The organism is Rhodococcus sp. AH-ZY2 (genome assembly GCF_030916465.1).
Classification (GTDB): domain Bacteria; phylum Actinomycetota; class Actinomycetes; order Mycobacteriales; family Mycobacteriaceae; genus Rhodococcus; species Rhodococcus ruber.
Window position 1 is genome coordinate 1 of the sequence record NZ_CP126458.1, and the last position, 115,343, is coordinate 115,343.

General features: G+C 69.8%; 95 protein-coding genes, 3 rRNA genes, 1 pseudogene and 1 riboswitch (1 of these 100 running past the window's edge). Of the genes and pseudogenes, 73 read left to right on the plus strand and 26 right to left on the minus strand.

Annotated features, from left to right (window positions below; all coding sequences use genetic code 11):
- The first annotated feature begins 429 nt into the window (after positions 1 to 429).
- From QNA09_RS00840 to rrf, 3 genes are all read left to right on the plus strand, one after another.
- Positions 430 to 1,952, plus strand: a 16S ribosomal RNA gene (locus QNA09_RS00840).
- A 300-nt stretch (positions 1,953 to 2,252) separates the two neighbouring features.
- Positions 2,253 to 5,386 (plus strand): 23S ribosomal RNA (locus QNA09_RS00845).
- A 105-nt stretch (positions 5,387 to 5,491) separates the two neighbouring features.
- Positions 5,492 to 5,608, plus strand: a 5S ribosomal RNA gene (rrf, locus tag QNA09_RS00850).
- The 16S, 23S and 5S rRNA genes sit together here, the layout of an rRNA operon.
- 87 nt (positions 5,609 to 5,695) lie before the next feature.
- On the opposite strand, the gene QNA09_RS00855 is transcribed toward rrf, so the two are convergent.
- Together QNA09_RS00855 and QNA09_RS00860 are read right to left on the minus strand one after the other, a co-directional pair.
- The gene (locus QNA09_RS00855; RefSeq protein WP_119699449.1) at positions 5,696 to 7,267 is read right to left on the minus strand and encodes an IS1634 family transposase; all 1,572 of its coding nucleotides are present in this window, start codon (positions 7,265 to 7,267) and stop codon (positions 5,696 to 5,698) included.
- 231 nt (positions 7,268 to 7,498) lie between these two features.
- Positions 7,499 to 7,927 (minus strand): hypothetical protein, encoded by a 429-nt coding sequence (locus QNA09_RS00860; protein ID WP_225223343.1) that lies wholly within the window; start codon positions 7,925 to 7,927, stop codon positions 7,499 to 7,501.
- 147 nt (positions 7,928 to 8,074) lie between these two features.
- On the opposite strand from QNA09_RS00860, the gene QNA09_RS00865 reads away from it, so the two are divergent.
- Together QNA09_RS00865 and QNA09_RS00870 are read left to right on the plus strand one after the other, a co-directional pair.
- The gene (locus QNA09_RS00865; RefSeq protein ID WP_119699359.1) at positions 8,075 to 8,716 is read left to right on the plus strand and encodes a GntR family transcriptional regulator; all 642 of its coding nucleotides are present in this window, start codon (positions 8,075 to 8,077) and stop codon (positions 8,714 to 8,716) included.
- An 83-nt stretch (positions 8,717 to 8,799) separates the two neighbouring features.
- On the plus strand, positions 8,800 to 9,981 hold the full coding sequence (locus QNA09_RS00870; protein WP_237658208.1) for an MFS transporter: 1,182 nt from the start codon (positions 8,800 to 8,802) through the stop codon (positions 9,979 to 9,981).
- 4 nt (positions 9,982 to 9,985) lie between these two features.
- Here the strand turns inward: QNA09_RS00870 and QNA09_RS00875 are convergent, their stop codons facing one another.
- The gene (locus tag QNA09_RS00875) at positions 9,986 to 11,401 is read right to left on the minus strand and encodes a M1 family metallopeptidase (RefSeq protein ID WP_010594629.1); all 1,416 of its coding nucleotides are present in this window, start codon (positions 11,399 to 11,401) and stop codon (positions 9,986 to 9,988) included.
- Positions 11,344 to 15,258 (minus strand): Pls/PosA family non-ribosomal peptide synthetase, encoded by a 3,915-nt coding sequence (locus tag QNA09_RS00880; RefSeq protein WP_172603617.1) that lies wholly within the window; start codon positions 15,256 to 15,258, stop codon positions 11,344 to 11,346. Before QNA09_RS00880 ends, QNA09_RS00875 begins: the two co-directional genes overlap by 58 nt.
- 246 nt (positions 15,259 to 15,504) lie before the next feature.
- Positions 15,505 to 15,620, plus strand: a riboswitch (SAM riboswitch).
- Positions 15,621 to 15,686: 66 nt separating this feature from the next.
- Between QNA09_RS00880 and QNA09_RS00885 the strand changes: the two genes are divergently transcribed.
- Complete coding sequence (locus tag QNA09_RS00885; protein WP_017681665.1) at positions 15,687 to 17,006, plus strand: aminotransferase class V-fold PLP-dependent enzyme; 1,320 nt, start codon at positions 15,687 to 15,689, stop codon at positions 17,004 to 17,006.
- Between the two features lie 55 nt (positions 17,007 to 17,061).
- Here the strand turns inward: QNA09_RS00885 and QNA09_RS00890 are convergent, their stop codons facing one another.
- Together QNA09_RS00890 and QNA09_RS00895 are read right to left on the minus strand one after the other, a co-directional pair.
- Entirely contained in the window at positions 17,062 to 17,535 is a 474-nt protein-coding gene (locus QNA09_RS00890) for a YbaK/EbsC family protein (protein WP_064066504.1), read from the minus strand.
- A 64-nt stretch (positions 17,536 to 17,599) separates the two neighbouring features.
- Positions 17,600 to 18,121: a 2-oxo-4-hydroxy-4-carboxy-5-ureidoimidazoline decarboxylase gene (locus QNA09_RS00895; RefSeq protein WP_048773424.1), complete on the minus strand. Its 522-nt coding sequence runs from the start codon at positions 18,119 to 18,121 to the stop codon at positions 17,600 to 17,602.
- 147 nt (positions 18,122 to 18,268) lie between these two features.
- On the opposite strand from QNA09_RS00895, the gene QNA09_RS00900 reads away from it, so the two are divergent.
- Positions 18,269 to 19,099 carry a crotonase/enoyl-CoA hydratase family protein gene (locus QNA09_RS00900; protein ID WP_119699360.1) on the plus strand — a complete coding sequence of 277 codons (831 nt, stop codon included), beginning with the start codon at positions 18,269 to 18,271 and terminating at the stop codon, positions 19,097 to 19,099.
- Between the two features lie 11 nt (positions 19,100 to 19,110).
- Complete coding sequence (locus tag QNA09_RS00905) at positions 19,111 to 20,214, plus strand: SRPBCC family protein (RefSeq protein WP_119699361.1); 1,104 nt, start codon at positions 19,111 to 19,113, stop codon at positions 20,212 to 20,214.
- 54 nt (positions 20,215 to 20,268) lie between these two features.
- Here the strand turns inward: QNA09_RS00905 and QNA09_RS00910 are convergent, their stop codons facing one another.
- Positions 20,269 to 20,760 carry an inorganic diphosphatase gene (locus QNA09_RS00910; RefSeq protein WP_003938269.1) on the minus strand — a complete coding sequence of 164 codons (492 nt, stop codon included), beginning with the start codon at positions 20,758 to 20,760 and terminating at the stop codon, positions 20,269 to 20,271.
- A 170-nt stretch (positions 20,761 to 20,930) separates the two neighbouring features.
- Between QNA09_RS00910 and dacB the strand changes: the two genes are divergently transcribed.
- From dacB to hpt, 4 genes are read left to right on the plus strand one after another with little or no spacing between them, the layout of a single operon-like run.
- Positions 20,931 to 22,337 (plus strand): D-alanyl-D-alanine carboxypeptidase/D-alanyl-D-alanine-endopeptidase, encoded by a 1,407-nt coding sequence (gene dacB, locus QNA09_RS00915; protein WP_010594622.1) that lies wholly within the window; start codon positions 20,931 to 20,933, stop codon positions 22,335 to 22,337.
- Positions 22,328 to 23,368 carry a zinc-dependent metalloprotease gene (locus QNA09_RS00920; RefSeq protein WP_010594621.1) on the plus strand — a complete coding sequence of 347 codons (1,041 nt, stop codon included), beginning with the start codon at positions 22,328 to 22,330 and terminating at the stop codon, positions 23,366 to 23,368. The genes dacB and QNA09_RS00920 overlap by 10 nt, the downstream gene beginning before the upstream one ends.
- A 2-nt stretch (positions 23,369 to 23,370) precedes the next feature.
- The gene (gene tilS, locus QNA09_RS00925) at positions 23,371 to 24,369 is read left to right on the plus strand and encodes a tRNA lysidine(34) synthetase TilS (RefSeq protein WP_119699362.1); all 999 of its coding nucleotides are present in this window, start codon (positions 23,371 to 23,373) and stop codon (positions 24,367 to 24,369) included.
- A 20-nt stretch (positions 24,370 to 24,389) separates the two neighbouring features.
- Positions 24,390 to 24,944 (plus strand): hypoxanthine phosphoribosyltransferase, encoded by a 555-nt coding sequence (hpt, locus tag QNA09_RS00930; protein ID WP_003938265.1) that lies wholly within the window; start codon positions 24,390 to 24,392, stop codon positions 24,942 to 24,944.
- On the opposite strand, the gene QNA09_RS00935 is transcribed toward hpt, so the two are convergent.
- On the minus strand, positions 24,932 to 27,124 hold the full coding sequence (locus tag QNA09_RS00935) for a protein kinase (protein WP_119699363.1): 2,193 nt from the start codon (positions 27,122 to 27,124) through the stop codon (positions 24,932 to 24,934). The two genes, hpt and QNA09_RS00935, sit on opposite strands and share 13 nt — an antisense overlap.
- Positions 27,125 to 27,351: 227 nt before the next feature.
- On the opposite strand from QNA09_RS00935, the gene ftsH reads away from it, so the two are divergent.
- The 16 genes from ftsH (at position 27,352) to QNA09_RS01015 (ending at position 44,031) form a co-directional block, all read left to right on the plus strand.
- Positions 27,352 to 29,691 (plus strand): ATP-dependent zinc metalloprotease FtsH, encoded by a 2,340-nt coding sequence (gene ftsH / locus QNA09_RS00940; RefSeq protein WP_059175012.1) that lies wholly within the window; start codon positions 27,352 to 27,354, stop codon positions 29,689 to 29,691.
- A gap of 68 nt (positions 29,692 to 29,759) precedes the next feature.
- On the plus strand, positions 29,760 to 30,377 hold the full coding sequence (gene folE / locus QNA09_RS00945; protein WP_371851040.1) for a GTP cyclohydrolase I FolE: 618 nt from the start codon (positions 29,760 to 29,762) through the stop codon (positions 30,375 to 30,377).
- Positions 30,378 to 30,379: 2 nt separating this feature from the next.
- Positions 30,380 to 31,231 carry a dihydropteroate synthase gene (gene folP / locus QNA09_RS00950; RefSeq protein ID WP_085997952.1) on the plus strand — a complete coding sequence of 284 codons (852 nt, stop codon included), beginning with the start codon at positions 30,380 to 30,382 and terminating at the stop codon, positions 31,229 to 31,231.
- Positions 31,228 to 31,596, plus strand: a complete 369-nt coding sequence (gene folB, locus QNA09_RS00955; RefSeq protein ID WP_010594615.1) for a dihydroneopterin aldolase — start codon at positions 31,228 to 31,230, stop codon at positions 31,594 to 31,596. The genes folP and folB overlap by 4 nt, the downstream gene beginning before the upstream one ends.
- Entirely contained in the window at positions 31,593 to 32,117 is a 525-nt protein-coding gene (folK, locus tag QNA09_RS00960; protein ID WP_010594614.1) for a 2-amino-4-hydroxy-6-hydroxymethyldihydropteridine diphosphokinase, read from the plus strand. The genes folB and folK overlap by 4 nt, the downstream gene beginning before the upstream one ends.
- Entirely contained in the window at positions 32,117 to 32,581 is a 465-nt protein-coding gene (locus tag QNA09_RS00965) for a DUF3180 domain-containing protein (RefSeq protein ID WP_017681654.1), read from the plus strand. The genes folK and QNA09_RS00965 overlap by 1 nt, the downstream gene beginning before the upstream one ends.
- A 124-nt stretch (positions 32,582 to 32,705) precedes the next feature.
- Entirely contained in the window at positions 32,706 to 33,593 is an 888-nt protein-coding gene (locus QNA09_RS00970; RefSeq protein ID WP_010594612.1) for a DUF6779 domain-containing protein, read from the plus strand.
- Positions 33,594 to 33,721: 128 nt separating this feature from the next.
- Positions 33,722 to 34,657 (plus strand): DUF2520 domain-containing protein, encoded by a 936-nt coding sequence (locus tag QNA09_RS00975; RefSeq protein ID WP_308072165.1) that lies wholly within the window; start codon positions 33,722 to 33,724, stop codon positions 34,655 to 34,657.
- On the plus strand, positions 34,650 to 35,591 hold the full coding sequence (panC, locus tag QNA09_RS00980; RefSeq protein ID WP_010594609.1) for a pantoate--beta-alanine ligase: 942 nt from the start codon (positions 34,650 to 34,652) through the stop codon (positions 35,589 to 35,591). Before QNA09_RS00975 ends, panC begins: the two co-directional genes overlap by 8 nt.
- A 31-nt stretch (positions 35,592 to 35,622) precedes the next feature.
- Positions 35,623 to 36,060 carry an aspartate 1-decarboxylase gene (panD, locus tag QNA09_RS00985; RefSeq protein ID WP_003935999.1) on the plus strand — a complete coding sequence of 146 codons (438 nt, stop codon included), beginning with the start codon at positions 35,623 to 35,625 and terminating at the stop codon, positions 36,058 to 36,060.
- A gap of 2 nt (positions 36,061 to 36,062) precedes the next feature.
- Positions 36,063 to 36,905 carry a type III pantothenate kinase gene (locus tag QNA09_RS00990; protein WP_010594608.1) on the plus strand — a complete coding sequence of 281 codons (843 nt, stop codon included), beginning with the start codon at positions 36,063 to 36,065 and terminating at the stop codon, positions 36,903 to 36,905.
- Positions 36,906 to 36,992: 87 nt separating this feature from the next.
- Positions 36,993 to 37,436, plus strand: coding sequence for a rhodanese-like domain-containing protein (locus tag QNA09_RS00995; RefSeq protein WP_048773415.1), 444 nt, complete (start codon positions 36,993 to 36,995; stop codon positions 37,434 to 37,436).
- Positions 37,437 to 37,512: 76 nt separating this feature from the next.
- Entirely contained in the window at positions 37,513 to 39,021 is a 1,509-nt protein-coding gene (lysS, locus tag QNA09_RS01000) for a lysine--tRNA ligase (protein WP_010594606.1), read from the plus strand.
- Positions 39,022 to 39,123: 102 nt separating this feature from the next.
- Positions 39,124 to 39,474: an Lsr2 family protein gene (locus QNA09_RS01005; protein ID WP_010594605.1), complete on the plus strand. Its 351-nt coding sequence runs from the start codon at positions 39,124 to 39,126 to the stop codon at positions 39,472 to 39,474.
- A gap of 344 nt (positions 39,475 to 39,818) precedes the next feature.
- Positions 39,819 to 41,249, plus strand: a complete 1,431-nt coding sequence (locus tag QNA09_RS01010; RefSeq protein WP_026137980.1) for a phospholipase D-like domain-containing protein — start codon at positions 39,819 to 39,821, stop codon at positions 41,247 to 41,249.
- A gap of 256 nt (positions 41,250 to 41,505) precedes the next feature.
- Positions 41,506 to 44,031 (plus strand): ATP-dependent Clp protease ATP-binding subunit, encoded by a 2,526-nt coding sequence (locus QNA09_RS01015; RefSeq protein WP_010594602.1) that lies wholly within the window; start codon positions 41,506 to 41,508, stop codon positions 44,029 to 44,031.
- Between the two features lie 70 nt (positions 44,032 to 44,101).
- On the opposite strand, the gene QNA09_RS01020 is transcribed toward QNA09_RS01015, so the two are convergent.
- Entirely contained in the window at positions 44,102 to 44,695 is a 594-nt protein-coding gene (locus tag QNA09_RS01020) for a TIGR03086 family metal-binding protein (protein ID WP_010594601.1), read from the minus strand.
- Between the two features lie 94 nt (positions 44,696 to 44,789).
- Between QNA09_RS01020 and QNA09_RS01025 the strand changes: the two genes are divergently transcribed.
- Entirely contained in the window at positions 44,790 to 45,737 is a 948-nt protein-coding gene (locus QNA09_RS01025; RefSeq protein ID WP_010594600.1) for a YafY family protein, read from the plus strand.
- A 9-nt stretch (positions 45,738 to 45,746) separates the two neighbouring features.
- Here QNA09_RS01025 and QNA09_RS01030 read toward each other — a convergent pair whose 3' ends face one another.
- Positions 45,747 to 46,535 (minus strand): PIG-L deacetylase family protein, encoded by a 789-nt coding sequence (locus QNA09_RS01030; RefSeq protein ID WP_308072166.1) that lies wholly within the window; start codon positions 46,533 to 46,535, stop codon positions 45,747 to 45,749.
- Between the two features lie 106 nt (positions 46,536 to 46,641).
- Between QNA09_RS01030 and QNA09_RS01035 the strand changes: the two genes are divergently transcribed.
- Positions 46,642 to 47,838, plus strand: coding sequence for an acyl-CoA dehydrogenase family protein (locus QNA09_RS01035; RefSeq protein ID WP_119699366.1), 1,197 nt, complete (start codon positions 46,642 to 46,644; stop codon positions 47,836 to 47,838).
- Positions 47,839 to 47,857: 19 nt separating this feature from the next.
- Here the strand turns inward: QNA09_RS01035 and QNA09_RS01040 are convergent, their stop codons facing one another.
- Together QNA09_RS01040 and QNA09_RS01045 are read right to left on the minus strand one after the other, a co-directional pair.
- A complete protein-coding gene (locus QNA09_RS01040; RefSeq protein ID WP_119699367.1) occupies positions 47,858 to 50,704 on the minus strand; it encodes a BTAD domain-containing putative transcriptional regulator in 2,847 nt (948 codons plus the stop codon).
- 47 nt (positions 50,705 to 50,751) lie between these two features.
- Positions 50,752 to 51,368 (minus strand): annotated as a pseudogene (locus QNA09_RS01045) (hypothetical protein).
- Positions 51,369 to 51,611: 243 nt separating this feature from the next.
- Between QNA09_RS01045 and QNA09_RS01050 the strand changes: the two are divergent.
- Positions 51,612 to 52,052 carry an OsmC family protein gene (locus QNA09_RS01050; RefSeq protein ID WP_010594594.1) on the plus strand — a complete coding sequence of 147 codons (441 nt, stop codon included), beginning with the start codon at positions 51,612 to 51,614 and terminating at the stop codon, positions 52,050 to 52,052.
- A 63-nt stretch (positions 52,053 to 52,115) separates the two neighbouring features.
- Here QNA09_RS01050 and QNA09_RS01055 read toward each other — a convergent pair whose 3' ends face one another.
- Together QNA09_RS01055 and QNA09_RS01060 are read right to left on the minus strand one after the other, a co-directional pair.
- Entirely contained in the window at positions 52,116 to 52,619 is a 504-nt protein-coding gene (locus tag QNA09_RS01055) for a DUF1990 family protein (protein ID WP_048773411.1), read from the minus strand.
- 10 nt (positions 52,620 to 52,629) lie between these two features.
- The gene (locus QNA09_RS01060; RefSeq protein ID WP_010594592.1) at positions 52,630 to 52,956 is read right to left on the minus strand and encodes an antibiotic biosynthesis monooxygenase; all 327 of its coding nucleotides are present in this window, start codon (positions 52,954 to 52,956) and stop codon (positions 52,630 to 52,632) included.
- 32 nt (positions 52,957 to 52,988) lie between these two features.
- On the opposite strand from QNA09_RS01060, the gene QNA09_RS01065 reads away from it, so the two are divergent.
- Entirely contained in the window at positions 52,989 to 53,732 is a 744-nt protein-coding gene (locus QNA09_RS01065) for an alpha/beta fold hydrolase (protein ID WP_010594591.1), read from the plus strand.
- A gap of 7 nt (positions 53,733 to 53,739) precedes the next feature.
- Here the strand turns inward: QNA09_RS01065 and QNA09_RS01070 are convergent, their stop codons facing one another.
- Positions 53,740 to 54,615 (minus strand): A/G-specific adenine glycosylase, encoded by an 876-nt coding sequence (locus QNA09_RS01070; protein ID WP_010594590.1) that lies wholly within the window; start codon positions 54,613 to 54,615, stop codon positions 53,740 to 53,742.
- Between the two features lie 95 nt (positions 54,616 to 54,710).
- Here QNA09_RS01070 and QNA09_RS01075 point away from each other — a divergent pair, with 95 nt between their 5' ends.
- On the plus strand, positions 54,711 to 55,337 hold the full coding sequence (locus tag QNA09_RS01075; protein ID WP_010594589.1) for a carbonic anhydrase: 627 nt from the start codon (positions 54,711 to 54,713) through the stop codon (positions 55,335 to 55,337).
- A gap of 58 nt (positions 55,338 to 55,395) precedes the next feature.
- On the plus strand, positions 55,396 to 56,184 hold the full coding sequence (locus tag QNA09_RS01080) for a hypothetical protein (RefSeq protein ID WP_119699368.1): 789 nt from the start codon (positions 55,396 to 55,398) through the stop codon (positions 56,182 to 56,184).
- A 35-nt stretch (positions 56,185 to 56,219) separates the two neighbouring features.
- Here the strand turns inward: QNA09_RS01080 and disA are convergent, their stop codons facing one another.
- Positions 56,220 to 57,305, minus strand: coding sequence for a DNA integrity scanning diadenylate cyclase DisA (gene disA, locus QNA09_RS01085; protein WP_010594587.1), 1,086 nt, complete (start codon positions 57,303 to 57,305; stop codon positions 56,220 to 56,222).
- 97 nt (positions 57,306 to 57,402) lie between these two features.
- Between disA and QNA09_RS01090 the strand changes: the two genes are divergently transcribed.
- Positions 57,403 to 57,963, plus strand: coding sequence for a PaaI family thioesterase (locus QNA09_RS01090; protein WP_010594586.1), 561 nt, complete (start codon positions 57,403 to 57,405; stop codon positions 57,961 to 57,963).
- Between the two features lie 54 nt (positions 57,964 to 58,017).
- Here QNA09_RS01090 and dinB read toward each other — a convergent pair whose 3' ends face one another.
- The 3 genes from dinB to QNA09_RS01105 form a co-directional block, all read right to left on the minus strand.
- A complete protein-coding gene (gene dinB / locus QNA09_RS01095) occupies positions 58,018 to 59,265 on the minus strand; it encodes a DNA polymerase IV (RefSeq protein ID WP_010594585.1) in 1,248 nt (415 codons plus the stop codon).
- Positions 59,266 to 59,290: 25 nt separating this feature from the next.
- Positions 59,291 to 60,703: a DNA repair protein RadA gene (gene radA, locus QNA09_RS01100; protein WP_010594584.1), complete on the minus strand. Its 1,413-nt coding sequence runs from the start codon at positions 60,701 to 60,703 to the stop codon at positions 59,291 to 59,293.
- A gap of 92 nt (positions 60,704 to 60,795) precedes the next feature.
- On the minus strand, positions 60,796 to 61,434 hold the full coding sequence (locus QNA09_RS01105; protein ID WP_010594583.1) for a hypothetical protein: 639 nt from the start codon (positions 61,432 to 61,434) through the stop codon (positions 60,796 to 60,798).
- 287 nt (positions 61,435 to 61,721) lie between these two features.
- On the opposite strand from QNA09_RS01105, the gene carD reads away from it, so the two are divergent.
- The 6 genes from carD to QNA09_RS01135 all read left to right on the plus strand — a co-directional run bounded on the left by carD (position 61,722) and on the right by QNA09_RS01135 (position 66,363).
- The gene (gene carD, locus QNA09_RS01110; protein WP_003935974.1) at positions 61,722 to 62,210 is read left to right on the plus strand and encodes an RNA polymerase-binding transcription factor CarD; all 489 of its coding nucleotides are present in this window, start codon (positions 61,722 to 61,724) and stop codon (positions 62,208 to 62,210) included.
- A gap of 27 nt (positions 62,211 to 62,237) precedes the next feature.
- Positions 62,238 to 62,930, plus strand: coding sequence for a 2-C-methyl-D-erythritol 4-phosphate cytidylyltransferase (gene ispD, locus QNA09_RS01115; RefSeq protein ID WP_010594582.1), 693 nt, complete (start codon positions 62,238 to 62,240; stop codon positions 62,928 to 62,930).
- Positions 62,931 to 63,407, plus strand: coding sequence for a 2-C-methyl-D-erythritol 2,4-cyclodiphosphate synthase (ispF, locus tag QNA09_RS01120; protein ID WP_010594581.1), 477 nt, complete (start codon positions 62,931 to 62,933; stop codon positions 63,405 to 63,407).
- An 11-nt stretch (positions 63,408 to 63,418) separates the two neighbouring features.
- Positions 63,419 to 64,813 (plus strand): cysteine--tRNA ligase, encoded by a 1,395-nt coding sequence (gene cysS, locus QNA09_RS01125; RefSeq protein ID WP_040273817.1) that lies wholly within the window; start codon positions 63,419 to 63,421, stop codon positions 64,811 to 64,813.
- A complete protein-coding gene (rlmB, locus tag QNA09_RS01130; protein WP_010594578.1) occupies positions 64,813 to 65,775 on the plus strand; it encodes a 23S rRNA (guanosine(2251)-2'-O)-methyltransferase RlmB in 963 nt (320 codons plus the stop codon). Before cysS ends, rlmB begins: the two co-directional genes overlap by 1 nt.
- 117 nt (positions 65,776 to 65,892) lie before the next feature.
- A complete protein-coding gene (locus QNA09_RS01135; protein WP_040273753.1) occupies positions 65,893 to 66,363 on the plus strand; it encodes a hypothetical protein in 471 nt (156 codons plus the stop codon).
- Positions 66,364 to 66,375: 12 nt separating this feature from the next.
- Here QNA09_RS01135 and QNA09_RS01140 read toward each other — a convergent pair whose 3' ends face one another.
- On the minus strand, positions 66,376 to 67,245 hold the full coding sequence (locus QNA09_RS01140) for a biotin-dependent carboxyltransferase family protein (protein ID WP_040273756.1): 870 nt from the start codon (positions 67,243 to 67,245) through the stop codon (positions 66,376 to 66,378).
- Between the two features lie 185 nt (positions 67,246 to 67,430).
- Between QNA09_RS01140 and QNA09_RS01145 the strand changes: the two genes are divergently transcribed.
- From QNA09_RS01145 to QNA09_RS01240, 20 genes are all read left to right on the plus strand, one after another.
- A complete protein-coding gene (locus QNA09_RS01145; RefSeq protein ID WP_237658172.1) occupies positions 67,431 to 68,111 on the plus strand; it encodes an SGNH/GDSL hydrolase family protein in 681 nt (226 codons plus the stop codon).
- Positions 68,112 to 68,170: 59 nt separating this feature from the next.
- Positions 68,171 to 68,833 (plus strand): TetR/AcrR family transcriptional regulator, encoded by a 663-nt coding sequence (locus QNA09_RS01150; RefSeq protein ID WP_010594574.1) that lies wholly within the window; start codon positions 68,171 to 68,173, stop codon positions 68,831 to 68,833.
- Positions 68,834 to 69,231: 398 nt separating this feature from the next.
- A complete protein-coding gene (locus QNA09_RS01155; protein WP_162919278.1) occupies positions 69,232 to 71,478 on the plus strand; it encodes an MMPL family transporter in 2,247 nt (748 codons plus the stop codon).
- A gap of 59 nt (positions 71,479 to 71,537) precedes the next feature.
- A complete protein-coding gene (locus QNA09_RS01160) occupies positions 71,538 to 71,969 on the plus strand; it encodes a hypothetical protein (protein ID WP_253260959.1) in 432 nt (143 codons plus the stop codon).
- A complete protein-coding gene (locus tag QNA09_RS01165; RefSeq protein ID WP_040273761.1) occupies positions 71,950 to 73,080 on the plus strand; it encodes an acyl-CoA dehydrogenase family protein in 1,131 nt (376 codons plus the stop codon). The genes QNA09_RS01160 and QNA09_RS01165 overlap by 20 nt, the downstream gene beginning before the upstream one ends.
- A gap of 10 nt (positions 73,081 to 73,090) precedes the next feature.
- Positions 73,091 to 74,131, plus strand: a complete 1,041-nt coding sequence (locus QNA09_RS01170) for an SDR family oxidoreductase (protein ID WP_225222885.1) — start codon at positions 73,091 to 73,093, stop codon at positions 74,129 to 74,131.
- Positions 74,128 to 75,369 (plus strand): aspartate aminotransferase family protein, encoded by a 1,242-nt coding sequence (locus QNA09_RS01175; protein WP_010594569.1) that lies wholly within the window; start codon positions 74,128 to 74,130, stop codon positions 75,367 to 75,369. Before QNA09_RS01170 ends, QNA09_RS01175 begins: the two co-directional genes overlap by 4 nt.
- Positions 75,370 to 75,392: 23 nt before the next feature.
- Complete coding sequence (locus QNA09_RS01180) at positions 75,393 to 75,851, plus strand: type II toxin-antitoxin system RatA family toxin (protein ID WP_010594568.1); 459 nt, start codon at positions 75,393 to 75,395, stop codon at positions 75,849 to 75,851.
- The gene (locus tag QNA09_RS01185; protein ID WP_082061329.1) at positions 75,848 to 76,873 is read left to right on the plus strand and encodes a bifunctional lysylphosphatidylglycerol flippase/synthetase MprF; all 1,026 of its coding nucleotides are present in this window, start codon (positions 75,848 to 75,850) and stop codon (positions 76,871 to 76,873) included. The genes QNA09_RS01180 and QNA09_RS01185 overlap by 4 nt, the downstream gene beginning before the upstream one ends.
- An 11-nt stretch (positions 76,874 to 76,884) precedes the next feature.
- On the plus strand, positions 76,885 to 78,285 hold the full coding sequence (locus tag QNA09_RS01190) for an FAD-binding oxidoreductase (RefSeq protein WP_010594566.1): 1,401 nt from the start codon (positions 76,885 to 76,887) through the stop codon (positions 78,283 to 78,285).
- On the plus strand, positions 78,282 to 79,697 hold the full coding sequence (locus tag QNA09_RS01195; protein WP_010594565.1) for an NAD(P)/FAD-dependent oxidoreductase: 1,416 nt from the start codon (positions 78,282 to 78,284) through the stop codon (positions 79,695 to 79,697). The genes QNA09_RS01190 and QNA09_RS01195 overlap by 4 nt, the downstream gene beginning before the upstream one ends.
- A 1-nt stretch (position 79,698) precedes the next feature.
- A complete protein-coding gene (locus QNA09_RS01200; protein WP_308072167.1) occupies positions 79,699 to 80,604 on the plus strand; it encodes an alpha/beta fold hydrolase in 906 nt (301 codons plus the stop codon).
- Positions 80,594 to 81,514: an alpha/beta hydrolase gene (locus QNA09_RS01205; RefSeq protein ID WP_010594563.1), complete on the plus strand. Its 921-nt coding sequence runs from the start codon at positions 80,594 to 80,596 to the stop codon at positions 81,512 to 81,514. The genes QNA09_RS01200 and QNA09_RS01205 overlap by 11 nt, the downstream gene beginning before the upstream one ends.
- Before the next feature lie 4 nt (positions 81,515 to 81,518).
- Positions 81,519 to 83,309: an NAD(P)/FAD-dependent oxidoreductase gene (locus QNA09_RS01210; RefSeq protein WP_010594562.1), complete on the plus strand. Its 1,791-nt coding sequence runs from the start codon at positions 81,519 to 81,521 to the stop codon at positions 83,307 to 83,309.
- A 9-nt stretch (positions 83,310 to 83,318) separates the two neighbouring features.
- A complete protein-coding gene (locus QNA09_RS01215) occupies positions 83,319 to 84,662 on the plus strand; it encodes a cation:proton antiporter (protein ID WP_010594561.1) in 1,344 nt (447 codons plus the stop codon).
- Entirely contained in the window at positions 84,659 to 86,011 is a 1,353-nt protein-coding gene (locus QNA09_RS01220) for a cytochrome P450 (RefSeq protein WP_119699371.1), read from the plus strand. Before QNA09_RS01215 ends, QNA09_RS01220 begins: the two co-directional genes overlap by 4 nt.
- Positions 86,008 to 86,853, plus strand: a complete 846-nt coding sequence (locus QNA09_RS01225) for an SDR family oxidoreductase (protein WP_017680946.1) — start codon at positions 86,008 to 86,010, stop codon at positions 86,851 to 86,853. The genes QNA09_RS01220 and QNA09_RS01225 overlap by 4 nt, the downstream gene beginning before the upstream one ends.
- Entirely contained in the window at positions 86,850 to 88,376 is a 1,527-nt protein-coding gene (locus QNA09_RS01230) for an NAD(P)/FAD-dependent oxidoreductase (RefSeq protein WP_119699372.1), read from the plus strand. Before QNA09_RS01225 ends, QNA09_RS01230 begins: the two co-directional genes overlap by 4 nt.
- 49 nt (positions 88,377 to 88,425) lie before the next feature.
- Positions 88,426 to 89,838 carry a DHA2 family efflux MFS transporter permease subunit gene (locus tag QNA09_RS01235; protein WP_082061330.1) on the plus strand — a complete coding sequence of 471 codons (1,413 nt, stop codon included), beginning with the start codon at positions 88,426 to 88,428 and terminating at the stop codon, positions 89,836 to 89,838.
- A gap of 167 nt (positions 89,839 to 90,005) precedes the next feature.
- Positions 90,006 to 91,271 (plus strand): MFS transporter, encoded by a 1,266-nt coding sequence (locus QNA09_RS01240; RefSeq protein WP_017680943.1) that lies wholly within the window; start codon positions 90,006 to 90,008, stop codon positions 91,269 to 91,271.
- On the opposite strand, the gene QNA09_RS01245 is transcribed toward QNA09_RS01240, so the two are convergent.
- From QNA09_RS01245 to QNA09_RS01260, 4 genes are all read right to left on the minus strand, one after another.
- Positions 91,259 to 94,894, minus strand: coding sequence for a hydantoinase B/oxoprolinase family protein (locus tag QNA09_RS01245; RefSeq protein ID WP_119699373.1), 3,636 nt, complete (start codon positions 94,892 to 94,894; stop codon positions 91,259 to 91,261). The two genes, QNA09_RS01240 and QNA09_RS01245, sit on opposite strands and share 13 nt — an antisense overlap.
- A gap of 46 nt (positions 94,895 to 94,940) precedes the next feature.
- Positions 94,941 to 95,855 carry a metal ABC transporter permease gene (locus QNA09_RS01250; RefSeq protein WP_010594554.1) on the minus strand — a complete coding sequence of 305 codons (915 nt, stop codon included), beginning with the start codon at positions 95,853 to 95,855 and terminating at the stop codon, positions 94,941 to 94,943.
- Entirely contained in the window at positions 95,852 to 96,664 is an 813-nt protein-coding gene (locus QNA09_RS01255) for a metal ABC transporter ATP-binding protein (RefSeq protein WP_051009383.1), read from the minus strand. Before QNA09_RS01255 ends, QNA09_RS01250 begins: the two co-directional genes overlap by 4 nt.
- 135 nt (positions 96,665 to 96,799) lie before the next feature.
- Positions 96,800 to 97,891 carry a metal ABC transporter solute-binding protein, Zn/Mn family gene (locus QNA09_RS01260; RefSeq protein ID WP_372471583.1) on the minus strand — a complete coding sequence of 364 codons (1,092 nt, stop codon included), beginning with the start codon at positions 97,889 to 97,891 and terminating at the stop codon, positions 96,800 to 96,802.
- A gap of 155 nt (positions 97,892 to 98,046) precedes the next feature.
- Here QNA09_RS01260 and QNA09_RS01265 point away from each other — a divergent pair, with 155 nt between their 5' ends.
- Complete coding sequence (locus tag QNA09_RS01265) at positions 98,047 to 99,156, plus strand: LacI family DNA-binding transcriptional regulator (RefSeq protein ID WP_010594551.1); 1,110 nt, start codon at positions 98,047 to 98,049, stop codon at positions 99,154 to 99,156.
- On the opposite strand, the gene otsB (QNA09_RS01270) is transcribed toward QNA09_RS01265, so the two are convergent.
- Together otsB (QNA09_RS01270) and kstR are read right to left on the minus strand one after the other, a co-directional pair.
- On the minus strand, positions 99,144 to 101,738 hold the full coding sequence (gene otsB, locus QNA09_RS01270) for a trehalose-phosphatase (RefSeq protein WP_119699374.1): 2,595 nt from the start codon (positions 101,736 to 101,738) through the stop codon (positions 99,144 to 99,146). The genes QNA09_RS01265 and otsB (QNA09_RS01270) overlap by 13 nt on opposite strands.
- A gap of 94 nt (positions 101,739 to 101,832) precedes the next feature.
- Positions 101,833 to 102,495: a cholesterol catabolism transcriptional regulator KstR gene (gene kstR / locus QNA09_RS01275; protein WP_003935941.1), complete on the minus strand. Its 663-nt coding sequence runs from the start codon at positions 102,493 to 102,495 to the stop codon at positions 101,833 to 101,835.
- A 92-nt stretch (positions 102,496 to 102,587) separates the two neighbouring features.
- Here kstR and QNA09_RS01280 point away from each other — a divergent pair, with 92 nt between their 5' ends.
- The 11 genes from QNA09_RS01280 to otsB (QNA09_RS01330) form a co-directional block, all read left to right on the plus strand.
- On the plus strand, positions 102,588 to 104,732 hold the full coding sequence (locus QNA09_RS01280) for an acyl-CoA dehydrogenase (protein WP_119699375.1): 2,145 nt from the start codon (positions 102,588 to 102,590) through the stop codon (positions 104,730 to 104,732).
- 65 nt (positions 104,733 to 104,797) lie between these two features.
- Positions 104,798 to 105,856: an acyl-CoA dehydrogenase family protein gene (locus tag QNA09_RS01285; protein ID WP_017680938.1), complete on the plus strand. Its 1,059-nt coding sequence runs from the start codon at positions 104,798 to 104,800 to the stop codon at positions 105,854 to 105,856.
- Positions 105,841 to 106,992, plus strand: coding sequence for an acyl-CoA dehydrogenase family protein (locus QNA09_RS01290; protein ID WP_017680937.1), 1,152 nt, complete (start codon positions 105,841 to 105,843; stop codon positions 106,990 to 106,992). Before QNA09_RS01285 ends, QNA09_RS01290 begins: the two co-directional genes overlap by 16 nt.
- Positions 106,993 to 107,006: 14 nt before the next feature.
- Positions 107,007 to 108,044, plus strand: coding sequence for a bifunctional MaoC family dehydratase N-terminal/OB-fold nucleic acid binding domain-containing protein (locus QNA09_RS01295; protein ID WP_119700266.1), 1,038 nt, complete (start codon positions 107,007 to 107,009; stop codon positions 108,042 to 108,044).
- Entirely contained in the window at positions 108,041 to 108,442 is a 402-nt protein-coding gene (locus QNA09_RS01300) for a MaoC family dehydratase (RefSeq protein WP_010594545.1), read from the plus strand. Before QNA09_RS01295 ends, QNA09_RS01300 begins: the two co-directional genes overlap by 4 nt.
- Positions 108,439 to 109,611: a lipid-transfer protein gene (locus QNA09_RS01305; protein WP_040273782.1), complete on the plus strand. Its 1,173-nt coding sequence runs from the start codon at positions 108,439 to 108,441 to the stop codon at positions 109,609 to 109,611. The genes QNA09_RS01300 and QNA09_RS01305 overlap by 4 nt, the downstream gene beginning before the upstream one ends.
- 81 nt (positions 109,612 to 109,692) lie before the next feature.
- Entirely contained in the window at positions 109,693 to 110,409 is a 717-nt protein-coding gene (locus tag QNA09_RS01310) for a TetR/AcrR family transcriptional regulator (RefSeq protein WP_003935934.1), read from the plus strand.
- A 58-nt stretch (positions 110,410 to 110,467) separates the two neighbouring features.
- Positions 110,468 to 111,286, plus strand: a complete 819-nt coding sequence (locus tag QNA09_RS01315; protein WP_040273785.1) for an SDR family oxidoreductase — start codon at positions 110,468 to 110,470, stop codon at positions 111,284 to 111,286.
- A gap of 77 nt (positions 111,287 to 111,363) precedes the next feature.
- A complete protein-coding gene (locus QNA09_RS01320; RefSeq protein ID WP_010594539.1) occupies positions 111,364 to 112,347 on the plus strand; it encodes a daunorubicin resistance protein DrrA family ABC transporter ATP-binding protein in 984 nt (327 codons plus the stop codon).
- Complete coding sequence (locus QNA09_RS01325; protein ID WP_010594538.1) at positions 112,344 to 113,147, plus strand: ABC transporter permease; 804 nt, start codon at positions 112,344 to 112,346, stop codon at positions 113,145 to 113,147. The genes QNA09_RS01320 and QNA09_RS01325 overlap by 4 nt, the downstream gene beginning before the upstream one ends.
- Positions 113,148 to 113,292: 145 nt before the next feature.
- Positions 113,293 to 115,343 carry the 5' portion of a trehalose-phosphatase gene (gene otsB, locus QNA09_RS01330; RefSeq protein ID WP_048773377.1) on the plus strand. It continues 1,909 nt past the right edge of the window, so only the first 2,051 of its 3,960 coding nucleotides appear in the window; the start codon lies at positions 113,293 to 113,295; its stop codon lies beyond the right edge, outside the window.

The following is a 115,343-nucleotide window of genomic DNA, read 5'->3' on the forward strand; positions in this document are numbered from 1 at the left end:
CAGGTCAGAGCGACACGGACACCGACCCGGCCCGCAGGGGCTCGGGACAACGAGGTTGGACGCAGGCGCCTGATTGTTCGGTTCGGAATCTTCTGGTAGGGTTCTGGGCCGTTGCCGATCCCACCGAGTGCGTCGGGTTTGTTCCCGGCGGGTGGTGTGGGTAGGCTGGAACGGTTGCCCCGGAGCGCCGCGGACGTTGGTTCGCGGGTTGATGGTGTGTGCGTGTTCTTTGAGAACTCAACAGTGTGCCGATGAATGTCAGTGCCAAATTATTTTGGTGCGGCCACTTCACTTTTGTGGGGTGGTTGTTGCTGGCTGCCGCATTCTTCCGTCTGTGGTGGTCAGTGTTTTTGCTAGTTTGAGTTTTTTGCTAGTGATTCGGCTCTACGCTTATGGCTGATCGGCCCTTCGGGGTTTGATTGAGAGTCTTCAACGGAGAGTTTGATCCTGGCTCAGGACGAACGCTGGCGGCGTGCTTAACACATGCAAGTCGAACGATGAAGCCCAGCTTGCTGGGTGGATTAGTGGCGAACGGGTGAGTAACACGTGGGTGATCTGCCCTGCACTTCGGGATAAGCCTGGGAAACTGGGTCTAATACCGGATAGGACCTCGGGATGCATGTTCCGGGGTGGAAAGGTTTTCCGGTGCAGGATGGGCCCGCGGCCTATCAGCTTGTTGGTGGGGTAACGGCCCACCAAGGCGACGACGGGTAGCCGGCCTGAGAGGGCGACCGGCCACACTGGGACTGAGACACGGCCCAGACTCCTACGGGAGGCAGCAGTGGGGAATATTGCACAATGGGCGCAAGCCTGATGCAGCGACGCCGCGTGAGGGATGACGGCCTTCGGGTTGTAAACCTCTTTCAGTACCGACGAAGCGCAAGTGACGGTAGGTACAGAAGAAGCACCGGCCAACTACGTGCCAGCAGCCGCGGTAATACGTAGGGTGCGAGCGTTGTCCGGAATTACTGGGCGTAAAGAGCTCGTAGGCGGTTTGTCGCGTCGTCTGTGAAAACCCGCAGCTCAACTGCGGGCTTGCAGGCGATACGGGCAGACTTGAGTACTGCAGGGGAGACTGGAATTCCTGGTGTAGCGGTGAAATGCGCAGATATCAGGAGGAACACCGGTGGCGAAGGCGGGTCTCTGGGCAGTAACTGACGCTGAGGAGCGAAAGCGTGGGTAGCGAACAGGATTAGATACCCTGGTAGTCCACGCCGTAAACGGTGGGCGCTAGGTGTGGGTTTCCTTCCACGGGATCCGTGCCGTAGCTAACGCATTAAGCGCCCCGCCTGGGGAGTACGGCCGCAAGGCTAAAACTCAAAGGAATTGACGGGGGCCCGCACAAGCGGCGGAGCATGTGGATTAATTCGATGCAACGCGAAGAACCTTACCTGGGTTTGACATACACCGGACCGCCCCAGAGATGGGGTTTCCCTTGTGGTCGGTGTACAGGTGGTGCATGGCTGTCGTCAGCTCGTGTCGTGAGATGTTGGGTTAAGTCCCGCAACGAGCGCAACCCTTGTCCTGTGTTGCCAGCACGTAATGGTGGGGACTCGCAGGAGACTGCCGGGGTCAACTCGGAGGAAGGTGGGGACGACGTCAAGTCATCATGCCCCTTATGTCCAGGGCTTCACACATGCTACAATGGCCGGTACAGAGGGCTGCGATACCGCGAGGTGGAGCGAATCCCTTAAAGCCGGTCTCAGTTCGGATCGGGGTCTGCAACTCGACCCCGTGAAGTCGGAGTCGCTAGTAATCGCAGATCAGCAACGCTGCGGTGAATACGTTCCCGGGCCTTGTACACACCGCCCGTCACGTCATGAAAGTCGGTAACACCCGAAGCCGGTGGCCTAACCCCTCGTGGGAGGGAGCCGTCGAAGGTGGGATCGGCGATTGGGACGAAGTCGTAACAAGGTAGCCGTACCGGAAGGTGCGGCTGGATCACCTCCTTTCTAAGGAGCACTTCTCCCGGCGAGGGTTCACACAGGTGAATGCCTCTCGGGCAGAGACTGTTTCGTTCCCACACGTGGAACGGCAGGAGCTCATGGGTGGAACGCTGACAGGTATTTTCTTCGTCACCGCCGGTCCGAGTGCCGGCGGGAAGAGAGTTATATCGGTGCACTGTTGGGTCCTGAGAGAACACGCGAGTGTTTTGTCAGCGACGATGACCGGGAACGGGAAGGGTTCTTCTTTCCCCAGTATCGGTTGTTGTGTGTTGTTTGAGAACTGCACAGTGGACGCGAGCATCTTTGTTGTAAGTGTTTATGAGCGTACGGTGGATGCCTTGGCACCAGGAGCCGATGAAGGACGTGGGAGGCTGCGATATGCCTCGGGGAGCTGTCAACCGAGCTGTGATCCGAGGATTTCCGAATGGGGAAACCCAGCACGAGTGATGTCGTGTTACCCGCGCCTGAATATATAGGGCGTGTGGAGGGAACGTGGGGAAGTGAAACATCTCAGTACCCACAGGAAGAGAAAACAACATGTGATTCCGTGAGTAGTGGCGAGCGAAAGCGGAAGAGGCTAAACCGGGCACATGCGATACCCGGCAGGGGTTGTGTGTTCGGGGTTGTGGGGTTCGATGTGTCGGTGCTGCCGCACCGGCCGACAGTGAGAAATCGCCTGTGTTAGTCGAAGTGGTCTGGAACGGCCCGTCGTAGAGGGTGAGAATCCCGTAGACGAAAACACGGTGACTGTCGATTCGGATACCCGAGTAGCAGCGGGCCCGTGAAATCTGCTGTGAATCTGTCGGGACCACCCGATAAGCCTGAATACTCCCTGGTGACCGATAGCGGACTAGTACCGTGAGGGAAAGGTGAAAAGTACCCCGGGAGGGGAGTGAAATAGTACCTGAAACCGTGCGCTTACAATCCGTCGGAGCCTTCGAGCAGTTTGGTCTGCTGGGGGTGACGGCGTGCCTTTTGAAGAATGAGCCTGCGAGTTAGTGGCATGTCGCGAGGTTAACCCGTGTGGGGTAGTCGTAGCGAAAGCGAGTCCGAACAGGGCGTATCAGTGGCATGTTCTAGACCCGAAGCGGAGTGATCTACCCATGGCCAGGGTGAAGCGACGGTAAGACGTCGTGGAGGCCCGAACCCACTTAGGTTGAAAACTGAGGGGATGAGCTGTGGGTAGGGGTGAAAGGCCAATCAAACTCCGTGATAGCTGGTTCTCCCCGAAATGCATTTAGGTGCAGCGTCGCGTGTTTCTCACCGGAGGTAGAGCTACTGGATGGTCTAGGGGGCCCACAAGCTTACCGAAATCAGCCAAACTCCGAATGCCGGTGAGTGAGAGCGCGGCAGTGAGACTGCGGGGGATAAGCTTCGTAGTCGAGAGGGAAACAGCCCAGATCGCCGGCTAAGGCCCCTAAGCGTGTACTAAGTGGAAAAGGATGTGGGATCGCTGAGACAACCAGGAGGTTGGCTTAGAAGCAGCCACCCTTGAAAGAGTGCGTAATAGCTCACTGGTCAAGTGGTTCTGCGCCGACAATGTAGCGGGGCTCAAGTACACCGCCGAAGCCGCGGCACTCACACAACACCCACTCGTTTCTGCGGAGACGGGTGCAGTGGTGTGGGTGGGTAGGGGAGCGTCGTGCCGCCGGGGAAGCGCCGGAGTGATCCAGGTGTGGAGGCGGCGCGAGTGAGAATGCAGGCATGAGTAGCGAAAGACGAGTGAGAAACTCGTCCGCCGAATGACCAAGGGTTCCTGGGCCAGGTTAATCCGCCCAGGGTGAGTCGGGACCTAAGGCGAGGCCGACAGGCGTAGTCGATGGACAACGGGTTGATATTCCCGTACCCGTGTGAACGCGCCCCTGGTGAATCAGTGATGCTAACCGTCCTGAAGCCGGCCGGTTCCTTCGGGAATCGGTCGTGTGGATGCACGGGACCTTCGGTGGTAGTAGCCAAGCGATGGGGTGACGCAGGAAGGTAGTGGGGCCGGTCAGTGGTTGTACCGGTGTAAGCCTGTAGGGCGTGACATAGGCAAATCCGTGTCGCACGAGCCTGAGAGGTGATGCGTAGCCGAATGAGGCGAATTCCATGATCCTATGCTGCCGAGAAAAGCCTCTAGCGAGCTTTCACACGGCCCGTACCCCAAACCGACACAGGTGGTCAGGTAGAGAATACCGAGGCGATCGAGAGAACTGTGGTTAAGGAACTCGGCAAAATGCCCCCGTAACTTCGGGAGAAGGGGGACCAGCCCTGGTGAAGACCTTCGCGGTCGGAGCTGGGGGTGGTCGCAGAGACCAGAGAGAAGCGACTGTTTACTAAAAACACAGGTCCGTGCGAAGTCGTAAGACGAGGTATACGGACTGACGCCTGCCCGGTGCTGGAAGGTTAAGAGGACCGGTCAGCGGAGCGATCCGCGAAGCTGAGAATTTAAGCCCCAGTAAACGGCGGTGGTAACTATAACCATCCTAAGGTAGCGAAATTCCTTGTCGGGTAAGTTCCGACCTGCACGAATGGCGTAACGACTTCTCTGCTGTCTCAACCACAGACTCGGCGAAATTGCATTACGAGTAAAGATGCTCGTTACGCGCGGCAGGACGAAAAGACCCCGGGACCTTCACTACAGCTTGGTATTGGTGTTCGGTTCGGTTTGTGTAGGATAGGTGGGAGACTGTGAAGCGGTGACGCCAGTTACCGTGGAGTCGTTGTTGAAATACCACTCTGATCGTATTGGACCTCTAACCTCGGACCCTGATCGGGTTCAGGGACAGTGCCTGGTGGGTAGTTTAACTGGGGCGGTTGCCTCCCAAAATGTAACGGAGGCGCCCAAAGGTTCCCTCAGCCTGGTTGGCAATCAGGTGTCGAGTGCAAGTGCACAAGGGAGCTTGACTGTGAGACCGACAGGTCGAGCAGGGACGAAAGTCGGGACTAGTGATCCGGCACCGGCATGTGGAAGCGGTGTCGCTCAACGGATAAAAGGTACCCCGGGGATAACAGGCTGATCTTCCCCAAGAGTCCATATCGACGGGATGGTTTGGCACCTCGATGTCGGCTCGTCGCATCCTGGGGCTGGAGTAGGTCCCAAGGGTTGGGCTGTTCGCCCATTAAAGCGGCACGCGAGCTGGGTTTAGAACGTCGTGAGACAGTTCGGTCTCTATCCGCCGCGCGCGTTAGAAACTTGAGGAAGGCTGTCCCTAGTACGAGAGGACCGGGACGGACGAACCTCTGGTGTGCCAGTTGTCCCGCCAGGGGCACGGCTGGTTGGCTACGTTCGGAAGGGATAACCGCTGAAAGCATCTAAGCGGGAAGCCTGTTCCAAGATGAGGTTTCTCACCCCCTCGAGGGGGTAAGGCCCCCGGCAGACCACCGGGTTGATAGGCCGGAACTGGAAGTGCGGCAACGCATGCAGGTGACCGGTACTAATAGGCCGAGGACTTACCACGAAGAAGCTACGCGTCCACTGTGCGGTATCTGAAACAGCACACACATCAGATACCGAAGCCCGACAAGGGTATTCGAGAACTCTGATGCGTGACGTTTCGCAGAGTTACGGCGGCCATAGCGACAGGGAAACGCCCGGTCCCATTCCGAACCCGGAAGCTAAGCCTGTCTGCGCCGATGGTACTGCACCCGACAGGGTGTGGGAGAGTAGGACACCGCCGAACACCCGTTACCGGAAGCCCCCCGACCTCGTCGGGGGGCTTCCGGCATTTCCGGGTCCGGCCGATGGTCCCGACCTGAGTTGCACCAGTTTAGTGTGCCAACCCTGATCGACGATTCGAGATTTCGAGGGAATCGAGGATGCTCGCGGCGTCGGCGGTGAGTGGATCGAGGGCGGTGTGCTCGTGGCCGGCGATCGAGATTGTGATTTCCTGCAGTGGACGCAGGGTCCGCACGATCTTCCGGATGGACATCCCGGTCTCGTCCTGCAGATAGCGTGAGATCGCCAACGCAGCGAACACGATGGTCAGGTGCGCCTCGATCGCATCCCGGGTGTGACTGAAGATCGGCCGGGCCCGCAGGTCGGTCTTCGACATCCGAAACGACTGCTCGACCTGCCACAGGTCGTGATACTTCGCCATCACCTCATGCGGGTTCATCACGTGCGCAGGAAGGTTCGTGGCGTAGCCTTTGAGCCCGACAAGGGAACGGGCCCGGGCGATGCCCGCCGTATCGAGGGTCTTGCCCTTCGCGGTGGTCTTGACGAACCGCGGCGATCGTGCAGCTCGGGTGCCGTCGATGACGGCCTTCGCCCGAGCTTCCTGAGCGTTCAACGTCTGGTTGTCCCGCACGGCGCGTTTGGCCGAGTACGCCCAGATCGCTCGCCACGCTGACGTGTCGGCGGGGTCCCACACCGGCTCGGCACGACGGTTGACATCGTTGACCACGCTCTTTGCGTGTCGCGGGGTGACCGTGTCGATGACCTGGCCGTCGGTGAACACGTCGCCGTTCCAGTGGAAATGACTGGCCAGATCCGAGGGTGCTTTCATCACCCGGGAACCGACGATGAACTTCAGTCCGGCAGCATCGAGGTCTTTCAGATTCGAGGCGGACAGCATGCCGGCGTCGGCAGCGATGATCATCTCCACGCCCTCGATATTGTGACGAGCCTGGAACTGGCGCACGATCGGCACGATCGTGCGGGTCTCGGCGTGGTTTCCTTCGAAACAACCGATTTCCAAAGGGAATCCGGTGCGGTCGACCAGCAGCCCGACGACGATCTGCGGGTCCACCCGACGTTCCTTCGAGTACCCGACCTTGCGCAGTTCGTCTTCCTTCTCTGCCTCGAAGTACAAGGTCGTAACGTCGTAGAGCAATAGGTTCAGGTCGCCCGCGGCGGCGGCGTGTTCGAAGCAGCGCTGCGCGATCCGGTCACGGTAGCCATGCTCGGTGCAGCGCTGCAGGGTCCGCACGAACGTGTTGCGGTGTGCGGGGACGATGCCGATCTCGCCGAGCACGCGACCCGTGTCGCTGACCGAGGTCGCTTCGACGATGCGGGCTGCCACCAGCTGGAAGAACGCCTCGTTGTCGATCACATCGAACCCGAGGTGCTGCCACGCGGTGTCGATGACCTCGATCAGCCAGCGGGAGCGCTTGCCGGTGATCACCGATGCCCCGCCGGTACCCGCCCCCAGGTCGAGATCGAGTTGCTGCTGGCCGGCAAGAAGTTTCTCGCGGGCGGTCTCGAGCAGAGCGGCGAGTTCACTGTCGGTATGCGCCGAGCCGAGGTGCTCGAGCACCTTGTCTCGGCGGCCTTGCTTAGCTGCGATCTGCACCGCGGTCGCGCCCGACGCGGTGCGGACTTTGCGGATGTAGGCAGCCACAGAGCGGGAGTCTACCGAGCCGTTAGTGTGCCATTTCCCGAACCCGCACCGCTGTCACCAGCACAAACGCCGGATCCGTCCCGAGAATCGGCCAACCTGGTGCAACTCAGGAGTAGGACACCGCCGAACACCCGTTACCGGAAGCCCCCCGACCTCGTCGGGGGGCTTCCGGCATTTCCGGGTCCGGCCGATGGTCCCGACGGAGCCCGCGGTCACCGTGCGACCGTCCGCTCAGCCGGCGAGCGCCTCGCGCCGCCGCCACAGCCGGGCGACAGTCCACGGTCCGAACACGAGCGAGACGACGTTGATGCCCGTCTCGACGGCCATTTCGGTAGTCATTCGCCGGTAGTTGCCGTGCTCGAGATTCCACAGCGTGTCCATCGCACCGAGGAATGTCATCGCGCCGCCGGCCGCGATCCCCAGCGGGACGGCGACTGCCCGCCCCCTCGTCAGGTGCCAGGCGCTCACTGCGAAACTCGCGGCCATCAGCCCGTCGGCGGCCGGGAAGGCGTTCTCGAACGCGATGTAGGCGGGGTCGTCGGACGACCGGACGTGTCCGGCGGTGAAGTAGTCGAGCCAGTACGCCGCGACGCCGGTGGCGACACTGCCCATCGCAGCCGCGTGCAGACGGTCACTCCGGGCCTGTCCCTGCCTCGTCATCCTCCTCCCGCCTCTCCTCTTCCCGGCGTCTTCGAGTATGGCTGCTCCCAGCGCCGCAGGCAGTCGTTCACCTGGGCGGCCTTTCGCACGGGACAGGGCCGCGTGGCGCCACTCCGACGGCATCCGGTATAAATACATCTTGTGTCTATGTCGTATTCAGCGGCCGAGTCGGTCTATCGCGAGGTCAAGGAATTGATCCTGTCGGGCGAGTTACCCGGCGGCGATCTGATCAGCGAAGGAGAGATCGCGGCCCGGATGTCGTGCAGCCGTACCCCGGTGCGCGAGGCCTTCCTTCGTCTCGAGGCCGAGGGCTGGATGCGTCTGTACCCCAAGCGCGGCGCATTGGTCGTTCCTGTGGCGGACGGGGAGGCCGAGCACGTCGTCGATGCGCGACGGCTGCTCGAGACCCACGCGGTACGCGCCGTCGCCTCTGTTCCGCCGGCGCGAGAGCGACTCGAACGCACCCTGCGCGCAAGTCTGGACACGCAGCGCGAGCTTGCCGAGCGTGGTGACGTCGGTGCCTTCAGCGGTGCCGACGCCGACTTCCACCGCAGCATCGTGGCCGCGGGCGGCAATCCGCTTCTCGACACCTTCTATGCCGGCCTGCGGGAGCGCCAGCGACGGATGACGGCCCGTTCGGTCGCCCGGGATCCGGCGCAGCTGCAGAAGATCATCGCCGACCACACGCATCTGGTGGATCTCGTCGCCGCCGGGGACGCCGACGCATTCGACGCGGCGCTCGACGTGCACATGCGTGAGGTGCACGGACTCGGAGGGGGACGATTGTGACCGCAACTGCCACCGAACCGGGCCGTCTGCCCACCGGTACGGATGCCGTTCCTCGCAGGACGTGGCTGCTCGTGGCCGCCGCGATGTTCGCTGTCGCCTGGGGCGGCAACGAGTTCACCCCGCTGCTGGTGATGTACCGGCTCGAACACGGTTTCGCGCCGGTCGTCGTCGACCTGTTCCTCTTCGCGTATGTCCTGGGCATCGTGCCGGCCCTGCTCGTCGGCGGTCCGCTCTCCGACCGGCTCGGTCGTCGGCCTGTCATGGTGCCCGCACCGTTCGTCGCCCTCGTCGGTTCCGCGGTGCTCGCCCTCGGATCGGACTCCGCGGCGCTGCTCATCCTCGGTCGTATCCTCTGCGGGATCGCGCTCGGACTCGGCATGGCGGTCGGTGGCAGCTGGCTGAAGGAACTGTCCGACCCGCGCTGCGATCCGCGCGCGACGCCCGGCGCCGGGGCACGACGGGCCGCGATGAGCCTGACCGCCGGCTTCGGCGTCGGGGCCGGCATCGCGGGTGCCCTCGCGCAGTGGGCGCCGATGCCCAGTGCCCTGTCCTACCTCGTGCATATCGGGCTGAGTATCGGCGCAGGTGTGGCACTGCTGCGGACGCCGGAGACCCGGCCGGCGCAGCCGGAAGCGGAGCGGACCGCGCTGCGCGAAGACCTGAAGATCCCGGCGGCCGGGCACGCCCGCTTCCTGTTCGTGATCGCCCCCGTTGCTCCCTGGGTGTTCGGCGCCGCCAGTTCGGCGTACGCGATCCTCCCGGCGCTGATGACCGGCCACAGCGGCGACGCCCCGATCGCGTTCTCGGCGCTGCTGTGCGTCGTCGCCCTCGGTGCCGGTTTCGCGATCCAGTCGCTGGGCCGCCGGATCGACACCCCCCGCAATGCCCGTGCGGTGGCGGTGGCACTGACGTTGCTCGTGGTGGGGATGGTCACGGCGGCGGTCGCGGCCGCCGCCCTGACCGTGCCGCTCGCTCTGCTGGCGGCGGTCGTCCTGGGCTGCGGCTACGGCATGGCGCTGGTGTCGGGCCTGCAGGAAGTGCAGCGTATCGCCCGCCCCGACGACCTCGCCGGGCTCACCGCGGTGTTCTATTCGCTGAGCTATCTGGGGTTCGCGGTGCCGGCCGTCATGGTGTACCTGTCCCAGACATACCCGGTCCTGACCTACCCGGCCATGTTCGTCGTGGGCGCGGTCGCGGCGGCCGCGTGCCTGGTGCTCGTCCTGGTGAAATGGCAGGCACACCTGCCGGAACGAGTACCGGCCTGACCTCTCACGCCTCGGGCATCGGCGGCAGTGCCTTCTCGGCGAGCCACGCGTCCCACAGTGGACGCAGCGGCGCGTCCGCGAATCGGGCCGCCAAGTCGGTGAACTGATCTGTGGTGACGGTCGCGTGCCGGTATTCCGCGGTCCACTGCCGAATCAGCGCGAAGAACTTCTCGTCGCCGAGGCGCAGGCGCAGTGCGTGCAGCGTCAGGGCACCCCGCTTGTAGACGCGGTCGTCGAACATCAGGTCCGGCCCGGGGTCACCGAGGAGTAGGTCCTGAGGTTTGCGACCGAGCCCGCGGTGCGCGTCCTCGGCGATCGTCTGCGCCGACGGCCCGTCGGAGTTCTCCGACCACAGCCACTCCGCGTAGCAGGCGAAGCCCTCGTTCAGCCAGATGTCGCGCCACCGTGACAGGGTGAGGCTGTTGCCGAACCACTGGTGCGCGAGTTCGTGTGCGACGAGCCGCTCTTCGCTCCGGGTGCCGTCGCAGTGGTTCGCGCCGAAGATCGACAGGGTCTGCGCCTCGATCGGGATCTCGAGTTCGTCCTCGGTGACGACGACGCTGTAGTGCGGGAACGGGTACGGCCCGAAGAGCCGGCAGAAGATCTCCATCATCTGTGGTTGCCGGCCGAAGTCCCGGTCGAAGTTCGCCCGCAGGCGCGGCGGATGCACCGCGACGAGCGGCACCGGTGTCTCGGACAACCTGCGGGTCTCGTAGTTCCCGATCTGCACCGTGGCCAGGTAGGTCGCCATCGGTTCGGGCTGCTCGTACACCCAGGTGGTCTGGCTGGCCCTCGTCGTCTTGCGTACCAGGGTGCCGTTCGCGATCACCTGGAAGGGGGAGTCGGCAGTGACCGTGATCCGGTAGCTCGCCTTCGCGCCGGGATGGTCGTCGCAGGGGAACCACGACGAGGCGCCGTTGGGCTGGCTCGCGACCAGCGCCCCCTCCTCGAGTTCCTCCCAGCCGACTTCGCCCCAGGGACTGCGGATCGGTTTCGGTGTGCCGTGATAGTGGACGACGATCGTCAGCACGCCGCCCACGGGGATCTTCCGGGCGGGGGTGACGACGAGTTTGCCGTCACGCTGGGCGTACTTGGCGGGCCGGGACCCGTTGACCGACAGCTTCGTCACCCGCATCGTCGGCGCGAGGTCGAGCGCGAACTTGCCACGCTCGTCGGTGGTGGTGGCGACGACGGTGGCCGTGCCGGTGAGCCGGTTGGCCACGACCCGGTAGTTCAGATCGAGTTCGTACCTCGACACGCGGTACCCACGGTTGCCGCTGCGGGGCAGGTACGGATCGATCGGCGCGTCCGGTTTCGAGGTCCTGCCGTTCTCGCGGGTCTTCTTCGGGTCGTTCCCCGGCTTCACAGCGGGGACCAATCGCTCGGGTGCGACCACGGCGCGATCGGATTGCCCTGCCATCTGGTCGAATCCGGAACGACGTCGCCGCGCATCACCAGCGAGGCCGGGCCGACGGTGGCGCCGGCCCCGATTCCGGCGGCGGGCAGTGCGACGCACTGGGGGCCGAGGGTGGCGCCGGCGCCGAGCGTGACGGTGTCCATGGACATGATCCGATCATGGAACAGGTGCGTTTGCACGACACACCCGCGTTCCACCGTCGCGCCGTCACCGAGAGTCACCAGGTCGGCCTCGGGCAGCCAGTAGCTCTCGCACCACACCCCGCGGCCGATCTTCGCGCCCAGGCCACGCAGCCACAGGTTCATCACGGCCGTCCCGGTGGCGGGCCGGGCGAACCACGGTGCCGCGACCGTTTCGACGAAGGTGTCGGCCACCTCGTTGCGCCACACGAACCAGCTCCACAGCGGGTGCTCCTCCCGGCCGATGCGTCCGACGGCCACCCATTTGGCGGCGACGGACACGACGCCGGCCACGGCGCCGGCGAGGATGAGCACCAGTCCGCTCAGTGCTGCGGCCGGCGCGTACCCCACCGAGGTCGCCAGCGACTGCAGGGCGAACAGCACGCCGAGGCCGATACCGAACGTGACGATCATCGGCAGCAGGCGGAAGGTCTCGACGAAGCCACGGGCCACGCGCAGCCGCCGCGGGGGCGCGAACGTGCGGCTCGAATCGCTTTCGTTCGCGGCGCGACGCAGCCGCACCGGTGGGCTGCCGAGCCACGAGGAACCCGACTTGGCCTTCGACGGCGCGGCCGAGAGCACCGCGACGAGTCCGTACTTGGGGACTCGTCGCCCGGGGGCGGCCATACCGGAATTGCCCAGGAATGCGCGCTTGCCCACCTTGGCCCGGGAGATGTACAGCCAGCCGCCACCGAGCTCGTAGCTGGCGACCATGGTGTCGTCCGCAAGGAAGGCGCCGTCGGCGACCCGGGTGAACTTGGGCACCATCAGCACCGTGGAGGCCTCGACGTCCTTGCCGATGTCGGCGCCGAGCAGTCGCAGCCAGCCCGGCGTGAGCATCGAGGCGTAGAGCGGGAACAGGAACGTGCGAGAGCTGTCCATCAGTCGCTCGGTCGCCCATACCTGCCAGCCGACGCGGCTGCGGACGGGATGATGTCCCTCCGTCATACCGACGGCCAGGGCACGCACCGACAGCACCGTGAGCGCGGCGAACACGAACAGGGTCCACAGTGCCGCCACCGGCAGGATCGCCGCGCTGCGGAGCAACGCGTCGGTCAGGTCGGCGGCGTCGCGGATCCACCATCCGACGAGTGTGAGCCCGGCGCCGATCGAGACGATCGGCAGCGAGGCCAGCACCATCGAGGTGAGGCCGAAGATCGGCACCCACCACGAGGCACGCCGCGGCGGTTCGGCCGGCCACGGATGCAGGGCCTTGCCGACCTTCCGGGCGGGGGAGCCGGCCCAGTGCTGGCCGGCCTTGACGCGGCCGAACACGGCAGAGCCGGCCGCGACCTCGGCGTTCTTACCGATTCGGGCGCCCGGGGCCAGAGTCGAGCGGGCGCCGACGGTCGCGCCGGCTCCGACCCGGATGCTGCCGATGTGGACCTCGTCGCCGTCGACCCAGTGTCCGGACAGGTCGACCTCGGGTTCGATGGAACAGCCGTCACCGAGCTCGAGCATGCCGGTGACCGGCGGCAGACTGTGCAGGTCGACGCCCTTTCCGACCTTCGCGCCCAGGGCGCGGGCGTAGTACAGCATCCACGGCGCCCCGGACAGGTTCACCGCACCGCTGGCCTCCGACAGCCGCAGCGCCGTCCACAGCCGGAGGTGTTCGCTGCCGCCTCTCCGATAGGTGCCGGCTTGCAGGTTGCGCAGCAGCAGCCGCGTCCCGGCGACGGCGACGGACATGCGGCCGAGCGGGGTCAGGAACAGCAGGATGCCGACCGTCACCCACCACCACGACACCGGAGCGAGCCACGGCACGTCGACGAACAGCGAGAAGACGTTGTTCGCGATCGCGAGCCAGGTCACCCACTGCAGCCCCGTGAGAGTGGTGAGTGGCACCGTGACGGCCAGTTGCAGCAGCTGCGCGCGGCGCGGAACGGGGGCCACCTGCCGCGGGGCGATCACCGCGGACGGCGCAAGGTCGTCGAGGTACTCGGCGAGCGAACCGAGTCGCGGATGGTCGTACAGTTCGGCGACGGTCATCGCGGGATAGCGTTCGCGCAGGGCCGTCACCAGCTGGGCCGCGGCGAGGGAGCCGCCGCCGAGTTCGAAGAAGTCGTCGTCGACGCTCTCGATCGGGGTGCCGAGAATCGACACCCACAGCCCGGCGACCCATTCGGCGGTCGGGTCGAGGCCGAGAGCCTCGGCGGCGGCGGCCTCGGCGCCGGGCAGCGGCCACGGAAGCGCGTTGCGGTCCACCTTGCCGGAGGTTCGGGTGGGCAGTTCGTCGACCAGCGCCAGTCTCGGGACCAGGGCTGCGGGCAGCTGCTCGCCGAGGAGGTCGCGCGCGGAGGCGAGGTCGAACTCGGGATCGGTGCTGGCGATGTAGCCGACGAGGATCGAGTGCCCGGCCGCCGTCTTGCGCACGGCGGCCGCGCCGCCGGCGACGCCGGGCAGGTTCTGCAGAGCGTTGTCGACTTCGCCGAGTTCGATGCGGCGGCCGCCGATCTTGACCTGATCGTCGGCGCGTCCCTGGAACAGCAGCCCCGCGCGGTCGAGGGTGACCAGGTCGCCGCTGCGGTAGGCGCGGTCCCAGCCGAGGGTGGGCATGGGGGCGTACTTCTCGGCGTCCTTGGCCGGGTCCAGATAGCGGGCCAGGCCGACACCGCCGATGACGAGTTCGCCGGTGCCGCCCTCCGGGACGGGGCGGCCCTCGCCGTCCACCACGGCGAGATCCCAGCCGTCGAGCGGCAGGCCGATGCGGACCGGGCCGGTGCCGTCCATCGTCGCCGCACACGCGACCACGGTGGCCTCGGTGGGTCCGTACGTGTTCCACACCTCGCGTCCGGGCACAGCCAGCCGCTCGGCGAGATCCGGTGGGCAGGCCTCCCCGCCGAAGATCAACAGCCGCACCGCTTCGAGCGCCTCGGCCGGCCACATCGCCGCGAGGGTCGGAACGGTGGAGACGACGCTGATGTCGCGGGAGACCAGCCACGGTCCGAGGTCCATCCCGGACCGCACGAGGGAGCGGGGCGCGGGGACGAGGCACGCGCCGTGCCGCCAGGCGAGCCACATCTCCTCGCAGGACGCGTCGAATGCGACCGACAGACCGGCCAGCACGCGGTCGCCGGGGCCGATCGGGTTCTCGCGCAGGAACAGCCGGGCCTCGGCGTCGACGAAGGCGGCGGCGCTGAGATGGCTGACGGCGACACCCTTGGGGGTGCCGGTGGAGCCGGAGGTGAAGATGATCCAGGCGGCGTCGTCGAGGCGCGGACCGCGCAGCTGCGGCTTCGGCGACGGCGGCGCGGTGCCCGGACCGATGCCGTCGGCGGTGACGACGGCGGTGACCTGCGCTTCCCCGAACACGAGCTCGGCGCGTTCGTCGGGGTCGTCCGCGTCCACCGGCACGTAGGCCGCGCCGGCCGCGAGAATGCCCAGGATCGTCACGTACAGGTCCGCGGAGCCGGACGGCATGCGCACGCCGACGCGGTCCCCGCCACCGACTCCCGCGTCGGCGAGCCGGTAGGAGCAGGCGACGACCTCCTCGACGAGTTCGGCGTAGCTGAGGGTGACGGATCCGTCGTCGACGGCCGGAGCGTCAGGGTGGGTGTCGGCGGTGGCACGCAGGATGTCGACGAGAGTGCGCGGGGCCGGGGCATGGGAGGAGCGGAGGAACTCCTCGGGGATGCGATACGACCGATCCGAATCCGTCGTGGGCTGGGCAGGCAATCGCATGTCCTTCTCTCGGCCTGGTGGTGCGTTCGTCCGGTTATCTCACGGTCAGGTGGACGGAGGGTGAACATCGGGTGTGTCGGTGCCCACTCGCGCGGTGGATTCTTCCGCGTCCCGCAACGCCGGAATCCCGGCCCGATGTCCGGCTCGGCGTGAGAAACCGCCTCTCCCTGGGGATTCGCGTTCCGGACGACCGACGGTGCGGTCCCGGTTTGACATCCGCGCGCGCTTTTGCCATCCTCTTCCGCAGGTCACGAGAACCAGCGACAAGCCCCGGCTAGCTGGTCGGCAACCCTCCTCCGCGGTGGGGTGCTCCGGGTGACGACCTGGCCGTGTTTCCACACCGGACACGGCAAGCGCGGATTCGGACCGTGATCGTACTCGGGCGACGAGGCGACCACCGGCGAATCCCTGAACGACGAGGGAACGTCATGACTGCCGCTGTACTGACCGCCGACACCTGTATCGCCCCGTTCGCCCGGGTCACCGGATGTGATCTCCAGGTGCCCCTAGTGCAGGGCGGTACCTGCACCTACGCCAACTTCGACTACGCGGCGAGCGCGCCGGCCCTCGAAGCGGTGACCGAGCGGATCGCCGAACTCCTGCCGTACTACGCCAGCGTGCATCGCGGTGCCGGTTACGCCTCGAGGATCTCCACCACCAGCTACGAGCAGGCCCGGGAGTCGGTGGCTCGATTCGTCTGTGCCGCAGACGATCAGGTGGTCGTGTTCACCCGCAACACCACCGACTCGCTCAATCTCCTGGCCGGAGCCGTGCCCGGCGACGTGGTGGTGCTCGACGTCGAGCACCACGCAAACCTGTTGCCCTGGAAGAACGCTCGCGTTGTCGAGGCTGCGGACACCGTCGCCGAGACGGTCCGCCGGCTCGTCGCGGAACTGTGCAGCCGGCCCGCCGCGCTGCTCGCCGTCACCGGCGCCTCCAACGTCACCGGCGAGGTCCTCCCGATCGCCGAACTCGCCGACGTCGCGCATGCCTGCGGTGCCCGGATCCTCGTCGACGGAGCACAATTGGTTCCGCACCGGCGGATCGACCTCGCCGCGCTCGGCGTCGACTACCTCGCGTTCTCGGGGCACAAGCTCTACGCTCCGTTCGGTGCCGGTGCTCTGGTGGGGCGCCGGGACTGGCTCGACGTCGCGGAACCGCACCTCGCAGGGGGTGGTGCGGTCCGCGACGTGAGTCTCGGCCACACCGAATGGGCTTGCGCCCCGGCGCGACACGAGGCGGGCACGCCCAACGTGCTCGGCGTCGCGGCCCTCGCCGCGGCGTGCGACGCGCTCGCCGGTTTCGACGCCGATGCCGTCACCGCGCACGAGGAGGCGTTGTGCCGGCGCCTGCTCGACGGGTTGCGCGGTGTCGACGGTGTCGAGATCCTGCGGCTGTGGAGCGACTCCCCGGACTCCGTGGGCATCGTCACCTTCACGGTCGCCGGCTTCGAGCCCGGCGAGGTGGCGTCGTATCTGTCCGCCGAGCACGGAATCGGGGTGCGCGACGGCCGGTTCTGCGCGCACCCGCTGCTCGCCCGGGTCGGGCTGCCCGGCGGCGCGGTTCGTGCCTCTCTCGGTCTCGGCAGTTCCTCCGCCGACGTGGATCGTCTGCTCGACGCGCTGCGCACGCTCGTCGATGCCGGTCCCGGCTGGACCTACGCGAAGACCGACGGACTGTGGGGGCCGTCGCCCGAGACCCGTCCGGGCCTGGCGGAGTCCACCGCCGGCGCGGCGCAGTGCAGCTGACCGGTTCCCCGGCGGGCCGTCGCACCGGCCGGGCCCGTCGTCCGGACCGGCAGGGCTAGTCGACCTCGACGTCGACGGCTGCCGTGATGCGCATCAGTTCGCGGAACGTCGTGCGGAACAGCGTGCGTGGATGTCCGCCGGAGGCCCAGAGCTGGGGGAAGGCGGCCAGGGCGGTGTCGACGTACGTGGTCAGGTTCGTCGGATGCCCGAGCGGCGCCACCCCGCCGACGGGCTGACCCGTGACCTCGGTGACGACGTCCGGGGGCGCCGCGACGAGCACGCCGCCGAGACGCTTGCCGGTTCGTTCCGGATTCACCCGATGGGCACCCGAGACCAGCAGCAGTACCGGTTCCTCGTCGAGCAGGAACACCAGCGACTTGACGATCGCGCCCACGTCGACCCCGAGCGCGGCCGCCGCCTGCTCGGCGGTGTGCACCGACTCCGGTTGGGTCGTGATCAACCCGTGGTGCCCGCGCGCGATGAGCGTGTCGGCCACTCGAGCGGCATTCGGATGCAGTGTCCCGGACATGGTTCCAGCCTAGGAGGCTGCCGCCGTCCGTGGCTCCGATCGGCAGGTCCGGCCGCGGCCGGGGTCAGTACAGCGGAAAGCCGTCCTCGGGTCCGAGCATGCGCTCGAGCCGGGTGCGGGTGATCTTGGCGAGTTCCTCCGTGCACACCTTGCGTTCCGCCTCGGGGTCGTGTGCGAGCCGGTGGCGGAGGTCGGTCAGCAGATCCCGCAGTCCGCGGCCCTGCGGGCACCACAGGTAGCGGTAGCCGAAGCGCTCCTCGTACGTGGCGGCGGCAGCGGTGATCGCGGTCGTCAAGGCCTCGTCCTCGTCCCACAGCGAGCACTGTTCGAGCCGCGAGGCGGTGCTGCCGCGCCGACGGCCCACCACCGGGTGACAGTCGAGGGCCGCCGCGATCTCCGCGTCGCTCGCGGAGAACAGGGCGGCGTCGGCGCGGGCGAACAGTTCCGGATAGCTCGCATAGGGACGTCCCGCCGCTACCTCCTGGGCCCAGGTGAGCGACGCGCAGCACTCGTACAGCGCGTGGGTGGCGCCCCGCCGGGACAGGGCGTTGAAGGCGCCCAGACCGATGCCCTGGTGCATCAACATGACAGTCCCTCCTCTACGAGCCGGACCGTTCGTGCCCTCAGGATCCGTCCGCGGCGTGTCGGCCACCAGAGGCGGAGCGCGGAATTTTCCAGGCTGTAACGAGTGGTCCGTGCCAGCGGATCGGCGCCCGCATATTACTCTCGAGTAATGACTCAGGAATCTCGCTGGAAAGCGTTCACGGTCGACGTCGCGGACCACGTCGCGCTCGTCACCCTCGTCGGTCCGGGCAAAGGCAACGCCATGGGCCCCGACTTCTGGACCGAGCTGCCGCTGTTGTTCGGCGAGCTCGACGCGGATCCGGACGTGCGTGCCGTCGTGCTCGCCGGCGCCGGCAAGCACTTCTCCTTCGGTCTCGACCTGCCCGCCATGAGCGGCGACCTGGGCAAGGTCCTCGCGGACAAGGCGCTGGCCGCCCCGCGCACCGAGTTCCACGAGATGGTCAAGCGGATGCAGGCGGCGATCACCGCGGTCGCGGACTGCCGCAAGCCCGTCGTCGCGGCCGTGCAGGGCTGGTGCATCGGCGGCGGCGTCGATCTGATCTCCGCCGCCGACATCCGCTACGCCAGCGCCGACGCGAAGTTCAGCGTCCGCGAGGTCAAGGTCGGGATGGTCGCCGACGTGGGCAGCTTCGCGCGCCTGCCGCTGATCATCGGCGACGGGCACCTGCGCGAGCTGGCCCTCACCGGCAAGGACATCGACGCGGCACGCGCGGAGAAGATCGGTCTGGTCAACGACGTCTTCGAGGACGCGGATGCCGTCCTGACCGCCGCACAGGCCACCGCCGCCGAGATCGCGGCGAATCCGCCGCTGGTCGTGCACGGCATCAAGGCCGTTCTCGACCACAGCCGCTCGCCGCGCGTCGACGACAGCCTGCGCTACGTCGCGGCCTGGAACTCCGCGTTCCTGCCGTCGGAGGATCTGACCGAGGCCATCGCGGCGGTCTTCGAGAAGCGGCCCCCGGAGTTCCGGGGCCGGTAGAGGATGGACGGGTGCGCCCGGTCCTGACGTGGGGCGGCCGGCTGCTGCCGGCCGTCCCGCTGGTGTATCTGACGGTCTACCGGCCCTGGCAGTTGCACTGGGGTGCGACGAGGACCGAGGTGGCCGGACGGATGTCGGGGGACGAGATCGTGCCCCGGCCTCACTGGTCGGCGACCCGAGCGGTGTCGATCGTGGCCGAGGCGGAGGACGTGTGGCCGTGGCTGGTCCAGATGGGCGCCGGGGACCGTGCCGGTTGGTACAGCTACGACCTCGTCGACAACGGCGGGAAGCCGAGCGCCCGCGAGATCCGGCCCGAACTGCAGCGGCTCGAGGTCGGTGACCGGGTCCGGCTGGTCGCGGGTTCCCCGGCCGCCTTCCGGGTGGAGTCGATCGATCCCGGACGTTCCCTCGTGTATGCCCACTCGCACGACGGGGGTTCGGTCACCGTCGCGCTGACGTTGCGTCCGGACGGGCCCGGACGCAGCCGGCTGGTGCATCGCGTGCGATTCCGGGTCCCCCCGTCGCCGTTCGCGGTCGGTTGGGCCGTCCTCATGGACGTGGGCGACTTCGTGATGTCCCGGCGAATGCTGCTGGGGATCCGGGACCGAGCGGAGCAACACGCGCGGCGCCGACGGGGCGGTCCGCCGCCGGTCGACGAAAGTCCAGGAACCCCAATGGATTTCCGGCTTCGGATTCCGGTGCGCCGACCCGCCGGGATGGTGTTCGCGCTGCTCGCCGACGTGCAGGACCACGTGGGCGCACCGGCGCGCAGCGGCGTCCGGACGGGCAAGTCCCCGTCCGGTCCGACCACCGAGGGCACCCGGTGGCACGAGCGGGTGCGGCTCGCGCCCGGCTGGTGGATGCCCGTCGACAGCGTCGTGACCGCGATCGAGGACCCGGACCTGCTCGCGATGGACTTCCGCAGCGCCTGGTTCACCGGCCACGTCGACTACCGGATCGAGTCCACCCCGCAGGGATGTCTCCTGCGACAGCACGTCGTCCTGCGGTCGCGGCGCCTGCTGCGGCCGTGGTCGGCGCGGGTGGACGCCCGGCTCCGGCCGCGCCTGCTCGATCGGCTCGCCGACATCCGGGACGCGATCGAGCGCAGCGGCTGAGAACGCGTTCGGGCTCCGCAGCCGGCGGCCGCGGAGCCCGAACGGCGCGTGGGGTCAGTGCCCGCCGTTCGCCTTCAGGCGCTCGATCGACGCGGAGACCTCGGCCTCGGCCTCGGCGCGGCCGACCCAGTCCGCGGCCTCGACGTGCTTGCCCGGCTCCAGGTCCTTGTAGTGGACGAAGAAGTGCTTGATCGCGTCCAGTTCGAACTGCGAGACGTCGCTGATGTCCTTGACGTGGTCCCAGCGCGGATCGCCCGCGGGCACGGCGAGGACCTTGTCGTCGCCGCCGGCCTCGTCGACCATCTTGAACATGCCCACCGGACGGGCCTCGACGATGACGCCGGGGAACACGGACTCGGGCAGCAGCACCATGCAGTCCAGCGGGTCCCCGTCCTCGCCGAGGGTGTTCTCGATGTAGCCGTAGTCGGCGGGGTAGCCGAACGAGGTGTAGAGGTAGCGGTCCAGCTTCACGCGGCCGGTTTCGTGATCGACCTCGTACTTGTTGCGCTGCCCCTTGGGGATCTCGATGGTGACCTCGAACTCCACGCCGTGTCCTCACTTGTAGATCGATACGACTGCCGTATCTGCGGTGATGGTCCGCCCAGAGGATAACGGGTCGGCGCTACGCTGGTGGCGCAGGTGCCGGACCACCGGGGCGGTCACCAGGGCGCGGGATTCGCCGGGGCGAACGCCGCGGGATTCGACACAGCGGAGGCGTGTTGGCGGGGCAGGGCAAGAAGAAGCTGGGCACACTGGCGGGACGGCGCCGCCGGAACCTCCGGATCCTGTTCACCATCTGGGCAGCGGGGACCGTCGCGCTGCTCGTGGGAGGGGCCTTCGCGCTCTCCGACTTCCGCAGCGGCGAGGCCGCCGCCGCGATAGCGCCGGCACCGGCGCCCGTCACCGCGACCCCGCAGGTGGCCCCGGTACCGGCCGACGCCCTCGCCCCCACCGGCCCCGCCCTGGCCGCCACGCTCGCGCCGGCGCTGGGGAACGCGGGGCTGGGCAACTTCACCGGTTCGATCACCGACGCCGCCACGGGCACCGTGCTGTGGTCGAAGGACCCGGCCCGGCCGATGATCCCGGCGTCGACGACGAAGGTTCTCACCGCCGCCGCAGCGCTGCTCGCCCTGCCCGCCGAACACCGGGTCACCACCAAGGTCGTCGAGGGCAGCCGGCCGGGGGAGATCGTGCTCGTCGCCGGTGGCGATCCCACCCTCACCGCCCAGCCCCCCGGCGAGCCCGGCTTCTACGCCGGCGCCCCGCGCATCGCCGACCTCGTGCAGCAGATCCAGCGCAGCGGCGTCGTCGTCGACACGGTGCTCGTCGACACCGGTGCCTACGCCGGTGACGCCCTGGCCACCGGATGGTTCCCCGCCGACATCGCCGGCGGCTCCGTGGCGCCGATCGAACCGGTGATGCTCGACGGCGGCCGGCTGAACCCCCTCGAGGACGAGTCGCCGCGCACCCCCACCCCCGCCCTCGATGCCGGCCGGGCCCTCGCCGCCGCGCTCGGCGCGGACCCCGCCCGGGTCGCCACCGGGACAGTCCGGCCCGGAGCGGCTCCGCTGGCCGCTGTGCAGTCGGCGCCGCTGCGCGATCGGCTGGGGCAGATGATGGGTTACTCCGACAATGTCCTGGCCGAGGCCGTCGGCCGCGAGATCGCCGCGGCCGAGGGTGTCGAGCCGTCCTTCCGCGGCGCGGTCGACAGCGTCGCCGCGGCCCTGCGCGAGGCCGGATTCGACCTGACCGGGCTCACCCTCCACGACGTGAGCGGCCTGTCCGTCGACAACCGGATTCCCGCTCGGCTCCTCGACGCGGTGATGGCCGCCGCCGCCGGAACCGAACAGGCGTCGCTGCGCCCGATGCTGGACTACCTGCCGGTCGCGGGCGCCACCGGCACCCTCTCGGAGCGCTACGCCTCGACCAACCGCGACGGGGCGGGTTGGGTTCGCGCGAAGACGGGCACCCTGTCGCAGGCGAGCGGTCTGACCGGATTCGTCGTCGACACCGACGGCCGGGTGCTGACGTTCGCCCTGTTGTCCAACGACCGTTCGCCGGGCGAGAGCCGACCTGCCCTCGACGCGGTGGCGGCGACCCTCCGAGGATGCGGATGCCGATGACCGACCGGGACCGGACGCTGGGTGACGCGATCGACTGGAAGTTCGCGGCCGGGGTCGGAGCGCGCCTGACCCGGCCGGGCCCGGCGATGTCGCGGTACACCGCCGAGACCGTCGTCGCCGAGCTGGCCTCGGCCGCCGACCGCGCCGAGCCACCGGTGCGGGAGCTGACCGGCCTCGGCGACGGGCGAGACGTGCCGCCGGCCGCGGTGGTCGACCGGTCCGAATGGGTGCACGCCGCCGCCAGGTCGATGGCGGACCTCACCGGTTCCGGGCCCACCGAGGGCCGGTGGGTCGGCAAGCCCGCCGGCATGCAGGCCGGCGCGATGCTCGCGTACCTGTCCACCGCCGTGCTCGGTCAGTACGACCCGTTCTCGCGGTCGCTGCTGCTCGTCGCCCCGAACGTCGTCGCCGTCGAGCGGGCGCTGCGGGTGCCCACCGCCGACTTCCGGATGTGGGTGTGCCTGCACGAGGTCACCCACCGCGTGCAGTTCGCCGAGGCCCCGTGGATGGCGGACCTGATGCGCGAGGCGGCGGCGGAGCTGGGCCGGACCGTGGACGAGTCGTTCACCGATCTCGCAGGCCGGATCACCGGGGTCCTGCGCGATCGCCGGCCGGGGGAGGAGAAGCCCATGGCCGAGCGCGGTGTGCTCGGTCTCGTCCGAGCGGTGCAGTCCGAACCCCAGCGCACCGCCCTCGACCGCATGCTGGCCCTGGGTACCGTGCTCGAGGGCCACGCCGACCACGTGATGGACGCGGTCGGACCCTCCGTGGTGCCCGCCGTCGCGCAGATCCGGCGCGCGTTCGACAACCGTCGCCGGCGCGCCGTGAACCCCGTCCACCGCATCGTCCGTGCACTGCTCGGGATGGACGCCAAGATGGCCCAGTACGTGCAGGGCAAGAAGTTCGTCGACACTGTCGTCGAACGGGTGGGCATGGCCCGGTTCAACACCGTCTGGAGCGGACCCGACGCGATGCCGACCCTCGCCGAGATCGACGACCCCGACGCGTGGATCGCACGGGTACTGGCCTGACGGTGTCGTCCGATCGACCGCTCCTGCCCGAGACCCCTGCCGTCCACGAGGTGCGTCTGGCCGTCCGGCGCTGGGTCGCGGCCCACGGCCGGTCCGTCGCGGTCGGCCTGTCCGGCGGCGCCGACTCGTCGGCTCTGACCGTCGCCGCCGTTGCCGAGGCGGATTCGGTGCACGCCGTCGTCGTCGACCACGGCCTGCAGCCCGGCTCCGGCGACGTCGCCGCCCGCGCCGCGGCATTCGCCCGGTCGGCCGGATGCGAGTCGGTACAGGTCGTCCGCGTCGCGGTGACCGGCCCCGGCGGTCCCGAGGCGGCCGCGCGTGCGGCCCGCTACCGGGCTCTCGACGAGGCCCGGGCGGGATTGCCGGTGCTGCTCGGGCACACGCTCGACGATCAGGCCGAGACGGTGCTGCTGGGGCTGGGCCGCGGTTCCGGGGCCCGCTCCCTGCGCGGCATGTGCGAGTTCGACGAGCCGTGGGGGCGCCCCCTGCTCGGCGTGCGTCGCGACGTCACCCGCCGGGCCTGTGCGGAACTGGGGTACACGCCCTACGAGGACGCGCACAACAGCGACCGTCGTTTCACCAGGGTGCGGCTGCGTGAGGAGGTGCTGCCGCTGCTCGAGGACGTGCTCGGCGGTGGGGTCGCACCGGCCCTCGCGCGCACGGCCGCGCAGCTGCGCGAGGACGAGGACGCGCTGGAGGAACTGGCCGGGCGCCGGCTGGGGGAGGCCCGGGCCGGGACCGGGCTGGCGGTGGACGTCCTCGCCGGCACGCCCGTCGCGGTACGACGACGGATCCTGCGACGATGGCTGCTCGACTCGGGGGCCTCCGCCCCGACGGACCGCAAGCTGCGAGCCGTCGACGACCTGATCGGGCAGTGGCGCGGCCAGGGCGGCGTCGCCGTGGGCGGCGGGCCGCAGCCCGGCGTCAGGTTGGTCGTCACGCGTCGGCGTGGCAGGCTGATCGTCGAGTTCGTCGGCCGGCGACAGGGTGCGGACGACTGAGGGAAGGCAGGATGAACCCGGTGTACGAGAACGACATCGCGTCGGTACTGATCTCCGAGGAACAGATCGAACAGCGCACGAAGGAGCTGGCCGAGACCATCGCCGCGCGCTATCCGGTGGGCGCACCGGAAGGTGATCTGCTGCTCATCGGCGTGCTCAAGGGCGCGATCTTCTTCATGACCGACTTCGCGCGGGCGCTGCCGATCCCCACCCAGATGGAATTCATGGCGGTCAGCTCGTACGGGTCGTCCACCTCGTCGTCCGGCGTGGTGCGCATCCTCAAGGACCTCGACAAGGACATCGCCGGCCGGAACGTGCTGATCGTCGAGGACATCATCGACTCCGGCCTCACGCTGTCCTGGCTCATGCGCAACCTCTCCTCCCGGAACCCGGCGTCCCTCGAGGTGGTGACGCTGCTGCGCAAACCGGAGGCCGTGAAGGTCGACGTCCACGTCGCCGACGTGGGATTCGACATCCCGGACGAGTTCGTCGTCGGCTACGGCCTCGACTACGACGAGCGCTACCGCGATCTGCCGTACATCGGCACCCTCGACCCGAAGGTCTACACCGACTGATCCGGGCCCGGCTTCACCGGCTCGCGCGTCGCCCGGGTCGGGGCCACGCCGCGCTGCAGGGCGCGCAGGTCGTCCTCCATGATGCGGAACAACCAGTACACGAGCACGAACGCGGCGATGCTGCCCACCGCCAGTACCCGCACCGCGACGAGGACCTGCTGGATCTCCTCGGGTGAGAGGTACGTCACGCCGGCCACCCCGACGAGCGGAACGGCCGCCGCCAGCGCCAGGTAGCGCACACTGCGGCGGTGCAGGCCCTCGAGTTCGCGGGCATCCGTGGCGTCGGTCGCCCCGTGCGGCAGGAAGGCCGGATACAACGATCGCACCATGTAGAAGGCGACCAGGAAGAACGGATAGGCGACGGCGATCGCCCCGCACACCAGGATCGACGTGAGGAAGTGCGCGGCGGAGGGGCCGTCGATGTTGCCGCCGACGAAGTGCAGTGCCACCGGGAACGCGATGCCGGCGACCGTCCACAGGGTCATCACCACGGCGGCGACGCGATCGCTGATCAGCAGTGCGTCGTGCCGCGCCCGGGCGAGTTCCACCGCGTCGTAGCTGCGGCCGCGGTGCAGACCGCGCGGGACGGTGATCAACCGTCGGCACAGATACACGATGATCACCGTGCCGAGCGGGAAGGTGATCCCGTTGATGATCAGCGCGAGCTGCTCGAATTCGCGCTGGGTGTCCGGTGGGAGCCGGTCGACGATCAGGTTCGCATTGTGCTGGTAGTTGTAGAGCGCGGCCAGCACGTTCGGGATCGCGATCGCGGCGGTGAGGATCGGCACCACGGGGCGCCGGAGCCGGGCGCGCCAGCTGTGCGGCGGCGGGTCGACGAGGTCCCGGGCCCGCGGATCGAGGCACAGGTCGAACTGCTGTGCCAGCTCCGCACCCGACGCCCACCGATCCGCCGGATCCGGTTCGAGGCACTTCGCGAGCACCCGCAGCAGAGTCTGGGGGCAGTCGGCCGGGATCCGCTCGCGCGCGGCCGCGGTCAGTCCGGAGCGTCGCCGCGCGAGCATCGTCTCGAGTGCGGGCAGGGTTTCGGCGCCCAGGTCGTCCTCGCTGTTGGGCCGGCCACCCGTGAGCAGTTCCCACAACATGACCCCGAGCGCGTAGATGTCGCTGCGGGTGTCCATGTCCGCGGCGGTGCCGGGCAGACCGGGATGGCACGCCTCGAGCTGCTCGGGCGACATGTACGCCAGGGACCCGCCGAGGTACGCCACGGCCGACGTGCCACCGACGGACTCGGCGAAACTGATGTTGAAGTCGGCGAGCTTGGGCACGCCCTCCGCCGTGAGCAGAACGTTGGCGGGCTTCACGTCGCGGTGCAGCACTCCGCGCCGATCGGCGTAGTCCAGTGCGGATGCGAGCCGGCGCCCGAGCCACGCGACGGTCTCGGGCCAGCTCAGGTTCTCGAGCCGGCTGCGCACGGTCGACTCGGCGGGCCGGATCTCCCCCTTCTCGGCGAGGGTCTCGTCGACGACGTCGAGCAGGAGCCGGCCGCTGCGCTGCTCGGGTGGGGTGGTGCGCACCCGGTGCAGCACCCGCAGCAGCGTCCCACCCGGCAGATACTGCATGTACAGCAGCCGCAGGCCGTGGTCCGGCAGGATCCGCTGGTCGAAGACACGGACGATGTAGTCGTGGTCGAGCTGGGCGAGGGTCTGGGCCTCGGTACCGCGGTCGGGGGAGATCTTCACGGCGACGAGCCGCTGCATCGAGTGCTGCCGGGCCAGGAACACCCGCCCGAAGGCGCCGCGGCCGAGGTTGGTGAGCAGGTCGAAGTCGTCGATCCGGTTCCCGGCTTCGACGTCGTCGATGCCGGTCGGGACGCGGACCGGGAACGGCTCGGTCGTCGCTTCGCCGCGAGGGACGACCGCGCTGGTACGGGCCGGTTCGGTGGGCGCATCGGCCGTACGGGTGAGCTCCACGGCGGCCGTGCGGGTCGGCTCCGCCTCGGCGGTGCGAGTCGGGTCGGCCTCGGCGGTGCGGGTCGGGTCGGCCTCGGCGGTGCGGGTCGGGTCGGCCTCGGCGGTGCGGGTCGGGTCGGCCTCGGCGGTGCGGGTCGGCTCCGCCTCGGCTGTACGGGTGGGATCGGCCGCAACCGTGCGGGTCGGCTCGGCCGCAGCGGAATGGGTCGGGTCGGCCTCGGTTGCAGATTCCGGCTCCTGCATGGCCATGCGAAATGATAACCACGGTGGGGCCCGTGCCCGCAGGCGGCTGACGCGACCGGCGGGAACCTCCGGGTGGCCCCGGACGTTGACCCCTCGAACCGTGCGGGCGCGCGAGGGCAACGCTGCGCGTACACGCGGTAACCTTGCGGTGTCCGGTTCGTCGCCGGACTCCTCGGGACGACCACGATGATGACCGCACTATCGAAAGGACCGGCCGGCCGGGCCGAACCTGTATGAACCGCAAGACAGTGTTCCGTAATCTGGCGATCGTCGCCGGCATCCTGTTGGTCATCTACGCCTTCAGCTACTTCGGCGACGACACCCGCGGTTTCACCAAGGTGGACACGTCTGTCGCGCTTGCTCAGCTCGATGCGGACAACGTCAGCCGGGCGCAGATCGACGACCGCGAGCAGCAGGTACGCCTGTGGCTGAAGAGCGGCAACGAGGCGACCGGGGACGACACCGAAATCCTCGCCAAGTACCCGGAGTCGGCGTCCGAGCAGATCTTCGACAAAGTCGCCGGCGCGGGCCTCGAGAAGTTCGACACCACCGTCACCCAGGAGAGCTGGCTGACGTCGATCCTGCTGTTCGTGCTCCCGATGATCATCCTGCTCGGGGTGTTCTTCTTCGTGATGAGCCGCATGCAGGGCGGTGGCCGCGGCGGGATGATGGGCTTCGGCAAGTCCAAGGCCAAGCAGCTGACCAAGGACATGCCCAAGACCACGTTCGCCGACGTCGCCGGTGCGGACGAGGCCGTCGAAGAGCTGTACGAGATCAAGGACTTCCTCCAGAACCCGGCGCGCTACCAGGCCCTCGGCGCGAAGATCCCGAAGGGCGTCCTGCTGTACGGCCCTCCCGGCACGGGCAAGACCCTGCTCGCCCGCGCGGTTGCCGGTGAGGCCGGCGTCCCGTTCTTCACCATCTCCGGTTCGGACTTCGTGGAGATGTTCGTCGGCGTCGGTGCGTCCCGCGTGCGCGACCTGTTCGAGCAGGCCAAGCAGAACAGCCCCTGCATCATCTTCGTCGACGAGATCGACGCGGTCGGCCGTCAGCGTGGTGCCGGCCTCGGCGGCGGCCACGACGAACGGGAGCAGACGCTCAACCAGCTGCTCGTCGAAATGGACGGCTTCGGGGACCGGCAGGGCATCATCCTCATCGCCGCCACCAACCGTCCCGACATCCTGGATCCGGCCCTGCTGCGGCCGGGCCGGTTCGACCGGCAGATCCCGGTCACCAACCCCGACCTCGCCGGGCGCCGGGCGATCCTGCAGGTGCATTCCAAGGGCAAGCCGCTCGACCAGCACGCCGACCTCGAGGGGCTGGCCAAGCGCACCGTCGGCATGTCCGGCGCGGACCTGGCCAACGTCGTGAACGAGGCTGCGCTGCTCACCGCGCGCGAGAACGGCACCGTGATCACCGAGGCCGCACTCGAGGAGTCGGTGGACCGGGTGATCGGCGGCCCGCGCCGCAAGAGCCGCATCATCAGCGAGCACGAGAAGAAGATCACCGCCTACCACGAGGGTGGGCACACGCTCGCCGCGTGGGCGATGCCGGACATCGAGCCCGTCTACAAGGTGACGATCCTCGCCCGCGGCCGCACCGGCGGTCACGCGATGACCGTCCCCGAGGACGACAAGGGCCTGATGACCCGCTCGGAGATGATCGCCCGCCTGGTGATGGCCATGGGTGGCCGCGCGGCCGAGGAACTCGTGTTCCACGAGCCGACGACGGGTGCCTCCTCGGACATCGACCAGGCCACCAAGATCGCCCGTGCGATGGTCACCGAGTACGGCATGAGCGCCCGCCTCGGCGCCGTCCGCTACGGGCAGGAACACGGCGACCCGTTCCTCGGCCGCTCGATGGGCGTGCAGTCCGACTACTCGCACGAGGTGGCCCGCGAGATCGACGAGGAGGTGCGCAACCTCATCGAGGCCGCGCACACCGAGGCCTGGGCGATCCTCAACGACTACCGCGACGTGCTGGACGTGCTCGCCGGGGAACTGCTCGAACACGAGACCCTCACCCGCAAGGATCTCGAGCGGATCCTCGCCTCCGTCGAGAAGCGGCCGCGGATCACCGAGTTCAACGACTTCGGTGGACGCACGCCGTCGGACAAGCCCCCCATCAAGACGCCGGCCGAGCGGGCGAAGGAACGCGGTGAGCCGTGGCCGCCGGAAGCGGTGCGCCCGTCCTTCACCAAGCCTGCCCAGCCGCAGCCCCAGCCCCAGCCGCAGCCCCAGCCGCTGCCGCAGTCGCAGCCCGCGGCGCCGACCAACGGGCATCCGGCGCCGGTGCCGGCGCCCGCGTCGGAGCCGCTGCCGGGCTTCGGGCAGCCGCCGTACCCGGGCGGACCCCGCCACGCCACCCGGCCCGACTACGGCGCCCCGGCGGGCTGGTCGGCACCCGGTTGGCCGCCTGCCGAGTCCGAGCGGCCGCAGAGCACCTATCCTGGGTATCCGCAATGGACCCAGCCCGCGCGCCCGGCCGACGAGGACGAGCGACAGGCCGAGCGGAACGTGGCTCCCGAGTCACCGCCGACACAGCCGTGGGAGGGGCCGACCGGTCCGCGCTGAACCCGAGTCGAGAAGAGTGGAGGTACGGTCTGGTGTCGGTGAACCACCTGGATTCCGAGGCGGATTCCGTGTCGATCGGCGGTGACGGCGAGCTCCTGCGCAGCCGGGAATCGGGCCGGGCCTTCGATCAGGCTCGCGCGGAGGCGGCCGTGCGGGAACTGCTGATCGCGGTGGGGGAGGACCCCGAGCGCGAAGGGCTGCTCGACACCCCGGCCCGGGTCGCGCGGGCGTACCGGGAGATGTTCGCCGGTCTGTACACCGATCCGGACTCGGTCCTGGACAAGACCTTCGACGAGGGCCATCAGGAACTCGTCCTGGTCCGCGACATTCCGATGTACTCGACGTGCGAGCACCACCTGGTCTCGTTCCACGGGGTCGCGCACGTCGGCTACATCCCCGGTCCCACCGGCCGGGTGACGGGCCTGTCGAAGCTGGCGCGGGTGGTGGATCTGTACGCCAAGCGGCCGCAGGTGCAGGAGCGGCTGACCAGTCAGGTGGCGGATGCGCTGATGCGCAAGCTGGATCCGGTCGGGGTGATCGTGGTCGTCGAGGCCGAGCATCTGTGCATGGCCATGCGGGGCATCCGCAAGCCGGGGGCGAGCACCACGACCTCGGCGGTGCGGGGGTTGCTGCAGACCAACTCGGCGTCGCGTGCCGAGGCCCTGGATCTGATCCTGCGCCGGTGAGCATGCTGCCGAACCCCGGTCGCCCGGTGGTGATGGGTGTGCTGAACGTGACGCGGGATTCGTTCTCGGACGGCGGCCGGTACCTCGACCGCGACGCGGCGATCGCGCACGGCCTGGAACTGCGTGACCTGGGTGTGGACATCGTCGACGTCGGTGGGGAATCCACCCGTCCCGGAGCGGCTCGCGTCGACCCGGAGGTCGAGGCCGCGCGGGTCGCGCCGGTCGTCGCCGCGTTGAGCGCCGCCGGCATTCCCACCAGTGTCGACACCATGCGTGCCTCCGTGGCCGAGGCGGCGATCGAGGCCGGGGTCACCATCGTCAACGACGTCTCGGGTGGACGCGCCGACTCTCGCATGGCCGCGGTCGTGGCCGCGGCCGGCGTGCCGTGGATCCTCATGCACTGGCGACCCGCCGGCGGCTTCGTGCACGCCGGCGGATCCACCCACTACGACGACGTGGTCCGCGAAGTGCGCGGGGAGCTGATGGTGCAGGTGGACGCCGCGATCGCGGCCGGCGTGGATCCGGCGAACATCATCCTCGATCCCGGCCTCGGCTTCGTGAAGGACGCCGACCACAACTGGGAACTGCTGCGCCGCCTGCCCGAGCTCACCGAACTCGGCTACCCGGTGCTGATCGGTGCGTCGCGCAAACGCTTCCTCGGTTCCCTGCTCGCCGCCCCCGACGGCACGATCCGGCCACCTGGTGGCCGCGAGGTGGCCACGGCCGTCGTGTCGGCGCTCGCGGCGGAGCACGGGGCGTGGGGAGTGCGCGTGCACGACGTGCGGGCGTCGCTGGACGCTGTCGCCGTCGTCGGGGCGTGGCAGCGCGGCAGTGCGGCGGGAGGATCGGCGTGAGCGACCGGATCGAACTGCGCGGACTGCGGGTCCGCGGCCACCACGGGGTGTTCGACCACGAGAAGCGCGACGGCCAGGACTTCCTGGTGGACATCGTCGCGTGGCTCGATCTCGCACCGGCTGCGGCGAGCGACGCCCTCGACGACACCCTGCACTACGGCATCCTCGCCGAGCGGGCCGCCGCGATCGTCGCGGGCCCGTCACGCGACCTCATCGAGACCGTTGCCGGTGAGATCGCCGCCGACGTCCTCACCGACCCGCGGGTCACCCGGGTCGAGGTCACCCTGCACAAGCCGTCGGCGCCGATCCCGCTGACCTTCGCGGACGTGGCGGTGGTGGTCGAGCGCACCCGGAGCGGCTCGTGAGCCGGGCGGTGCTGTCCATCGGCTCGAACATCGGGGACCGGACCGCGCACCTGCGCTCGGTCACCGAAGCTCTCGCCGACCGGATCGTGGCCGTGTCGCCGGTGTATTCGACCGCGCCGTGGGGCGGGGTCGAGCAGCAGGACTTCCTCAACGCCGTCGTCGTCGCCGAGGACCCGTCGCTGGACTGCCGCGGCTGGCTCGACCTGGGCCGGCAGCTCGAGGCTGCCGCCGACCGGGTCCGGGAACAGCGGTGGGGTCCGCGCAGCCTCGACGTGGACGTGGTCACCTGCCACGACTCGGACGGCCGCGAGGTTCTCAGCGACGATCCCGAGCTGACCCTGCCGCATCCGCGCGCCCACCTGCGCGCCTTCGTGCTCGTCCCGTGGTGGGACGTCGAACCGCAGGCGACGCTGGTGGTCGACGGCACGCGACGGCCGTTGACGGAGTGGCTCGCGGCTCTCGCCGTCGACGAACGCGAAGGTGTGCGCCGCACCGAGTACCGGCTGGAGCCGCCGCGGTGATGAAGCCGACGCGTATCCGGGATCTGCTGGCGCTGGCGGTGCTCGCCGCCGTCGCGGCATGGCTGCTGGCGCGCGGCCTGTACGGCACGCTGCCGCCGATCCCCGTCTATGCGGGAGCGTCGCTGTATCCGGTCGCGATCGTCGAGGTGGTGCTGGCCTTCATGATCCGTTCCCGCGTCGGCAAGCACGAGATCGGCGACGGGCCGCACCAGTTGCATCCCATCACGGCGGCTCGTGCGGTGGCGCTCGCGAAGGCATCGGCATTGGTCGGTGCGGCCAGCGCGGGCATCTGGGCGGGGTTCCTGCTGTACCTGGTGCCGCAGCGACCGGTGCTCCAGGCCGCGGTCGAGGACAGCGCCGGTGTGATCGTCGGGCTGCTCGCCGGTGTGGCACTCGCGGGTGCCGCCCTGTGGCTCGAACATTGTTGCCGGACACCGGAAGATCCCGACGAGCCGGCGACCTGACGGCGGCGGCGGTCCGGGTGCGCTCGACTTTCGGGTCACGGCGGCCACGCCCAGTAGTCTGGAGCCCATGGGGACTCCGGTGCGAACGAGGAAGGGTCGTCGGCCACGGCGCAGCGCGAGTTCTGTGATCGTGGCGGCACTGCTCGCCCTGGCGCTGATCGCGTCGCTGTTCCTGGTCTTCAGCGACAGCGTCCAGCTGTTGCGTGTCGGGCTGGTGGTCGCGCTGTGGGCTGCCACCGTCGGCGCGATCGCCATGACGAAGTACCGACGCGAGTCGGCACTGGACCGCGCCAAGGTCCGGGATCTGCAGACCGTGTACGAACTGCAGCTCGAACGGGAGATCGCGGCACGCCGCGAGTACGAGCTGACCGTCGAGGAGAAGGTCCGCTCGGAGCTGCGCATCGACGCCGACCAGATGGCGGCCCTGCGGGCCGAGCTCGCTGCGCTGCGACGCAACCTCGAGGTGCTCTTCGACGGCCGGCTGCCCGAGGACCGCGCCGCGTTGTGGGCGGGCCGGGGACAACTGCAGGAGCTCGGCGGCGGGAACTTCCGGGTCACCGCCGCGCCCCGCCCGGCGGGACCGTTCTTCGCGTCGCCCGACGACGAGCCGGTGACCGCCGAGACCACGGTGGTCACCGACGGCGACACGACGACCGCTGTGCCCCGCCGCCCGGCGGGAGCGACGGCTGCTCCCGGCGCGTCGCCGGACCCGCGACGACAGGACGGGACCGGCCCCGAGGACCGGACCGAGGCCGGGACACAGCCGGAGGAACCCGAGGCCGCCGGGACACAGCCGGAGGAACCCGAGGACGCCGGGACACGACCGGAACAGCCCGAGGACGCCGGGACACAGCCGGAGCCACCCGAGGACGGGGCCTCGGACGCGGACGGCGACGCCGAGCCCACGGGCCGGCGCGCCCGGCGACGGCGGGCGGACGACGCGGGCGAGGGCGCGCACAGCCAGGGGCGCACGGTCGCGGAGATCCTCGCTGCCCTGTCCGCCGAGCGCTGAGCACCCGCCACGGCGGGTGAGGCGCAGATCACGTTCTCTGCCGTGGCCGTGGTCGCTCGCACCGCGCTATCGTCGATCGGAACGTCTGGTACCCGCCGAGCGGGACTGGAACGAACGAGAGGACTCCCGTGACCTCCTTCGGGATCACCAACGAGCCTGCGCCTGCACGACTGACGGTCGGAATCGTTTCCGCCGGGCGGGTGGGCACGGCGATCGGCGCGGCACTCGAACGCGTCGGCCACCTGGTCGTGGCCTGTTCCGCCGTTTCCGAACAGTCCAAGCACCGCGCCCGCACCCGGCTCCCGGACACCGAAATTCTCCCCGTCGACGAGGTCGCCGCTCGCTGCGACCTGCTGCTCCTCGCCGTCCCGGACTCGGAACTCCACGCCCTCGTCCGCGGCCTCGCCGCCACCGGTTCCGTATCGCGCGGCACGATCGTCGCCCACACGTCCGGCGCGAACGGCGTCGGTGTTCTCGCTCCGCTGGCAGACCAGGGCGTCGTGCCGCTCGCCATCCATCCGGCGATGACGTTCACCGGCCACGACGAGGACACCGTCCGGCTCGCGTCGGCGTGCTTCGGCATCACGGCCGCCGACGACGTCGGCTACGCGATCGCCCAGTCCCTCGTGCTCGAGATCGGCGGCGAACCCGTGCGCGTCCGCGAGGAGCGGCGCGCGCTGTACCACGCCGCGCTCGCCCACGGCAGCAACCACCTCGTCATCCTCGTGGTCGATGCGGTGGAGGCGCTGCGGGTGGCGCTCGAGGGTGACGAACTGCTCGGCCAGCAACTCGTCGACGACGCGCCCGGTGGTGTCGCGGAGCGGGTGCTGCAGGCGCTGCTGGCGGCGGCGCTCGACAACGCGCTGCGCCGCGGACCGTCCGCGCTGACCGGTCCGGTCGCTCGCGGCGACGCGCAGGCCGTGGCCACGCACCTGCGGGTGCTCGACGAGGTCGAACCTCGGATCGCCGCCGGCTACCGGGCGATGTCGCTGCGTTCGGCGCAGCGCGCCGGTGCGAAACCGGAACTGATGGAGATCCTCGAAGGGGCTGATCACGGTGAGTGAAACGCAACAGGGCGGCTACGTGCGCGGCGAGTTGACCGTGCACCACGATCCCGCCGGCCTGACCAAGGTCACCAAGGCGCTGCGCGGCGTCGGCCGCACCGTGGCGCTCGTGCCGACGATGGGTGCCCTGCACGCCGGTCACCTCGAACTCGTACGGCAGGCGAAGCTCACCGGTGCCGTGGTGGTGGTGTCGATCTTCGTCAATCCGCTGCAGTTCGGCGCCGGTGAGGACCTCGACGCCTACCCCCGCACCCTCGACGCGGACCTCGCGCTGCTGCGCGAGGCCGGTGTCGAGCTGGCGTTCGCACCGACGGCGGCCGCGATGTACCCCGAGGGCAGGCGGACCATGATCCATCCGGGCCCCCTGGGAGCGGAGCTCGAGGGTGGCAGCCGCCCGACGCACTTCGCGGGCATGCTCACCGTCGTCGCGAAGCTGCTGCAGATCGCGGCGCCCAACGTCGTGTTCTTCGGCGAGAAGGACTACCAGCAGCTCGCCCTGGTCCGGCAGATGGTGCAGGACCTGAACTTCGACGTCCGCATCGTGGGTGTGCCGACGGTGCGCGAGCAGGACGGGCTCGCGCTGTCGTCGCGCAACCGCTACCTGGATCCGGAGCAGCGCCGGATCGCCACCGTGCTGTCCGCGGCGCTGGTCGCCGGGGCGCACGCCGCCGCCGGCGGGCCGGAGGCCGTGCTCACCGCCGCACGCGCGGTGCTCGCCGCCGAGCCCTCGGTGGAGCTGGACTATCTCGAACTGCGGGGTGCGGATCTCGGTCCCGCTCCGGAACGTGGCGACGGCCGGCTGCTGATCGCCGCTCGGATCGGCACCACCCGGCTCATCGACAACGTCGGTGTCGCAATCGGCACCGGATTCCTCGAACGCGAGACCGGCCCGGTCGACGCGTCCACCCCCGACGACCTGCTCACCCGCCGATAGCGCGACCGGCACGAAAAGCTGAGGAGACACCATGTTCCGCACGATGATGAAGTCGAAGATCCACCGCGCCACGGTGACCCACGCCGATCTGCACTACGTGGGCTCGGTGACCGTCGACCAGGACCTGATGGACGCCGCCGACCTGCTCGAGGGCGAGCAGGTCGCGATCGTCGACATCGACAACGGCAACCGTCTCGAAACCTACGTCATCGCGGGCGAGCGAGGCTCCGGCGTCATCGGGATCAACGGTGCCGCAGCACGTCTCGTGAGCCCCGGCGATCTCGTCATCCTCATCGCCTACGGCGTGATGAACGAGCAGGAATGCCGCGACTACAACCCGCGCGTGGTGTTCGTCGACGCGGACAACCGGCAGGTCGAACTCGGCAACGATCCGGCGCACGCGCCGGAGGGTTCCGGTCTGATCACCCCGCGCATGCTCGCCACGCTCGACTCCGGTTCGTTGGTGTAACAGTGCTCCTCGCCGTCGACGTCCGGAACACCAACGTCGTCCTCGGTCTGTTCACCGGCAGCGGCTCGCATGCGAAGTTGTTGCGGGACTGGCGGATGCGTACCGATCCGCGGATGACCGCCGACGAGCTCGCGCTCATCTTCCGTGGCCTGCTCGGCGGCTACGTCGATCAGATCACCGGGGTGACCGCGCTGTCCACGGTGCCGTCGGTGCTGCGCGAGATCCGGGTGATGTTGGCCCGCTACTGGGAACACGTGCCGCACGTGGTCGTCGAACCGGGCGTGCGCACCGGGGTGCCGCTGCTCGTCGACAACCCCAAGGAGGTCGGCGCCGACCGCATCGTCAACAGTCTTGCGGCACACCACTTCTACGACGGTCCGTGCATCGTGGTGGACTTCGGGACGTCCACGTGCGTGGACGTGGTCTCGGCGAAGGGGGAGTTCCTCGGCGGCATCATCGCCCCCGGCATCGAGGTGTCGATGGACGCGCTCGCCTCCCAGTCCGCGGCGCTGCGCAAGGTGGAGCTGCTGCGCCCGCGCGCCGTGGTCGGCAAGAACACCGTCGAATGCATGCAGTCCGGTGCGGTTTTCGGATTCGCCGGGATGGTCGACGGGCTGGTGCGGCTGGTGCGTTCCGAGCAGCGCGGCTTCGACGGTGACGACGTCGCGGTCATCGGGACCGGCGACCGTGCGCCGCTGATCATGCCGGAATCCGAGATGCTCGAGCACCACGAACCGGACCTGACGCTGGAGGGGCTGCGCCTGGTGTACGAGCGCAATCTCGCACGGCGCGGCGCCCGATCCGCCGCAGTGGGTTCCGCCCACCGCGATCCTGTGCAAGAATAGTCGCCGTGATCCGCTGCATGAGCGCCCAGGAGTGTTGTCGAGGCTGACGTCCGCCTCGACCGTTCACACCTTCCTGGAGTCACTCTCATGCGCACTGCGCTTGCTGCATCCTTCGTCGCCGCACCCGCCCATCCCCTCCCGCTCACCACCGAGCGCATCTATCCGGCCGGACTGGCCGCGACCGTCGCGCGCGGCGCGGTGGTCGTCGACATCCGTTCCCACGCCGAGCGCGCCGCTCAGGGCACCCTGCCCGGTGCCCTGGCCATCTCCGCGGAACTGTTGCCCCGGCGTCTGCATCCCGCCGACGACGAGCGCCTGGCGGTGGCCGTCGACCGTGACGTCGAGTGGGTCGTGGTCTCGGCCTCCGGCGCGGAGACCGATGCCGTCGTCGCGGGGCTGCAGGCCCTCGGCCTGCGCCGCGTCACCGGTCTCGTCGGCGGGTACGCGGCCCTGGCGGCGGCCGGGGTGACCGGTGCGATCGCCGCCGCCCCGCACGTCGAGGACGACGTGGCGCGCGTCACCGCACACTGATCCGTCGGGGCGCCGGTCTCCCCGGGCGCGTCGGTCCTGCGCGGGCGTCCGACGCGGTCCGATAGTCTGGTCACCCGTGAGTGATGCACCGGTTCAGCAGTCCGACGACACCCCCGAGCAGATCCGTATCCGCCGCGAGAAGCGCGAACGGATCCTGGCGCAGGGCAAGGACGCGTATCCCGTCGTCGTTCCGCGCACTCACACCCTCGCGGAGATCCGCGAGAAGTACCCCGACCTCGAGCCCGACACCGTCACCGGTGAGGAGGTCGGCGTCGCCGGCCGGGTCATCTTCTTCCGCAACACCGGCAAGCTCTGCTTCGCCACGCTGCAGGAGGGCGACGGCACCCAGTTGCAGGCGATGATCAGCCTGAACGGTGTCGGCGAGGAATCCCTCGCGGCGTGGAAGCACGAGGTGGACCTCGGTGACTTCGTGTTCGTGCACGGCGAGGTGATCAGTTCTCGTCGCGGCGAGCTCAGCGTCATGGCGGACTCGTGGCAGATGGCCGCCAAGGCGCTGCGCCCGCTGCCGGTCGCGCACAAGGAGATGAACGAGGAGACCCGGGTCCGGCAGCGCTACGCCGACCTGATCGTGCGTCCCGAGGCCCGCGCCAACGCCCGCATGCGTGTCGCGGTGGTGCGCGAGCTGCGCAATGCCCTCGAGCGGCGCGGCTTCCTCGAGGTCGAGACCCCGATGCTGCAGACCCTGCACGGTGGTGCGACGGCGCGTCCGTTCGTCACCCATTCGAACGCGCTCGACATGGATCTGTACCTGCGCATCGCGCCGGAACTGTTCCTCAAGCGCTGCGTGGTGGGTGGCATCGAGAAGGTCTTCGAGATCAACCGCAACTTTCGCAACGAGGGTGCGGACTCCACGCACTCGCCCGAATTCGCCATGCTCGAGACCTACGAGGCGTACGGCACGTACGACGATTCGGCGACGATGATTCGCGAGCTCATCCAGGAGGTGGCGATGGCGGTGTTCGGCACCCACGTCGTCACCCTCGCCGACGGCACCGAGTACGACCTCGGCGGCGAATGGAAAGTGATGGAGATGTACCCGTCACTGTCCGCGGCCATCGGCACCGAGGTCACGCCCGAGACGTCCCTCGAGGAGCTGCATGCGCTCGCCGATCGGGTGGGTCTCGAGGTTCCGGAGGGCAAGGGCTGGGGCCACGGGAAACTCGTCGAGGAGTTGTGGGAGCACCAGTGCGGCGACCAGTTGCACGAGCCGACGTTCGTGCGGGACTACCCCGTCGAGACCTCGCCGCTCACCCGGCAGCACCGCAGCAAGAACGGTGTGACCGAGAAATGGGACCTGTACGTACGCGGCTTCGAACTGGCCACCGGCTACTCGGAACTCGTCGACCCCGTGATCCAGCGCGAGCGGTTCGTCGACCAGGCGCGGCTGGCCTCCGCCGGTGACGACGAGGCGATGGTCCTCGACGAGGATTTCCTCGCGGCGATGGAACAGGGAATGCCTCCGACGACCGGGACCGGCATGGGAATCGATCGATTGCTGATGGCGCTGACGGGCCTCGGAATCCGGGAAACAATCCTGTTCCCAATTGTTCGTCCGGCGAGGTAATTGGTCGCATTCGATTTCCGTATTGCCATGAATTGATTCCCGGGTATTGTTGTCTCGTACCGCGGGGGGCCGCGCTTCTTCATTCGAGAGGATTTGCAGCACATGGCAAAGAAAGTCACCGTTACCCTGATCGACGATGTGGACGGGGAGACGGCGGCGGACGAATCCGTGGAATTCGGGCTCGACGGAGTCACCTACGAGATCGATCTGTCCGAGGAAAACGCGGCCAAGCTCCGGGAAGAACTGGAGTTCTGGGTCACCCATGCCCGCAAGGTCGGTGGCCGCAAGCGCGCGAAGGTCGTGCCCACCGCGCCCGCAGCGCGCAAGTCCGCGCGTGGTGGTTCGGAACGAACCGCGGAAATCCGGGAATGGGCCCGTAACAACGACATGCCCGTCTCCGCCCGGGGACGCATCTCCGCCGAAATCATCGAGGCCTACAACAAGGCACACTGACAGCACGGCTCGACAAGGCGCACCGGCGGTAAGCCGCAAAGGCACACCGGCGGCAAAGCCGCAAAGGCACACCGGCGGCAAAGCCGCAAAGGCACACCGGCGGCAAAGCCGCAAAGGCACACCGAGCACAGGTGCCGTCTTCCGGCCGACGAGGCGATATCCGCGACAACAGTCCCGGATATCGCCTCGTCGTCGTGGCGCGCAGATTTCGTTCCCTATTCGTCCGGAAAGCGGATCGGTCGCTCGGAACGGTGCGCTGTCGCGAAGCGGAGACAATCGTCACAACTGCCCGGCCTTTCGTCTCTCGCGGCGCGCGGGCGAGATTCCCGGGTAGCGTGTCGGCCATGGCAGAGCGGATTGCCGCCCCGGGCGAGACGTGCTGGCGGGTCGATCGGGCCGATCGTCTCGCCTGCATCGTCGACGCCGCAGACTATTTCCGGTACGCCAAGTCGGCGATGCTGCAGGCCCGCAGACGGATCCTCCTGATCGGGTGGGACTTCGACACGAGGATCAAATTCGAACCCGATCGCAAGACCCTCGAGGGACCGAACCGGCTGGGTGCCTTCCTCAAGTGGTTGCCACGTCGGCAGCCGGATCTCGAGGTGATGCTGCTGAAGTGGAACATCGGCGCATTCGCCGCCATCGGACGCGGGATGACACCTGTCTTCGTGCTGAACTGGCTGAGCGACCCCCGGCTCCGGCTCGAGATCGACGGTGCCCACCCCGTGGGAGCGGCGCATCATCAGAAGATCATCGTGATCGACGACGTCGTCGCGTTCTGCGGTGGCATCGACATGACCGTGGACCGGTGGGACACCAGCGAACATCCCGACCGCAGCCGTTACCGGCGGGAGCCGAACGGTCGCCGGTACGGACCGTGGCACGACGTCACCACCGCGGTGGACGGCGCGGCCGCCCGCGCGATCGGCGAGCAGGCCCGTGCCCGGTGGAAGGCTGCGACCGGGGAGGACCTCGAGCCGGTCGAGGCCGATCACACCATCTGGCCCGAAGGGTTGCGCCCGGCGCTGCGCGATGTCGACGTCGCCGTCGCCCGCACCCTGCCCGAACTCCGCGACCGCGCCGAGGTCCGGGAGATCGAAGCCCTCTACCTGGCGGTGATCGCCGGCGCCCGTCGCACGCTCTACATGGAGAGCCAGTACCTGGCGTCCCGGACCCTCGCCGAAGCCCTCGCGAAGCGGCTGCACGAACCGGACGGCCCGCAGATCGTGCTGGTCCTGCCGCGCAACGCCGAGGGATGGCTCGAGCAGAAGGCGATGGACGGTGCCCGTCGCAAGCTGCTGCACATGCTGTGGAACGCCGACGTCCACGGGCGGTTCGCCGCCTACTACCCGGTCACCGCGGGCGGAGCGCCGATCTACGTGCACGCGAAGGTCGTCGTCATGGACGACGTGCTGCTGCGCATCGGCTCGTCGAACCTGAACAACCGGTCCCTGGGCTTCGACACCGAGTGCGATCTCTTCGTCGAGGCGGATCACGAGGGCGACCACATCAGCCGTGCGGTCGTCGAGATGCGGGAGCGTCTGCTGTCCGAGCACCTGGGGGTGTCCCCGCAGGACGTCGCCTCCGCCGTCCGGTCCGAAGGCTCGCTCGTCGCCGCGGTGGAACGGCTGCGCGGACCGGGCCGGACGCTCGAGCGGTTCGAGCCCGGCACCGTCGCCGACGAGGACAGCCCCCTCGCGGAGAACGAACTCGTCGACCCCGAACGCGCCCCGCAGCGCGTCGGACAGCGCATTCGCCGGTTGATGCCCCGCTGAGCAGCGTGTTCGCTGCTGGCGTACACGGAGGTGGGAACGCCGGGTCGACGTGCGGCGTTACCCCTCGTAGCCGGAGTTGCCGCCGGTGCCGATCGGGTGGAGGGGCAGCGCCTCGAAACGGCGGCAACTAGAGTGTCGAGTGGGGTCGTGGAACCTGGTTCCACTCGACGACTCGAGTGCCGGAGCGAAACGCGGCAGCCGGGTCCGGAACGATCCGCGTACCGGACCTGTCGGCCGGAGAGTGTGAGGGAGTGCGATGTTCGAAAGGTTCACCGATCGCGCGCGGCGCGTCGTCGTCCTGGCTCAGGAAGAGGCCAGGATGCTCAACCACAACTACATCGGCACGGAGCACATTCTCCTGGGCCTCATTCACGAAGGCGAGGGCGTAGCGGCCAAGTCGCTCGAATCTTTGGGGATCTCCCTCGAAGGCGTCCGCAGCCAGGTCGAGGAGATCATCGGCCAGGGACAGCAGGCCCCCTCGGGTCACATCCCGTTCACGCCCCGTGCCAAGAAGGTGCTCGAGCTCAGCCTGCGTGAGGCGCTGCAGCTCGGACACAACTACATCGGTACCGAGCACATCCTGCTCGGCCTCATCCGCGAGGGTGAGGGCGTCGCGGCGCAGGTGCTCGTCAAGCTCGGCGCCGACCTGAACCGGGTCCGTCAGCAGGTCATCCAGCTGCTCTCCGGATACCAGGGCAAGGAGCCCCAGGAATCCGGCACCAGCCGTGGCGAGGCCGGCACCCCGTCGACGTCGCTGGTGCTCGATCAGTTCGGCCGCAACCTCACGCAGGCCGCGCTCGAAGGCAAGCTCGACCCCGTCATCGGACGCGCGAAGGAAATCGAGCGCGTGATGCAGGTCCTGAGCCGTCGCACCAAGAACAACCCGGTGCTCATCGGCGAGCCGGGCGTCGGCAAGACCGCCGTCGTCGAGGGCCTGGCGCAGGCCATCGTCAACGGTGAGGTCCCCGAGACCCTCAAGGACAAGCAGCTCTACACCCTCGACCTCGGCTCGCTCGTCGCGGGCAGCCGTTACCGCGGTGACTTCGAGGAACGCCTGAAGAAGGTCCTCAAGGAGATCAACAGCCGCGGCGACATCATCCTGTTCATCGACGAGCTGCACACGCTGGTCGGTGCGGGTGCCGCCGAGGGCGCCATCGACGCGGCGTCGATCCTGAAGCCGAAGCTGGCGCGCGGCGAGCTGCAGACCATCGGTGCCACCACCCTCGACGAGTACCGCAAGTACATCGAGAAGGACGCCGCGCTCGAGCGCCGGTTCCAGCCGGTGCAGGTCGGCGAGCCCACGGTCGAGCACACCATCGAGATCCTCAAGGGTCTGCGCGACCGGTACGAGGCGCACCACCGCGTGTCCATCACCGACAAGGCGCTGGTCGCCGCGGCGAGCCTCGCGGACCGCTACATCAACGACCGCTTCCTGCCGGACAAGGCGATCGACCTCATCGACGAGGCCGGTGCGCGCATGCGCATCCGCCGGATGACCGCGCCGCCGGACCTGCGCGAGTTCGACGACAAGATCGCCGACGCGCGCCGGGAGAAGGAGTCCGCGATCGACGCGCAGGACTTCGAGAAGGCCGCGAACCTGCGCGACAAGGAGAAGCAGCTCGTCGCGCAGCGTGCCGAGCGCGAGAAGCAGTGGCGCGCCGGTGATCTCGACGTCATCGCCGAGGTCGACGAGGAGCAGATCGCCGAGGTTCTCGCCAACTGGACCGGCATCCCGGTGTTCAAGCTCACCGAGGAGGAGACCACCCGTCTGCTCCGCATGGAGGACGAGCTGCACAAGCGGATCATCGGCCAGGAGGACGCCGTCAAGGCCGTCGCCAAGGCGATCCGGCGTACCCGCGCCGGCCTGAAGGACCCGAAGCGTCCCGCCGGTTCGTTCATCTTCGCCGGCCCGTCCGGCGTCGGTAAGACCGAGCTGTCGAAGGCGCTCGCGAACTTCCTGTTCGGCGAGGACGACGCGCTCATCCAGATCGACATGGGCGAGTTCCACGACCGGTTCACCGCGTCGCGCCTGTTCGGTGCCCCTCCGGGCTACGTCGGCTACGAAGAGGGCGGCCAGCTCACCGAGAAGGTGCGCCGCAAGCCGTTCTCCGTGGTTCTGTTCGACGAGATCGAGAAGGCCCACCAGGAGATCTACAACACCCTCCTGCAGGTCCTCGAGGACGGCCGCCTCACCGACGGCCAGGGACGCACGGTCGACTTCAAGAACACCGTGCTGATCTTCACCTCGAACCTCGGTACCGCCGACATCTCGAAGGCGGTGGGCCTGGGCTTCACCAAGGGCACCGGCGCCGAGTCGAACTACGAGCGGATGAAGCTCAAGGTGAACGACGAGCTCAAGAAGCACTTCCGGCCCGAGTTCCTCAACCGCATCGACGACATCATCGTCTTCCACCAGCTCACCCAGGAGCAGATCATCGAGATGGTGGACCTGATGATCGGTCGTGTCGAGGTGCAGCTGAAGAACAAGGACATGGGCATCGAGCTCACCGAGAAGGCGAAGTCGCTGCTCGCCAAGCGCGGCTTCGACCCGGTCCTCGGCGCCCGGCCGCTGCGTCGCACGATCCAGCGCGAGATCGAGGACCAGCTCTCGGAGAAGATTCTCTTCAACGAGATCGGCCCCGGCCAGATCGTCCTGGTCGACGTCGAAGGCTGGGACGGCGAGGGTGCCGGCGAGAACGCGAAGTTCACCTTCACCCCGAGCGAGAAGCCGGCTGCGGTGCCCGACACCCCGGCGGTGGCCCTGGCCAAGGACGCCGAGTAGTCCTGCTGTAACGAACGCCGACGGGCGGCACCCTCTGCGGGTGCCGCCCGTCGGCGTCGGTGTGTCCGGATCAGCGCCGCCACGCGGCGGTCTCCCGCCCGGACCAGTTCGCGAGCCGTTCGAGGGGGCTCGCATCCGGTGCGGACTCGACGACCGTGCCGAAGGGCACCCGTCCGCCGCGCCGGGCTGCGGGAATGCTGCGGCGCGCGACGGCGAACGCGGCCTCCACGAGCGCCGCGTCGGGCTCGGTCTGCAGACCGGTGGCGGCGGAGAGGTCCCATCCGTGCACGAGGGCCTCGTTGAGGTTGCTCAGCACCGCGGCGCGTCCGGGTACCGTTCCCCACGGCGCGACGACGGACCGGTCGAGCACGTCGTCGTCGCTCCACACCTTCCGGTAGTGGGCCTGCGCCCGTTCGAGCTCGGCCCGCCACGCGTCGTCGGGGACACCGGTGAGGAATTCCGGGATGCTCAACGGGTCGCCGCCGCTGCCGATCACCCGCCCCCTGTCCACGGTCGCGACGAGGTGGCCGAGCAGGGCACGCACGTCGAACTGCGGGCAGGGAGTCGGGTCGGTCATCTGCTCGGGGCGCACTTGCGCGAACAGCGTGTCCACCCATGCCAGGGCGTCACGGTAGAGGGGACGGGGATCGGTGACGGTGCTCATGTCGGGCCTCCCGGTGGTGTGTCGATGTCGGCGGACACGATGCTTCCTTCCAAACACGACATCTCCTGTCAGGTATCTCTGCGAGAGTGCCGGCATGCGCGCGGATCGGTTGCTGTCCCTCGTCCTGCTGCTGCGGCACCGCGGCCGGATGACCGCGCCCGCAATCGCCCGGGAACTCGAGGTTTCGGTGCGCACCGTGCTGCGCGACGTCGAGGCGTTGTCCACGGCAGGCATCCCCGTCTACGCCGAACGCGGACGCGCCGGCGGGTTCTCGTTGCTGCCCGGCTTCACCACCGACCTGACCGGTCTGACCGTCGACGAGGCGACCGCCCTGCTCGCGGCGAGCGCCTCGGCCACGCCCGACTCGCTCGGCATGGCGCCCGCGTTCGCCTCGGCGATGCGGAAGGTGACCGTCGCGCTGCCCGAGGCGCAGCGCACCGCCGCGGCGCGCGTCGGGGAGCGGATCGTCGTCAGCTCGTCCGGGTGGGTGGTCGACCACCGGCGGGACGAGCACCTCGGCGTCGTCCAGCAGGCCGTCTTCACCGATCGTCGTCTGCGCATCCACTACCGTTCCCGTGGCGCCGAGACGCGGTGGCGGACCGTCGATCCGCTCGGGTTGGTCAGCGCGGCGGGCCGCTGGTACCTCGTAGCCCTGCATCGCGGCGCCGAACGCACCTACCGCCTCTCCCGGATGGAACGGGTGCAACTGCTCGACACCGCGGCGCACCGCCCGCCCGACGTCGATCTCGCCCGGATCTGGCGCCGGCACCGCGCCGAGTTCCGGGCCGGCCTGGGCACGGTCACCGCCGCGGTGAAGATCCGGGACCGGCGCCGGGACGACCTCGCGGTGATCGCGATCCGCATCGTCACGCAGCGGCCCACGGGCGACGGGTGGTGGGAGACCGAGGTGGAGTTCGGTGGGGCCGGCCACGCCGGGGCCGCGATGTGGCAGCTGGGGGACGACGCCGAGCTGCTCGGACCGCCCGAGCTCCGGGAACAGGTCCGGTCGGCGGCGGAGCACCTCGCCGAGCGGCACCGGTAGCCCTGCCTCTCACGCCGCCGCCGCCGTGCCTGTCCTCGCCGTGCCTGTCCTCGCCGTGCCTGTCGTTGCCTCGTCGTGGTCGGGGACGCGGAGAGCGTCGACGAACGCCTCCTCCGCGATCTGGGCCGCGTAGATCGCGGGATCGATCCGCGCGACGAGGTCGCCGGTCTGGGTGGCAATGGCCCGCAGTGCGGTGAGTTTGCGGTCGAGCTCGGGTCCCTGCAGCCGGACGTGGACCGCGAGCTGCTCTTCGGGAATGCCGGTGGGGCGCTCGTCGCTCATGTACATGCCCCATTCCTCGTAGAGGTCCCGGAACCGGTCGAGATGCTCCACGGTCGGCGTGGCGTACAGCAACCGGGACCGGCCGCCGCGGTCACGCCAGGCGCGGGTGACCCAGCGATGCACGGCGTTGTGATCCGGGTGGTAGGTCATTCCGTCGGCACCGAAGGTCAGGATCGTGTCGGGGCGGAGGTCGTCGAGGAGCCGGCCGGCCCACGAGAGACCGGCGTCGTCGTGATCGGTGAGGGCGCCGTCCGGCAGGCCGAGGACGTGGTGCTCCTCGACGCCGAGCACGGCCATGGCGGCGGCTGCCTCCCAGCGGCGGACCCGGCCCAGGCGTTCCGGCGGCCACGAGCGAGGATCTGCGGTTCCGTGCTCGCCGGCGCTGGCCGATGCGCACACGACGCGCCGGCCGGCGTCGCGGGCGGCGGCCATGATCCCCGCCGCGAGATAGGTCTCGTCGTCGGGGTGGGCCCAGATCGACAGGATCGTCCCGAGCCGGGAGGTCGTCGCGTTCATGCTTGTCACGGTGCGGGAGAGGACTCCCACGGCGCCCCCACGTGCTCTCACGGCGGTGTGATCCGGTGGGAGCGCGGCGGGAGCGGACCGGCGCATCGTCGTGGTCATGGACACCACACTCACCATGAACTCGACCCGCAACGGGGCGGCCGAGCTGCCGACAGAGATGCTGGAGCGGTTCCGCTCCCGTGCCGGCGAACTCGACCGGTCCAACTCCTACTTCGACGAGGACCTCGCGGAACTGCGAGCGGCCGGCTACCTCGCCGCCGCCGTACCCGTCCGCTACGGGGGATGGGGTCTCGATCTGGCCCGGCTGGCCGCGAGTCAGCGGCGCCTCGCGCGCTATGCCCCGGCCACTGCGCTCGCGATGACGATGCACTCGTACTGGATCGGGATCGCGACCGAACTGGAACGCACGGGCGACACGTCGCTCCGCTGGATTTCGGAGGCCGCGGTGGCCGGCGACGTGTTCGCTGCCGGCCACGCCGAGACGGGCAACGACATCCCGGTGCTCCTGTCGACGTGCCGGGCGCAGCGCGTGGCGGGCGGCTACCGCCTGACCGGCCGCAAACAGTTCGGCTCCAACGGTCCCGCGTGGCGGTGGCTCGGCGCGCATGCCGTCGACGCGGACGCGGCCGGCGGGCCGCACATCGTGCACGCGTTCGTCGAGCGAGGCAGCGCGGGGGTGAACGTCGTGCCGACGTGGGACACCCTCGGCATGCGGCCGACGCAGAGCCACGACACGGTCCTCGACGACGTCTTCGTGCCCGACGACCGCATCGGGCGGGTGGTTCCCGCGGGCGACGGCAGCGATCCGTTTCTCGTGGCGATGACGATGTGGCCGCTTGCGCTCATGGCGGCGGTGTATCTGGGGATCGCCGACCGCGCCCTCGAACTCGCTGTCCGCAGCGCCCGCCGCAAGACCTCGGTGGCGATCGAGCGGGGCGCATACGCCTACAACCCGTTCGTGCAGCATCAGGTTGCACAGATGTATCTCGAGCTGGACGCCGCCTCGGCGACGCTCGACCGGTTCGTCGCGGACCGGGTGGCGGGCGCGGACCACGGCGACGAATGGGTTCCCAAGGTGTACGCGATGAAGTGGCGAGCGGTGGAGGCGGCCAAACGGGTCGTCGACATCGCCCTCGACGTGGCCGGCGGCGCCGGCATGTTCACCGGGAACGAGCTCGAACGCCTCTACCGCGACGTGCGGTGCGGGGGATTCCACCCCGGGAACGACGCGCTCACCCACGAACTCGTCGGCAAGTCGTTGCTCGGCATCCTCGGCGAACAGCCCCGATGGTGAGGTCCCGGGTCCCCCGCGGTCACAGGGCGCGGAGCGCATGCTCGGCGGCGGCCTCGCCGTCGAGCAGCGCCCCGCGCCGCCGCGCCGCCTCGTACTCGTCGTCGCCGAGCTCGGTGCGCAACCGCACGCCGAGATCGTCCAGAGCCACCTCGTCGGCACCGAAGATGCGGTGACCGGCCGCTGTCGTACGCACGGCCCCCTCGAGCACCGCGGCGTCCCGGTAGCGGCCCAGGCGTTCGAGAAGTCCGGCGATCGAGCGCAGCATCGTCCACTGCGTCGACCACATCCCGGCCCGCCGCCAGTGCGGGATCAGCCGCCGGTACTCGGCGGCGGCCGCCACGGGGTCACCGATCCGGGCGTCGATGGACGCCTTCGACGCACCGGCGAGGCCGGTGACGAACGAGGCGTTCGTCTGCTCCGCGATCTCCAGTGCCCGTGCGAAGCGGGCGCGGGCCCGTTCGACGTCGACCGCCAGGTCCGCCTCCCCGGCGCAGTGCCAGACGTACGCCGCGTGCGGTGTGCGTGCATCGCCGATCTCGGTGAGGAGTGCCGCGGCCAGCCCGACGGCGGCCGGTGCGCCCGCATAGCCCAGCGGCAGCAGCTCGCTGGCACGTGCCATGAGGCGCTGCGCCGGGTCGTGCACGGCTGCCGCGGCGGCCCGCCGGTACCAGGCGGCGGCCGCGTCCAGGTGACCTTCGAACAACTCGTAGCTCCCGCGGACGGTCAGTGCTTCGGCCGCCGGCTCGGTCTTCACCCGCTCCACCGCACGCAGCGCAGCGACACTGAGCCGGCCGGTCTCGGTCACGTCGCCGGACATCCACGCCGCGTAGGCGGCCACCACCTGCACGCGCGCGGCGAACGGGCTCCGTCCCTCCGCGTCGGCGGCGATCACCATCCGTGCCCAGTTCAGTACGTCCGGTCGCAACCGGAAGATTCCGTAGTCCAGCAGGGCGTTGACGAGTCGGCCCGCCGGGGCGATCTCGTCGTGGTCGAGCATCCAGCCGAGCGCACTGCGCAACTCCGGTACGGCGGCGTCGATCTGCGACAGGACCGGCTCACCCGGCTGCAGCAGTCGGGAATCCGCACGGTCGACCCAGTCGACGAGGTGCCGGGCGTGCCGCTCCGCGACCGTGTCGGCTCGGCCCGCACGGACGAGCTGTTCGGCGCCGAACGCCCGCAACGTCTCGAGCAGCATGTACCGGCGACCGGGCATCCGCATCACCAGCGAACGCTCCACGAGGTGCGTCAACGCCGCGACGGTCGTCCCGGGATCCGTGCCGCAGACCGCCGCGGCGTCGGCCGCGTCGAACGAGCCCGCGAACACCGACAGGTCCGCGAAGGTCCGCCGCAGATCCTCCGGGAGCAGCCCGAACGACCACGACACGGCCGCGGCCAGCGACGCGTGCCGTGGGGTCGTGCGGTACCCCGACGCCAGCAGCTCGAAGCGGTGGTCCAGGCCCGCCGCGACCTCCGCGACCTCGTGGGTGTGTAGGCACGCCGCCGCCAGCTCGATCGCCAGCGGCAACCCGTCCAGGCGTCGCACGATCTCGGCGATGCAGGCACGTTCCCTCCCGTCCGGCTCGAAGCCGGGGACGACGGCTCGCGCCCGCTCCTCGAACAGCCGCACGGCCGGGGCGTCCTCGCCGTCGTACGACAGCGGCGGCACCCTGCGGACGTGCTCGCCCACGACGCGGAGCCGTTCCCGGCTCGTCGCCACGACCCGCACGTGCGCACATGTGCCGAGCAGGCGTTCGACGAAGGCGGCGATCGGCTCGAGCACGTGCTCGCAGTTGTCGAGCAACAGCACGATCTCGGTCTCGCCCAGCACGTCGGCCACCCGCTCGGCGAGTGCGGTGCCGGGCCGGGCGTCGATCCGCAGGGCGGCGGCGACCACATCGACCGCGGAGTCCGGCTCGGCGGTGGCCAGCTCGCACAGCACCACCGGACGGTCCGGGCGGGCGGCGCGGAGCCGGTGCCCGGTTTCGAGGAGCAGCCGGGTCTTGCCCACCCCACCCGGGCCGACCAGGGTCACCAGTCGCCCCGACTCCGTCAGCCCGGTCACCTCCGCAGCGAGGGCGTCCCGGCCGACGAGTGACGTCGCCGGAACCGGCAGCCTGCCCACCGGAGCCCACACCCGATCGGTGGCACCGGCGAGCAGTTCCGTGTGGTGGGCCGCCAGTGCCGGCGACGGCTCGATGCCCAGCTCGTCGCCGATCAGCCGCCGGAAATCGTCGTAGACGCGCAGCGCCTCGGCCCGGCGTCCCGTTGCCGCGAGCGCCGTCATCAGAAGCCCACGCGGTCGTTCCCTCGACGGCTGCGCGTCGGCCAGTGCGGCCAGTTCGGCAACGAGGCCGTCGGTGTCGCCCCGCGCGAGCCGCGCCTCGGCCCGCACCTCGCGGGCCCGGAACCGCAGTTCCTCCAGCCGCGTCGCCTCCACGCGGGCCTCGTCCACGTCGTCGAGCTCCGGGTAGGCGGGACCCTGCCAGCGCGCGAGCACGGCCTCGATCTCGGCTGCATCGGTCGTTCCCCCCGTCGAGACCGCGACGAGGCGGTCGGCGTCGACCTCCACGCGGGCCGGATCGAGCCGATAGCCCTCACCGACGGACTCGATCAGGCCGTGGGGCAGGCCACGACGCAGCCGGAACATGTGGTTCTGCAGGGCGGCGGCCGGATCCGCCGGCAGCCTGGACGGCCACAGGGCGTCGACGGCGGAGTGCGCGGGCACCACCCGGCCCCGCCGAAGCACCAGCAGGGCCAGCAGGCGCCGCTGCAGCAGCCCGTCGGGAGTGATGTCCCGACGATCCCCGTCCAGCACGCGGATCGGGCCGAGCACCTCGACCCGCACCCGGTCGCCACCCGTGGCCACGTTTCCATTGGACCACCCGCGCCGGTCTCCTGCCGAGACCCGGGACGTCAGGTTCGATGCGGGCCCGGCGGGTCGGCCGGACGCATCGACAGCGCCGCGACGAGGAAGCACAGCGCCCCGACGAACGTGCCGACGTCGGCGAGCCTCGGCGCGAACGTTGCGCCCGCCGGGTCGACGTGGGCGCCGACGGCCGCGGCACCGAAGGCGAGCGAACCGAGCATGTTCAGCCAGGTGCTGCGCCAGTTGCGGGCGTGCGGATCCCACAGCGCATCGGTGTCGGTGGTGGCCACCACCCCAGGGCACTGCTGACGAGGAAGCACACCGAGCCGACAGCGTCGGGGCGCCACACGAGATTCCGCTCCTCGGTCGCCGTCAGACCGGCGACGAGCGCGAATCCCGTGCTCACGTTGAATGCGAGGGTGCCGACCCACTGCACCGCGGCCGACCACCAGTCGTACCGGTCCACGCGGGTCACCGTCGGCGGGCGGTGCGTCAGCAGCAGTTGCACCGTCGCCGCCGCGGTGAAGAACCACGAGCCCACGAAGTAGAGCAGATTGGAGGTGGCGGCGGGGAGGACGAGCACGCCGCCGGCACCGGCCCCGAACAGGGCGGAACCGACGACGAACAGTCGCGATTCGCGGCGCAGCGTCGGCCGGGTGAACACACCCGCGAACCTAGTGGGCGCGGCCCGGCGTCGTGCAGATTGTGGTTCGTGCGGCGCGTGCCGGGGCGCCTCGCCGCTGTTGTCGGGGCGCTCGCCGCCGTTGCAGGGGCGGCTCGCCGCCGTTGCAGGGGCGGCTCGCCGCCGTTGCCCGGGCGGCTCGCCGCCGTGCGGAAGCAGCGCCGCGCCGCGCCACGTGGCGTAGGTTCGGCGGAGAGGACACGCTACGACGAAAGGGACCGATCGATGCCCACACGTACCTCTCGCACAGCCTGGAACGGTGGCCTGCAGGACGGCGCAGGCCAGGTCGAACTCACCAGCTCCGGCCGCGCCACGTTCGATGTCTCGTTCCCCAAGCGGGCGGCGGACGACGCCGACGGCACCACCAGCCCGGAGGAACTCATCGCCGCGGCGCACTCGTCGTGCTACGCGATGCAGCTCTCGGCGCTCATCGCCGAGGCCGGCGGCACACCGCAGAGCCTCGACGTCACGGCCGACGTCTCGCTCGGCCCGGACCCGAACGGCGGATTCCGGCTCACCGGCATCAAGCTGACGGTCCGCGGCGAGGTCGACGGTCTCGACGCCGACGGGTTCGCGAAGGCGGCGCAGGGAGCCAAGGAGGGGTGCCCGGTCAGCAAGGCCCTGACCGGGGTGGACATCACGCTCGACGCAGCGCTCGAATCCTGAACGACCCGGCGAGTGCGCACGTCCCGCGGCGACGACCGCCGGGAGGTGCGCACTCGCGCTGTTTCAGCCGCCGGTGAGCGCGTCGAGGTAACGGCCCATCATCCACCGCTGAGCGAGCGGCAGGACCGGTGCACCGAGGCGGGTGAACCAGCGACCGGGCCGGGAGACGGCAGTGATGTGCCCGAACACCACGCCGTCGGGTCGTCGCTCGACCACGAACGCCTCTTCCCCGCTGATGGGGTGTCCCTCGAGCGTGCCGTAGGCGAAGCCGCGACGGTTCGGCTCGTCGACGACGTAGACCACCCGGCACCACGCCCCCCAGCGCACCGGACCGAAAGGGGGATCCAGCCGTACCTCCAGTCCCGTCCGCGGGGCGGGGGTGTGTGAATCGACGCGAAAACCCGCATGCCGCTGCATGTTCCAGCTTTCGAGCGCCCGGATGGCGGTGCGGAACGCGACGTCGCCCGAGCCGAGGCGGGAGGTCAGGTGCGCGTGCCGGAACCCCGCCGGCGTCTCGCCGCGGGTCGCGCCGACGTGCGGGTAGTTGAACGAGCGCTGTGCGTTCACGTCGGCACGCTCAGTCCCGGGCGGCGTCCTCGCCGGTGGCTTTGACGTCGAGTACGACCTCGAACTCGAGCAACGACGCACCCGATGCGACCGGTCGCTTCGCCTCACCGGCGTGCGCCTGCCGGGCCGGGCCGTCCCGCCAGGCCGCGAACGCCTCCTCCGACTCCCACTGGGTCACCACGAAGTAGCGCGACTCGCCCTGCACCGGACGCAGGAGCTGGAATCCGAGGAATCCGGGGGAGTTCTCCACGGTGTGCGCCCGATGCGCGAAGCGCGTCTCCAGTTCCGGGCCGGCGCCCTCGGGGACCTCGATTGCGTTGATCTTCACCACTGCCATGGCGGCGAGCGTACTCCGCTACCTTGGCGGTTGTGTTGCACGACGAAGGTGGTTCCGGGCGGCCGATCCTGCTGCTGCACGGCCTGATGGGCAGCTCCCGCACCTGGCGACGGCACGTGCCGTGGCTGCGCAGCCACGGTCGCGTCCACACCTTCGATGCCGCCGGCCACGGGCGTCCCGCCCCGGACCGGCTCACCACCGAGGCGTTCGTCGCCGACCTCGCCGCGCACGTGGACGACATCGGTGAACCCCTGGTGGTGATCGGGCACTCGATGGGCGCGCTGCACGGGTGGTGCTTCGCCGCCGCGCACCCCGACCGGGTGGCCGGCCTCGTCGTCGAGGACATGGCCCCCGACTTCCGTGGCCGCACCGCCGCGGACTGGGCCGCGATGATCGCGCAGTGGCCGCAGCCGTTTCCGGACGAGGACGCGGTCGTCGGCTACTTCGGCGACGTCGCCGGGCGGTACTTCCTCGATTCCTTCGAGCATCGCGCCGACGGCTGGTACCTGCACGGGGAGGTGGGCACCTTCAGGGACATCTCCGAGGAGTGGGGCTCCCGGCACTTCTGGGACCAGTGGCGGTCGATCTCGGTGCCGGCCCTGCTCGTCGAGGGCGAGTTCACCATCACGCCCGAAGGGCAGATGCGGCGGATGGCCGCCGAGCACCCCCGGTCCCGGTACGTCCGGGTCCCGGGCGCGGGGCACCTGGTGCACGACGAGCGCCCCGGCGAGTACCGCGCCGAGGTCGAGCGATTCCTCGACACGCTCGACGAGTGAGCGCGGCTCAGCCTTCGCCGGCGAGCGCGAAACGCCCGTCGTCGGTCTGCTCGACCAGGCCGTCCACTAGCAGCGAGTGCAGCGCCCGGTCGCGCTGCCCCGGATCCGCGAGCCACACCCGGTCCAGCACCGGCCGCTCGACGGGGACGTCGCTCTCGCGCAACACCGCCATGAGCTTGCCCCGCACCTGACGGTCGGTGCCCGTGAACTTCTGCACCCGTCGCTGCGGGCCGTCGTGGGCGGGCCGGCCGGCCTCCACCCACTCGCACCGCGGGAGCGGACACCGGGCGCAGTCGGGTGAGCGGGCCGTGCAGATCGTCGCGCCGAGTTCCATCAGGGCTGCGGAGAACGTCGCCGCCCGCTCGCGGGTGCGCGGCAGCAGCGCCTCGACGTCGGCCAGGTCCCGCGTCGTCGAGGGATTGCCGGGCTCGGCCGCGCCGTGCACCGCGCGTGCGACGACCCGGCGGACGTTCGTGTCCACCACCGGGACCCGCCGGCCGTACGCGAAACAGGCGACGGCACGCGCCGTGTAGGCGCCGATGCCGGGCAGGGTCAGCAGCACGTCCACGTCCGCCGGCACCTCGTCGCCGTGCTCGGCGGCCAGGACGGCGGCGCACTCGTGCAGCCGCAGGGCCCGTCGCGGATATCCGAGCTTGCCCCACGCGCGCAGCACGTCGGCCCGGCTCGACGCGGCCATCGCCGACGGCACCGGCCAGCGCTGCACCCACTCCAGCCAGATCGGGGCCACCCGGACCACCGGGGTCTGCTGCAGCATCACCTCACTCATCAGGATCTGCCAGCCGGTCACCCCGTCTTCGCGCCACGGCAGATCCCTCGCCTCGGCGGCGTACCACCGCAGCAGGGCGGTCGCGTCGACCGGCATCTCTCACGTCCTCCTGTCGGAATGTCGGACCGATGTGACCTCGCGGTAACCCGGCCGTGCGGGGCGCGTCACAGGCCAGGGTGGATAATGTCCGTATGCCGAACTCCAACCCCATCTCCGCCTGGAAGGCCCTGACCGAGGGTAACCAGCGCTTCGTCAGTGGTACCCCGCTGCATCCCAGCCAGGGCATCGACCGTCGCGCCGAACTGGTCAACGGACAGCACCCCATCGCCGTGCTCTTCGGATGCGGTGACTCCCGGGTGGCCGCCGAGATCATCTTCGACCAGGGCCTCGGTGACATGTTCGTCGTGCGCACCGCGGGGCACGTGATCGACAGCGCCGTCCTCGGTTCGATCGAGTACGCCGTGGGTGTGCTGAACGTGCCGCTGATCATCGTGCTCGGACACGACAGCTGCGGCGCGGTCAAGGCGACCCTGGACGCCCTCGACGAGGGTCGGATTCCTCCGGGGTTCATCCGGGACATCGTCGAGCGGGTCGCACCGTCGATCCTCATGGGTCGCAACGACGGGCTGTCCACCGTCGACGAGCTCGAGGGCCGGCATGTGGTGGAGACCGCGAAGCTGATCGGTCAGCGGTCCCAGATCATCGCCGAGCGCATCGCCAACGGGCAGTGCGCCATCGCGGGCGTGACCTACAAGCTCTCCGACGGACACGTCCAGCTGCAGGGACACGTCGGCGACATCGGTGTGACGGTCGACTGACGCGACACGCCGACTTCGGTGCGGCGGCCCCTCGCCGGTGGCACATACCGTGGGAGACGTGCTTGAACCGAACGGGCCGCTGCCCCCCGAGATCTACTGGCGTCGACGCGCGCTCGCCGTGGGTGTCGGCGTGGTCGTGCTCGCGCTCGTCGTGTGGCTCGTCCTGTCCCTGACCGGCGGGGGCGACGACCCGGAGCCGGATCCGGCGGCCGCCGGCGTCCTGACGTCCGAGACCAGCACCACCCGCACCCCGACCAGCAGCACGGGGGAGGAGACGGACGAGGATACGGCCGACGGTGTCGCCGCGGCCGGGCCCGGCGGGTCCTCCGGCGGCACCCAGTCGGGGTCGTCCCAGTCGGGGTCGTCCCAGTCGGGGTCGTCCCAGTCGAGCACGCCGTCGGGATCCGCCGCGTCCTCGAGTTCCGCGGCGGCGAGCGCATCCGCCGTCGCCGCCGGGCAGTGCCCGGACCAGGCGCTCGCCGTGCGGGTGACCGCGGACCGGCCCAACTACCAGGTGGGTGAGGAACCCGAGTTCACGATCGTCATCACGAACATCGGCACGACCGCGTGCGAGCGTGATCTCGGCGCGGGTCTGCAGCAGGTGCTGGTGTACTCGCTCGACGGCAGCCGGCGCTTGTGGTCGAACACCGACTGCTTCCCCGAGTCGACCGCCGATGTGCGCAAGCTGGCTCCGGGCGACCAGGCCGCCTTCGCGGTGAAGTGGTCCGGAACGACCTCCGAGCCCGGATGCCAGGCGCCACGGGAGCGGGTTCCGGCCGGCGCGTACACGGTGGTCGGCCAGCTCGGCGGCCTGCGCAGCACCCCCGAGCCGTTCAACATCGCCTGATCCGTCGCCCGACCGGCGCCGCTGCGAGCCGCGGATCAGTCGTACGGGCCGTTGATCGACGACTCCGCCAGACGCGACAGGCCTTCGCGGATGGAGCGCGCCCACAGCCCGCCGATCCCCTCCACGGACTGCAGGTCCGCCGCCGTTGCCGCGAGCAGGCCCTGCAAGCTCCCGAACGAGCTCACCAGCCGATGGATCTGCGAGGACTGCAGCCGCGGCACGCGATGCAGCACGCGATAGCCACGCGGACTCGTCGCGGTGTCCAGGGCCTCGATCGTGCCCGGATACCCGAACACGCGCGCCAACGTCGTCAGATCCAGCAGGTCGACGTCGGTGAGCCGATCCAGCGCGGCCAGGGTCTGCTCGACCGCGACGAGTTGCGGGGCCTCCGAACCGGCCAGATAGTCCCGCACGATCAGCTGGCGGGCCAGGTCGTTGTCGCCCACCAGCTCCTCGAGCTGCAGCGCCAGCTGGCGGCCGTCGGTGCCCAGTTGGAGCACCTCCTGTTCGATCTCCACCGAGACGCGCCGCACCATCTCGAGCCGCTGCGCGACGGTGAGCGCATCGCGCAGCGTCACGAAGTCCTCGATCTCCACCACCGACAGCTGCCGGGTGACCTCGTCCAGCCGCGACTTGTAGCGCTCGAGCGTCGCGACGGCCTGGTTGGCGCGCGAGAGAATGGTCGCCGAATCGTTGATCACGTGCCGCTGACTGTCGACGTAGACGGTCACGATGCTCATCGACTGGCTCACCGACACCACCGGGTAGCCGGTCTGGATCGCGGTGCGCTCCGCGGCGCGGTGCCGCGTTCCCGATTCGACGGTCGGGATCCGGTGATCGGGTACCAGCTGCACGTTGGCCCGCACGATCCGGCTGCCGTCGGTGGACACCACGACCGCGCCGTCCATCTTCGACAGCTCACGCAGCCGGGTGGGAGCGAACTCCACGTCCAGCTCGAAGCCGCCGTCGCACAGCGCCGCCACCTCGTCGTCGAAACCGAGAACGATGAGGCCTCCGGTGCGGCCGCGCAGGATGCGCTCGAGACCGTCGCGCAGGGCGGTGCCGGGTGCCAGCCGGGCGATGGTCTCGCGCAGCGTCACGGACGGTGCCACATCGGTCATCGATGGTTCCTTCCCGTGTCCGGCCGGTGCGGCGAACGTCACTTCGTGTCGGTCCGCCCGGTGGAGCCGACCGAACCGCCGACTAGATTACTTCCCCATGAGCGGTACCTGGACCCTGCCCGACGACCTCGCCCTTCCCGAGCTTCCCGACGACCATCCCGGGGCGGGCGCACCGATTCCGTCTCATTGGAGCAAGTGCTTCGGCTGCGGGGACGACCAGCCCGCGGGAATGGCGATGCAGTTCACCTTCGGGGAGGGCCTCGAGGTCACCGGCATGCTCGACGTCGCGAACCGCTACCAGGGCGGTCCCGGTTTCATCCACGGCGGGATCCTGACGACGGCGTTCGACGAGGCGCAGGGCATGGCGTGCATGGTGCTGCGCCGGCCCGTCGTCACCGGCCACCTGCAGATCGACTTCGCCGCGCCCATCCCGCTCGGGTCGGTGCTGGAACTGCGCGCGCGGATCGACGGCACCGTGCGCCGCAAGGTCTACACCAGCGCGGAGGCCCGCATCGTCGAGGGACCGTTCGCCGATCCGGATGTCGTCGTCGCGACGTCGCGCGGGCTGTTCCTCACCGTCGGTGCGCAGCACTTCGACAGGGCGAAGGACTTCGTCGACGGGGTCCCCGTGTCGCCGCACGGCACCTCGTCCGTCTGACACCGGGTCCGTCCGACACCGAGTCCGTCTGACACCGGTCCGTCTGACACCGGGTCACTCCGGGAGGAGGGGCACGGCCGGGTGCGGCCGCCGGCCGAGCACCGAGGCCGAGGTGAGCGCGCGCGTGCCGAACCGGCCGTGCACATCGTCGAGCACGGCGTCCAGTGCGTGACGGTCGAGGGCCGGGTGACCGGCTGCCGCGCCGTCGCGGGCCGGTTCGTCGAACGGCAGCTCGAGCTGTTCGGTGCCCGCGGAGTCGAGATTCGACACGGCCACCCCGATCAGGGTCAGCCCCCGGTCCGAGACCAGTGGCTGCGCGAGGCCGAGCAGTTCCCGCGCGGCGCCGAGGACGACGTCCGTGCGGGCCGTGGGTGCGCGCAGCGTGTGCGATCGCGTCGCCCGGGAGTAGTCGGCGAAGCGCAGGCGCAGCACCACGGTGCGGCCGGCACGCCCGGCCGCACGCATGCGGCCGGTGACCCGTTCCACCAGCATCCGCAGGGTCGCGTCGACCAACCCGGGATCGTGTCCGGCGGCGCTGCGGGGCCGGCCGAGGGCGTGCTGCGCCCCCACGGACCGGCGCCGACGGTGGGGCCGGACGGGCCGCGGATCGTGTCCGTGCGCCAGCGCATGCAGATGGCGTCCCACCGACCTGCCGAGCAGCGCGACGAGTTCGACCTCGCTCTCCCGCGCGAGGTCGGCCACGCGGTGGAGGCCGTGCGCGTGCAGCGTCGCGGCGGTCACCCTGCCGACGCCCCACAGCCGTTCGACCGGTAACGGACGCAGGAACTCGAGTTCCCGGTCGGGTGGCACCACCAGCAGCCCGTCCGGCTTCGCGACGCCGCTCGCGACCTTGGCGAGGAACTTGGTCCGGGCCACCCCCACCGTGATCGGCAACCCGACCTGTTCGGCGACGTCGCGCCGCAGCCGGGCGGCGATGTCCCCCGGGGTGCCGTCGATCCGCCACAGGCCGGCGACGTCGAGGAAGGCTTCGTCGATGGAGAGCGCCTCGACGAGTGGCGTGGTCTGCTCGAACACCGCGAACACGGCGCGGCTGGCCCGCGTGTACGCGTGCATGCGGGGAGGAACGACGATCGCCGCCGGGCACAGGGCGCGGGCGCCGCGCCCGGACATCGCCGTCGCGACGCCGAAGGCTTTCGCCTCGTAGCTGGCGGCGAGAACGACGCCGCCCCCGCCCACGATCACGGGACGGCCGCGCAGGCGCGGGTCGTCGCGTTGTTCGACCGAGGCGTAGAACGAGTCGAGGTCGGCATGCAGGATGGTCGCGAGACCGGACACGAACACATGTTCGCATCCGGCTCCGACAGGACTACAGTCCCAGCGCGGCCAGGGCCTGACCGACGTTGCCGACCTCGATCGGACCGCCGTCGGAGCCCGGGGGCCGCGACGTCCGCCGCCCCGGCTGCGCGAGTTCGTGCGGCACGATCGCGCGGCCGAAACCGAGCCGGCTCGCCTCTGCGATGCGGCGGCCGGCTCCGGTGACCCGGCGGACCTCGCCGGCGAGGCCGACCTCGCCGAGCAGCACCGTGCCCGGCGGCAGGGGGCGCTCGCGCGCAGCCGACGCGACCGCCAAGGCCAGCGCCAGGTCCGCCGCCGGATCGGTGATGCGCATGCCGCCGACGGTCGAGGCGTAGACGTCGCACTTGCCCAGCGGCAGCCGGCATCGCCGCTCGAGGACGGCCAGTACCATCGCGACCCGTGCCGCATCCAGACCGCTGACGGCACGCCGGGGTGCAGGGTTCTGCGTCGGCACGACCAGGGCCTGCAGTTCGCCGAGCAGGGGCCGTTTACCGTCCATGGTGACGGTCACGGCGGTCCCCGCCACCTCCTCGGTCCGGTGGTGCAGGAACAGTCCCGACGGATCGCTGACGCCCACGATGCCGCCCTCGGTCAGTTCGAAACAGCCCACCTCGTCGGCGGCGCCGAAGCGGTTCTTCACACCCCGCACCATGCGCAGGGTGGAGTGCTTGTCGCCCTCGAAGTGCAGAACCACGTCGACCAGGTGCTCGAGCGAGCGCGGCCCCGCCACCGCACCATCCTTGGTGACGTGCCCGATGAGCAGCACCGGGACACCGCTGGCTTTCGCGAGCGAGGTCAGCGCGCTGGTCACCGCCCGGACCTGGGTGACGCCGCCGGACACGCCGTCGACGTCGGCGGCGAGCATCGTCTGCACGGAGTCGACGACGAGGAGGGTCGGTTTCACCTGCTCGATGTGACCGAAGACGGTCGCCAGGTCCGACTCGGCGGCGAGGAAGACGCGTTCGTGCACCGAACCGGTGCGGTCGGCGCGCAGGCGCACCTGGCCCGCGGATTCCTCCCCGGTGACGTAGAGGGCCCGGTCGTCGCTGCCGCGCTGCGCCCAGCGATGGACCACCTCGAGCAGAAGTGTGGACTTACCGACGCCGGGTTCCCCGGCGAGCAGTACCACCGAGCCGGGAACGACGCCCCCACCGAGCACTCGGTCGAGTTCCTCGATGCCGGTGGGCTTCGCGTGGGTGGTCCTGCTGTCGACGAGGGTCAGCGGTGTGGCGGGGGTGGTCGGGAGCAGTGCGGCGGCCCCGGCGCGGGCGAGCGAGGTGCCGGGCCGCGCCGCCACCGCGGCGGGCAACGCCGGTGCCTCGTCCATCGAACCCCACGTCCCGCAGTCGGGGCAGCGGCCCACCCACTTCGCGACGGTGTGCCCGCAGTCGGTGCACCGGTAGATCGACTTCGTCTTTGCCACCGCGTCAGCCTAGGACCGGGGGCCGACACGAGAACGGGGCCCGGACCGAGCGGAGTGCTCGGTCCGGGCCCCGGGATGCGTCGGGGTGCCGGTCAGTGGCCGTCGCCCTCGACCGGCGACTTCTCGGAAACGTTGCGCTCGACGTCCGTGCCTGCGTCGACCGGGACCTGCATGGTGACGTCGCCGGCCTCGGCGAAGGTGAACGTGACCGGAATGGTCAGGCCCGGGCGCACGCCCTCCTTCAGGCCGGTGAGCTCGACCTGGGCGACGGACGGGGTATCGGAGGACTCCGCGGCCTCGGCGGGACGCGGGGACTCGTCGGTTGCGGCCTCGGCGGTCGCGTCCTCGGCGAGGGTCTCGCCGGTCAGGCCGGCCGAGATCGACGCCTGCGGCTCGATGCGCAGACCGGACACGCCGGTGGTCGACGACGCGAAGTCGGTGGTGATACGCGTCAGCTCGTCGGGAGTGGTCTCGCTCAGGTTCACCACGGTGAAGCCGAGTGCGGCCTTGCCTCCGGGTTCGAGGCTGTACTCCTCGGAGTCCGGGTAGATCACGTGCACGTTGCGCAGCGCGATGTCCCCGAGTTCGGCGCTGTTGCCGTTGACCGCTGCCACCTGGGTGGCGGTCTGGCTGATCTGGCCGGCGCCGCAGGCGGACAGCGTGAGCGCCGCACCCGCGGCCAGGGCGAGAGCGGTCGCGACTCGGCGAGTCGGCGCTTTGAGAGCAGTCACGGGTTGTCCTCCACTCGAGTAAGGCTCGCAATCCACTAGGCAGAGTAGTAGTCGAAGAGCGCCGAGTCTGCGCCGGGGGCGGAAGTCGTGGCTTTCGTCCTGCCCGGACCGACTCGGCGGGGCCGCCGGGGGCCGCCCCGGGCGACGTGTCGAATATCACGGGATACACGGAACCGGTTGGCTGTCAAGTCCTACGCGCGCGCCTCTGTGCCCCTGACCTGCGCCGTTGATGGGAGCCGGATGTGAGCACGTGTTAAACTCGAAGAATCGAAAGGGGCACGGGACACATGATTTTCAAGGTCGGAGATACCGTCGTATACCCCCATCACGGTGCGGCGCTGATCGAAGCTATCGAAACTCGCACCATCAAGGGTGAGCAGAAGGAATATCTCGTTCTGAAAGTCGCCCAGGGCGACCTGACGGTTCGGGTACCTGCGGATAATGCGGAATACGTCGGTGTTCGCGACGTGGTCGGGCAAGAAGGCCTCGACAAGGTTTTCCAGGTGCTGCGCGCACCGCACACCGAAGAGCCGACCAACTGGTCGCGGCGGTACAAGGCCAACCTCGAGAAGTTGGCCTCCGGAGACGTGAACAAGGTCGCCGAGGTCGTGCGCGACCTGTGGCGGCGGGAGCAGGACCGCGGCTTGTCCGCAGGTGAGAAGCGAATGCTGGCCAAGGCCCGGCAGATCCTCGTCGGCGAGCTCGCGCTCGCGGAAGGCACGGACGACGTCAAGGCCGACAGCCTGCTCGACGAGGTGCTCGCCGCCGCCTCCTGAGCGGCCACGCGCACCGCAGAACTGCAGATGAACGATCGCAACGGGCCGGTCGTCGGAATCATTCCGGCGGCCGGCCGTGGTGTCCGCCTGGGCGAATCCCTGCCCAAGGCGTTCGTCGAACTCGACGGGCGCACGATGCTGGACCGGGCCGTCGAGGCCATGCTGACCTCGGCGGTGGTCGACCGGGTCGTCGTGGTGGTGCCGCCGGACCTGGTGACATCCGTCGCAGCCACGGCGCCGCCGCAGGTGCAAGTGGTGGCGGGCGGCGCGGAACGCACCGATTCGGTGCGCGCCGGACTGGCGGCCGCGGAGGACGCCGCCCACGTCCTGGTGCACGACGCCGCACGCGCCCTGACCCCACCGGAGCTGTTCGCCCGGATCGTGGCGGAACTGCGCGGCGGTCGTCGCGCGGTGATCCCGGTGCTGCCGGTCGCAGACACCGTCAAGAGCGTCGACGGCGCGGGCCGGGTCACCGGCACCCCCGACCGGTCCGCTCTCCGCGCGGTGCAGACGCCGCAGGGATTCGCCGCCGACCTGTTGCGCCGAGCCAACGCCGGCGCCGGCGACGCCACGGACGACGCGGGCCTCGTCGAGCGTCTCGGCGAGAGCGTGTACACCGTTCCGGGCGAACCGCTCGCCTTCAAGATCACCACACCGCTCGATCTGGTCCTGGCCCGCGCCGTGCTCGCGGCCGGGACCCCCGTCGGACAGGAGAGCTGAGTGCGCGTCGGGATCGGTACCGATGTCCATCCGATCGAACCCGGACGGCCGTGCCGGCTGGCCGGGTTGCTGTTCGAGGATGCCGACGGGTGCGCAGGGCATTCGGACGGGGACGTCGCGGCGCACGCGCTGTGCGACGCCCTGCTCTCCGCGGCCGGTCTCGGCGACCTCGGTTCGGTCTTCGGTACCGGCCGCCCGGAGATGCACGGCGCGAGCGGGGTGTCGATGCTCGCCGAGGTGCGGCGCCTGCTCGACCTGCAGGGCTTCACGATCGGGAACGCGGCCGTCCAGGTGATCGGGAACAGGCCGAAGATCGGTCCCCGCCGCGACGAGGCGCAGCAGGTGCTGTCCGAGGTCCTCGGGGCGCCGGTGTCGGTGTCCGCGACGACGACGGACGGGCTCGGGCTGACCGGGCGCGGCGAGGGCGTCGCCGCCGTCGCGACGGCACTCGTCCTTCCGCGCGACGACGACCGGTAGGATTGCCGGTCGTGACCTTGCGCTTGTTCGACACCGAATCGCGGGCCGTGCGGGATTTCGTTCCGCTGATCCCCGGCCGGGCTTCGGTGTACCTCTGTGGCGCGACGGTCCAGGGCGAGCCCCACATCGGCCACGTGCGCAGCGGCGTCGCGTTCGACGTGCTGCGGCGCTGGCTGATGGCGAAGGGCCTGGATGTCGCCTTTGTGAGAAACGTCACAGACATCGACGACAAGATTCTGCGCAAGGCCGCCGAGGCAGGCCGCCCCTGGTGGGAGTGGAAGACGACGTACGAGCGGGCCTTCGCGCACGCCTACGATCGGCTCGGAGTGCTGCCGCCGTCCGTGGAGCCGCGCGCGACGGGCCACGTCACCCAGATGGTCGAGCTGATGCAGCGCCTGATCGACGCCGGCCACGCCTACGCGGCCGACGGCAACGTGTATTTCGACGTGCTCAGCTACCCCGAGTACGGCCGGTTGTCGGGGCACCGGATCGACGATGTCCACCAGGGGGAGAGCGCGGGGAGCGGCAAGCGGGACCCACGTGACTTCACCCTGTGGAAGGCGGCCAAGCCGGACGAGCCGTCGTGGCCGACACCCTGGGGTCGCGGCCGCCCGGGCTGGCACCTCGAGTGCTCCGCGATGGCCGAGTACTACCTCGGGGAGTCCTTCGACATCCACTGCGGCGGCATGGACCTGGTCTTCCCGCACCACGAGAACGAGATCGCCCAGGCCAAGGCTGCCGGCGACGGGTTCGCGCGGTACTGGCTGCACAACGGCTGGGTGACGATGGGCGGCGAGAAGATGTCCAAGTCGCTCGGCAACGTGCTGTCCATCCCGAACGTCCTCGCCCGGGTGCGCCCGCAGGAGCTGCGCTACTACCTGGGCAGTGCCCATTACCGGTCCATGCTCGAATACTCCGACGCGGCTCTGCACGAGGCGGCGGCGGGGTACCGCGGACTGGAGTCGTTCGTCCTCAAGACCCGGGACCGGGCCGGCGAGATCCCGGTGGGAACGTGGACCGAGGAGTTCGCCGCCGCCCTCGACGACGATCTCGGCGTGCCGAAGGCGCTCGCCGAGATCCACGGTCGGCGCAGCGAGGGCAACAAGGCGCTCGACGCCGGCGACCTGGACACCGCGGTGCACATCGCCGGACAGGTACGCGCCATGCTCGGGATCCTCGGGGTGGACCCGCTCGACCCGCACTGGGCCGAGGTGGCTGGCAGCGATTCGGCGGCCCTCGAGGCCCTCGAGGTGCTGGTGTCCGCAGAGCTCGAACGCCGGCAGGCGGCGCGGGCTGCGAAGAACTGGGCGCTCGCCGACGAGGTGCGCGATCGATTGACGGCGGCGGGCATCGAGGTGACCGATACGCCCAACGGACCCGAGTGGTCCCTGAAAGCAGGGCAGTGATGGCTGGTAATTCTCAGCGACGAGGTGCGGTCCGCAAGGGCGGCACCAAGAAGGGACAGGTCGTCGGGTCCGGTGGGCAGCGCCGCCGCGGCCTCGAGGGCCGCGGTGCCACCCCCAAGGCCGAGGACCGTCCCTACCATCCCGCCGCGCGGCGCGCCCGTGCTGCGGCGAAGACCGCCGACAAGCGCGGCCGCAGCACGGCCGGCCGCAAGGGCGAGGACGGCCCGGAGATGGTGCTGGGCCGCAACCCGGTGGTGGAGTGCCTCCGCGCGGACGTTCCCGCGACGGCACTGTACGTCGCCGTGGGCGCCGAGGCGGACGAGCGACTCAAGGAGGCCGTGCAGCGGGCCGGGGACGCCGGCATCTCGATCCTGGAGGTCCCGCGCGGCGAGCTCGACCGGCTCACCGCCAACGGCATGCACCAGGGCATCGGATTGCAGGTTCCGCCGTATCGCTACGCCCATCCGGACGACCTGCTGGCCGTCGCCCACGACAACCACGAGCGGCCGCTGTTGGTGGCTCTCGACAACATCACCGACCCGCGGAACCTCGGTGCGGTGATCCGGTCGGTCGCAGCGTTCGGCGGCCACGGCGTGCTGATCCCGCAGCGTCGCAGCGCTGCCGTCTCGGCGGTGGCATGGCGAACCAGCGCGGGTGCCGCGGCCCGCCTCCCCGTCGCCCGGGCGACCAATCTGACGCGCACCCTCAAGGACTGGCAGTCCCGTGGGGTCCGGGTCGTCGGTCTGGATGCGGGGGGCGATACCACCCTCGACGATTTCGACGGTACGGACCCGGTGGTGATCGTCGTCGGCTCCGAAGGCAAGGGGCTGTCCCGACTGGTCCGCGAGACGTGCGACTCGATCCTGTCGATCCCGATGGCCGGTGACGTGGAGTCGCTCAATGCGTCCGTCGCTGCCGGTGTCGTGCTCGCGGACATCGCGCGTCAACGCCGCATGCTGTAGTTCCGTCGGCCGTGCGGCCGGTGTCGTTCCGTCGGCCGTGCGGCGGGGGTCGGGGAACCGTTCCGCTTCCGGCCGCGTCGAATCGGGTAGAGCTGATCGACAGCGGACGGGGGACACATGGCACAACGAACCGAATTCACGGGACGGATCGGAATCGATCCGCCGCTGAACCGACACGAGATCGACTTTCTCGTCGCGTTCGCCGGACCGGCCAGTGGCCCCCACCGGTCCCCGGCCGACGGGCTGCCCACCCGGGGGCGACCGCTGTCGTGGTGCCAGTGGGTACCCACCGCCGACGGCGCCGCGCTGGTGTGGAACGGCGGCGAGTGCTTCTACTTCTACACGGAGTGGCTGGCCTACCTGATCGACACCTTCCTCTCGCGCCGGGCGCGGCTGCGACGTGCCTCGCGTGCGGCGGTCCCGTCCGGGAACTTCACGTTCGATCACGTTCTCACCGGCACGGTCGACGTCCGCACACCGGCCGGCACGCTGCGACGAATCACCGTGCGGGACAACCATGTCCAGGAGTGTGTCGTCGCCGGGCCGAGTCCCGTGGTCCGGCCTCCGGGAGATGTGGCGGTGTCCTGAGCTGTTTCGCAGTCATCGCGTGAGGGTGGCGACGAACCGCACCCGATGTCCCGGCCCGAGCTGCGCGGCGACGGGAAGATCGGCGGGCAGGACGACGGCGATCACCGGGTGGTCGCCGACGACGGGATGGTCGACCAGGAACAGGATGGGGTTGCCGTCCGGGGGGACCTGCACCGAGCCCGGGGCGGTCGGCTCCGGACGATCGGTTCCGCCACGCGCGAGATGCAGCTTGCCGGGTCCCTGCAAGCGGATGCCGATGCGGTCCAGCTGCGGGGTCACGGCCCATGTCTCGTGCAGCAGCGCATGCACCGAACCGGCGCTGAACTCTCCGGGGTGCGGGCCCAGATGCACGCGGAGCAGTGCCGGGTCCTCGGGCGGGGCCGGTGGCGGGATCTGTTCCTCGCCGGGTAGCTCGCCCGTCAGGGTGCCGACCGGTATCCGGTCGCCGTCCCTGAGCCGGTCGGGCCCGGTCCCGGTCAGGGTGTCGGTGGATCGGCTGCCGTGGGTCTCGGGCACGTCGATTCCGCCGCGTACCGCCAGATACGAGCGCACTCCGCTCGTCGGATTACCGAGGGCCAGCACGGCGCCGTCGTCCAGCCTGAGCACCGAGTAGTCGGCCTCGGGGTGGCCGTCGACGGTGACCGGCACGCGGGCGCCCGTCACCGCAACGACGTTCGCGCCGATGCTGCGCACCGTCAGACCGCCGGCGGTGATCTCGAGCGTCGCCGCAGACGGGTCGTTGCCGACCAGGCGGTTCGCAGCGTCGTGCGCCGTTCGGTCGGCGGCGCCCGATACGCCCAGCCCCTGGTCCTCGCGTCCCGGCCGGCCGCGGTCCTGGACGGTGGTGAACATTCCGCTGTGGACGACTTCGAGCCCTTGCATGGGGGAAATTGTCCTCGCCCCGCCGCCTGCGGCGGGCGCGTCCGGGGGATCTCGCTGCCCCCGAACATATCCGTCCCGGACCGGCGGTCGGCGATCGGCCGGCGAGCGACACGCAGCCCCTCCGAGCGACGGCGAGGCGCGCCACATCTTGCCGAAGTAATACGGTCGATCGTATGCTCATCCGCATGACGACAGTATCGAAGCCGCTCACCGAGGACACCGATCCGCACGTCCTGCCTCCGGCCACGGCCGCCGCGATGCTCGAGGGTGCACCGTGGAAGCGGTACGCCGTGTTCGGCGACAGCCTGTCGGTGGGCGCAGGCGATCCCACGCCCGGCTACGACAACCTCGGATGGCCCGCTCGGGTCGAACGGGTTCTTCGAATGGTCGAACCCGACCTCCGATACCTCAACACGGCGCGCATCGGTGCCACCACGGCGCAGGCGCTGGAGGAGCAGGCCGAGCGGATCGCCGCCTTCGAACCCGACCTGCTGCACGTCAACAGCGGTGCGAACGATCTCCTGCGCCGCAATCCCGACTGGCATCGGATCGAAGACGGACTGCGCACGATGTACACCTGGGCGGCGGGGACCGGCGCCCAGCTCAGCGTCCTGACGTTGGGTCGCGCATTCGTCATCCCGGCCTTCCCGGACTGGACCGAGCGTGTCGCCCGCCTCAACGACATCACCCGGAAACTCGCCCGCGAGTTCGACGCCGTCCTCGCCGATTCGTGGGACCACCCGCTCAACGACCGCGAGAACCTGCTGAGTGAGGACAAGATTCACTTCGCCACCACCGGGCAGGCCGTCCTCGCGACGTTGGTCCTCGAACAGCTCGCGGCCCGGGTGGGCGCCGACCGGACCTAGGGGCAGGACTGGACCCGCCACGAAATCGCTGGAGAATCGGGTGACGTAAAATTCACCGCATGTCGAGCGCGACACCCCCGTCGTCGGGAACGGCAAGTCCGCTTGTCGGTGACATCACCGACAAGCGGCTTCTTCGGGGTGCCCGCACTCGTCGCGCGGTCCTGGACCGGGCGGTCGACCTCGCGTCGCTGGACGGTCTCGAGGGGCTGAGCTTCGGACGCCTCGCCACCGACACCGGTCTCAGCAAGGCCGGTATCCAGAGTCTGTTCCGTACCAAGGAGGCGCTGCAGCTCGCCACCGTCGATCATGCCCGGTCGATGTTCGTCGATTTCGTCGTTCGTCCTGCCCTGTCCGAACCCCGAGGGGTGGCGCGGATCCGGGAGCTCATCGGACGCTGGATCGTCTACGCGGAACGGCCACTGTTCGCCGGCGGCTGTTTCCAGGCCGCCAATCTGACGGAGTTCGACAGCCGGCCCGGCCCGGTTCGGGACGCGCTCGCGCGCAACCAGCAGGAGTGGGTCGACGCGCTCTCCGGCGAGCTCGCCGTCGCCGTCGAGAACGGTGAAATCGCCGATCTCGATGCGGATCTCGCGGCATTCCAGATCGACGCGGTGCTGCGGTCCGCGAACACCGCCATGCGCCTCGGAGACGGAGCGGCGGGGGACAAGGTCCGACGCATCGTGGAAGGACTGCTGCGTCCGCCGGGGCGAACCGTCCGATAGGGCGCGGTCTCACGCGTGTGATCCGGCGCGATTCGATGACGGGCCCCCGTGAGCCGGGGATCTCCGACTTCGTTGTGGGGCAACAATATGCACAGGAACGTCCAACTCGTCGGGATCCGGGTGACCGGTCCGAGCGTCGTCGAGGTTGTTCGCCGACAGGTTGACGCCGGGGGTGCCCTCGGGCATGATCATCGGCAACGGCGCCGCCGTCGGTCCGACCGGCCGATGGGGGCGCCGGCGCATGGCTGTCGAGACAGCGGCCACACCGGGTAGGGGACCCCGGTGGCAGGTCATTGGGGGGATTCACCGTTACGGCAACACATCTGGATGTCGGTGTACAACGAGGTCGCCGACGTCCAGGTTGCCGTGCCGGTGATTGATCAGAATGGGCACAGCGCATGATCCTTGGCAGACTCGCCGACGTGGCATGGCGTCTACCTCGCACCGTGGTCGGGGCGGCGATGCTGTTCCTCGTCGTCGCAGGTGTCTATGCAGCGCCGGCCGCAACCCGGCTGCCGTCCGGTGGATACGATGTTCCGTCATCGGAATCAGCTCGGGCAGAACAGATTCTGGACCAAACGTTCCGAACGGGTGGACTGCCGGTGGTGTTCACGGTCACCGACCCTGCGGGAGCCGGCAGCGTGCGAGCGCGCGGCGAATCCTCCAGGATTGTTTCGGCACTGCAAGATTCGCCACACGCGGGCCAGATTGCGTCGTACTGGACTGCACCCTCCCCGCTCGACCAGGCCCTGCTGAGTGCGGACCGGAACACCGGGCTGGTCGTCGCACGAATCGCCGGCGACGATCGGGAGGCACCGATCAGGGCGCACGAGATCGCGGCGTCCCTCGTCGGAACCCGCGACGGTGTGACCGTCACCGCCGGTGGTCAGGCCATCACGTACTACGAAGGCACACAACAGTCCCGAAGTGATCTGATCCGGCTCGAGATCATTGCGGTACCGCTGACCTTCATCGCGCTGGTCTGGGTGTTCGGCAGTCTCGTCGCGGCGCTGCTCCCGCTGCTCGTCGCGGCTATCGCTGTCGTCGGCACCGGTGCCTGCCTCTGGGCGCTGTACGCCGTCACCGACGTCTCGGTGTTCGCGGTGAACCTGGCGACGGGCCTGTGCTTGGCTCTCGCGGTCGACTACACGCTGTTCATCGTCAACCGATTCCGTGAGGAACGGGATGCGGGGACCGACGCACACGCGGCGCTGGTACGCACCATGCTGACGGCCGGCCGGACCGTGTTCTATTCGGCGCTGACCATGGCGGTGACCCTGGCGACGTTGCTGATCTTCGAACCGTATCTGCTTCGCTCCCTGGCATATGCCGGACTTGCGAGTGTCGGATTCGCGATGGCGGGTGCGTTGTGCGTCGCGCCGGCGCTGATCGTTCTCGCAGGAGATCGCATCGACGCACTCGATGTGCGAAAGCCGCTGCGACGCTGGTTCCGTCGCGAAGCCGTGCCGATCCGCGCCGTCGAGGATTCGTTCTGGTACCGCACGTCGGCGGCGGTGATGCGACGACCGGTCGTCGTCCTGGTGACGCTCACGATCGCGCTGCTGACCCTCGCGTGGCCGTTCCAGGGTGTGCAGTTGGCGTATCCCGACGACCGGGCGCTGCCGGAGTCGACGACTTCGCGGCAGACGGGCGACATTCTGCGAGCCGATTTCGCCCAGGACTTCGCCGGCTCGACCCCGATCGTTCTGACCGGTGCAGTGACGACCGTGCCGCAGGTCGCGGACTACGCGAGGGAACTCTCGACAATCGACGGTGTCCTGTCGGTCAGCAGCCCCGGCGGGGTGTATGCGAAGGGCATGCAGATCAGCCCACTCCGAGTCGATTCGGCAATCTCCGGTGACAGCGCATACGTCACGGTCTCGACCACGAAGGACCCGTACTCGCAGGAGGGCAAAGAGCAGCTCGAACGGTTGCGCGAGGTCCGGTCGCCGGCACCCACACTCTTCGGCGGCCTCGCGCAGCGTGACCTCGACAACGTGCACGGCATCACCGACCGCGTGCCCGTCGCAGTCGCGCTGATCGCTCTCGCGACGTTCGTGCTCATGTTCCTGATGACCGGCAGCGTGGTGCTTCCGGTCAAAGCGCTGGTCACCAACGCCCTCTCGCTCACAGCCGGATTCGGCGCCATGGTGTGGATCTTCCAGGACGGCAACCTCGGGGGTCTGGGTACCACCGCGACCGGACACGTCACGGCGTTCGTTCCACCCCTGCTCGCTGCCATTGCCTATGCGCTCTCGATGGACTACGAGGTCTTCGTGTTGTCGCGCATCCGCGAGGAATGGCTGGCGACCGGGAACAACCAGAGGTCGGTGTGTGCCGGCCTGGCGCGGACAGGTCGCATCGTCACGGCCGCCGCGGTCGTCATGACGGTGGTCTTCCTGGCGATCACCGCCGGGGAGGTTTCGTTCATGCGCGGACTCGGCCTCGGACTGACCATCTGCGTGCTGGTGGACGCGTTCGTGGTGCGCACGTTCCTCGTCCCGGCCGTCATGGCACTGACGGGCCGGTACAACTGGTGGGCGCCCGCGCCGCTGGCCCGATGGCACGCCAGACGCGGATTCCGCGAAGGGGAAGCGGTCCCGATCCCAGAACTACGAAAAGAGCAGTCGCTGTGGACAACCTGAACAGATTCGAAACCGAGGCCACGCATGCGGTCGCGCGGGCCGAGTGGTTTCTCGCACTGGTGGTCGTCGTGGTGCTGGCCGTCGCCCATCTCGACGAGATCGACTGGGTGGCGTTCGTCGCGCTCTTTCTGATCATCGACATCATCGGCTACATTCCGGGCGCGATCGCGTACCGGCGCAGCGCGGATCACGCGGTTGCGAAGGGCTACTATGTCGCCTACAACGTGATGCACAGCTTCCTCACGGCAGCCGCGATTGCGGCGGCATGGTCGCTGATCTTCGGTCCGGAATGGGCGCTTCTCGCACTGCCGATCCATCTGTGCGGAGACCGAGCTCTGTTCGGAAACACCATGAAGCCGTTCGGAATCTCGTTCGAACCGGTGAAGCATCCGGAGTTCGATGCCTTCGACCGTGCCTACCACCGCGTCGGTGTCCGCTCCGACGATTCCACGAACCACAGGGGGTTTCGACGTGCGCTTCCTCGCGCGTGAACGTGCCGTACTCGAGCAGTTCCTGCCGGGACTCGACGACGCGCTGGCCGATGTCCCGCTCGCGGACCTCGAGGGCAGTGCGGCCCTCGGTATCCCGCTGCTGCGTGATGCCGGCGGAGCCGGACTCGTGATTCCGGTCGAATACAAGGGCAAGGGCGCGAATGCTCTCGATGCCGTCAGGATCCAGCGGGCACTGGGCTCGCGGTCGCCGTCCCTGGCCGTGGCGAGCACCATGCACCACTTCTCCGTGTCCAGCCTCGTGCTGCTCGCCGAGACCGGGGGGAAGGAGTGGCTCGTCCTCGAAGCGATCTCCGCGAAGAACATGCTCGTCGCGTCCGGATTCGCGGAGGGCCGCCCCGACGGCCACATCCTCACCCCGACCATGGACGCCACCGTGACGGCCGACGGGGTCCGGGTCAGCGGGACGAAACGACCGTGCAGTCTGGCGCGGTCCATGGACCTGCTCACGGCCAGTCTCCGGCTGCCCTCCCCGGACGGTCGCGGGGACCGGCTGGCCGTCGCCCTCATTCCCGCCGACGACCCGGGTGTGACGGTCGCTCCGTTCTGGTCCAGCTTCGCTCTCGCCGGCGCCGAGAGCGATCAGGTGACGATCGACGACGTCCTGGTGCCTGCGGATCTGGTGGTACTCACGGAGGTGACCGAGGACGGGCGGCTCGACGCCGTCCAGACCGCGGGTTTCGTGTGGTTCGAGCTGCTCATGGCCGCCTCGTACCTGGGTGCGGCCAGCGCACTGGTCGAGCGTGTGCTGTCGGTGGAACGATCCGCCGACGTCGAGCGGATGCAGCTCGTCTCGCGCACCGAGAGCGCGCACGCGGCGATCGAGAACATCGCCCGGCAGGTCCCGCACGCGCAGACGGACGCGGGGCTCCTGGCCGACACCCTGTTGGTGCGGTACGCGGTACAGGACACGATCGCGTCGGTGGTACCCCGAGCGGTCGAACTGCTCGGTGGCATGAATTTCATGACGTCGGACGACGTCGGATACCTCGCCGCGGCCGTCAACGGCCTCGGCTTCCACCCGCCGTCGCGCACGCGAATGGCGGGACCGCTGACGCGCTATTTCGCGGGCAGCCCCCTCGAGATCGCATGAGGAGCGAAGAATGACGTGGCGTAGAAAGACACTGTTGTTGACCGGCGGCTCCGGCGTCGTCGGACGGGCACTGATCGACGAACTGTCGCACGACTTCGACGTGGTCTGCATGCGCAACCGCAACCCGGTCGACGACGTCCGGGTCAGCGAGTTCGCCGGGTCCTTCGCCGAACCGCGGCTCGGCCTGTCCGCCGGCGACTACGCCGTGCTGTCCCGCCGGGTGGATGTGATCGTGCACGCGGCGGCGGCAACCAGTTGGCGGGAGGACCCGCGACGGATTCGTGAGGTCAATCTCGGTGGCCCGACGGCATTGCTGGAGCTGGCGACGCAGGCATCGGCGCCGCTGTACTTCTTCAGTACCGCCTTCGTCGCGGATCCACCTTCGGCACAGGGACATTCGCCGGGAGCCGCGGCCTATGTGCAGTCCAAGATCGAAGCCGAGGCGCTCGTCCGGTCGCATGCCGTGCCGAGTGTGATCGTGCGGCCGTCGATCGTCATCGGTGATTCGGCGGACGGGCGGATGGCGGCGTTCCAGGGTCTGCACGCCGTGCTGGGAGCGATCGTGCGGGGCGCCGCACCGATGATCCCGATGCCGGCGAACGCTCTCATCGACTTCGTACCGCAGGACCTGGTTGCGGCCGTCATCGGCCGGCTCGTACGTCAGGAGGTCACCTCCGGCGAGTACTGGCTCACAGCCGGCGACCAGGCATTGTGTGCACGGCAGATCATGGACCTGTGCATGGGCCTGGCGGGTGACCTGGGTCTGTCGACGCGGGAACCGCGTCTCATCCCGACCGAAGCCGTGGACCGCCTGATCCTTCCGCTGCTGGAGGATTCGCTTCCGGCCCCGCTCCAGGCGAAGTTCCGCGATCTGCTCGAGTTCGCCTGGCTCTTCCAGAGCGCCGACCCGTTGCCGAACTCGCTGCCGGAACTGGGCTTCGCCGCGCAGGTCACCACGGAGGAGCTCCGGAAGACGGCCTACCTGTCGATGCGCTACTGGGCGCAGGTGAAGGGGCTCGTGGCCGGCGACGACGACGGGCGGGCGGCGTGACCGCCTCGGGCGTCCGGACCGGGATCGAGGACCTCTGCCGTGCTCACCAGGGCAGCGGGCGGGCCGCTCTGGGCCGTCTGCTCGGGGGCATGGAGGAGATCGCGTCGGAGGGCGCCTGGGTCGTCGTCGCGGACGGTCGGCGCTTCCTGAACTTCGGCGGCCACGGGGTGTATCTGCTCGGGCACCGGCATCCGGAGGTGACGGCAGCGGTGCACCGGCAGATCGACACGCACCCGATGTCGACGCGCGTCTTCTTCGAACCCGCGGGCGTGCACGCGGCGGCGGCACTGTCCGCCGTCACGCCTGCGGGCCTGGACCTCGTGCACTTCGTCAACTCGGGCGCCGAGGCCACCGAGGCGGCGTTGAAGCTGGCGCGGGCACATGGCAAGACCGAGATCGTCACGACCGTCAACGGCTTCCACGGCAAGACCCTGGGGGCACTGAGTGTCACCGCCCGCCCGGTCTTCCAGAGGCCGTTCGAGCCGCTGCTGCCGGGGGTGACCGCCGTGCGGTACGGGGACGCCGCCGAACTCGACGCCGCGCTCGCCCGGGTCGCGGGCCGGGGCGTCCTCATCGTCGAGCCGGTACAGGGTGAGGGAGGGGTGATCGTGCCCCCTCCCGGCTATCTCGCCGCCGCGGCCGATCTGTGCCGACAGCACGACGCGCTGTTGATCGTCGACGAGATCCAGACCGGTCTGGGGCGCTTGGGCACGTGGTGGGGTATCGACGACGCTCGGATCGTTCCGGACATCATGCTCGTCGGTAAGGGACTCTCGGGCGGTGTCGTCCCGATCTCCGCGATGGTCGCCACAGCAGAGACGTATCAACCGTTCGCCAAGGACCCGTACCTGCATTCCTCGACCTTCGCGGCCTCGCCGATCGCGTGTGCGGCAGCCGCGGCGACGATCCGGGTCATGCGCGACGACGACATCGTCGGCAAGGCGGCGGATCTGGGCCGGCGCCTCGTCCACGCCGTCGGGAACGCCGTGGCGGCTCACTCCTCGGCGCACCGCATCGAGGTCCGCGGCCGCGGACTGCTGATCGGCATCGAGTTCGACGATCCTCGATCGGTCGGAGACCTGTACCTGAACCTCGTCGATCGCGGGGTTCTGGTCAACCACTCCCTGAATTCGCCGACAGTGCTACGTCTCACCCCGCCGGCCGTCCTTTCCGACGGTGAACTGGACTTCTTCCTGACCGCGTTCACCGACGCGCTGTCCGCTGCCTTTTTCGCCTGAGCCCTACAGCAAGGAGAACCCCCATGCGCAGTGTCACCATGTCGTTCGTCCTCCCCGGAATCGACCCGAGCGCCGCCTTCGACCGGATCGGCGACTTCGAGAGCTACCCCCGATTGACCGAGGCTGTGGTCGCGGTCGAGGTGGCCCCCGGGGACGCCGGCGAAGTCCGGTCCAGCTGGACCGTCAAGTTCCGCAAGGGGCTGCTGCGCTGGACCGAGCACGATGTGCTCGACCGCGACGCCGGAACGATCGCGTTCACGCAACTCGAAGGGGACTTCGAGGTGTTCGACGGAACCTGGCGCATCGGCCGGACGGAAGACGGCGCGTCGGTGGTCTTCGACGCCCGGTTCGACCTGGGCATTCCGTCACTGGCCGACATTCTCGACCCGGTCGCCGAGGGTGCGCTGCGCGAGAACATCGCCCTCATCCTGTCCGGGTTGTTCGGCGAGATACGACAGCCGGCGCTGGCGGTCGACGCGTGACCACCACCCAGGACGCCGCGCAGCACCTCGCGCGGCGAGATGCGCTCGCCGTGCTGCGGGACTACGCCCGGAGTTCGTCCGCGTTCCTCGCACTCAACGAGGGCAACCGGTACTTCACGGTGCCGGGTCGCACCGGGTTCGTCGCCTACCGGCCGGTCGGCCGACGTTACTGGATCCAGTTCACCGGTGCCGTCACCCCCGAGCACGATCGATCCGCCGTCGACCATGCCTTCGCCGAAGCGGCGAAGCGCGCCGGGAAACGGGTCGTGGCCGTGCAACTGGAGCGGTCCGATGCCGAGCGCGCAGCCGCGAACGGATGGGTGGTCAATCAGTTCGGATCCTCGTACAGCATCGACCTCTCCGCATTCAGCCTGCGCGGCCGGAAGTTCGTCAAGACCCGCAACATGATCACCCGTTCGCGTCGTGAGGGGGTGACCGTGCGCGAGGCGACGCCGGAGCAGCTGACCGACCCCGCGTTCGCCACCCGACTGGACCGGCTCGATGCCGCGTGGTTGCGGAACAAGGGGCGTCACGTCAAGGGACTCAGGCTGATGGTCGGGGAGCGCGGCGGCGAGGTCCAGGAGCAACGCCGGCTCTTCGTCGCCGAAGCCGCCGGCCGGATCGTCGCGTACATCTCCTACTCGCCCGTCTTCGGCGAGAAGGCCGGCTGGCTCTACGACTTGACGCGGCGATCCCCGGACGCGCCACCCGGCGTTGTCGAGCACATCTTCGCCGAGGCGGCACAGGTGCTGCGCGAGGACGATGCGCCCTGGCTGCACCTGGGGCTCACACCGTTCGTCGGCATCGACCCGGACGCTGCTCTTCCGGGTGCGTCCCGCATGCTGAGCACCGCAACAGGACTGATCGCGAAGCACGGTTCGGCCGTCTATCCGGCCGCGAGTCAGCTGGCCTTCAAGCTCAAATGGCGTCCCACCCTGGTGACGCCGGAGTACATCGCATTTCCCGGTCGTGTTCGCCTGCGAGACCTCTGGAGTCTCGCCCGGGCGACGAATTCGCTCTGAAAGGAGGAACAATGGTCGATGCGACCCGGTGCCTGGACACGGCACCGATCTGGAAGCAACTGGCGGATTACGTCCCCGATGCACCACGACTTCGCGGGTCGGCCGGGGCCGACCTCGTGGTCGTCGGCGCCGGACTCGCCGGACTCACCGCGGCCTACTACGCGGCCAGGGAACGGCCCGAACTGAACATCACCGTCCTGGAGGCCGGCCGGATCGGATCGGGGGCGACGGGCGCCAGCACCGGCATCGTCGGTCCCGGTCTGAAGATTCCGCTCGCGTCGCTGAGGAGGAAGTACGGCGACACCACGGCGCGCGCCGCCTTCGGCGCCTCCCAGCACGGGGTGAACCTGCTGCGCGAGCTCATCCGGACCGAGCAGATCGACTGTGATGCGCGAGAGGAACCGCACACGCTCGCGGCGCTCACGCCTCGTCAGCGCGAGCGGATGGCGGCCCACCTGATGCACCTCGAACAACTCGGCTACGGCGTCGAGTGGCTCGGGCCGCAGGACCTCGTCGAACGGGCGGGACCGGGATACGTGGCCGGATTCTCGTACGAGAACGTGCTGCTCGTGGATCCGTACCGCCTGCTGCTCGGTCTGGCCGACGCACTACGCCGCCGCGGTGTCGAGATCCACGAGCACAGTCGTGTCGTCGACATGCAGCCGGCACGAGGGGGTGCGACCAAGCTCTACACCGCGTCGGCCGACATCACCGCGGACCGTGTCCTGTTGGCCGTGGACGGGTACGCGCAGAAGCTCAATCCCTTCCCGAACTCGGTGGTGACGATCCGAGCTCACGTACTGGCCACCGACCCGCTGAGCTTCGAACAGCGCGCCGCCCTCGGCTGGAACGGTCGTGGCGGAATCATCGACCAGCGAAACTATTTCAACTACTACCGAATGACCGCCGACCACCGGCTGGTGTTCGGCGGGGGACCGGTCGTCGTACCGACCGGCGATCCCGTCCCCGACGCCCGCACCGCGGATGCGGTACAGCAGAGACTTCGTCGCGAGATCGGTGAGAGATTCCCGATTCTGAAGGATGTGCCGGTGGTGGCGAGATGGACTGCGCTGGCCGGGAGCACCGAGGACCGGCTGCCGGTCGTCGCTCCGGTGCCCGGACGGCCCGGTGTCCTCTACGCGGGCGCCTGGTGTGGTCACGGTCTGTCGCTCGCCGTGGATTCCGCCTGGCGCTTCGGGCGGACGGTGGGCGGCAGCGCGGCCGACAGCACCCTGCCGTGGACCCGCCTGCGGGGCCTGACACTGCCGAAGCCCGCGCTCGAGGCCGGCACGAGGGCATACCTGCGGATGCTCGACCTCGCCGATCGGCACGACCTGCGGACCGGATCGCCGAAGTCCCGGGAGGACGTGCCCGGACGCGTCGCTCCGGCCGAGGAAGGAGTCTTCTCATGAGCGCGAAGATCGATTCGGCCGTCCTGGCGCCGCCGACGGACGACATCCCGCCCGGTGCCGGGACGCAGGATCCCGTGCCGCCGAGCGGTGCGGGATCCTGCGAGGGGGCGAGCAGCTCGAGCTCGACCGGTGAACCGTGCATCGAGACCGCCGACATCGTGATCGTCGGCGCCCGGATCGCGGGGTGTGCACTCGCCGTCCGCTTCGCGGAGGCGGGAAAGCGCGTGGCGCTGCTCGATCGTGGTGAGCGGGAAACGGATGTGCTCTCCACCCACTACCTGCAGGACCTGCGGCTGTGGGACGAGCTGGGTGTGCTGCGTGAGTTGCACGAGTTCGGTGCTCCACCACTGCATTCCACTCGAACGGTCATGGACGGAGTGGACATGTCCGTGCATCACCCGCAGTGGCCGCGGATGTGTGTGCGACGGTCGGGCCTCGACGAGCTCCTGCGCCGCAGGGTCGAAGCCGTCGGGGTGCCGGTGCGCACCGGCGTGACGGTGCGACGGCTGCTGAAGGAGAACAACGGACGGGTGCGGGGGGTGCTGGCGACGAGAGCCGACGGCAGCGAGATCCGGATCCTGGCACCGCTGGTCGTGGGTGCGGACGGCAGGAACTCGACGGTTGCCAAGCTCGTGGGTTCCGCCAAGTACGCGGTCACCACCAACGATCGTGATGCCGTCTGGCGGTACTACCGGAATCTGCCGGTGCCGCCCGAGTTCCAGCTGGTTCGTGACGGCCGCGACATCTACTTCATGGTCCCGTGCGACGACGGCCTGACCCTGGTGGTCGCCCAGCCGCCCCGCGACGACCCCCGCGACTACCGGAACAGGGAGGTGTTCGAGGAGAACGCGCAGCGCATCATCCCCACGTTGCGCGGTCTCATGGCCGCCGCGGAACAGGTCGGTGACGTCCGCCAGGTACGTCGGATGGACGGCTACTTCCGGGAGGCGGCGGGACCGGGCTGGGTGCTGATCGGCGACTCCGGGCACTTCAAGGACGTCATCACCGGCCAGGGGATCTCCGATGCCCTGCGGCAGGTGCGGATGTTCACCCGCACGGTGCTGCCGGAATGGGGGAGCCCGCGCACCATCGACCGCGCTACCCGACGGTGGTGGAAGGAACGCGACGCCGAAGCGCGTCCGATGTACTACTTCTCCCGGTCGATCGGACTGGGTCTTCCGACCAATTCGGTGGACATCGAACTGTTCCGATACATCAGTGCGTCCCGGCGGCGCAGGGACAATCTCACGCTCATGCTGAGGCACGAGTACAACCCACGCAGGCTGATGGGTCTGCCCGCGGCGGTGTCCATGGTCCGTGCCGCGAGTCGGCCGCACAACTCGGTGGTCTCCGTCGTCGACGATGCGCGGGCATCGCTGTACCGGCAGTTCGGCCGGAAGCAGGCGAGGTGACGTGACGGTGCACAATCGATTCCAGCCCGGCTGGCGGCATCCCGATCTCGGCGAACGCGGCGACGTGCGTATCGGGTCGGGGGCGGTACGCTACTTCGAACGCGGAGACGGCGAACCGATCGTCCTCGTCCACGGCGCGATGGTCAACGCGAACCTGTGGCGCCGAGTCGTGCCCCCGCTGTCGACGCAGTTCCGGTGCGTGACGCTCGACCTGCCGTTCGGATCGCACGACGTCGGCGTGCCCCACGTCGACCTGTCACTCCCCGGGCTGGCGCGACTGGTCGTCGACTCGATCGAGACGCTCGGGCTCAGTGGCGCAACCGTGCTGGCGAACGACACGGGCGGCGCGGTCGCGCAGCTCGTCGTCGCACAACGTCCCGATCTCGTCGGACGCCTGGTCCTCACCTCCAGTGATGCGTACGGTGACTGTCCGCCCGCGGCATTCGGCTTCTTCAAGCTCGCGGCGTCGGTGCCGGGAGCCCTGCTCCCGATTCTGGCGCCGATGACGGTGCGGTCCTTGCGGCGTCTGCCGATCGCCCAGGGCTGGCTCACCCGACGAGCACTTCCGCCCCACATCTCGGATTCGTATGTGCTGCCGGCGATCCGGAATCGCGGAGTGCGTCGGGACCTGGCGCGAGTGGTGACCGGTCTGCAGTCGCGGCACACACTGGAAGCAGCGCGGCACTTCGACAGGTTCGACAGTCCCGTCCTCGTCGCGTGGTCCCGGGAGGACCGATTCTGTCCGCCTGCCAATGCGCACCGGCTCACGAGGGACTTTCCGGATGCACGGCTGGAGTGGATCCAGGACGCCTACACCCTCGCACCCGAGGACCGACCCGAGCGGGTGGCCGCACTCGTCTCCCACTTCATCACCACGACCGAAACGAGAGTCCCACATGACCGATGATCGTCGCGCATGGTGGCGCCATCGCAGTCTCGGCACACGGCGCGAGCTCACACTGTCCACCGGCCGGCTCGCCTACTTCGAGGCCGGTGCCGGTGAACCGATCGTTCTCCTCCACGGTCCACTCACGAATGCGAACGTCTGGCGCAAGGTGGTTGCCGCTCTGTCCGGGCGCTTCCGCTGCATCGCGCTGGACCTTCCCTTCGGCGCCCATTCCGTCCCGATGCCCGACGCGGATCTGTCCTTCGCCGGATTGGCGGCGATCGTGACGGAGGCGCTCGAAGCACTCGATCTGCGTGAGGTGACGCTGGTCGGCAACGACGGCGGCACCCCCGTCGCTCAACTGGTTGCCACGACGCGGCCGGACCTCGTCCGACGGCTGGTCCTGACGGCCGGCGGTGCGTACGACAACTGCCCACCGCGGCGGTACCGGGCGATCATGAAGGCCATCGCCTACGCGCCGGCGGCGCGTGAACTGATCCTCGGCCCGTTGCGCATCCGGGCCCTGCGGCGGCTCCCGATGTCCTACGGCTGGCTCGCGCGTCGACCGGTCGAACCGGCCACCTCCGACTCGTGGGTCCTCCCGGCCCTCGAGAGCGACGCTGTCTACGCAGACCTCCGCCGTATGCTCCGCAGCCTGGAACCGAGCGCTGTCCTCGCGGCCGCAGAGTCGTTCGGCGACTTCCCGGGGCCGGTGCTGGTCGTGTGGTCCCGGGAGGATCGCGTGTTCCCACCCGAACACGCCGAGCGTCTCGCCGGGGATTTCGCGGATGCCGGACTCGAGTGGATCGCCGACTCGTGTTCGCTGCTTCCCGAGGACAAACCGTTCGAAGTGGCACAGCTGCTCGCGGACTTCGTGCAGCGCACCAGCTCGGTGCCGGCTGCCGCAATCTCGACGAACCAGGAGAGCTGAGACGATGCTGGAAATCAGTAGACCCGAGGTGGCCGACGACACCCGCACCTTCGACGTCGCCATCATCGGTGGCGGCATCGGCGGAACCGCGCTCGCGGCGATCCTCGCCCGCAACGGCGTCCGGGTCGTGATGATCGAAGCCGGCGGACACCCACGCTTCGCGATCGGGGAATCGACCGTGCCGGAGACGATCGTCGGGCTGCGGGTGCTGGCGCGTCGCTACGACGTCCCGGAGCTGGGATACCTGGCCGGGCACAACACACTTCGCCGGAAGGTCAGTGCCGCATCCGGTGTGAAACGCAATTTCGGATTCGCGTACCACCGCGAAGGAGAGCCGTTCGCGGCCGAGGAATGCACACAGCATCCGACGTGGAGCCCGCCCATCGGCCCGGATTCGCACTTCTTCCGGCAGGACGTCGACGCCTACATGTTCCAGGTCGCGCTGTCGTACGGTGCGACGGGTCTGACCTACACACCGGTCACCGCGGTCGACTTCGACTCCGACGGGGCGACCATCCGGACCGCGTCGAGCGGTGACTTCCGGGCCGGCTTCGTGGTGGACGCGGGAGGCATGCGCAGTCTGCTGGGCGAGCAGCTCGATCTGCGCATCGACCCGCCGTACCGGACCCGGTCCCGCACGATCTTCAACCACTTCGTGGGTGTCGAACCGTTCGACCGCGTGGCCCCGCCGCGCAAGCAGCACCTGATGCCGAGCCCGTTCTCCCAGGGAACGCTGCACCACCTGTTCGAGGGCGGCTGGGCGTGGGTGATCCCCTTCGACAACCACGTGGGCACCACCAGTCAACTGTGCAGTGTCGGAATCAATCTCGATATCGACGTGTACCCGAAACGAGACGGCGAGACGCCGGAGGAGGAGTTCTGGGCGCACGTCGATCGCTTTCCCACGATCCAGCGGCAGATGCGGGCGGCCAGGGCGGTGCGGCCGTACACGTCCTCGAACCGGAGCCAGTTCGCATCGAAGCGGATCGTCGGCGATCGCTGGGTCCTGCTCCCGCATGCCTCCGACTTCATCGATCCGCTGTTCTCCAGCGGTCTCGCGGTCACCATGATGATCCTCAACGCACTCGGTCACCGTCTGATCTCCGCCGTCCGGGAGGACGACTTCTCGGTGGAGCGGTTCGAGTACGTCCAGACCTGGACGAAGCGGTCGTTCCGGTACTACGACGATCTCGTCAGCTTCTCGTACACCTCCTGGGACCACTTCGACCTGTGGAATGCATGGCACCGGGTGTGGTGCCTGGCCACCATGTACGGCGCCAACGCGCAGATGCAGACCGTCATGGAGTACGAGAAGACCAGGGACAAGGCGGTGTTCGACCGGTTGGAGCAACCGCCCTACCGCGGGCTGCAGGCCGTCGACAATCCGCGGTTCGCTGCGATGTTCGATGCGGCGTGCGCGGCGATGCAGGCATACCGCGACAAGGAGATCGACGCGACCGAGGCCGGCCATCGCATCCACGTCGCGCTGAAGGAGAGCGAGCTGGTTCCGTCCGCGCGCTGGACCGGTTGGCGAGCGCTCGACCCGGACAATCGTCTGCCCACGGGTGAGTTCACGCTGTGGGACATGACCCGGCTTCTGTTGTGGGGCAAGTACGCCAGTCCGCCCCACATCCGCGGAACCTACTTCACCAACGGATTCGCCGGAGTGGCGAAGGAAGCGGGCAAGTTGTATCTGTCGGAGCTGCGCCACGGCAGCGGGCTGAGCATGCAGGTGGCCCGCGACATGGTGTCGTATCGCAACCGGGACTGGCGTCGGGTCGGCGGACTCGACTAGGCGACTCCGATGACATTGGCACTCGACCTCACCGCGCCGCTGCCGGCGCACTGGTTGCTGGTGTTCCTGGTGCAGGTCACCGTGCTGTTGCTGGGTGCGCGGGTCCTCGGCGGCCTGGCGGTCAGGCTCGGCCTGCCCGCGCTTGCCGGGGAATTGCTGGCCGGAGTGCTGCTCGGTCCGTCCGTCCTGGCGCACGTTGCTCCCGGCGTGTGGGGGTGGCTGTTCCCTGCGGAGGGCGGGCAGGTCCACCTTCTCGACGCCGTCGGCCAGTTCGGCGTACTGCTGCTCGTCGGTCTGGCGGGAATGCACGTGGACGTCGGGCGTCTGCGACGACTGGCCGGCCCGGCAGCCAAGATCAGCCTTGCCGGCCTGCTGATCCCCCTCGCACTCGGTGTCGGCATCGGTGCGATCGCGCCGCCCCCCATGCGCCCGGAGGGCACGAGCCCGGCCATCTTCGCGATGTTCGTCGGGGTGGCGATCTGCGTGACCGCAGTCCCGGTCATCGCCAAGGTGCTCATGGAACTCGGGCTGACCGACCGCAGGATCGGGCAGCTCGTCCTGTCCGCAGCGGTGATCGACGACGTCATCGCCTGGTTCCTGCTCTCGCTGGTGTCCGCGTTGGTGACGGCCGGGGCACTGGGGGTATCGGACGTGCTGGAGCCGGTCGGATGTCTCGCCGGTGTCGTGCTCTTCGCCGCGACGATCGGCAGGATGCTCGTGCGCCGCGCGGTGCGCCACGCCGAGGCGTCACGCGATTCGACTGCGATGGTGAGTACGACGGTGATCCTCGTCCTCGGCGGTGCGGCGGCCACGCACGCCATGGGACTGGAGCCGATCCTGGGCGCGTTCGTCGCCGGCGTCCTCATCGGCTCCGGCGGCGTGCGCGCGCCGGTCCTCGCACCCCTGCATGCGGTTGTCATGTCGGTCCTCGCCCCGCTGTTCTTCGCCACCGCGGGGCTCCGGATGGACCTGTCCGGTCTGCTCCGGCCCGGTGTCCTGCTGGCGACGACCGGGCTCCTCGTCGTGGCCGTCGCCGGGAAGTTTGCCGGTGCGTTCGTCGGCGGCAGACTCAGCGGTCTCGACCGCGCGGAATGTATCGCCCTGGGGGCCGGGATGAACGCACGCGGTGTGGTGGAGGTGATCATCGCCACCGTCGGCCTGAGCCTGGGGGTGCTCGGCACCGAGGCGTACACGGCCCTGGTCCTGGTCGCCGTCGTCACGTCCGTCATGGCCCCGCCCATCCTGCGCCGCGCCGTCGGCCGCTCCGACCGCGCTGCCGCGGAGGAACCCGGCGCGCGACCCGCCGAGTCCCGGTCCGGGGCCGGCACCGTCTCACTCGAGGAACCACGATGACCCTGTCCCGATCCGAAACCTCGCATCCCCCGACATCGCTGCCGCCCGGCCCGAGGTTGCCCGCCGTGGTCCAGACCCTGCTGTTCACGCTGGCGCGGCATCGCATCTATCCCGTGCTGACGCGGCGCTACGGCGACACCTTCCTGATCGAGCCCACCGCGCCGTACCGGCCCATGGTGGTGCTCGGACGGCAGGAGGACATCCGGACGGTCTTCGCCGGCAGCCCCGAGATCTACCATGCCGGCGAGGGCAACGCCATCATGCGCCCGGTCATGGGCGAGCACGCCGTGCTGGTCACCGACGAGGACCGGCACAAGCGGGTCCGGCGGCTGCTCACGCCCGCGTTCAGTGCTCGGGCGCTGCAGGGCTACCGCGACGACGTGACCACGCTGGTCCGCCACGAGGTCGCGCACTGGCCCGTGGGCCGCCCCTTCGCCACATTGGAGCGGCTGCAGGACCTCATGCTGGAGGTCATCCTCACCGTCGTGCTGGGTGTCACCGCGCCCGACCGCCTCGCCGACTTGCGACCCGCGATCCGGCACATCACGGAGATCGACCCGATCACGTTGATGGGACTGCACAGCCCGAAGCTTGCGCGGATCCGGCCCTGGAGCACGCACTGGAAGCATCAGCGCAGATTCGACGAGATCGTCTACGCCGAGATCTCCGAACGTCGGTTCGCGGGCGACCTGCACGACCGAACCGACGTGCTCTCCCGGCTGGTGCAGGCCGCGGTGGACGACGCAGACGGTGGGCTCGGCGATGCAGAACTGCGGGATCAGCTCATCTCCATTCTCCTGGCCGGTCACGACACCACGGCCACGGGGCTGGCATGGGCCTTCCACGAACTGGTCCGCAACCCCGGCGTACTGGCAGACGCGCAGAAGGCGGCGGACGCGGGGGACGACGAGTATCTCGGCGCGGTGGCCAAGGAGGCGCTGCGCCTCAAGCCGGTGATCCAGGATGTGGCCCGCCAGCTCACCGCACCCGTGGAACTGGGCGGATACCGGTTGCCCGCGGGCATCACCGTGCTCCCCGCGATCGGCATCGTTCACGCCGACCCCGAGCATCACGAATCACCGGGCGAGTTCCGGCCGGAGCGGTTCCTGGGCGTCCAGCCCGCGGCGAACACCTGGATTCCGTTCGGCGGCGGTGCACGCCGGTGTCCGGGTGCCGCGTTCGCGGCCATGGAGATGACGGTCGTCCTGCGGGAGGTGTTGCGCGCCTACGATCTCAGCCCGCCCGGCCGGCGTCCGGAGAAGCAGAAGGCACGCAACATCACGACCGTTCCGTCGCGGGGAGCTCGCGTAGTGGCCCGGCGACGCACCACGAAGGCGGTGACGCCGTGAGCCCGACCGTGTTCACGGGAAAGACCTGTGTGGTCACCGGTGCCGGGTCCGGAATCGGCCGCGCACTCGCGGAGAACCTGGCCGGTCGGGGTGCGCGACTCGCTCTCTCCGACATCGACGGCAGCACTCTGGCCGAGACTGCGCGCCGATGCGAATCCCACGGTGCCTACGTGTCGACGGCACTTCTCGACGTGTCCGATCGAGACGCCGTCTCGCGGTACGCCGAGGAGGTGGTGGCGGAGTTCGGCATCGTGCACCAGGTGTACAACAACGCGGGCATCGCCTACTTCGGCAGTGTCCTGGAGTCGGACTTCGCCGACATGGAACGCGTCCTGGCGGTGGACTACTGGGGCGTCGTACACGGGACGAAGGCGTTCCTGCCGCACCTCGTCGCGTCGGGCGACGGTCACGTCGTCAACATCTCGAGCCTTTTCGGCTTGCTCTCGCTGGGCGGGCAGAGCGCGTACAACTCGGCGAAGTTCGCCGTCCGAGGGTTCACCGAAGCGCTGCGCCAGGAGATGATCGCCGAACGGCTTCCGGTCCGGGTCACGTGCGTGCATCCGGGTGGGATCAGGACTGCGGTGGCACGCAACGCGACGACGGCTCGGGGGATCGACGCGGCGTCGGTCGCGGAGATCTTCGATCGGCGGCTGGCGTTCCATTCACCGGAGATGGCGGCCCGGGCCATCGTCGCCGGGGTGCGACGTCGCAGGGCGCGCGTGGTGATCGGCTGGGAGGCGAAGGGGCTCGACATGTTTCAGCGGGTGACCGGAGCGGGGTATCAGCGGGTACTGGCCGTGACCAATCCGTTCACCGTCGCAGCGGATCGGAACCGGAAATGACCGAGCACTTCGATGTCGTCATCGTGGGGGCCGGGCTGTCCGGTATCGGCGCCGCCTGTCGTCTCGGGCGGGAACTTCCGGACAAGACGTTCGCGATCTTCGAGGCACGCGCGTGCCTCGGTGGCACCTGGAGTCTGTTCACCTATCCGGGGGTCCGATCCGACTCCGACATGTTCACCCTGAGTTACCCGTTCAAGCCGTGGCGCGGCGCGGACGCGATCGCCGGCCGGCAGGCGATTCTGGACTATCTCGAGGAGGCCGCGGCGGAGGGCGGCATCGCCGGCAGGATCCGGTACAACAGCCGTGTCGTCGAGGCGTCGTGGGATTCGGCCCGCTCGCGGTGGAGTCTCACCGTCGAACAGCGGGTCGGCCCGGACGAGACGGCCCGCCGCACCGTGACGTGTGCGTTCCTCTACGCCTGTGCCGGGTACTACGACTACGAACGCGCGTACACCCCCGATTTCGAGGGCATCGAGTCGTTCACCGGAACGGTGGTCCATCCGCAGTTCTGGCCCGGGGAACTGGACTACACGGACCGACGCGTCGTGATCATCGGGAGCGGAGCCACGGCCATCACCTTGGCGCCGTCGATGGCGGAGCGCGCCGAGCACGTGACGATGCTGCAGCGCTCACCGACGTGGGTGTTCCCGCTGCCGCGCCGGGACATCGCTGCGGACTGGGCGCGGGCGGTGCTGCCGCCGCTCGCAGCCCATCGGTTGGTGCGTGCGAAGAACATCGCCTTCACCGGCTCGCTGTACTGGTTCTGTCGACGGTATCCGCGGGCCGCACGGTCGCTGCTGACCCGTCTGGTCACCCGCTCCCTGCGGGATCGGGACACCGTCGCCGAGCACTTCACCCCCACCTATGCGCCGTGGGATCAGCGGCTGTGTGCCGTCGTGGACGAGGATTTGTTCACCGCGATCCGGCACGGCACGGTCACGATGGTGACCGACCACGTCGACCGGTTCGTCCCCGCGGGGATTCGTCTGCGGTCGGGGCGTGTCCTCGAAGCCGATATCGTCGTCACCGCAACCGGATTGCAGATGCAGGTGTTCGGCGGCATCGACTTCGTCGTGGACGGCCGGCCGGTGACGATGTCCGACGAGTTCCTCTGGCAGGGCACGATGGTGACCGGGGTGCCGAATTTCGCGGCGGGGATCGGATATGCGAATGCGTCGTGGACGTTGCGCGCGGATCTCAACGCACGCGTGATGTGCAGGGTGCTGAGCCATATCGACCGCAACGGGCAGGTGCCGGTGGTGCCGCGCCGGGAGGAGACGCTGGCGGCGCGTCCCTTCCTGGACCTGTCGTCGGGGTACATCTGCCGGTCGGTCGATCGGTTTCCGCGTCACGGAGATCGAGATCCCTGGCGGGCCAGGAACTATGTGCGCGACGCTCTCACCCTTCGGCGCACGTCGCTGCGGGGGTCACTCGTGCCGTTCGGGTCCACGGGAGCATCTCGTCGACGCGAAGACTGTCCGGGACAGAATGTTTCGTCGTCCGGCCGGACCAGACTTGTGTAGACCATAGTCAGCCGTTTAGAGTCGGGCCATGGTCGAATCAAGTCGGACGATGGTCGGCGAGCAGACGGGTGACGCCCCGGTTCGGGACCGGTCCAATCTCATGTTGCTCGTACTGTGCTCGGCGGCGTTCATGGCGATGCTCGACGTGTTCGTCGTCAGCGTCGCCTTCGCCGCGATCGGGGAGGGGTATCCCGGATCGTCCCTGGCGGACCTGAGCTGGGTCCTGAATGCGTACACCATTGTGTATGCGGCCCTGCTCATTCCGGCCGGCCGGCTGGCCGACCGCTACGGTCGCAGAGCGGGGTTCGTCGTCGGGCTCGTGGTGTTCACGGTCGCGAGTCTGGCGTGCGCGCTCGGTCCGACGCTCTGGTGGCTCGTCGGATTCCGGGTCCTGCAGGCGGTCGGGGCGGCGGCCCTGACTCCCACGAGCCTGGGTCTGCTGCTGACGGCACTGCCGCCCGAGCGGCGCGCCACTGCGGTGAAGATCTGGGCCACGTCGACCTCCCTGGCCGCGGCGGTCGGGCCGGTGATCGGCGGGGCGCTCGTGAAGGTGTCCTGGCAGTGGGTGTTCCTGATCAACGTGCCGGTCGGCATCGCGGCGGTGGTGGGGGCCGTCGTGCTGCTGCCCGAGACGAAGGACGCCACCGTGACGCGGATTCCCGACGTCCTCGGCGCGGCGGTGCTCGCGGTGGCCCTGGGCTCGCTCGCCCTCGCGCTGGTGAAGGGGCAGGAGTGGGGCTGGTCGGGAACCGGCACCCTGACTGCCTTCGCGGTCGCCGTCGTCGGGCTCGCCGCAGTGGCCGTCCGGATGCGACGGCACCCGGCGCCGGTCGTGGATCCCGCGCTGCTGCGGGTGCGGTCCTTCTTCTGGTCGAACGTCACCGCCCTGCTGTTCTGCACGGCCTTCGGCGCGGTACTGCTGAGCGTGATCCTCCGCCTGCAGACGGGTGCGCACTACAGCGCCCTGGTCACGGGTCTGGCGGTGGCACCCAGCCCGCTGATGGTGCCGATCTTCGCGGCGGTGAGCCAGCGCCTGTCGAATCGTCTCGCACCGTCCACCCTCGTGGCGATCGGCAACGTGCTCGTCGGCGTGGGGGTGATCATGCTGGCCGTCAGCGCCACCGAGGAGGTGAACTACGCCACGCAGGTGCTGCCGGGCTGGCTCCTCGTCGGTGTGGGCGTCGGCTTCTCGCTGCCCAACCTCCTGGCCAAGGCCACGGTCGATCTGCCGCCCGCACGAGTGTCCACGGGCAGTGCGGTGGTCAACACCAGCCGTCAGATGGGGTACGTGCTGGGCGTGTCCATGCTGGTCGCCATTCTCGGCGAGTTCGGTTCCGCCGACGCCGAGACGCTGGCGGTGTTCACGTACGCATGGTGGGCGATCGCAGTGGTCGCGCTCGCGAGTGCCGCCACCGCGATGGGGATGAGGTCGCGCCGAGCGTCCGCCGAGGCGCTCCGGTAGCGGCAGCCCGGCGGCGGACCCGCCGGTCGCGTCGTGCGCCGCGACATCGGATCCTCGATGCCGCGGCTCCCGTCGCGGCTCGGTTCGGGACGGCGCCCCCGCCCGAAAATCGCTCGTGCCGATCCCCGGGCTCCTGCTAGCGTCGCGGCACCCCCGCCTCCGAGTGAATGCCGATCGACGTGACCGCCCTCGACCTGACCACCCGCCGCTTCGCGCCCCTGACCCTGCTCGGCGTCGCCACCCTGCTGTCCGCCACCGGCAACGGCATCGTGGTCGTCGCACTGCCGTGGCTGGTGCTCGAACAGACCGGCCGGGCCACCGACGCGGCGATCGTCGCGGGTGCAGCCACCGTGCCGCTGCTGCTGGCGAGCCTGCTCACCGGGACCGTCGTCGACCGGTTCGGGCGCCGGCGCACCGCCCTGGTCTCCGATGCGCTCTCGGCGCTGTCGGTCGCGGCCATCCCGGTCCTCGCCGCGACCGTCGGACTCTCGGTGCCCCTGCTGGCCGCGCTCGCGGCCCTCGGCGCCGTCTTCGACCCGGCGGGCATCTCGGCGCGCGAATCGATGCTGCCGGCGGCGACCCGCGCCGCAGGGTGGTCACTGGACCGCGCCAACAGCCTCTACGAGGCGAACTACAACCTCGCCTACCTGATCGGCCCGGGTGTCGGCGGCGTCCTCATCGCCGCCGTCGGCCCCGAGAACACCCTGTGGGTGACGTCGGCGTGCTTCGTGCTCTCCCTCGTCACCGTCGCCTTCCTCCGGCTCGAGCACGCCGGCCGGCCCGACCGGTCCACCCGCCCGGCTTCGCTGTGGGCCGGCACCCTCGAGGGGCTGCGGTTCGTGTGGCGAGACCGGTTGCTGCGCACGCTCGCACTGGTCGACATGATCGTCGTGGCGTTGTTCCTGCCGATCGAGTCGGTGCTGCTTCCGACCTACTTCACCGGGATGGACGCGCCGGCCCGGCTCGGCTGGGTGATGATGTCGCTGAGTGTCGGTGGTCTGGTGGGTGCCCTGGCTTACGGCGCCTTCGCGTCGCGTCTGCGGCGCCGCACCCTGATGCTCGTCGCGGTCACGGTGCTGGGTGCGGCGACGATCGGCATGGCGTTCCTGCCGCCGCTGGGGGTCCTCGTGCTGCTGGGCATCCTCATCGGCCTGGCGTACGGTCCGGTGGGGCCGATCGCGAACTGGGCCATGCAGACCCGCAGCCCGGAGCACATGCGGGGCCGCGTCGTCGGTGTGATGACCTCGACCGCGTACGCGGCGGGCCCGGCCGGGATCCTGATCGCCGGGCCCCTGATCGACGCGACGGGTGTGCGCACGACGTTCTTCGCGCTGGCCCTGCCGATGGTCGGTGTCGCGGCGGTGTGCTTCGCGCTGCCCGTCCTGCGGGAACTCGATCCCGTCCCGGAGTCCCGTTCGTCCTATCGTCCGTAGCCGCCACCGCCCGGGGTCTCGACCACGAGCACGTCACCGGCCCCGACCTCGACGGAGTCGCAGCCGGCCATGCGGGTGACGGTGCCTTCGGCGCGTTCGATGCGGTTGCCGCCCAGGGCGCCCGGCTCGCCACCGGCCATCCCGTACGGCGGCACGCGCCGGTGTCCGGACAGCGTGCTGACGGTCATCGGCTCGAGGAACCGGAGTCGTCGCACGGCGCCGTCGCCGCCGCGCCACCGGCCGCCGCCACCGCTGCCGTGACGAATCGTGAACGCCTCCAGCAACACCGGCAGGCGCCACTCCAGTACCTCGGGATCGGTCAGACGCGAGTTGGTCATGTGTGTCTGCACCACCGACGTCCCGTCGAAGCCCTCGCCCGCACCCGACCCGGAGCCGAGCGTCTCGTAGTACTGGTACCGCTCGTTGCCGAAGGTGACGTTGTTCATGGTCCCGGCACCCTCGGCCTGCACCCGCAGCGCCGCGTAGAGCGCGCCGGTGACGGCCTGCGACGTCTCGACGTTGCCGGCGACGACCGCGGCGGGGAATTCGGGGGCGAGCATCGACCCGTCGGGGACGACGATGTGCAGCGGACGCAGACAACCGTCGTTGAGGGGGATGTCGTCGGCGACGAGCGTGCGGAAGACGTACAGCGTCGCGGCCCGCGCGACCGAGGAGGGCGCGTTGAAGTTCGATGCGAGTTGCGGTGACGTGCCGGTGAAGTCGATCGTCGCCGAGCGTGCCTGCCGGTCGACGGTGATCCGGACCGCGATCACCGCACCGGAGTCCATCTCGTAGCGGTACTCGCCGTCGTGGAGACGGTCGACGACACGGCGCACTTCCTCCTCGGCGTTGTCCTGCACGTGCCGCATGTAGGCCTCGACGACGTCGAGACCGAAGTGGTCGATCATCCGGCCCACCTCGACCACGCCGCGCGCGTTGGCCGCGACCTGGGCGCGCAGGTCCGCGAGGTTGGTGTCGGGGTTCCGGGACGGGTACGGGCCGCCGCTGAGCAGCGCCCGGGTCTCGGCCTCCCGGAAGGCTCCGTTCTCGACGAGCAGCCAGTTGTCGAACAGGATGCCCTCCTCGCGGATGTCGCGGCTGGCGGCGGGCATGGAACCCGGTGTGGTTCCGCCTATTTCGGCGTGGTGACCGCGGGAGGCGACGAAGAAGAGGATGTGCTCGCCGGACCCGTCGAACACGGGCGTGATCACCGTGACGTCCGGCAGGTGGGTACCGCCGTGGTACGGGTCGTTGACCGCGTACACGTCACCGGGTTTCATCGACCCGTGCCGGCGGCGCACCACTTCCTGCACGCTCGTGCCCATCGAGCCGAGATGGACGGGGATGTGCGGCGCGTTCGCGATCAGGTTTCCGTCCGGATCGAACAGCGCGCACGAGAAGTCCAGACGCTCCTTGATGTTCACGGACTGCGCGGTGGACTCGAGAGTCGTGCCCATCTGCTCGGCGATCGACATGAACAGGTTGTTGAAGATCTCGAGCATGACCGGATCGGCATGGGTGCCCACCTCCGCGTCGTCGTGGGCGCGCACCCGGGCCAGCACGAGATGACCCTGTTCCGACATCGCCGCCTCCCAGCCGGCCTCGACGACGGTGGTCGAGTTGTCCTCCGCGACGATGGCCGGGCCGGCCACGGAGTCGCCGGGGGCGAGGTGCTCGCGACGGTACAGCGGTGCCTCGCGCCACGACCCGTCGACGAACATCCGGACGGTGTCGGGGGACGGGCGGGTGGACCCGGTCGCGTCGCTGTCGGCGCGACCGAGCCCGGACAGATCGGGCCGGCGTGTGGCCCCGACGGCCTCGACCGCGACGGCATCGACGATCAGCGGCCGGTCCATGAGGAACGAGTAGGTGCGCCGGTGCACGGCCTCGAACTCCGCGGTCATCGTCGCCGGGTCGGCGAGCGCGACGGGCACGGAGGTGTCGGTGCCGTCGTAGCGCAGGTGTGCCCGGACGGTCACGTCGATGCGCTCGGTGGGCACGTCCTCGTCGAGCAGTTCCGTGCGCGCCGCGGCCTCGAGTTCGGCGGCGACGTCGCGCAGCCGGGGCATCGCCTCGTCGTCCAGTTCGACGACGACGGACTGCTCGCGCATCGCGGTGGTGTCCGCGAGACCCATACCCAGCGCGGACAGGACACCGGCCAGCGGCGGCACGAGGACGGTCCGGATGCCGAGCGCGTCGGCGACTGCGCAGGCGTGCTGTCCGCCGGCCCCGCCGAAGGTCGTCAAGGCGTACTCGGTGACGTCGTGGCCCTTCTGCACCGAGATGCGCTTGACGGCGTTGGCCATGTTCGCGACCGCGATCTGCAGGAAGCCCGCGGCGACCTCCTCGGGGCTGCGGTCGTCGCCGGTCGCCTCCCGGATCTCGGCCGCCAGCGCGGTGAACCGGGCCCGCACCGTCTGCTCGTCCAGCGGTTCGTCGCCGCCGGGACCGAACACGTGCGGGAAGTGGGCGGGCTGCACGCGCCCGAGCATGACGTTGGCGTCGGTGACGGTGAGGGGGCCGCCGCCCCGGTAGCAGGCCGGACCGGGGTCGGCGCCGGCGGAGTCGGGCCCCACCCGGTACCGGCTGCCGTCGAAGTGCAGAATCGATCCTCCGCCGGCGGCCACGGTGTGGATGTCCATCATGGGGGCCCGCAACCGCACCCCGGCGACGACGGTGTGGAAGACGCGCTCGTATTCGCCGGCGAAGTGCGACACGTCCGTCGACGTGCCACCCATGTCGAACCCGATCACCTTGTCGAACCCGGCCAGGGCCGACATCCGGCTCATGCCGACGATGCCTCCCGCCGGCCCGGAGAGGATCGCGTCCTTGCCGCGGAAGTGCATCGCCTCGGTGAGCCCGCCGTTGGACTGCATGAACATCAGCCGGACACCCGGCAGCTGGTCGGCCACGCGATCGACGTAGTGGCGGAGCACGGGGGACAGGTACGCGTCGACGACGGTGGTGTCGCCGCGTGGCACGAGCTTCATCAGCGGGCTCGCGTCCGCGGACAGGGAGATCTGGCCGAAGCCGAGGCGCTCGGCGAGGTCGCCGACGGCGTGCTCGTGCTGCGGGTACAGGTGGCTGTGCATGCACACCACGGCGACGGAGTCGATCCCGTCGTCGCGCACCTGCCTCAGATCGCGCTCGAGCCGGTCCAGGTCCGGGGCCCGCAGCACCGTGCCGTCGGCTCCGATGCGTTCGTCGACCTCGATCACCCGCTCGTAGAGCAGCTCGGGCAGCACGATGTTGCGGTCGAAGATCCGCGGCCGGTTCTGGTAGCCGATGCGCAGCGCGTCTCGGAAACCTGAGGTGATCACCAGCACGGTCCGGTCGCCCGTGCGCTCGAGCAGCGCGTTCGTCGCGACGGTGGTGCCCATGCGCACCTGCTCGACGAGGCCGGGGGTGACGGGGTCGCCGGCCGGTACCCCGAGCAGTTCCCGGATCCCGGCCACGGCCGCGTCCCGGTATCGGGACGGGTTCTCCGACAGCAGCTTGTGGGTCACCAGGGTGCCGTCGGGCCGGCGGGCGACCACATCGGTGAAGGTGCCGCCGCGGTCCACCCAGAACTCCCAGCGCCCGGGTGCCCGGTCTCGTCCGCTCGTCTGCTCCGCTGTCGCCATGCCAGCAGGTTAGTCACCGCGTAGGGGACGGACGGGACCGCGGGACTCAGGCGGTGACGGCGCCGGCCGTCTCCGGGGCCGGCGCGACCTCCCCGCGTCCGATGCCGCGTCGGGTGCGGGCCGCGCCGATCCCGCGGCACGCCAGGTAGATGACGAATGCGATGGCGGTGATGAACGCCGAGACCGGAACCCCGGGGGCGAGGGCGAGCAGGATGCCACCGACCGCGGAGACCTCCGCGAAGAGCACGGACAGCACCGTCGCGGCCAGCGGGCCGCTCGCCACGCGGGCGGCTGCGGCGGCCGGGGTGATGAGCAACGCCATCACGAGCAGCGCCCCGACGATCTGCACGCCCAGGGCGGCGGTGATTCCGACCAGGACGGCGAAGACGATGGACAGCGCCCGCACCGGCACTCCACGTGCCGCGGCGACCTCGGGGTCGGTGCTGGCGAACAGCAGCGGCCGGTAGATGACCAGCATGGTGCCGATGACGCCGACGGCGCACGCGGCGAGCAACGCGATGCCGGTGCCGCCCGGCGCGACGATCTGGCCGGTGAGGAGGGAGAACGCGGCGCCGGTGCGGCCGTCGTAGGCCCACAGCAGCAGCACGGCCAGCCCGAGCCCGAACGCCATGACGACACCGATGACCGAGTCGCGTTCGCGGGCTCGGGTGCCGAGGACGCCGAAGAGGACGGCCGCCACCACAGCACCGGCCACGGCACCGAGCCCGACGGAGACGCCGACGATCAGGGCCGCGGCGGCACCGGTGAGGGAGAGTTCGGAGGTGCCGTGCACGGAGAACGCCATCTGCCGGCTGATCACCAGGGGTCCGATCACGCCGGCGAGCAGGCCGAGGATCGCGCCGGCGAGCAGCGCCTGCTGCACGAAGTCGTACTGGAGCAGGTCGACGGTGGCCTGCACGTCGAACATCCGGCCCATCGCGTCGGTGAACTTGCTGCTCAATGCTGATCCTCGTGATGGTCGTGGTGGACGCCCTCCCCGGGGCGCAGTCCGCCGGCGCTGCCGAGCGCGTCGATGGCGTCGCCGGTGCCGACGACGACGAGACGGCCGCGGATCTCGAGGACTTCGACGTCGGTCCGGTACAGCTCGGAGAGCACCTCGGAGGTCATGACCTCGGCCGGGGTGCCGATGCGGAACTGCCCGTCGACGAGATACAGCACGCGGTCGACCAGCGGCAGAATCGGGTTGATCTCGTGGGTGACGAACAGTACGGCGGTGCCGTGTTCGCGGCGGCGACGGTCGATGAGGGACGACACGAGGTGCTGGTTGGCCAGGTCCAGGCTGAGCAGCGGTTCGTCGCAGAGCATGACCCGGGGGTCGCCGACGAGTGCCTGCGCGATGCGCAGCCGCTGCTGTTCGCCACCGGAGAGGGAGCCGATCGGGGCGTTCGCGTAGGCCTCGGCGCCGACCTGCCGGATCGCGGCGTCGACGGCGCCCCGGCGGGTCTTCCAGTAGCGCAGGCCGGTGCCCCAACGGTGGCCGTCGACCCCGAGTCCGACGAGGTCGCGTCCGCGCAGCGGCACACCTTCGTCGAGCGACTTCTGTTGCGGCACGTAGCCGACGTGCGAATTGCCCGTGCGCGCGGGCACGCCGGCGATCGTGGCGGTGCCGCCGCTGAGGGGGAGCTGACCGAGCAGGACCTTCAGCAGCGTGGACTTGCCCGCGCCGTTGGGGCCGAGCACTGCGACGAACTCGCCGGGCTCGACGGTGAGGTCGAGATCCCGCCACAGGACGCGGTCGCCGAAGGCCATGCGCGCGCCGCGGAGTTCGACGGCGGCGCTGTGTCCGGGGGTCGTCGCAGGCGCGCCTGGTGCCGCGGCGGTGCCGCCCGGGGTGACGTCGGCCGGTGTGGTCACGGAAGTGATGTCCTTGCCCTGCTCGAAGGGTCAGCGGGCGGCGTCGAGGGCGGCGGCGAGCGCCTCGGCCGTCTGCTTCTGCCACTGAATGTAGTCCACACCCTCGGGCAGGGTCTCCGTGACTTCGACGACGGGGATGCCCGCGGACTCCGCGGTCGCCCGCATGTCGCGGCTGACCTTGTCCTCGGTCTGGGGGTTGTGGACCAGGACGTCGACCTGCTTGTCGAGGAGCAGCTGGCGGGTCGCGGCGATCGCGGCGGGCGACGGGTCGGTGCCGTTCTCGATCGCGTTCGTGAAGTCGGCGGGGGTGCGGTCCTCGAGCTTCGCGGACGTGACGAGGTAGTAGCCGATGGATTCGGTCTGCGCGACGGGGGTGTTCGCGTGTGCGGCGGCGATCGCGGCGGTCACGTCGGTGACCTCGTGCAGCTGCGAGTGGAACGCGTCGGCGTTGGCGCGGTAGGTGTCGGCCCCGGCCGGATCGAGCTCGGCGAGGCGGTCGGCGACGGCATGGGCGACGGCGTCGGCGGCGGCCAGGTCGTACCAGACGTGCTCGTTGATGCCGCTGTGGTCGTGACCGGCGTGGGCGTCGCCTTCCTCGGCGGCATGGGACTCGGCCTCGCGTTCCTCGGTCGCATGGGTCTCGCCCTCGTGGGTCCCGTCTTCCGGTGCGCTGCCCGCCGAGTGGCTGCCCGCCGAGTGGTCGTGACCGTCGTCGAGGTCGCTGCCGGTGCCGGACTCGAACAGGGCCATGGCGTCGACCGTGGCGGCGCCGGCTCCGGTCGAGTCGAGGATGTCGTCGACGAACTGGTCGTAGCCGCCGCCGTTGTAGACGACGAGGGACGCGTCGCTGATCGCGGCCGCGTCGGCGGGGCTGGCCTCGTACGAGTGCGGGTCGGCGGACGGCTCGGTGATCAGCGACTGCACCTGGGCGCGGTCCCCGGCGACGGCCTGCGCGACCGAGCCCCACACGTTGGTGGAGGCGACGATGCGGATCTCGCCGGAGTCGCTGCCGCCCGAGCCGCTGCCGCCCGAGTCGCTGCCGCACGCGGCGAGGGTGAGCGCGGCGGCGCAGGTCAAGCCCACGGTCGCGGTGGCGGCGCGCATTCGGCGGGGCAGTCGCACTGTTCCATCTCCTGTGATCACGTTCGGCCGGACGGCCGGGAGGGGCGCGGTTCCACCTTATTGGAAACCGTTACCGTTCCACTTTAGCGGATGTCCGGGTCCGCGCCCATCCGGCCCGATTCGTCGCCGCGGCGCCGACCCGATACCGTCCGTTCATGCCCAGGTCTCGTCAGCCGCGTCCCCAGGCCACCCTGGCGTCGATCGCTGCCGAGCTGAAGATCTCCCGCACCACCGTCTCCAACGCCTACAACCGGCCGGACCAGCTGTCCGCCGAGCTTCGCGAGCAGATCCTCGAGGTCGCCAAGCGCCGGGGCTACGCCGGCCCGGACCCGATGGCCCGTTCGCTGCGTACCCGCCGGGCCGGGGCGGTGGGCGTGCTGCTCACCGAAGCGCTGAGCTACTCGTTCCGGGATCCGGCCGCGATGAGTTTCCTGTCCGGCCTGTCCGAGTCCTGCGAGGCTGCCGGCGAGGGACTGCTGCTCATCCCCGCCGGGCCGGGCCGCGACGAGGAGGAGGCGGCCCAGGTCGTGCACGGCGCCGCGGTCGACGGCTTCGTCGTCTACTCGGTGCCGTCCGACGACCCGTATCTCGCGGCCGTCCTCGAGCGGAACCTGCCCCTGGTGGTGTGCGACCAACCCCGCGGCATCGCGAGCGCGCCGCTGGTCGGCATCGACGACCGCGGCGCGATGCGTGGGCTCGCCGAGCACCTCATCGGTCTCGGCCACCACCGGATCGGGGTGCTGTGCATGCGTCTCGGCCGTGACCGCCGCGACGGCGTCGTCGATCCCGCCCGCTTCGAGTCCGACCGCTTCCACGTCCAGCACGAGCGGATCATCGGCGTGCAGGAAGCCCTGCGGGCGGCCGGGCTCGACCCCGCGAGCCTCACCGTCGTCGAACGCTATGCGCACACCGCGGAGGACGGCGCCTCCGGTGCCGCGCAGGCGCTGGCGGCGGACCCGACGATCACCGCCCTGATGTGCACCACCGACGTTCTCGCGCTCGGCGCGCTGGCGTGGGCGCGCAGCGCCGGTCTCGAGGTGCCCGGACAGTTGTCGATCACCGGCTTCGACGGGATCGGCGAAGCCCTGCGCGAGGGCGTGACCACCGTGCGCCAGCCTCAGGAGGAGAAGGGCAGGCGCACCGGCGCCCTGCTCATGGCCGCACCGTCACACTCCGGGGTCGCGACGGTGGAGACGCTCCCGACGGAACTGCTCATCGGCCAGACCACCGGCGTGCACGACGAGACGTCGATCTACGCCGAGTGATCGACGGCCGACAGCGTCCGGTCCGCCTCCGCCGGTGCCGCCAGCAGCTGCGCGCACCGCAGCAGCCCGAGGTGGCTGTACGCCTGGGGGTGGTTGCCGAGTGACCGCTCGGCCACGGGGTCGTACTCCTCGCTGAGCAGGCCCGTGGGGCCTGCCGCGTCGACGAGCTGCGCGAACAGCGCCTCCGCCTGCGGACGGGCACCCACGAGGAGGTATGCCTCCACCAGCCACGCCGCGCACAGGTGGAAGCCGCCCTCGGTGCCGGGAAGGCCGTCGTCGTGCAGGTAGCGGTACACCGTCGACCCGCTGCGCAGTTCCGCCTCCGTGGCGACGACCGTCGCGTGGAATCGCGGGTCCTCGGGGTCGATGAGCCCGGACAGGCCGATGAACAGCGTCGCCGCGTCGAGGTCGGTGCCGTCGTAGGCCGCGGTGTAGGAGCAGACGTCCTCGTTCCAGCCCTTCTCCAGCACCTCCTCCGCGATCTCCGCGCGCAGGCCGGCCCAGCCGTCGCCGGCGGTGCGCCCGAAATTCTCGGCCAGTGTCAGCGCGCGGTCCACGGTCAGCCAGCCCATGACCTTCGAGTAGACGTGGTGGCGCGGGTTGTCGCGGATCTCCCAGATGCCGTGGTCGGGCTCGAACCAGCGGCACTCCACGGCGGTGACCATGGCGCACACCAGTTCCCAGTCCCGGTCGGTGAGGGCCCGGTCGTGCGGGACGCCGCGTTCCTCCCGGCGGTGTGCCAGCGCCGAGATCAGGTCCACGATCGGACCGAACACGTCGAGCTGGACCTGCTGGCTCGCGGCGTTGCCGACCCGCACGGGCCGGGAGCCCGCGTAGCCGGGCAGCGTGTCGATGACTGCCTCGGGCGGCAGGGCACCACCCGCCAGCGTGTACAGCGGGTGCAGGCGCTCGGGGCCCGGAACGGTGTCGAGCACACGGTGCACCCAGTCCAGGTAGGCGTCCGCCTCGGCGAGCGACCCCACGCTCACCAGGGCATGCGCGGTCAGCGCGGCATCGCGCAGCCAGCAGTAGCGGTAGTCCCAGTTGCGGACGCCGCCGATCTCCTCGGGCAGCGACGTGGTCGCGGCCGCCATGATGGAGCCCGTCGGCGCGTGCACGAGGCCGCGCAGGGTCAGTGCCGACCGCTTCATCAGGTCCCGCTTGAGCGGCGGCAGGTCCAGGCCCGCCGCCCACTTCCACCAGTACTCCTCCGCGGATGCGCGCCGCTGCACCTCCGCGACGGGGTGTGGGCCGATGTCGTCTGTGCCGCAACGGAATTCGAGGATAATGTCGCCGTCCGACGGGTCGACGACGGCGTGCGCGGTCTGATGGGCGCCGTCGGTGGTGATGTTCCACTCGACGCCGGGGGAGCGCAGCACGTACGGCTCGTTGAAGCCCAGTACCCGCAGGCCGTCCGCCACGGGCTCGAGCCCGACCTGGCCCTGGCCGAACTCGGGGCGCGGGGCGAACGTCACCACCGCCCGGGCCTTGCCGGTGATGACGCGGGTCAGGTCGGTGCGGCCCGGCTCGACGTCGTGCGGAAGGTAGTCGATCACCGCGAGGCTCGCCCAGCGGGTCACCACGGTCATGGTGCCGTCGATGTAGCGCTGGCTCAGGGGCAGGGCCTCACGGCTCGGCCCGATGGTGAAGTGCCCGGCGGGTTCGCCGCCGAGCAGGTACGCGAACACGGCGGCGGAGTCCGGCTCGGGATGGCACAGCCACGTCACCGTGCCGTCCGGGGTCAGCAGGGCCTTCGCACGCGGGCTCGCGAGCATCGTCAGCCGCTCGATCGGGCAGGCCGCCGCCCCCGAGAGCCATGTGCGGCGCTGCTCGAGCAGGAACGCCAGCGCGGCCGCGACATCCTCGACCGTGCCGATCCGGTATTGCGCGGCGGTCTCGCCGTCGCCGACCTTGACCCCCACGTCCGGGCCGTGGAGGGACGCGAAGGCCTTCTCGTCCGTCACGTCGTCGCCGAAGAAGACCGCGGCGCTCGCCGACTCCTGATGGCGGATGATGTCCAGCGCGTGGCCCTTGTCGGTGGGCACGACCGCCAGCTCGATCACGGCCTTGCCCTCGGTGACCTGCACCCCCGGGTGCCGGGCGAGATCGCCGCGGACCAGCGACAGTGCCTGCTCGGCATCCCCCGGGTCGGCGTTGCGCACGTGCAGCGCAGCACTCGCCGGCTTCGACTCGACGTGCACACCCTCGTAGCGGGCGGCGATCACTTCGAGCTCGGCGACGATGTCGCGCAGCAGCTGCCGGGCATCGCTGTCGATGGCGTGCACGAAGCCGATGTCGAACTCGGAGCCGTGGCTACCGACGAGCTGCACCTCGGCGGGCAGGCGGGACAGGGCGGCGAGATCCTTCAGGGCCCGGCCGGAGATCACGGCGGCGGCCGTGGACGGCAGACCGGCGAGCGCGCGCAGAGCGCGGACCGACTCGGCGTTCGGGAACGCCTTGTCCGGATCCGAGACGATCGGCGCGACGGTTCCGTCGTAGTCGGAGGCCACGAGGAGTCGCGGGGTCCGCGCCAGCGCGACGAGGGCGCGGCGCAGGTCGATCGGGAGGTCTTGGGCGCTCACTCACTCAAAGGTAGGTGATCGGGCCGCCGGCGTCGTCTCCCATGTCCGGTTCGGGACGTGTTTCCCGTTACAGTTGCGCGACTCGCGGCGCAGGTCAGCCTTCCTGGACCGGAATCGAGGCCGGCCGGTGCGAGCCGTCGCCGAGCAGCAGCTCGACGGTCAGCTCCAGCCGCCGCGCGACGTCCGTCGCGGACGAACGCCGCGTCAGCCACGCCACGAGGTTCGACAACCACACGTCGCTGATCACCCGGGCGATCGCGAGCTCCTCTTCGGTGGGCTCGCCCTCGTTCATCGCGCGGGCGAACAGCCGGTCCATGAGCAGGCCGACCTGATCGACCTCGGCGGCGGCGGAGGCGTCGGCGAACATGAACGCCCGGGTCATGGCTTCGGTGAGCAGCGGGTCGCGCTGCATGGCCTTGGTGATCAGGCTCAGGATCAGCTGCATCCGCTCGAGCGGGGTGTGACCGGGCGGGATCTTGCCCTTGCCTTCGATGCGTGCGAACTCGCGACCGAGGGCGGAGACGAGCAGATGCACCTTCGACGGGAAGTACCGGTACAGGGTGCCGACTGCCACGTCGGCCTTCTCGGCGACGGAGCGCATCTGCACGGCCTCGTACCCGCCCTTGGACGCGAGCGCCAGGGTGGCGTCGAGTATCCGCTTGCGGCGTTCCTTCTGGGCGTTGGAACTGAGGTCGTCCTCGGTGAGGGCGGTGAGAGTTCCGCTGCCGGTGGAACGCGAGCGGGACGATGTCGTCATCGAGATGTCTTCCTCTGCCTTGACTCTGAACCGGCTGTCATATTAGAACACGTTCTAGGCATTGTGTCATTCCCGAAAGGCGGAAACCCGCTGTGAGCATCGCCACCACCGACGAACAGGTGGCCGCCCAGGCCTCTGTGCAGGCCTGGGCGCGCGCCACGCCGCCGATCCAGAACCTACGTGACCACCCGGCCGGAATGTGGCAGCCGGGGTGGGCGTCCCTCGCCGAACTCGGGATCTTCGCCGTCGCCGTGCCCGAGGCCGCGGGCGGCGCCGACGCCACCGTCGTCGACCTGGCGACGATGCTCGAACAGGCTGCGTACCACCTCGCGACCGGGCCGGTGCTGCCCACCGCGCTGGCCGCCCTCGTCTTCGGGCGTGCCGCCGGTTCGGACGGCGCCAAGTGGGCGGAGCTGCTCGCCGAGGGCGCCCTGCCCACCGCGGTCGCGCTGGACGGCGCACTCACCGCGACCGCGCGGGAGGGCGGGTACGACCTCGACGGCGATGCGGGAACGGCGATCGGCGGCGAGCCCGGGGTCGCGGTCCTCGCCCGTATCGGCGCCGGCGACGGAGCCGAATGCTGGGCGCTGCTCGAGGCGGACACCCCCGGGCTGAGCCTCGAACCGCTCGACACCCTCGACAAGTCCCGGGCCCTCACGCGAGTGCGGCTCACCCGCGTCGCAGTCCCGACCGACCGCGTCGTCTCCGTTCCGGCAGGTCTGGTCCGCGACCTCGCCGCCACCCTCGCCGCGGTCGAACTGGCCGGTGTCGCCGGCTGGGCACTGACCACGGCCGTGGAGTACGCCAAGATCCGCGAACAGTTCGGTAGGCCCATCGGCTCCTTCCAGGCGGTCAAACACCTGTGTGCCGAGATGCTGTGCCGCACCGAGAAGATCCGGGCGACGGCCTGGGACGCCGCCGTGGCGGCCGATGCGGCGCCGCACGAACTGCCACTGGCCGCGGCCGTCGCCGCTGCCGTGGCTCTCGACGCCGCCGTGCAGAACGCCAAGGATGTCATCCAGGTGCTCGGCGGCATCGGCTTCACGTGGGAGCACGACGCGCACCTGTACCTGCGCCGCGCCGTCGCCACCCGCCAGCTGCTCGGCGGCTCCGCGGCCTGGCGGGCCCGGGTCGCCGGCCTCGCCCGCTCCGGGGCGCGTCGGCACCTCACCGTCGATCTGAGCGCATTCGACGACGAACGCGCGCGTATCCGCGCCGAGATCGCACAGCACCTCGACCGGGCCGGACCGCAGCAGCGGGCCGCGCTCGCCGAGGCCGGGTTCCTGGCCCCGCACTGGCCGCCGCCGTACGGACGGGGCGCACACGCCGCGCAGCAGATCCTCATCGAGGAGGAACTCGCGTCCGCCGGGGTGGAGCGGCCCGATCTGGTCATCGGGTGGTGGGCCGTGCCGACCATCCTCGAGCACGGCACCGCCGAGCAGGTCGAACGTTTCGCCGCACCGACCCTGCGCGGGGAGATCGTCTGGTGCCAGCTGTTCTCCGAGCCGGGCGCAGGATCCGATCTGGCGTCGCTGCGCACCACCGCGGAACGGGTCGACGGCGGCTGGCGCCTGCGGGGGCAGAAAGTGTGGACGTCGCTGGCGCAGGAGGCGGACTGGGCGATCTGCCTGGCCCGCACCGATCGTGACGCCCCGAAACACAAGGGCATCACCTACTTCCTCGTCGACATGAAGTCCGCGGGCATCACCGTCTCGCCGCTCCGGGAGATCACCGGCGACGCGCTCTTCAACGAGGTGTTCCTCGACGGCGTGTTCGTCGCCGACGAGTGCGTCGTCGGTCCGCTCGGCGGCGGGTGGCGGCTCGCCCGCACCACGCTCGCCAACGAACGGGTCGCGATGAGCGGCGGGTCCTCGCTCGGGAAGGCGGTCGAGCAATTGCTGGACCTGGCGACGTCCGGCGACCCAGTGACCGAGGACCGGATCGGCGGGCTCGTCGCCGAGGCCACGGCCGGCTCGCTGCTCGAGCTGCGGACCACCCTGGCGCAGCTCGACGGTCAGGATCCCGGTCCGGCATCGAGCGTGCGCAAGCTGATCGGCGTGCGGCAGCGTCAGGACACCGCGGAGCTCGCGATGGATCTCGCCGGCGAGGCCGGCTGGGTCGAGGGGCCGCTGACGCGCGAGTTCCTCAACACGCGTTGCCTGACGATCGCCGGCGGCACCGAGCAGATCCTGCTCACCCTCGCAGCGGAGCGCCTGCTGGGTCTGCCGCGCGGCTGAGCGGTACTTCCACGTGCCGCGCCGAGGTGATACAACTAGAACACGTTCTAATCGAAGGTGGATCCGTGGACTTCGCTCGTGACGACACGCAGGAGGCCGTGGCCGAGGTCGCGGTGGGCCTGCTGGCCCGCGGCCTGGGCCCGGACGAACTGTGGCGTGCCCTCGCCGACGCCGACCTGCTCTCTCTCGCCCTGCCCGCGCGGCTCGGCGGTGACGATCTCGGTGTCGCCGAGGTCGCCGCTCTGCTCACCGAGATCGGACGCGGCGCCGCACCCGTGCCGGCCCTGGCCACCCTGGGCTTCGGCGTGCTGCCCGTCCGGACCCTCGCCACCGCGGCGCAGCAGGACGAGCTGCTCGCGGACGTCGGTGACGGCGCCGTCCTCACCGCCGCTCTCGCCGAGGCCGGCCGGGCCTTCCCGGCGTCGCCTACCGCCACGGCGGTACCCGACGGGGAACGCCACGCCGTCACCGGGCACTTCGTCGGCGTCCCCTACGCGGCGACGGCGCGACGGATCCTGGTGCCCACCGCCGCCGGTGTGATCGCCGTCGAGCCCACGGCGCCGGGCGTCACCCTCATCGAGAGCCCGTCGTCGGCCCGTGCTCCCGAGTTCTCCGTGCGGCTCGACTCCGCGCCGGGCCTGCGCCTCGGCGACGGCGCCGAGCCGGCCGCCGACGTCGCCGCCCTGTACCGTCTGGCGCTCGCCGCGGTCGGTGCCTACGCGGACGGACTGCTCTCGGGGGCAACGCAACTCACCGCACAGCACGTGAGTACCCGCCATCAGTTCGGCAGGCCGCTCGCCACGTTCCAGGCGGTGGCCCAGCAGATCGCCGACGTCTACGTCACCTCCCGCACCCTGCACGTCGCGGCACTCGCCGCGGCCTGGCGCGTCGCGCAGGACGCCCGCAGCACCGCCGCGGACGACGACCTCGACGTCGCCGCGTACTGGATCGCCGCGGAGCTGCCGCCCGCGATGGGCGTGCTGCACCACTTGCACGGCGGTCTCGGCGTGGACGAGACCTACCCGCTGCACCGCTATTCCTCGACCGCAAAGGACCTGGCGCGCCTGCTCGGCGGCGCCTCGTACCGACTAGACCTCGTGGGGGCCCGGTGTTCATCGACCTGACCGACGAGCAGCGCGCGCTGCAGGCGGAACTGCGACGGTACTTCGCAGATCTGATCTCGCCCGAGGAAGCCGCGATCATGCGCACCGAGCGCCACGGACCCACCTATCGGGAGGTCGTGCGCCGGATGGGCAAGGACGGCTGGCTCGGAGTCGGCTGGCCCGTCGAATTCGGCGGCCGCGGCTTCGGTGAGGTCGAGCAGCAGATCTTCGTCAACGAAGCCGTGCGCGCCGACGTGCCGCTGCCCAGCGTCACCCTGCAGACCGTCGGGCCGACCCTGCAGGTCTACGGGACCGAGGAGCAGAAGCGGAAGTTCCTGCCCGCCATCCTCGCGGGGGAGGTGCACTTCGCGATCGGCTATTCCGAGCCCGACGCCGGAACCGACCTCGCGGCGCTGCGCACCACGGCCGTGCGCGACGGCGACCACTATGTGGTGAACGGGCAGAAGATCTTCACCACCGGCGGCCACGACGCCGACTACATCTGGCTCGCGGTTCGCACCGGCAGCGCCGACTCGCGGCATCGCGGCATCTCGATCCTCATCGTGGACACCAAGGATCCCGGCTTCGGCTGGACGCCCATCATCACCTGCGACGGCGCGCATCACGTCAACGCCACCTACTACAGCGACGTGCGCGTCCCGGTCGAGATGCTCGTCGGCGAGGAGAACAAGGGCTGGCGGCTGATCACCACCCAGCTCAACCACGAACGCGTCATGCTCGGCCCCGCCGGTCGCGTGGGCGGGCTCTACGATCGGTTGTCCGCCTGGGCCCGTTCCCGGGACCTGCTCGGCGAGCCCGACGTGCGGCGCGCGCTCGGCGAGATCCATGCGACGTTCCGGCTCAACGAACTGCTCAACTGGCAGGTCGCCGCCAGCGAATCCGAGGCCGTGGACATCGCGGACGCGTCGGCCACCAAGGTGTTCGCCACCGAACGCATCCAGCGCGCGGGCCGGCTCGCGGAGGAGATCGTCGGCCGGTTCGGGGACCCGGGCGACCCGGCGACCGCGGACCTGCTGCGCTGGCTCGACATGCAGGTCAAGCGGAACCTGGTGATCACCTTCGGCGGCGGTGTCAACGAGGTGATGCGCGAGCTGATCGCGACGGCGGGCCTGGCCATGCCCAGGGTTCCGCGGTGAAGGAGGACGTGTCGATGAGCACCGGCGTGCCGGGTCCCCACGACGAGATCCGCGCGGCCGCCGAGCGCGTCCGCGCCGACGGCCCGTCCGAGCCGCGGGCGGGCCGTGACCCGGTGAACCTGCCGCTGATCCGCAACTGGCTCGAGGCGATCGGCGACGAGAACCCGATCTACACCGACGACGCCGCCGCGATCGCGGCCGGCCACGACGGCGCCGTCGCGCCGCCGGCGATGGCACAGGTGTGGACCATGCGAGGCCTCGGCGCCAAGCGCGAGGAGGACGATCCGCTCCGCCGGATGACGGAGATCCTCGACGAGGCGGGCTACACGTCGGTCGTCGCCACGAACTGCGATCAGCTCTACCACCGCTATCTGCGCCACGGCGAGGAGGTGACCATCGAGTCCACCCTCGAGGACCTCGCCGGACCGAAGAAGACCGGCCTCGGCGAGGGCTGGTTCTTCACCACCCGCAGCGTGTGGAAGGTCGGCGACGAGGTGGTCGCCGAGATGCTCTTCCGCATCCTGAAGTTCGCGCCACCTTCCCGCGCTACCGACCGAATGTCACATCCCGTCGATTCGATCGAACCGATGTCACATTCGGCCCCCACGGTTCCGGAGGATCTCGACCCCACCCGCATGCTGCGGCCGTCCGCGTCGCAGGACACCCGGTTCTTCTGGGACGGTGTCGCCGCGCACGAACTGCGGATCCAGCGGCGCCCCGACGGCACGCTGCAGCATCCCCCGGTGCCGGCCCTGTGGCTCGACAAGGACGAGACGACGGACTACGTCGTCGCGTCCGGCCGGGGCACCGTCTTCAGCTACGTGGTGCACCACGCGCCGAAGGTGCCGGGCCGGACGGTGCCGTTCGTCGTCGCCCTCGTCGAACTCGCCGAGGGCGTCCGGATGCTCGGGGAGCTGCGCGGGGTGGACCCCGGCGACGTGCGCGTCGGGATGCCCGTCGAGGCAATCTTTCTCGATTTCCCGGGCGACGACGACACCGGCGGTGACCCCTGGACCCTGTACGCCTGGCAGCCGAGCGAGGAGCGCGCATGAACGTGGCAACGGCCGGACAAGCCCTGCCGCCGTTGACGATCCGGGCCGACCCGACATTCGTCGTCTCGACTGCGCTGGCCACCAGGGACTTCCAGGATGTGCACCACGACCGCGACAAGGCACAGGAGCGCGGCTCGAAGGACATCTTCGTCAACATCCTCACCGACACCGGACTGGTGCAGCGGTACATCACCGACTGGGCGGGCCCGCGCGCGGTGCTGAAGTCGATCTCGTTGCGGCTGGGGGTGCCCTGGTACGCGTACGACTCGCTCACGCTGACCGGAACCGTCGCCGCCGTCGAGGACGACGGTCGCATCACCGTCGACGTCGTCGGGAGGAACGGTCTGGGCGATCACATCACCGCGAAGGCCGTCCTCGTGATCGGAGGCACCGCATGAGCGAATTGTCCCGTCGCGCCGCCGTCGTCGGTATCGGCGCCACCGACTTCTCCAAGGACTCCGGCCGCAGTGAACTGCGCCTGGCCGCGGAGGCGGTGCGGGCGGCGCTGGCCGACGCCGGACTGCGCCCTGCGGACGTCGACGGCCTGACCTCCTTCACGATGGACACCAACACCGAGATCGCCGTCGCCCGTGCGGTGGGCATCCCGAGCCTGAAGTTCTTCTCGCGGGTCCACTACGGCGGCGGCGCGGCCTGTGCCACCGTGCAGCAGGCGGCAATGGCCGTCGCCACGGGGGTCGCGGAGGTCGTGGTGGTGTACCGGGCATTCAACGAACGCTCCGGTGCGCGGTACGGCCAGGTCAACACCGCGCTGTCCACACAGGTCAATTCCTCGGGCACCGACTACGCCTTCTCCTATCCGCACGGTCTGGGTACCCCGGCGTCGTTCGTGGCGATGGCCGCCCGACGCTACATGCACGTCACCGGCGCCACCAGCGCGGACTTCGGGAAGGTCGCCGTCGCCGCGCGCAGGCACGCCGCGACGAATCCGCACGCCTTCTTCCACGGCAAGCCGATCACCCTCGACGACCACCAGAATTCGCGGTGGATCGCGGAACCGCTGCACCTGCTCGACTGCTGCCAGGAATCCGACGGGGGTGTCGCGCTCGTCGTCACCACCACCGACCGGGCCCGGGACCTGCCGCAGCCGCCCGCCGTGGTGGCGGCCGCCGCGCAGGGCAGCGGACCGGACCAGTACATCATGGCCAGCTACTACCGGGACGGGCTGACGGGGCTGCCCGAGATGGGCATCGTCGGCCGCCAACTGTGGGAGCAGTCCGGTCTCGGCCCGCAGGACGTGCAGACGGCCGTGCTCTACGACCACTTCACCCCGTACGTGCTCATGCAGCTCGAGGAACTCGGCTTCTGCGCACCCGGTGAGGCGAAGGACTTCGTCGCCGACGGCGCGATCGAGGTCGGCGGGCGGCTGCCGCTCAACACCCACGGCGGCCAGCTCGGTGAGGCGTACATCCACGGGATGAACGGCATCGCCGAGGGGGTGCGTCAGGTTCGCGGCACCTCCGTCAATCAGGTTCCCGACGTGGAGAACGTGCTGGTCACCGCAGGCACCGGGGTGCCGACGTCGGGACTGGTGCTGACGCGGGGCTGAGGGCGGTGACGCCGGCCCGGACCCGGAGGGATCCGGCGGGACATCACGGCCGGGAATCGAGCGGGACGGTATAAGTAGGACATGAATTCCGCCTCACACTCAGGCCGCGGCGACGCGGGCCGCGACGCCGACTGGGACGGCCCGGCACCGTCCATGGCGCCGGCGGACCTGCTGCACGACCCGCCGGTCACCCAGCGCGGGGCGCGCCGCCGTGCCGAGCTGATCGCAGCGGCGCGGGTCGTCTTCGAACGGTCCGGGTTCCTCGACAGCAAGCTCACCGACATCACGCGTGAGGCCAAGTGCTCGACGGGATCCTTTTACACCTACTTCAACAACAAGGAGGAGGTGTTCGCAGCCGTCCTCCAGGAGGCCCAGGAGGACATGTTGCACCCGGGGATGGGCCGGGTCGCCGGGACCGACGATCCGTACGCGGTGCTCGAGGCCAGCAACCGGGCGTACCTCGAGGCGTACCGTCGTAACGCCCGTCTCATGGTGCTGCTCGAGCAGGTCGCCAGCATCGATCCGCGGTTCCGCGAGCTGCGGCGCCGGCGCGGTGAGACCTTCATCCGCCGTAATGCGCGCAGCATCGCGGACCTGCAGAAGCGGGGCATCGCCGATCCGGAGATCGATCCGATGCTCGCCTCGCGTGCCCTGTCGGGCATGGTCAGCCGCCTCGCCTACTCGACGCTCGCACTGGGCGACGGCGACGGCGTGGATTTCGATGTGCTGGTGTCCACTCTGACGCGGCTGTGGGCGAACGCCCTGCGGATTCCGGAGCGAGCCGCCGCAACCACTTGAACTTGAAGTCTGATTCAACTAAACAGGGGGGACCATCCCGCGACGAGAGGAAAGCCCCGTGCACGTCGAAGACAAGGTTGCCGTTGTCACCGGAGCCGGGAACGGAATCGGCGCGGCACTCGCGGCCCGGCTCGTAGCCGCGGGCGCACGGGTGCTCGTCGCCGACCTCGACGGCGACGCCGCGTGCCGGGTGGCTCGCGAACTCGATCCGGAGGGCGCCGGTCTGGCCGTGGGCGTCGGTGCCGACGTCTCCGATCCCGACCGTATCCGTGCGATCGTCGACCGCGCCGAGACCGACCTCGGTCCCGTGGCGCTGTACTTCGCCAATGCCGGGATCGGGGGCGGGGCGGGACTCGACGCCGACGAAGCCGCCTGGGACCGCGCACTCGATGTGAACCTGCGCGCGCACGTGCGCGCCGCGCAACTGATGGTGCCGCGGTGGCTCGAGCGAGGGGAGGGCTACTTCGTGAGCACGGCTTCCGCCGCAGGGTTGCTCACCCAGATCGGATCGGCGACCTACTCGGCCACCAAGCACGCCGCGGTCGGATTCGCCGAGTGGTTGTCGGTCACTTACGGCGGCAAGGGAATCCGCGTCAGTTGCGTGTGCCCCATGGGAGTGAACACCCAGTTGCTGCACGAGGGCGAGACCGCCGGCGGCGGCCTGGGCGCGGCGGCCACACGGGCCGTCACGTCCGCGGGCGCGGTCCTCGAACCGGCCGACGTCGCGGAGGTGGTGCTCGCGGGCGTCGAGGCCGAGCAGTTCCTGATCCTCCCGCACCCCGAGGTCCTCGACATGTACCGGATGAAGGGAGCCGACTACGACCGTTGGCTCGCCGGAATGCGGCGCTATCAGGAACGGTTGCTGGCCGGTATCTGACGAGCCGGGAAAACCGCTCGAAACCTGTCGGAGGTCTGTAGCACACTGGGGCGCACATCCGACGACGGGGAGGACTCATGGCCGACGCCATAGTCGCCGAGGGGTTGATCAAGAGGTACGGACCGGTCACGGCCCTCGACGGAATCGATCTGCGAGTCCCGGAAGGGACGGTGACGGCGCTGCTCGGGCCCAACGGCGCCGGCAAGACGACCACGGTGCGGGTGCTCACCACCCTGCTCGTGCCGGACGAGGGCCGGGCCACCGTAGCGGGACTCGACGTCGTCGCCGATGCACGCGCGCTGCGTGCGCGCATCGGCGCCTCGGGCCAGTACGCCGCGGTCGACGAATACCTCACCGGCTTCGAGAATCTCGAAATGGTCGGCCGCCTCTATCATCTGGGCATCAAACGCAGCCGCGAGCGGGCACGTGAGTTGCTCGAACAGTTCGACCTGGTCGAGGCGGGGGACCGTCCGGTCAAGGGCTACTCCGGCGGCATGCGGCGCCGGCTCGACCTCGCCGGTGCGCTCGTGGCGCAACCACCCGTGCTGTTCCTGGACGAACCCACCACCGGTCTGGACCCGCGGGCCCGGCTGCAGCTGTGGGAGGTCATCGACCAGCTCGTCGCGCGAGGGACGACGCTGCTGCTCACCACCCAGTACATGGAGGAGGCGGAGCGGCTCGCGGACCGGATCGCGGTCATCGACCGGGGGGTCGTGATCGCCCGCGGTACCGCCGACGAACTCAAGCGCCTCGTCGGCGGGGAACGCATCGAGCTGGGGGTCGCGGACGCCGCCACGATCCCGGCCGTGCGCCGCGAGCTCGACGACCTCGCGGTCGGCGAGATCCAGGCCGACGCGGGTTCCGGTCGCGTCACCGTGCCGCTCAGCGACACCGGCTCGACGGGCAGCGGCGCCGATGCGCTGGCCACGGCGCTCGGCCGCCTGTCCGCGGCCGGCATCCGCGTCACCGATGTGGCGCTGCGCAAACCGACACTGGACGACGTGTTCCTCGCCCTCACCGGGCACGAGGCGGACGAGAAGATCGAGGAGGCGGTGGGATGAACACGGCTCAGATGATGGTGTCGGACGGCGTCACCATCGCCAAGCGCAACGTCATCAAGATCAAGCGGGTGCCCGATCTCATCGTCTTCACGATGCTCTCGCCGATCATGTTCGTGCTGCTGTTCGCGTACGTGTTCGGCAGCGCGATCCAGGTTCCGGGGATGTCCTACCGCGAGTTCCTCATCGCCGGCATCTTCACCCAGACGGTGATCTTCGGGGCGACCTGGACCGGTCTGGGCATGGTCGAGGACCTGCAGAAGGGCATCATCGACCGGTTCCGCTCGTTGCCCATGGCGCCGTCGGCGGTGCTGGTGGGCCGCACCTCCACCGACGTCCTCATCAACGTGCTCAGCCTGGTGGTCATGTCGCTGACGGGTCTGCTCGTCGGGTGGCGGATCCACTCGTCGTTCGGGGAGGCCCTCGCCGGATACGCGCTGCTGCTGTTGTTCGCCTACGCGCTGTCCTGGGTGATGGCGGTGGTGGGGATGTGGATCCGCACGCCGGAGGTGTTCAACAACGCGAGTTTCATGGTGATCTTTCCGCTGTCGTTCGTCGCCAACACCTTCGTCGACATCTCCTCGCTGCCACCGGTGCTGCAGACGATCGCGGAATGGAACCCGGTCTCGGCGCTGACGCAGGCGGTGCGGGAGCTGTTCGGCAACACCAATCCGACGATGCCCGTCTCGGATGCGTGGCCGTTGCAGAACCCGATCCTCGCGTCGCTGCTGTGGACGGCCGCCATGCTGATCGTCTTCGTGCCCTTCGCGATCCGTCGCTACCAGAAGGCCGTCAGCCGCTGAGGGACCTTGGACCGGAGGCGCAGGTCCCCGGTCGACGCCGGATGTCCCAAGGAGCCGGAGCGAGGCCGGTCGGCGTGGGATAGTGGGCCTGCCGAGCCAGGACAGGGAAGCAGGCCGACATGGACGAATCGACCGGGAGAGAGCGATGAGCGGGCCGGTGATCGACCCTCGCCGTCACGACGCGGTGATCTTCGACCTCGACGGAGTGGTCACCGACACCGCAGCGGTCCACGCCGCGGCATGGGCGGAACTGTTCGACCGGTATCTCTCGCAGCGCCCCGACCACGACGGTGAGAACCACCGCGAGTTCACCGACGAGGACTACCGCAAGTTCGTCGACGGCAAGCCGCGTGTCGACGGCGTCGCGGACTTCCTGGCCTCGCGCGGGATCACGTTGCCGTGGGGGAATCCCGACGACGGCCCGGACATGGAGACCGTGTGCGGTCTCGGTGCCCGCAAGGACGAGATGTTCCGGGAGCGCATCCATCGCGACGGGGTCCCGGTGTTCGAGTCGAGCGTCGAGCTCGTGCGCCGGGTGCAGAAGGCCGGACTCGACACCGCGGTCGTCACCTCGAGCCGCAACTGCACGCTCGTGCTCGAATCCGCCGGGCTCGCGGATCTGTTCGGCGTCCGAGTCGACGGCGTGGTCTCCGACGAACTCGGGCTGCCCGGCAAGCCCGACCCCGCAGCCATGCTCGAGGCCGCCCACCGGCTCGGGGTCCGCCCGGCCCGGTCCGTCGTCGTCGAGGACGCGGAGGCGGGCGTCGCCGCGGGCCGACGCGGTGGATTCGGGCTCGTCGTCGGCGTGGACCGCGTCCACCATCGCGAGGAACTGCAGCGCCGCGGCGCCGACGTGGTGGTCGAGGACCTCGCCGAGCTGGCGGTGCGCACCGGCGACCGCCGGATGTCCCAGATTCCGGACGGCCTGGCCTCGTTCCAGCAGCTGACCGCACTGCTCGGCAAACGCCGGCCCGTGGTCTTTCTCGACTTCGACGGCACGCTCTCCGAGATCGTGAACGATCCCGCAGCCGCCACGCTTCTCGACGGCGCGTCGGCGGTGCTGTCCACGCTGGCGAGCGAGTGCACCGTCGCCGTCGTCTCCGGGCGGGACCTCGCCGATGTGCAGACCCGCGTCGGTCTCCCGGGACTGTGGTACGTCGGAAGCCACGGCTTCGAGCTGGTCGGCCCCGACGGGCAGCACCGGCAGAACGACGCGGCCCTGGCCGCCGTGCCCTGCCTCGAGCGGGCCGCCGCCGCCCTGCAGGAACGGCTCGACGACGTGCCGGGCGTCGTGATCGAGCACAAGCGGTTCACCGTGGCCGTGCACTACCGCAACGTCCCCCCGGACCGCGCCGACGGACTCGTCGCCGATGTGCGCGAGATCGCCGCTGCCGAGGACCACCTCCGGGTCACGACCGGTCGCAAGGTCGTCGAGCTCCGCCCCGATGTCGACTGGGACAAGGGCCGCGCCCTCGAATGGGTGCTCGAGCACGTGCGCGACGAGGACGACCCGATGCCGGTCTACATCGGGGACGACATCTCCGACGAGGACGCGTTCGACGCGCTTGCCGGCACCGGGCTCGGAATCGTGGTGTGCCACAACGAGGACGGTGACCGCCGGTCGGCAGCGCAGTTCTCGTTGGACGGTCCCGAGCAGGTCCGCCGACTGCTGCAGCAGCTCGCCGAACTGTGGGGCGGGAACCAGGAGGTCGGTCCGCGCCACGACGCCTGGACGCTGTACTTCGAGGGTTACGATCCGCCGGCCGAGAAACTGCGCGAGGCCGTGTGCACCGTCGGCAACGGGTACTTCGCCACCCGTGGCTGCGCCCCCGAATCCCACGCCGGCACCGTGCACTACCCCGGCACGTACGCCGCCGGGATCTTCAACCGCCTGACGGACGAGGTGGCGGGTCGCACCATCGACAACGAGAGCATGGTGAACCTGCCGAACTGGCTGCCGGTCACCTTCCGCATCGACGGCGGTGAGTGGTTCGACATCGACGCCGTCGACGTGCGGGAGTACTGCCAGTACCTCGATCTGCGCCGGGCCGTGCTCACCCGGCGGTTGCGTTTCCGCGACGCTGCAGGCCGCAGCACGACGGTCGTGCAGCGACGGTTCGTCGCGATGCACCAGCCGCACGTGTGCGGCCTCGAGACGACGATCGTCCCGGAGGACTGGACGGGGCGGCTCGAGAT

Coding starts and splice junctions, on each gene's coding strand:
- QNA09_RS00860 (WP_225223343.1), bottom strand. CDS start 7,927: ATGACGAGGCAGGGACAGGCCCGGAGTGACCGTCTGCACGCGGCTGCG.
- QNA09_RS00865 (WP_119699359.1), top strand. CDS start 8,075: ATGTCGTATTCAGCGGCCGAGTCGGTCTATCGCGAGGTCAAGGAATTG.
- QNA09_RS00870 (WP_237658208.1), top strand. CDS start 8,800: ATGTTCGCTGTCGCCTGGGGCGGCAACGAGTTCACCCCGCTGCTGGTG.
- QNA09_RS00875 (WP_010594629.1), bottom strand. CDS start 11,401: ATGGCAGGGCAATCCGATCGCGCCGTGGTCGCACCCGAGCGATTGGTC.
- QNA09_RS00880 (WP_172603617.1), bottom strand. CDS start 15,258: ATGCGATTGCCTGCCCAGCCCACGACGGATTCGGATCGGTCGTATCGC.
- QNA09_RS00885 (WP_017681665.1), top strand. CDS start 15,687: ATGACTGCCGCTGTACTGACCGCCGACACCTGTATCGCCCCGTTCGCC.
- QNA09_RS00890 (WP_064066504.1), bottom strand. CDS start 17,535: ATGTCCGGGACACTGCATCCGAATGCCGCTCGAGTGGCCGACACGCTC.
- QNA09_RS00895 (WP_048773424.1), bottom strand. CDS start 18,121: ATGTTGATGCACCAGGGCATCGGTCTGGGCGCCTTCAACGCCCTGTCC.
- QNA09_RS00900 (WP_119699360.1), top strand. CDS start 18,269: ATGACTCAGGAATCTCGCTGGAAAGCGTTCACGGTCGACGTCGCGGAC.
- QNA09_RS00920 (WP_010594621.1), top strand. CDS start 22,328: ATGCCGATGACCGACCGGGACCGGACGCTGGGTGACGCGATCGACTGG.
- QNA09_RS00935 (WP_119699363.1), bottom strand. CDS start 27,124: ATGGCCATGCAGGAGCCGGAATCTGCAACCGAGGCCGACCCGACCCAT.
- ftsH (WP_059175012.1), top strand. CDS start 27,352: ATGAACCGCAAGACAGTGTTCCGTAATCTGGCGATCGTCGCCGGCATC.
- folP (WP_085997952.1), top strand. CDS start 30,380: ATGCTGCCGAACCCCGGTCGCCCGGTGGTGATGGGTGTGCTGAACGTG.
- QNA09_RS00965 (WP_017681654.1), top strand. CDS start 32,117: ATGAAGCCGACGCGTATCCGGGATCTGCTGGCGCTGGCGGTGCTCGCC.
- panD (WP_003935999.1), top strand. CDS start 35,623: ATGTTCCGCACGATGATGAAGTCGAAGATCCACCGCGCCACGGTGACC.
- QNA09_RS00995 (WP_048773415.1), top strand. CDS start 36,993: ATGCGCACTGCGCTTGCTGCATCCTTCGTCGCCGCACCCGCCCATCCC.
- QNA09_RS01005 (WP_010594605.1), top strand. CDS start 39,124: ATGGCAAAGAAAGTCACCGTTACCCTGATCGACGATGTGGACGGGGAG.
- QNA09_RS01010 (WP_026137980.1), top strand. CDS start 39,819: ATGGCAGAGCGGATTGCCGCCCCGGGCGAGACGTGCTGGCGGGTCGAT.
- QNA09_RS01015 (WP_010594602.1), top strand. CDS start 41,506: ATGTTCGAAAGGTTCACCGATCGCGCGCGGCGCGTCGTCGTCCTGGCT.
- QNA09_RS01020 (WP_010594601.1), bottom strand. CDS start 44,695: ATGAGCACCGTCACCGATCCCCGTCCCCTCTACCGTGACGCCCTGGCA.
- QNA09_RS01025 (WP_010594600.1), top strand. CDS start 44,790: ATGCGCGCGGATCGGTTGCTGTCCCTCGTCCTGCTGCTGCGGCACCGC.
- QNA09_RS01030 (WP_308072166.1), bottom strand. CDS start 46,535: ATGAACGCGACGACCTCCCGGCTCGGGACGATCCTGTCGATCTGGGCC.
- QNA09_RS01035 (WP_119699366.1), top strand. CDS start 46,642: ATGGACACCACACTCACCATGAACTCGACCCGCAACGGGGCGGCCGAG.
- QNA09_RS01050 (WP_010594594.1), top strand. CDS start 51,612: ATGCCCACACGTACCTCTCGCACAGCCTGGAACGGTGGCCTGCAGGAC.
- QNA09_RS01060 (WP_010594592.1), bottom strand. CDS start 52,956: ATGGCAGTGGTGAAGATCAACGCAATCGAGGTCCCCGAGGGCGCCGGC.
- QNA09_RS01070 (WP_010594590.1), bottom strand. CDS start 54,615: ATGCCGGTCGACGCGACCGCCCTGCTGCGGTGGTACGCCGCCGAGGCG.
- QNA09_RS01075 (WP_010594589.1), top strand. CDS start 54,711: ATGCCGAACTCCAACCCCATCTCCGCCTGGAAGGCCCTGACCGAGGGT.
- disA (WP_010594587.1), bottom strand. CDS start 57,305: ATGACCGATGTGGCACCGTCCGTGACGCTGCGCGAGACCATCGCCCGG.
- QNA09_RS01090 (WP_010594586.1), top strand. CDS start 57,403: ATGAGCGGTACCTGGACCCTGCCCGACGACCTCGCCCTTCCCGAGCTT.
- carD (WP_003935974.1), top strand. CDS start 61,722: ATGATTTTCAAGGTCGGAGATACCGTCGTATACCCCCATCACGGTGCG.
- ispD (WP_010594582.1), top strand. CDS start 62,238: ATGAACGATCGCAACGGGCCGGTCGTCGGAATCATTCCGGCGGCCGGC.
- rlmB (WP_010594578.1), top strand. CDS start 64,813: ATGGCTGGTAATTCTCAGCGACGAGGTGCGGTCCGCAAGGGCGGCACC.
- QNA09_RS01135 (WP_040273753.1), top strand. CDS start 65,893: ATGGCACAACGAACCGAATTCACGGGACGGATCGGAATCGATCCGCCG.
- QNA09_RS01140 (WP_040273756.1), bottom strand. CDS start 67,245: ATGCAAGGGCTCGAAGTCGTCCACAGCGGAATGTTCACCACCGTCCAG.
- QNA09_RS01145 (WP_237658172.1), top strand. CDS start 67,431: ATGACGACAGTATCGAAGCCGCTCACCGAGGACACCGATCCGCACGTC.
- QNA09_RS01150 (WP_010594574.1), top strand. CDS start 68,171: ATGTCGAGCGCGACACCCCCGTCGTCGGGAACGGCAAGTCCGCTTGTC.
- QNA09_RS01155 (WP_162919278.1), top strand. CDS start 69,232: ATGATCCTTGGCAGACTCGCCGACGTGGCATGGCGTCTACCTCGCACC.
- QNA09_RS01170 (WP_225222885.1), top strand. CDS start 73,091: ATGACGTGGCGTAGAAAGACACTGTTGTTGACCGGCGGCTCCGGCGTC.
- QNA09_RS01180 (WP_010594568.1), top strand. CDS start 75,393: ATGCGCAGTGTCACCATGTCGTTCGTCCTCCCCGGAATCGACCCGAGC.
- QNA09_RS01190 (WP_010594566.1), top strand. CDS start 76,885: ATGGTCGATGCGACCCGGTGCCTGGACACGGCACCGATCTGGAAGCAA.
- QNA09_RS01195 (WP_010594565.1), top strand. CDS start 78,282: ATGAGCGCGAAGATCGATTCGGCCGTCCTGGCGCCGCCGACGGACGAC.
- QNA09_RS01205 (WP_010594563.1), top strand. CDS start 80,594: ATGACCGATGATCGTCGCGCATGGTGGCGCCATCGCAGTCTCGGCACA.
- QNA09_RS01210 (WP_010594562.1), top strand. CDS start 81,519: ATGCTGGAAATCAGTAGACCCGAGGTGGCCGACGACACCCGCACCTTC.
- QNA09_RS01215 (WP_010594561.1), top strand. CDS start 83,319: ATGACATTGGCACTCGACCTCACCGCGCCGCTGCCGGCGCACTGGTTG.
- QNA09_RS01220 (WP_119699371.1), top strand. CDS start 84,659: ATGACCCTGTCCCGATCCGAAACCTCGCATCCCCCGACATCGCTGCCG.
- QNA09_RS01230 (WP_119699372.1), top strand. CDS start 86,850: ATGACCGAGCACTTCGATGTCGTCATCGTGGGGGCCGGGCTGTCCGGT.
- QNA09_RS01235 (WP_082061330.1), top strand. CDS start 88,426: ATGGTCGGCGAGCAGACGGGTGACGCCCCGGTTCGGGACCGGTCCAAT.
- QNA09_RS01240 (WP_017680943.1), top strand. CDS start 90,006: ATGCCGATCGACGTGACCGCCCTCGACCTGACCACCCGCCGCTTCGCG.
- QNA09_RS01245 (WP_119699373.1), bottom strand. CDS start 94,894: ATGGCGACAGCGGAGCAGACGAGCGGACGAGACCGGGCACCCGGGCGC.
- QNA09_RS01255 (WP_051009383.1), bottom strand. CDS start 96,664: ATGGCCTTCGGCGACCGCGTCCTGTGGCGGGATCTCGACCTCACCGTC.
- QNA09_RS01265 (WP_010594551.1), top strand. CDS start 98,047: ATGCCCAGGTCTCGTCAGCCGCGTCCCCAGGCCACCCTGGCGTCGATC.
- kstR (WP_003935941.1), bottom strand. CDS start 102,495: ATGACGACATCGTCCCGCTCGCGTTCCACCGGCAGCGGAACTCTCACC.
- QNA09_RS01295 (WP_119700266.1), top strand. CDS start 107,007: ATGAGCACCGGCGTGCCGGGTCCCCACGACGAGATCCGCGCGGCCGCC.
- QNA09_RS01300 (WP_010594545.1), top strand. CDS start 108,041: ATGAACGTGGCAACGGCCGGACAAGCCCTGCCGCCGTTGACGATCCGG.
- QNA09_RS01305 (WP_040273782.1), top strand. CDS start 108,439: ATGAGCGAATTGTCCCGTCGCGCCGCCGTCGTCGGTATCGGCGCCACC.
- QNA09_RS01310 (WP_003935934.1), top strand. CDS start 109,693: ATGAATTCCGCCTCACACTCAGGCCGCGGCGACGCGGGCCGCGACGCC.
- QNA09_RS01320 (WP_010594539.1), top strand. CDS start 111,364: ATGGCCGACGCCATAGTCGCCGAGGGGTTGATCAAGAGGTACGGACCG.
- QNA09_RS01325 (WP_010594538.1), top strand. CDS start 112,344: ATGAACACGGCTCAGATGATGGTGTCGGACGGCGTCACCATCGCCAAG.